The organism is Spirosoma fluminis, assembly GCF_054778895.1.
This window is the reverse complement of the sequence record NZ_BAAGZD010000007.1, coordinates 230,687-327,698: the sequence shown is the minus strand read 5'-3', so window position 1 is coordinate 327,698 and position 97,012 is coordinate 230,687. Positions and strand designations below refer to the sequence as shown.

At 50.4% G+C, this 97,012-nt stretch carries 90 protein-coding genes, 1 tRNA gene and 1 riboswitch (1 of these 92 only partly in view); of the genes, 31 read left to right on the top strand and 60 right to left on the bottom strand.

The annotated features are described in order from the left end of the window. Positions 1-123 precede the first annotated feature (123 nt). A complete protein-coding gene (locus tag ACYVBJ_RS13020; protein WP_460982733.1) occupies positions 124-354 on the bottom strand; it encodes a Y-family DNA polymerase in 231 nt (76 codons plus the stop codon). Beyond that, positions 329-799 (bottom strand): LexA family protein, encoded by a 471-nt coding sequence (locus ACYVBJ_RS13015; RefSeq protein ID WP_460982732.1) that lies wholly within the window; start codon positions 797-799, stop codon positions 329-331. The genes ACYVBJ_RS13020 and ACYVBJ_RS13015 overlap by 26 nt, the downstream gene beginning before the upstream one ends. Before the next feature lie 1,047 nt (positions 800-1,846). On the opposite strand from ACYVBJ_RS13015, the gene ACYVBJ_RS13010 reads away from it, so the two are divergent. The 4 genes from ACYVBJ_RS13010 (at position 1,847) to ACYVBJ_RS12995 (ending at position 6,134) form a co-directional block, all read left to right on the top strand. Further along, positions 1,847-2,140, top strand: coding sequence for a transposase (locus tag ACYVBJ_RS13010; RefSeq protein WP_460982731.1), 294 nt, complete (start codon positions 1,847-1,849; stop codon positions 2,138-2,140). Positions 2,141-2,157: 17 nt separating this feature from the next. Beyond that, positions 2,158-3,033 (top strand): IS3 family transposase, encoded by an 876-nt coding sequence (locus tag ACYVBJ_RS13005; protein ID WP_460982730.1) that lies wholly within the window; start codon positions 2,158-2,160, stop codon positions 3,031-3,033. A 670-nt stretch (positions 3,034-3,703) separates the two neighbouring features. Beyond that, complete coding sequence (locus ACYVBJ_RS13000; RefSeq protein WP_460982729.1) at positions 3,704-5,170, top strand: hypothetical protein; 1,467 nt, start codon at positions 3,704-3,706, stop codon at positions 5,168-5,170. Positions 5,171-5,654: 484 nt separating this feature from the next. Further along, positions 5,655-6,134, top strand: a complete 480-nt coding sequence (locus ACYVBJ_RS12995) for a hypothetical protein (protein ID WP_460982728.1) — start codon at positions 5,655-5,657, stop codon at positions 6,132-6,134. Between the two features lie 270 nt (positions 6,135-6,404). Here ACYVBJ_RS12995 and ACYVBJ_RS12990 read toward each other — a convergent pair whose 3' ends face one another. From ACYVBJ_RS12990 to ACYVBJ_RS12980, 3 genes are all read right to left on the bottom strand, one after another. Further along, on the bottom strand, positions 6,405-6,785 hold the full coding sequence (locus ACYVBJ_RS12990; RefSeq protein ID WP_460982727.1) for a hypothetical protein: 381 nt from the start codon (positions 6,783-6,785) through the stop codon (positions 6,405-6,407). Positions 6,786-7,293: 508 nt separating this feature from the next. Continuing rightward, positions 7,294-10,137: a choice-of-anchor Q domain-containing protein gene (locus tag ACYVBJ_RS12985; protein ID WP_460982726.1), complete on the bottom strand. Its 2,844-nt coding sequence runs from the start codon at positions 10,135-10,137 to the stop codon at positions 7,294-7,296. A 284-nt stretch (positions 10,138-10,421) separates the two neighbouring features. After that, a complete protein-coding gene (locus ACYVBJ_RS12980) occupies positions 10,422-10,661 on the bottom strand; it encodes a hypothetical protein (protein ID WP_460982725.1) in 240 nt (79 codons plus the stop codon). Between the two features lie 721 nt (positions 10,662-11,382). On the opposite strand from ACYVBJ_RS12980, the gene ACYVBJ_RS12975 reads away from it, so the two are divergent. Then, positions 11,383-12,975, top strand: a complete 1,593-nt coding sequence (locus ACYVBJ_RS12975) for a hypothetical protein (protein ID WP_460982724.1) — start codon at positions 11,383-11,385, stop codon at positions 12,973-12,975. A gap of 499 nt (positions 12,976-13,474) precedes the next feature. On the opposite strand, the gene ACYVBJ_RS12970 is transcribed toward ACYVBJ_RS12975, so the two are convergent. Together ACYVBJ_RS12970 and ACYVBJ_RS12965 are read right to left on the bottom strand one after the other, a co-directional pair. After that, the gene (locus ACYVBJ_RS12970; RefSeq protein WP_460982723.1) at positions 13,475-14,755 is read right to left on the bottom strand and encodes a T9SS type A sorting domain-containing protein; all 1,281 of its coding nucleotides are present in this window, start codon (positions 14,753-14,755) and stop codon (positions 13,475-13,477) included. Positions 14,756-15,588: 833 nt separating this feature from the next. Beyond that, positions 15,589-15,661, bottom strand: a tRNA-Gly gene (locus ACYVBJ_RS12965). A gap of 135 nt (positions 15,662-15,796) precedes the next feature. Here ACYVBJ_RS12965 and ACYVBJ_RS12960 point away from each other — a divergent pair. Continuing rightward, the gene (locus ACYVBJ_RS12960) at positions 15,797-17,851 is read left to right on the top strand and encodes an OPT family oligopeptide transporter (protein ID WP_460982722.1); all 2,055 of its coding nucleotides are present in this window, start codon (positions 15,797-15,799) and stop codon (positions 17,849-17,851) included. A 162-nt stretch (positions 17,852-18,013) separates the two neighbouring features. Next, entirely contained in the window at positions 18,014-18,580 is a 567-nt protein-coding gene (locus tag ACYVBJ_RS12955) for a hypothetical protein (RefSeq protein WP_460982721.1), read from the top strand. A 37-nt stretch (positions 18,581-18,617) separates the two neighbouring features. Here ACYVBJ_RS12955 and ACYVBJ_RS12950 read toward each other — a convergent pair whose 3' ends face one another. The 5 genes from ACYVBJ_RS12950 to ACYVBJ_RS12930 all read right to left on the bottom strand — a co-directional run bounded on the left by ACYVBJ_RS12950 (position 18,618) and on the right by ACYVBJ_RS12930 (position 25,025). Next, complete coding sequence (locus ACYVBJ_RS12950) at positions 18,618-19,742, bottom strand: DmpA family aminopeptidase (protein ID WP_460982720.1); 1,125 nt, start codon at positions 19,740-19,742, stop codon at positions 18,618-18,620. Positions 19,743-19,924: 182 nt separating this feature from the next. After that, on the bottom strand, positions 19,925-21,502 hold the full coding sequence (locus tag ACYVBJ_RS12945) for a M81 family metallopeptidase (RefSeq protein ID WP_460982719.1): 1,578 nt from the start codon (positions 21,500-21,502) through the stop codon (positions 19,925-19,927). Between the two features lie 127 nt (positions 21,503-21,629). Continuing rightward, entirely contained in the window at positions 21,630-23,066 is a 1,437-nt protein-coding gene (locus tag ACYVBJ_RS12940; RefSeq protein ID WP_460982718.1) for a S41 family peptidase, read from the bottom strand. Positions 23,067-23,170: 104 nt separating this feature from the next. Then, on the bottom strand, positions 23,171-23,998 hold the full coding sequence (locus ACYVBJ_RS12935) for a LytR/AlgR family response regulator transcription factor (RefSeq protein WP_460982717.1): 828 nt from the start codon (positions 23,996-23,998) through the stop codon (positions 23,171-23,173). After that, the gene (locus ACYVBJ_RS12930; RefSeq protein WP_460982716.1) at positions 23,979-25,025 is read right to left on the bottom strand and encodes a sensor histidine kinase; all 1,047 of its coding nucleotides are present in this window, start codon (positions 25,023-25,025) and stop codon (positions 23,979-23,981) included. Before ACYVBJ_RS12930 ends, ACYVBJ_RS12935 begins: the two co-directional genes overlap by 20 nt. Positions 25,026-25,188: 163 nt before the next feature. On the opposite strand from ACYVBJ_RS12930, the gene ACYVBJ_RS12925 reads away from it, so the two are divergent. Both ACYVBJ_RS12925 and ACYVBJ_RS12920 read left to right on the top strand, forming a co-directional pair. Next, positions 25,189-26,355, top strand: coding sequence for an esterase (locus tag ACYVBJ_RS12925; RefSeq protein ID WP_460982715.1), 1,167 nt, complete (start codon positions 25,189-25,191; stop codon positions 26,353-26,355). Between the two features lie 31 nt (positions 26,356-26,386). After that, complete coding sequence (locus ACYVBJ_RS12920; RefSeq protein WP_460982714.1) at positions 26,387-27,274, top strand: alpha/beta fold hydrolase; 888 nt, start codon at positions 26,387-26,389, stop codon at positions 27,272-27,274. Between the two features lie 141 nt (positions 27,275-27,415). Here ACYVBJ_RS12920 and ACYVBJ_RS12915 read toward each other — a convergent pair whose 3' ends face one another. The 4 genes from ACYVBJ_RS12915 to ACYVBJ_RS12900 all read right to left on the bottom strand — a co-directional run bounded on the left by ACYVBJ_RS12915 (position 27,416) and on the right by ACYVBJ_RS12900 (position 29,609). Continuing rightward, entirely contained in the window at positions 27,416-27,874 is a 459-nt protein-coding gene (locus tag ACYVBJ_RS12915; RefSeq protein ID WP_460982713.1) for a hypothetical protein, read from the bottom strand. Positions 27,875-27,981: 107 nt separating this feature from the next. Next, positions 27,982-28,254 (bottom strand): hypothetical protein, encoded by a 273-nt coding sequence (locus tag ACYVBJ_RS12910; RefSeq protein ID WP_460982712.1) that lies wholly within the window; start codon positions 28,252-28,254, stop codon positions 27,982-27,984. Between the two features lie 138 nt (positions 28,255-28,392). Then, on the bottom strand, positions 28,393-28,698 hold the full coding sequence (locus ACYVBJ_RS12905) for a chaperone modulator CbpM (RefSeq protein ID WP_460982711.1): 306 nt from the start codon (positions 28,696-28,698) through the stop codon (positions 28,393-28,395). A 5-nt stretch (positions 28,699-28,703) separates the two neighbouring features. Further along, positions 28,704-29,609, bottom strand: a complete 906-nt coding sequence (locus tag ACYVBJ_RS12900; protein WP_460982710.1) for a DnaJ C-terminal domain-containing protein — start codon at positions 29,607-29,609, stop codon at positions 28,704-28,706. A 189-nt stretch (positions 29,610-29,798) separates the two neighbouring features. On the opposite strand from ACYVBJ_RS12900, the gene ACYVBJ_RS12895 reads away from it, so the two are divergent. Continuing rightward, positions 29,799-30,293 (top strand): DUF6265 family protein, encoded by a 495-nt coding sequence (locus ACYVBJ_RS12895; RefSeq protein WP_460982709.1) that lies wholly within the window; start codon positions 29,799-29,801, stop codon positions 30,291-30,293. A gap of 89 nt (positions 30,294-30,382) precedes the next feature. On the opposite strand, the gene ACYVBJ_RS12890 is transcribed toward ACYVBJ_RS12895, so the two are convergent. Beyond that, positions 30,383-30,835 (bottom strand): DUF6789 family protein, encoded by a 453-nt coding sequence (locus tag ACYVBJ_RS12890; RefSeq protein WP_460982708.1) that lies wholly within the window; start codon positions 30,833-30,835, stop codon positions 30,383-30,385. 85 nt (positions 30,836-30,920) lie between these two features. On the opposite strand from ACYVBJ_RS12890, the gene ACYVBJ_RS12885 reads away from it, so the two are divergent. Then, positions 30,921-31,418 carry a VOC family protein gene (locus ACYVBJ_RS12885; RefSeq protein WP_460982707.1) on the top strand — a complete coding sequence of 166 codons (498 nt, stop codon included), beginning with the start codon at positions 30,921-30,923 and terminating at the stop codon, positions 31,416-31,418. Between the two features lie 170 nt (positions 31,419-31,588). Next, positions 31,589-33,292: an AMP-binding protein gene (locus tag ACYVBJ_RS12880; RefSeq protein ID WP_460982706.1), complete on the top strand. Its 1,704-nt coding sequence runs from the start codon at positions 31,589-31,591 to the stop codon at positions 33,290-33,292. Between the two features lie 70 nt (positions 33,293-33,362). Here ACYVBJ_RS12880 and ACYVBJ_RS12875 read toward each other — a convergent pair whose 3' ends face one another. Continuing rightward, entirely contained in the window at positions 33,363-33,815 is a 453-nt protein-coding gene (locus ACYVBJ_RS12875; RefSeq protein ID WP_460982705.1) for a LytR/AlgR family response regulator transcription factor, read from the bottom strand. A 263-nt stretch (positions 33,816-34,078) separates the two neighbouring features. Between ACYVBJ_RS12875 and cysM the strand changes: the two genes are divergently transcribed. The 4 genes from cysM to ACYVBJ_RS12855 all read left to right on the top strand — a co-directional run bounded on the left by cysM (position 34,079) and on the right by ACYVBJ_RS12855 (position 39,587). Continuing rightward, positions 34,079-34,951: a cysteine synthase CysM gene (gene cysM, locus ACYVBJ_RS12870; RefSeq protein ID WP_460982704.1), complete on the top strand. Its 873-nt coding sequence runs from the start codon at positions 34,079-34,081 to the stop codon at positions 34,949-34,951. A 94-nt stretch (positions 34,952-35,045) separates the two neighbouring features. After that, complete coding sequence (locus ACYVBJ_RS12865; RefSeq protein ID WP_460982703.1) at positions 35,046-36,152, top strand: quinone-dependent dihydroorotate dehydrogenase; 1,107 nt, start codon at positions 35,046-35,048, stop codon at positions 36,150-36,152. Positions 36,153-36,240: 88 nt separating this feature from the next. Continuing rightward, the gene (locus ACYVBJ_RS12860; RefSeq protein WP_460982702.1) at positions 36,241-38,826 is read left to right on the top strand and encodes an FtsK/SpoIIIE family DNA translocase; all 2,586 of its coding nucleotides are present in this window, start codon (positions 36,241-36,243) and stop codon (positions 38,824-38,826) included. Between the two features lie 119 nt (positions 38,827-38,945). After that, the gene (locus tag ACYVBJ_RS12855) at positions 38,946-39,587 is read left to right on the top strand and encodes a LolA family protein (RefSeq protein ID WP_460982701.1); all 642 of its coding nucleotides are present in this window, start codon (positions 38,946-38,948) and stop codon (positions 39,585-39,587) included. 70 nt (positions 39,588-39,657) lie between these two features. On the opposite strand, the gene upp is transcribed toward ACYVBJ_RS12855, so the two are convergent. Next, on the bottom strand, positions 39,658-40,305 hold the full coding sequence (gene upp / locus ACYVBJ_RS12850; RefSeq protein ID WP_460982700.1) for a uracil phosphoribosyltransferase: 648 nt from the start codon (positions 40,303-40,305) through the stop codon (positions 39,658-39,660). Between the two features lie 134 nt (positions 40,306-40,439). Here upp and ACYVBJ_RS12845 point away from each other — a divergent pair, with 134 nt between their 5' ends. Next, the gene (locus tag ACYVBJ_RS12845) at positions 40,440-42,221 is read left to right on the top strand and encodes a hypothetical protein (protein WP_460982699.1); all 1,782 of its coding nucleotides are present in this window, start codon (positions 40,440-40,442) and stop codon (positions 42,219-42,221) included. An 88-nt stretch (positions 42,222-42,309) separates the two neighbouring features. Next, positions 42,310-42,882, top strand: coding sequence for a D-sedoheptulose 7-phosphate isomerase (lpcA, locus tag ACYVBJ_RS12840; protein ID WP_460982698.1), 573 nt, complete (start codon positions 42,310-42,312; stop codon positions 42,880-42,882). 23 nt (positions 42,883-42,905) lie between these two features. On the opposite strand, the gene ACYVBJ_RS12835 is transcribed toward lpcA, so the two are convergent. The 6 genes from ACYVBJ_RS12835 to ACYVBJ_RS12810 form a co-directional block, all read right to left on the bottom strand. After that, positions 42,906-45,269, bottom strand: a complete 2,364-nt coding sequence (locus ACYVBJ_RS12835) for a carbohydrate binding family 9 domain-containing protein (protein WP_460982697.1) — start codon at positions 45,267-45,269, stop codon at positions 42,906-42,908. A gap of 204 nt (positions 45,270-45,473) precedes the next feature. Beyond that, positions 45,474-46,307 carry a TPM domain-containing protein gene (locus ACYVBJ_RS12830; protein WP_460982696.1) on the bottom strand — a complete coding sequence of 278 codons (834 nt, stop codon included), beginning with the start codon at positions 46,305-46,307 and terminating at the stop codon, positions 45,474-45,476. Beyond that, positions 46,300-46,731 carry a TPM domain-containing protein gene (locus ACYVBJ_RS12825; protein ID WP_460982695.1) on the bottom strand — a complete coding sequence of 144 codons (432 nt, stop codon included), beginning with the start codon at positions 46,729-46,731 and terminating at the stop codon, positions 46,300-46,302. The genes ACYVBJ_RS12830 and ACYVBJ_RS12825 overlap by 8 nt, the downstream gene beginning before the upstream one ends. A 128-nt stretch (positions 46,732-46,859) precedes the next feature. Next, entirely contained in the window at positions 46,860-47,441 is a 582-nt protein-coding gene (locus ACYVBJ_RS12820; protein WP_460982694.1) for a LemA family protein, read from the bottom strand. 75 nt (positions 47,442-47,516) lie between these two features. Continuing rightward, positions 47,517-48,968 carry a DASH family cryptochrome gene (locus tag ACYVBJ_RS12815; protein ID WP_460982693.1) on the bottom strand — a complete coding sequence of 484 codons (1,452 nt, stop codon included), beginning with the start codon at positions 48,966-48,968 and terminating at the stop codon, positions 47,517-47,519. A 109-nt stretch (positions 48,969-49,077) separates the two neighbouring features. After that, positions 49,078-49,893, bottom strand: a complete 816-nt coding sequence (locus tag ACYVBJ_RS12810; RefSeq protein WP_460982692.1) for a DUF547 domain-containing protein — start codon at positions 49,891-49,893, stop codon at positions 49,078-49,080. A 59-nt stretch (positions 49,894-49,952) separates the two neighbouring features. Here ACYVBJ_RS12810 and ACYVBJ_RS12805 point away from each other — a divergent pair, with 59 nt between their 5' ends. Further along, entirely contained in the window at positions 49,953-50,741 is a 789-nt protein-coding gene (locus ACYVBJ_RS12805; protein WP_460982691.1) for an SDR family oxidoreductase, read from the top strand. Between the two features lie 89 nt (positions 50,742-50,830). Here the strand turns inward: ACYVBJ_RS12805 and ACYVBJ_RS12800 are convergent, their stop codons facing one another. From ACYVBJ_RS12800 to galE, 8 genes are all read right to left on the bottom strand, one after another. Further along, a complete protein-coding gene (locus ACYVBJ_RS12800) occupies positions 50,831-51,490 on the bottom strand; it encodes a response regulator transcription factor (RefSeq protein WP_460977825.1) in 660 nt (219 codons plus the stop codon). 63 nt (positions 51,491-51,553) lie between these two features. Then, positions 51,554-52,363, bottom strand: a complete 810-nt coding sequence (locus ACYVBJ_RS12795; RefSeq protein ID WP_460982690.1) for a sensor histidine kinase — start codon at positions 52,361-52,363, stop codon at positions 51,554-51,556. Between the two features lie 113 nt (positions 52,364-52,476). Beyond that, positions 52,477-53,151, bottom strand: a complete 675-nt coding sequence (locus ACYVBJ_RS12790; protein ID WP_460982689.1) for a hypothetical protein — start codon at positions 53,149-53,151, stop codon at positions 52,477-52,479. A gap of 31 nt (positions 53,152-53,182) precedes the next feature. Further along, on the bottom strand, positions 53,183-53,581 hold the full coding sequence (locus ACYVBJ_RS12785; protein ID WP_460982688.1) for a hypothetical protein: 399 nt from the start codon (positions 53,579-53,581) through the stop codon (positions 53,183-53,185). Between the two features lie 430 nt (positions 53,582-54,011). Then, on the bottom strand, positions 54,012-54,872 hold the full coding sequence (gene rfbA / locus ACYVBJ_RS12780; RefSeq protein ID WP_460982687.1) for a glucose-1-phosphate thymidylyltransferase RfbA: 861 nt from the start codon (positions 54,870-54,872) through the stop codon (positions 54,012-54,014). A gap of 58 nt (positions 54,873-54,930) precedes the next feature. Next, a complete protein-coding gene (locus ACYVBJ_RS12775; RefSeq protein ID WP_460982686.1) occupies positions 54,931-55,314 on the bottom strand; it encodes a four helix bundle protein in 384 nt (127 codons plus the stop codon). 55 nt (positions 55,315-55,369) lie between these two features. Further along, positions 55,370-56,440 (bottom strand): dTDP-glucose 4,6-dehydratase, encoded by a 1,071-nt coding sequence (gene rfbB / locus ACYVBJ_RS12770; protein ID WP_460982685.1) that lies wholly within the window; start codon positions 56,438-56,440, stop codon positions 55,370-55,372. A gap of 58 nt (positions 56,441-56,498) precedes the next feature. Continuing rightward, positions 56,499-57,533 carry a UDP-glucose 4-epimerase GalE gene (gene galE / locus ACYVBJ_RS12765; protein ID WP_460982684.1) on the bottom strand — a complete coding sequence of 345 codons (1,035 nt, stop codon included), beginning with the start codon at positions 57,531-57,533 and terminating at the stop codon, positions 56,499-56,501. A 130-nt stretch (positions 57,534-57,663) separates the two neighbouring features. On the opposite strand from galE, the gene ACYVBJ_RS12760 reads away from it, so the two are divergent. Beyond that, the gene (locus ACYVBJ_RS12760; RefSeq protein ID WP_460982683.1) at positions 57,664-58,539 is read left to right on the top strand and encodes a transglutaminase-like domain-containing protein; all 876 of its coding nucleotides are present in this window, start codon (positions 57,664-57,666) and stop codon (positions 58,537-58,539) included. Between the two features lie 60 nt (positions 58,540-58,599). On the opposite strand, the gene ACYVBJ_RS12755 is transcribed toward ACYVBJ_RS12760, so the two are convergent. Further along, the gene (locus ACYVBJ_RS12755; RefSeq protein ID WP_460982682.1) at positions 58,600-59,226 is read right to left on the bottom strand and encodes a 4'-phosphopantetheinyl transferase family protein; all 627 of its coding nucleotides are present in this window, start codon (positions 59,224-59,226) and stop codon (positions 58,600-58,602) included. 81 nt (positions 59,227-59,307) lie between these two features. Between ACYVBJ_RS12755 and ACYVBJ_RS12750 the strand changes: the two genes are divergently transcribed. The 3 genes from ACYVBJ_RS12750 to folB all read left to right on the top strand — a co-directional run bounded on the left by ACYVBJ_RS12750 (position 59,308) and on the right by folB (position 61,638). After that, entirely contained in the window at positions 59,308-60,207 is a 900-nt protein-coding gene (locus ACYVBJ_RS12750) for a WD40 repeat domain-containing protein (RefSeq protein WP_460982681.1), read from the top strand. 118 nt (positions 60,208-60,325) lie between these two features. Next, a complete protein-coding gene (locus ACYVBJ_RS12745) occupies positions 60,326-61,207 on the top strand; it encodes a DivIVA domain-containing protein (protein WP_460982680.1) in 882 nt (293 codons plus the stop codon). A gap of 80 nt (positions 61,208-61,287) precedes the next feature. Continuing rightward, positions 61,288-61,638 (top strand): dihydroneopterin aldolase, encoded by a 351-nt coding sequence (gene folB / locus ACYVBJ_RS12740; protein WP_460982679.1) that lies wholly within the window; start codon positions 61,288-61,290, stop codon positions 61,636-61,638. Positions 61,639-61,719: 81 nt separating this feature from the next. Here the strand turns inward: folB and ytxJ are convergent, their stop codons facing one another. Next, positions 61,720-62,049: a bacillithiol system redox-active protein YtxJ gene (gene ytxJ / locus ACYVBJ_RS12735; protein WP_460978049.1), complete on the bottom strand. Its 330-nt coding sequence runs from the start codon at positions 62,047-62,049 to the stop codon at positions 61,720-61,722. Between the two features lie 55 nt (positions 62,050-62,104). Then, positions 62,105-62,410, bottom strand: a complete 306-nt coding sequence (locus ACYVBJ_RS12730; RefSeq protein ID WP_460982678.1) for a phosphoribosylpyrophosphate synthetase — start codon at positions 62,408-62,410, stop codon at positions 62,105-62,107. 59 nt (positions 62,411-62,469) lie between these two features. Between ACYVBJ_RS12730 and ACYVBJ_RS12725 the strand changes: the two genes are divergently transcribed. After that, positions 62,470-63,717 (top strand): 3-deoxy-D-manno-octulosonic acid transferase, encoded by a 1,248-nt coding sequence (locus ACYVBJ_RS12725; RefSeq protein ID WP_460982677.1) that lies wholly within the window; start codon positions 62,470-62,472, stop codon positions 63,715-63,717. Between the two features lie 41 nt (positions 63,718-63,758). Continuing rightward, complete coding sequence (gene rsgA / locus ACYVBJ_RS12720) at positions 63,759-64,685, top strand: ribosome small subunit-dependent GTPase A (RefSeq protein ID WP_460982676.1); 927 nt, start codon at positions 63,759-63,761, stop codon at positions 64,683-64,685. On the opposite strand, the gene ACYVBJ_RS12715 is transcribed toward rsgA, so the two are convergent. From ACYVBJ_RS12715 to mce, 6 genes are all read right to left on the bottom strand, one after another. Continuing rightward, positions 64,686-65,294, bottom strand: coding sequence for a PDDEXK family nuclease (locus ACYVBJ_RS12715; RefSeq protein ID WP_460982675.1), 609 nt, complete (start codon positions 65,292-65,294; stop codon positions 64,686-64,688). 70 nt (positions 65,295-65,364) lie between these two features. Further along, entirely contained in the window at positions 65,365-66,756 is a 1,392-nt protein-coding gene (locus ACYVBJ_RS12710) for a cystathionine beta-synthase (protein ID WP_460982674.1), read from the bottom strand. Further along, positions 66,753-67,379, bottom strand: coding sequence for a DUF4276 family protein (locus ACYVBJ_RS12705; protein WP_460982673.1), 627 nt, complete (start codon positions 67,377-67,379; stop codon positions 66,753-66,755). Before ACYVBJ_RS12705 ends, ACYVBJ_RS12710 begins: the two co-directional genes overlap by 4 nt. Continuing rightward, a complete protein-coding gene (locus ACYVBJ_RS12700) occupies positions 67,376-68,542 on the bottom strand; it encodes an AAA family ATPase (RefSeq protein ID WP_460982672.1) in 1,167 nt (388 codons plus the stop codon). Before ACYVBJ_RS12700 ends, ACYVBJ_RS12705 begins: the two co-directional genes overlap by 4 nt. A 35-nt stretch (positions 68,543-68,577) precedes the next feature. Beyond that, on the bottom strand, positions 68,578-70,242 hold the full coding sequence (locus ACYVBJ_RS12695; protein ID WP_460982671.1) for a M1 family metallopeptidase: 1,665 nt from the start codon (positions 70,240-70,242) through the stop codon (positions 68,578-68,580). A 198-nt stretch (positions 70,243-70,440) separates the two neighbouring features. After that, complete coding sequence (gene mce, locus ACYVBJ_RS12690; protein ID WP_460982670.1) at positions 70,441-70,863, bottom strand: methylmalonyl-CoA epimerase; 423 nt, start codon at positions 70,861-70,863, stop codon at positions 70,441-70,443. A gap of 81 nt (positions 70,864-70,944) precedes the next feature. On the opposite strand from mce, the gene ACYVBJ_RS12685 reads away from it, so the two are divergent. Beyond that, positions 70,945-71,271, top strand: a complete 327-nt coding sequence (locus tag ACYVBJ_RS12685; protein WP_460982669.1) for a HesB/IscA family protein — start codon at positions 70,945-70,947, stop codon at positions 71,269-71,271. Between the two features lie 134 nt (positions 71,272-71,405). Beyond that, entirely contained in the window at positions 71,406-71,972 is a 567-nt protein-coding gene (locus ACYVBJ_RS12680; RefSeq protein WP_460982668.1) for an acyl-CoA thioesterase, read from the top strand. A 1-nt stretch (position 71,973) separates the two neighbouring features. On the opposite strand, the gene ACYVBJ_RS12675 is transcribed toward ACYVBJ_RS12680, so the two are convergent. The 8 genes from ACYVBJ_RS12675 to ACYVBJ_RS12640 form a co-directional block, all read right to left on the bottom strand. After that, on the bottom strand, positions 71,974-73,008 hold the full coding sequence (locus ACYVBJ_RS12675) for a methionine synthase (RefSeq protein WP_460982667.1): 1,035 nt from the start codon (positions 73,006-73,008) through the stop codon (positions 71,974-71,976). An 80-nt stretch (positions 73,009-73,088) separates the two neighbouring features. Further along, positions 73,089-73,457 carry a nuclear transport factor 2 family protein gene (locus ACYVBJ_RS12670; RefSeq protein WP_460982666.1) on the bottom strand — a complete coding sequence of 123 codons (369 nt, stop codon included), beginning with the start codon at positions 73,455-73,457 and terminating at the stop codon, positions 73,089-73,091. A gap of 26 nt (positions 73,458-73,483) precedes the next feature. After that, positions 73,484-74,446: a phytanoyl-CoA dioxygenase family protein gene (locus ACYVBJ_RS12665; protein WP_460982665.1), complete on the bottom strand. Its 963-nt coding sequence runs from the start codon at positions 74,444-74,446 to the stop codon at positions 73,484-73,486. Between the two features lie 251 nt (positions 74,447-74,697). Beyond that, positions 74,698-75,201, bottom strand: coding sequence for a GNAT family N-acetyltransferase (locus ACYVBJ_RS12660; RefSeq protein ID WP_460982664.1), 504 nt, complete (start codon positions 75,199-75,201; stop codon positions 74,698-74,700). Next, positions 75,198-76,004, bottom strand: coding sequence for a sugar isomerase domain-containing protein (locus ACYVBJ_RS12655; protein ID WP_460982663.1), 807 nt, complete (start codon positions 76,002-76,004; stop codon positions 75,198-75,200). The genes ACYVBJ_RS12660 and ACYVBJ_RS12655 overlap by 4 nt, the downstream gene beginning before the upstream one ends. 127 nt (positions 76,005-76,131) lie before the next feature. Next, entirely contained in the window at positions 76,132-77,037 is a 906-nt protein-coding gene (locus ACYVBJ_RS12650) for an ROK family protein (protein ID WP_460982662.1), read from the bottom strand. After that, a complete protein-coding gene (locus ACYVBJ_RS12645) occupies positions 77,034-77,816 on the bottom strand; it encodes an SDR family NAD(P)-dependent oxidoreductase (RefSeq protein ID WP_460982661.1) in 783 nt (260 codons plus the stop codon). The genes ACYVBJ_RS12650 and ACYVBJ_RS12645 overlap by 4 nt, the downstream gene beginning before the upstream one ends. Before the next feature lie 145 nt (positions 77,817-77,961). Further along, the gene (locus ACYVBJ_RS12640; RefSeq protein WP_460982660.1) at positions 77,962-79,155 is read right to left on the bottom strand and encodes a Gfo/Idh/MocA family protein; all 1,194 of its coding nucleotides are present in this window, start codon (positions 79,153-79,155) and stop codon (positions 77,962-77,964) included. A gap of 112 nt (positions 79,156-79,267) precedes the next feature. Between ACYVBJ_RS12640 and pnuC the strand changes: the two genes are divergently transcribed. From pnuC to ACYVBJ_RS12625, 3 genes are all read left to right on the top strand, one after another. Further along, on the top strand, positions 79,268-79,936 hold the full coding sequence (gene pnuC / locus ACYVBJ_RS12635; protein ID WP_460982659.1) for a nicotinamide riboside transporter PnuC: 669 nt from the start codon (positions 79,268-79,270) through the stop codon (positions 79,934-79,936). Next, complete coding sequence (locus ACYVBJ_RS12630) at positions 79,933-80,922, top strand: AAA family ATPase (RefSeq protein ID WP_460982658.1); 990 nt, start codon at positions 79,933-79,935, stop codon at positions 80,920-80,922. Before pnuC ends, ACYVBJ_RS12630 begins: the two co-directional genes overlap by 4 nt. A gap of 143 nt (positions 80,923-81,065) precedes the next feature. Next, on the top strand, positions 81,066-81,374 hold the full coding sequence (locus ACYVBJ_RS12625) for an isoamylase early set domain-containing protein (protein WP_460982657.1): 309 nt from the start codon (positions 81,066-81,068) through the stop codon (positions 81,372-81,374). Between the two features lie 68 nt (positions 81,375-81,442). Here ACYVBJ_RS12625 and ACYVBJ_RS12620 read toward each other — a convergent pair whose 3' ends face one another. Both ACYVBJ_RS12620 and ACYVBJ_RS12615 read right to left on the bottom strand, forming a co-directional pair. Beyond that, positions 81,443-82,378, bottom strand: a complete 936-nt coding sequence (locus ACYVBJ_RS12620; RefSeq protein ID WP_460982656.1) for a hydroxypyruvate isomerase family protein — start codon at positions 82,376-82,378, stop codon at positions 81,443-81,445. Positions 82,379-82,437: 59 nt separating this feature from the next. Continuing rightward, a complete protein-coding gene (locus ACYVBJ_RS12615) occupies positions 82,438-85,548 on the bottom strand; it encodes a PVC-type heme-binding CxxCH protein (RefSeq protein ID WP_460982655.1) in 3,111 nt (1,036 codons plus the stop codon). 402 nt (positions 85,549-85,950) lie between these two features. Here ACYVBJ_RS12615 and ACYVBJ_RS12610 point away from each other — a divergent pair, with 402 nt between their 5' ends. Then, on the top strand, positions 85,951-86,430 hold the full coding sequence (locus ACYVBJ_RS12610) for a hypothetical protein (protein ID WP_460982654.1): 480 nt from the start codon (positions 85,951-85,953) through the stop codon (positions 86,428-86,430). A gap of 128 nt (positions 86,431-86,558) precedes the next feature. Here ACYVBJ_RS12610 and ACYVBJ_RS12605 read toward each other — a convergent pair whose 3' ends face one another. The 8 genes from ACYVBJ_RS12605 to ACYVBJ_RS12570 form a co-directional block, all read right to left on the bottom strand. Further along, positions 86,559-87,341, bottom strand: coding sequence for a Dph6-related ATP pyrophosphatase (locus tag ACYVBJ_RS12605; protein ID WP_460982653.1), 783 nt, complete (start codon positions 87,339-87,341; stop codon positions 86,559-86,561). Next, positions 87,338-88,438 carry a DUF5074 domain-containing protein gene (locus ACYVBJ_RS12600; RefSeq protein WP_460982652.1) on the bottom strand — a complete coding sequence of 367 codons (1,101 nt, stop codon included), beginning with the start codon at positions 88,436-88,438 and terminating at the stop codon, positions 87,338-87,340. The genes ACYVBJ_RS12605 and ACYVBJ_RS12600 overlap by 4 nt, the downstream gene beginning before the upstream one ends. Continuing rightward, positions 88,435-90,411, bottom strand: coding sequence for a TonB-dependent receptor plug domain-containing protein (locus tag ACYVBJ_RS12595; RefSeq protein WP_460982651.1), 1,977 nt, complete (start codon positions 90,409-90,411; stop codon positions 88,435-88,437). Before ACYVBJ_RS12595 ends, ACYVBJ_RS12600 begins: the two co-directional genes overlap by 4 nt. A 77-nt stretch (positions 90,412-90,488) precedes the next feature. Then, a riboswitch (cobalamin riboswitch) is annotated at positions 90,489-90,698 on the bottom strand. Positions 90,699-90,848: 150 nt separating this feature from the next. Continuing rightward, a complete protein-coding gene (locus tag ACYVBJ_RS12590) occupies positions 90,849-92,180 on the bottom strand; it encodes an MFS transporter (protein ID WP_460982650.1) in 1,332 nt (443 codons plus the stop codon). Between the two features lie 57 nt (positions 92,181-92,237). After that, positions 92,238-92,894: a bifunctional 4-hydroxy-2-oxoglutarate aldolase/2-dehydro-3-deoxy-phosphogluconate aldolase gene (locus tag ACYVBJ_RS12585; RefSeq protein ID WP_460982649.1), complete on the bottom strand. Its 657-nt coding sequence runs from the start codon at positions 92,892-92,894 to the stop codon at positions 92,238-92,240. After that, positions 92,891-93,895, bottom strand: coding sequence for a 2-dehydro-3-deoxygalactonokinase (locus ACYVBJ_RS12580; protein WP_460982648.1), 1,005 nt, complete (start codon positions 93,893-93,895; stop codon positions 92,891-92,893). Before ACYVBJ_RS12580 ends, ACYVBJ_RS12585 begins: the two co-directional genes overlap by 4 nt. A gap of 12 nt (positions 93,896-93,907) precedes the next feature. Next, positions 93,908-96,133 carry an outer membrane protein assembly factor BamB family protein gene (locus tag ACYVBJ_RS12575; RefSeq protein WP_460982647.1) on the bottom strand — a complete coding sequence of 742 codons (2,226 nt, stop codon included), beginning with the start codon at positions 96,131-96,133 and terminating at the stop codon, positions 93,908-93,910. A 55-nt stretch (positions 96,134-96,188) separates the two neighbouring features. Further along, a protein-coding gene (locus ACYVBJ_RS12570; protein WP_460982646.1) for a hypothetical protein crosses the window boundary here: on the bottom strand, positions 96,189-97,012 show its 3' portion. It continues 151 nt past the right edge of the window; the window shows 824 of its 975 coding nt (coding positions 152-975); the start codon falls outside the window, past its right edge; the stop codon is at positions 96,189-96,191.

Genomic DNA, 97,012 nt, shown 5'->3' with positions numbered 1-97,012 from the left:
GTTGTTTTTCAAGTAGTTGCAGGTAGGGTAAATCTTGGGTGATTTCGTCAGCGTAGTTCAGTAGGCTAAAGTACGACAATCATATTCTTAATTAGTATTATAAGTTATATTCCACGTAACTGCTTATAGGGCGTAGTTGCTGCTGAGCACAACAATGCCCTGTTCTTCGATCAGCGGCTTTACTTCAAAGTATGGCGCTCCCATTTTTATACCTAACTTTTTGCTCTCCTCGGAACGCGCGATTATACAGCCATCGCGGTTCGATAAAACCACAACCGGCTTATCCTGCAAAGAAGGGTTAAAACTCCGTTCACAGGAGCAATACATATTATTTCCGTCTACGAGTCCGAACATAGTCGATGGGGGGTAAAGGGTTCCACTTAGGCGGCTTAGAAACGATGTAGACAACTTTGCCTAACACCCTGAATTGATCGCGGTCTTTATGGACGTATATCGGCTTATATTTTTCGTTACTCGGTTCAAGTGTAATCATGTCTGCATTCTGGCGAATGAAGCGTTTCACGCAGCATTCGCCATTTACCCAGGCCACAATGATGTCGCCGGTTTGAGGAGGCAGTAAGGTAGAGTCAACAACCAAGATCGAGCCGGTAAAAATGTAATCGCCAATCATGCTTTCGCCCACAGCCCGGACAAAGTAAGTGGCTTCGGCGTGGGCAACGCAGAGGTCCTGCAAGTTGCAATGCCGTTCAATGTGCGGTTCAGCAGGACTGGTAAAGCCAGCCTGAACGGATTCGGTATACAGAGGGATAAGTTGCCGACTGGTATGATCGGCAATCATAATATATTTCGGGGGGTATGGGGTCAAGGTTATTAAGCATAGCAGCCTGTATAGGGCAATAAGTTGCTATGATATACTTTTGTTATATATAATACAAATATTCAACAAGTGCAGGCAATACGTTATTGGCACTGCCTATTAATACTGTATTAGTTCTGCTCTGAGATTATCCACAAATAGTTTGGCCAGACCCTCCGGTATTTTGGGAGAAATGGACCATAGTTGTACCTTACAAAAAAGATCGGACTCAACCGGCCCGACCTTTCAGAGTTTCAACTTTTATGAATGCCCATGCAGGCAGTTCTCTTAAAAGACCACTTTCCAGCGACATATGTTGCTTACAACACTCTGTTTGGGATAAGTGGCGTAAGTCTAAGATGAGTGGGAAAGTAGTCCACTAATCAACTGTACAAAAAAGCCCAGACTGATAGGCCTGGGCTTTTTGTTTTATCCACACCACATAGGGCGATGCTCAAAGGGTAACACTAAAATAGTAGCTATACAGATGTTTCACTCATCTGTATATGTAAGTAAATATCCCATATTAGATATAGTAATACTTTTCTTCGAGTAAACGGCCAAACCCAGTATAGCCGCTTTATGTAAGCCCAGCGATTTGGCATTCTTTGTGCAGCCTCTTAAAAAAAACATGCCATGAAAAATTCACTACGAATCGTCTGCCTTCTTCTCTTTTGATAACCAATCAAGTTTCGGCTCAAGTGCGCTTCGGCGTTAAAGCAGGGGTAAATTCATCGATGAAGGCAAGCAATTGGGCCATACTGACCAACTATGAGACTATCCGGGGGTGGCAAGCGGGTATATTAGCCGAAGTACCAATATCAGGCGTTTTCTCGCTTCGGCCTGGCGTGCTTTATTCTACTGTTGGCAATACAACGCATGAACCTTTACCTCGCGCTTATCCTACTCAGTCGCAGTATACTGATGTAATTACTTATACCACCCAAGTAAGCTACCTTCAAGTTCCTGTACTTGCCCTGAGATGGTCTAATTAATCGGCACAGTGAACTTGCTTAACTTAGCAAGAGCATGCAGTCACTAAGCAGACCCAAAACTCGGCGTAAGTATGACGCTGACTTCAAAAGTGAAGTCGTCAAAATGCTGGCCAACGGCCAGACAGCCGCCTATGTGTCAAAGGCGTTAGGTATTTCAGAAAATCTAATCTACCGCTGGAAGAACCAGAACCAAGGGGTAAAAAAAGTAGCTAGCGAACAAAGTGAACTGGCACTGGAAAACCAGCAACTCAAGGATCGGGTACGGCAATTAGAAACCGAGCGCGAGATCTTAAAAAAAGCCTTGAGCATTTTCAGCCGACAGACCTGAAGCCATATTATGAATTCATGCATGCACTGGCCGGTACGTTTACAGTCGATACACTCTGCTCCGTATTAGGGTTGAGCCGTACCGGATACTACCGATACAGACGCGGAGATAGTTACAAGCCAACGGTTGAAAAGGGAAAGAAACAGCAATTGATCGAACAGATTTTTGCTGATCATAAGCGCCGGTATGGGAGTCGACGTATTGTAGCCGAATTGAAAGAGAAAGGTCATGCAATAGGCCGCCACCAAGTAAGGACGTTAATGCAAGAATCTGGTTTACAGCCTATTCAACCAAAGTCGTTTGTTCCTCGCACGACAGATAGTACTCATGGCAAAGGCTACTGGCCGAATTTATTGTTAAATCAGCCTTTGCCACAAACGCCTAATTTGATTTGGGTGAGTGATATCACTTACTTGCCTTTGACCAATGGGGAGTGGGCTTATTTAGGTGCTTGGATGGATCTGTTCTCTCGGCGAATTGTAGGGTGGCGCATTGATGATAACATGGAAGATGATTTGGTTCTCATACCATTACGTAGCGCTTTGCAATCTCGCCAGCCTTCAACTGGCTTGATCACCCATTCGGACAGAGGTGGTCAATATGTGTCGAATGATTTGCATGAACTGACCAGTTTGTGGCACATTAGGCCCAGTATGAGCCGGGCTGACGATCCGTATGACAATGCCTTTGCAGAGTCATTCTGGAGCCGCTTGAAAGCGGAATTACTAGAAGGAGGCACGTTCTTGAATGTAGAAGATGCTCGAACCGAGATCTTCGAGTATATTGAGATGTACTACAACCGAGTGCGTAAGCATTCGTCGCTGGGCTATAAAAGTCCAGAACAGTTTGAGCAGGAATATTATACAAAACTTGCAAGTTCAGTGTGCCGCTAAACCGGACCACCTCACCAGACTCAAATTGGGTCTGGCCTTTTCATACTACTTCTTAACTTAAACGCCCTCCACTAGCCTATTAGCAGAGAACTCGGGTCAAGAATAGGGGAAAGCGGTTTAGAGAAAAAAGGGTTTGGGGTGAGTGGTGTACAGTCAAGATGAGCGGACAGCTAATCCCAGGCTAAAGTAAGCGTACTACACCTACTGCTCTAGTCTATTCTTCGAGTAAACGGCGTTAGGTGGCTTTCCGGTCTCCTTATCTTTATCAGTAATTATCAATACCGTGTCATACTGCTATTCTTCGAGTTATCGGCCACTTACAGCCATTAGAATATCTTTTTCTTTTCAAAAGCAATTATTAGTAAGACAACTTACCGCCGAGTAGCATAACGCTAAAAATGACGATCTGTCACCTTTTTCACACAATCTTCTAATTTTTGAGCTAGTCCTTCTGCGCGGGCCTACCATTTACACAATTTAGCATAATGTATTAGGAAGCAAACACTCTGTGTTGTTCCTTAGAATTTAGTTTGAACTTAATTATTAATTCATTCATTATGAATCCTTTGCTGACTAAAAAATGAATATGCTTCATTATCAAAAAGATAGAAGAGCATTCAAATTAAGTAACAACTAATTTTCATCTTACGATTTCTATCCAGACTAGACTATGAAAGCAATCCTGAGCTTTTTGTTATTTGTAATGTTCGTTGGTAGGCAGACGGGCTTTTGTCAAAAAAAGATCTATCACTCAAAACCAAATTATACAATAGAATACGAATTTATGACTTTTCACCCACGTTGGGAAGATAAGAATAATCCGAAATCAACATGGACAAACCATGTTAAATATAAGGATTTACAGGAGTGGCTTAATATATTTAATGCAAAGTATAAGTTGAATTATGTCTTATATGAAAACTCGATTAGAGCCTTTACAGAAAAAAATACAAATAAATATAATGTAGGAGATATTAAGTATAATACGGATGTGCTAACATTCAAACCAAATACTGAAATTGACTACATAAAAGTTGGCAATCCAGAATTTATGGAAATCTTTCTATATCGTAGGGCTATGTATAATCAACTAGACTCTTCTTATACGTTCAAAGATGTTTTACAGGCGTGTAATTATTATATATCTAAATACCCAAACGGCAATCCTAAATACAAGAATGACATTGTAAAGCGGATTAATTATATAAACGCAATACCTGAGCTTGCTAGGCAAGATACCATAAATCAGCAGATTCTAAATCGCTCCAAAGCACTAGCATTACGACAACAAAAGGAGAAGCAAGATGCTAAACTTGCAGAACAACGAAAAGCGGAAATCGTCATGTTTGTAACCACTGCAAGACATGTAAAAGATATAGCTCTTCAGCGAGCAAGTTTTAGAAAGTTGATGTCTGATCGTGAATTATACAGTAACTCGGCAGCTTCTTATGGTATACCTTGGGTAGACAGAATCATGGATGAAAGCGGAAAAAGATACGGTAAGGTGAGTTTTAAAATAGAAAATATTCACACTGATCTTATTACAACCAGTAAAGAAAAATATGATTATAGCCCAGAAAGTGGTGAAGACAATCCGTTTCGTTCTTTAGTGGTTACTTCAGTTTCTAAAACTTCCGATAGTTTTCATAAAATTAGTTTTTACTGCAATGATTCACTTATAACTACATTAGATGGAACTAGTACATTGGGTTTTTCTTCTGATTATAAAAATAATGAATTTAGCCACGGTAAATCTTCCGTAGCGATTATTGCTCATGGAAGTCCAAATCCAAATGACATTTTGGATAAAGTGAAAAACTTGGCTTGCATTTATAGAACAAAGTCGGAGATTGATTCTTTGAAAAGATCTTCTGAAAGGTACTTTAACAAGGCAATAGAAGAAATTAAAAATGACCGACACAGATATGGGGTTATATTTATAGATTCGGCAGCTAATATTTATGGTGGAGAATCTAAGTATTATTTAGAACGCGCTAATGCTTTAAAATATCTCGATCAGCCTTATTTGTCTAATAAAGATTATGATGAAGAAAGAAGAGCGAAGATTCTTAAAGGCGAGTCTTCAGGAAGGGAATTGAGAAATTTAAAAATAGAAGCAATAAAACCGACATACTGACAACCTTTAAGAGAAAAGCTCCTCATTTTATCGCTTTCATTTATAATAATGAAACATAAGAGGTATGGTATTCTCTAAGTCAATGAAGTATTCTTTTTTAAGCTTTTATCTTTATAGCATGCACAATCCAAGTAATCTTTGAAATAGAAATCAACAAAAAAGCCCGGACTTACGAGTCTGGGCTTTTCAATTCTATCCACACCATTTGGCTTATTAGCCAATGAGTGGCACTAAGATAGAATTATATTTCAAAGCTTCACAGTATCTTAAATATAAACACATGCCGACGTTCATAGCGCTGCTCTGTAGTGCATTTAGGGCAGCCCGACGATCTTATATACCGAGCCCTGCATTACAAAATGCATGACAAGCATTTTTTTTTATCATGCATTTTGTAGTACTTAACGTATAGGAACTTATACACGGCCTTGCCTAACACCTACAAAACCAAAGAGTTTCACTAATTGCCTAAACACTCAACAAGATGAAAAAGCACCTTATCATTTTAGGAATTACTCTGTGTACTGCCTGCAAACCACAGACTTCAAGTGTTCAACCCGCACTCGCTTCCGATGCGGCCAAAGCCATAGCCGGTACCTACACCGCTAATACATCGCGGCTTCCCGATGTGAAATCCTATCCCATCAATGGGAAGACGATAACAGTTCAAATAGAGCGAATAACACCTGACACAGTACGAGTCAAGGTGCAAGCTCCTGCGAACGGCTTCTATTCGCCTGCCAGGGATACCACCTACGATAAAGTGTATGTGCTGACTAAGCCACAGGGCTACTATTTGACCCTAGAAACAAGCACGGTTGAACCAAATAATCAGCTGGGAAGCGAATTGGTTATTGCCCCGCCTATTGCGCCGGCCAGCTCGCCGAACTGGGCCTCGTATGTGTTTCTTCCTCCAAGTTACAAATTAGGTCGCGCATCGGCTGAGTTTATTAAAGTCAACTAGCATTAATCAAAGGACTTACAGCAGTCTCAAACTCAGCTTACTTATAAGGATAGTCGATTAACTTAAGTTTAGTGGCTGATACCAAAGTCCGAAAGCGGGTCAGTAAGATAAGTTGGCCCGCTATTTTTTAACTATTTAGAGACTGAGAACGGCTAGTTAATAAGAGCCTTCCACATGGGTAATGACTTTTGCAACAGTCACTAGAATTATGTTCAACTATTGAACGCAGAATAACCTGAACACATGCAGATGTGCTTTCTATGGATTGAACTAGTTTAGCTTACGACCCTTATAGCTGTAAAAAGCACTATCTGGACCCGTAGTGAGTTGTAACTGACCCTGGTTAAAATTCAGATTAGTAAATAGTCCTGTGTACGAAATGTCCCTTCCATCTAATGACTTGAGGGCGGGAAACTGCGTGTTTTTATAACTCTTAATAAAGAGTTGACTCTCACCCTGCTTACCAACTTCGAGGGTATCCAGGTAGGTAGAAAATACCTCCTCAGTTTGAAAATTCCTGATTGTAACTTCACAGGCGTAGAGTCCGACTTGTTGATCACGCCGGTCCACAACAGGCGCAATAGGGTTGGTAGGCTGACAAGCTGTATTTATCAGCACTAAGAAACCGATCGATAACAGTGCATTCTTCATAGTGTGTTCAGTGTTGAGTTGGAATAACCAAATACAAGAAGCACGAGTACAAAGTATTCTAACCAACTCATCTGTCGTATCAGTATGATACTGCTAAGTACTACAAAAACATTTTGTTTCCTTAAACGTGTTACAGCCCAACGTTTCAAGGGTCGGTCTCGGTTAAATTAACCCGTAAAGCTGCTGATTTACGATTGTGAATAGCGTCTATCTCATCGGTTTATAGTTCATAAAAAAGCCCGGCCGTAGAACAGCTGGGCTTTAGACATTTTATCCAACTATATACTATTCAAATCGTCTCAACAAAGCCCGAAACGGGTAGGTTATACCTACTCCCCCGCGTACGGGGACCAACCAAAGTGATTTAGAGCCTGTTCCGGTTGGGGCGGGCTTCTTTTTGTGACTTAGGCGTGAGGCACAGGTCTAACTTATGAAAAACTTATCGAGTAATATCCAAAAGCCCTGACCAATTTGGCCAGGGCTTTTATTTGAATAACTGTGTACAGGCTTAGGGCTTGACCACCTTCACACTCTGGCGCTGCGCCGGTAGACCGCTACTGGCTTCACTCACCACTTGCAAGAGATACAGCCCACTCCCTTGTAACTGCATATCCCAGTCAATTAGCTGTTGAGCATCTGCCTGCTGCCAGTGCTGCTGACGTATCGGCTTCCCGCTTAGATCAAGAAGTTCAACCGATAAAGCGCGACCTTCAGCACCTTTCACTACAGCCCGTAATCTGCCCTGTTGAATCGGGTTAGGTGCTAACTCCACTTGCAAAGGCGTTTCTAGCTGGGCTATCTCTCTAGCCCGACAGCTAGCGTCTACCGTCAAGCGATAGGGGCCATAGATGGTCACGGCACCCGCCTGATCGGTCGTTTTCAGATAGAAGTTGCCCTGTGTGTTAGTCTGGGCATTGATGAGTGTCAAGCTGCTGGTAGCTGTTCCTCTAAATAATTGAGGAGTCTCCATGATCTTGGGGCTGGTCAAACTATTCTTGTACCACTCGTACTTGATCGGAGAGCCACTCACTGCAACGTTGATCACGGCTGTACCGCCCCGGCACACCGTTGGGTTGTTGCCACCTAACACCGTGGTGGAAGCCGTAGCTGTACAGCCGTTGTCTTGCCGGGTCACAGTGACCGAGTAGACGCCCGCCGTGTTTACGGTAGCCTTGTTGCTACTGCCCTGCTGAGCGGCTCCCTGACTGAAGCTGTAACTATAGCCTTGCCCGGTCGTAGCGGTTAACGTTACGTTGGTGTTGGTAAAGGATAAGGGGCCTGAGTTGGTTAGCGTCACGTTCTGGGGAGGGCTTGTGTTGCCCGTCACCTCAGTGGTGGCCGTAGCCGAACACCCCCCAGCGTTTGTTACCGTCACCGAGTAGGTACCGCTGGCGCTGACTGAAATGGCCGATGAAGAGACCGGCTGGCCTGACTGCCCCGGCCCACTAAAGCGGTAGCTAGCTCCCTGGTCTCCCCCTGTTGCCACCAGGTTGACGCTGGGTTGGCCGCAGGTGAGCGTGCCACTGCTGGAGAGGCTGGGGGTCGGAAGAGGGTTCACGCTGAGGCCAGTCGTCGCCGTAGCCTGCTGGCCCTGGCTGCTGACAGTGAGCGTATAGCTCTGGCTGGCTGAGCCGCTGGCGGTCAGACTCTGGCTAAAAACGCCACTGGTTGAGCTACCTGACAGGGGTGTGCCTACTCCGTTGGTCAGGGTGTAGCTGTAGGAGTCCGAGTAATTGCCTACTGTGGCGCTGAAGGCCACTGGACTACCCGCACAGACCGGGCTAGGGCTAGCCGCAAAGCCCGTAATCGTAGGGGTAGGGTAGCTGACGGATAAGCTGTAGACAGCACTCACACCCGTACAGCCCTGCTCCGTCTGGGCTTGTACGATGATTGAGAAGTTGCCAGCCTGAGTAGGCGTACCCGTTAGGGCACCTTGTTCAGACAGCGTAAGCTCCACCGGCAGGTTACTACTCACCACACTATAGCTGTAAGGGACCTGTCCACCACTAGCCGAGAAGGACTGGCTGAAGGGCTGGCCAACCACAGCCGTGGTTACTATAGGGTTAGTGAGGCTGATGACTGTAGGAGTGCCTTGGTACTCAGCAGCCCCAATGTCAATGATGCGTTTCTTGCGTTCGTTGCCCAGCACATCGGTGGAGGTAGTGTTGACCTCATTATTGCCGGCATCAATAGCTGGTGAACAGTCCCGCAGCTGGGGGCCAGTGGCATTGGCAAATGGGGAACTGGTGAGGATTTGATTACTGCCACCGTCGGTATAGCTCGTCTCACCGGCTTCAATGAGTGAGTAACTAAGGGTGGCCTGCCCCGAAATCGAATTCTCCCCTCCGTTGTTCCACAACAGGCAATTAGTTAAAGTATACCTACTATTATTAGGCCCAGTTCTTAAACCCGCCCCATTCTGGGCGGTATTAGCGACAAATGTGCAATTGATGAGCGGGACATTGGCTGAAAAATTAATGAAGATTCCTCCCCCCTCGGTCTGATTACCCGAAAGGTTATTCTGACTGAAAAAACAGTTGGTAAAACTTGTCGTATTGGTATAAGCTCCTACTCCCCCTCCAAATATATTGGCCGTGTTACCAATAAAGCTACAGTTGATGATCCTGGAACTATTATCCTGGTCATAGAGCCCACCACCAGTCTGGCCGAAGTTGCCCACAATTTGACAATTAATCAGTGTCGGCGAAGCTCGCCAATTAAACACTCCGCCCCCTCGACCTCGACCCGACAGATCACCTGATTGCCCATTTGCATTCCCCCCTGTAATAACCACCCCATCCAACACCGCCGAATTATTAATTCCATTTTGATTGTGATTAAAAACGTTGTAGCTGTTATCACTAGCATCACCCGATATCCCGATGTCGCCCGATAAGGTCGTCGAAGAAGGAATAGCCGTGCGAGTAGTAGCAGTGTTAGTTCCTTCCGTACCGTTCGCCCCCGTAAAACCTCCTAACACGCTCACACCATTTTTAAGTGAGAAGGCCGCGAGACGGGGCTCGGTGAGCCCTGTTGTGCTGGGTTTGTAAGTGCCTTGGGCAATCCAGACCTGATCTCCTTCGGCCGACTGGTTAATCATGGCTTGTAGGTCACCAGAAGCATCACTCCAGGAGGAACCAGTTCCCGATGCACCAGCTTTCACATACCAGATGGTCGTAGCTAGAGCAGCCCGTTGTCGAGCCGCCTTAGTAGGTGAGGTCTGGTTGAGCGCCGGTGCTTGAATGGTTTGGAGCGGGTCGACCAAGGGGCCCGTATCGTTTTGAGCTAGGGCGTAGGATGGCATCGCAATCGAAGCGATTGTCACTAGCAGTAGTACATAAAGGTGCTTCATGGGTTAGATGTAAGAATGAGAATGAGTAAGTTAGTCTTCCTGTAAAGCTACTCTATGAATTGGGTAGTCTGCAAGTAACCAGCAGAATAAATAAGGTTGAGTTGGCGGGTAAATAGCTGAAAGCAGCTGAACGCTATTTACGTCGGACTGCTTTCAGTAACCGTTTGTTTTTCAATCGAAAAAAGGGAGTATAATTCCTCTAAAATGTCTTTGCAGTTATTGAGTATTAATAAGTTAAACTTAAAAAAAGCCCGACTGCATGGCAGCCGGGCTTTTTCGTTATCTTACCAATCTGCCTTGGCTTTGAGGAGCGGCAACCATACGTAATCTTCTTCTATCACATTCACCTCTACCAGTACAGCGCCCGTCTGTTCGGTTGTAGTATAATCAACGACTCGGTATAGTTCCCTTTCCCCGTCTTCGCCAATCTTTAGAAGATCATCTTTTTGAAAGTTAGGCATTTCCTCTCGTTCAATATCTGGCCCGAGCGCTAAGCCATTTAGGTAAAAACGAATAAGATACATCAGTGTGGTAATGGGTTGTTTACCAGTATAATTTACGCAAAAATAACCACTATTAAAACTCAAATTTTTTATATCAGCACTATACGCATTGATATAGATTACTGTCAACTATCATAGTAAATACTTGTCAACTTACTTGTATATTCGCCGTACTTACAAGTGCCGGCTCTATTAGAGCAAATAATACACAATCCGTAACTTAATACTTCCCGTTTTTTATGACAATCTCCCTGATTGCCATTGGTCGCAAGCGTCCACTAAGGTCGCGCTTTGCCTTTATCTCCCCTTTCCCATTTTTTCTCCTGCTGTGATTGCGGCCGAGCGTCCATTGCAGAAGCCGCACGGATGCAACTCGCGCCGGGCGGCTTCCTTCAAGCTGATTCGCTCGACAGTGCGCGTACACCGCTGGAGTCCTTCGCATTTGTGGGTATGGTAGGCATGAGCATACGGCGACCGACAGACATAAACCAGAACGATGGGGCACAGGGTAACCGGGCGGGCATTGCTCAAATTGGCGGCAACAACAACGCCTTGATCGAGCAGAACGGCGGTCCTGATGGGTTGAGTGGTGGCACTGCCTCTGTGTCAGCTACGATTGGAGCGGCTGGGGGCGATGGCAACTTCGGGGGTATCCTCCAGCAGGGAGTCAACAACATCGCCGTGCTGAGCCAGCGCAACAACAGCCGCCAGAACGGATCAGAGATCTACCAGAACGGCCTGGATGCTGGGGGGGCTCACCAACACGGCGGTGGTGATCCAGTCCAACAACTCGGTCAACAACGATGCCTTCATCTTCCAGGGCTACTCGGCTCAGAACGTAGTGGGCATGGCCGTATCGGGCAACCAGGCGTATATCTACCAAGGGCGTACCTACGCCTACAGTGGACCTATAACGGCCGAGTCGGCCAACAACTACGCAACCATCACCCAACTGACCAACAACAATACCGCCAACGTTTATCAGGGAGGCACGGTGAATGGTCAGGCCGGGGACTCGTTTGGCAGCGTAGCCAGCATTCTGCAGCAGGGTGAGGCAACTATCGCTAACATCTACCAGGGCACGGGTAGCGGTAAATCGGTCGGCAGCCGCGCCAGCTCTATCCAGACCGGGCGTTTGCGGGTTGATAATATCTTCCAGGGCTACGGAGCAATGGGCTCCGATCGGGGCAGCACGGCCAGTATGACATCGGCAGGCATGACACCCCTTCGGGTTAGCGATAACACTATTTTTCAAGGTTATCAGGGCGTAACAGTAGAGAACCAAGCTACGATTCAGCAAACAGCGGATGGGGGTGCACAAATCCTTCAAAGCGCGGGTATGGGATCCTATGGGGCTAATAACAAAGCGGTTGTTACGCAGAACGGACTAAATAATTTTGGGGCTATTATCCAGAATAGTACGCGACCCACCATATACGAAGATTTGCCTTATAACCCTACAGCTACCAGTGTTGGTCGTGATAATACCGCTACCATCCTACAGGCTACTGGAGCGGTAAGTAACTATGCAGTTGTTGACCAGGGAACGGCTTATAACAGCCAAAATATACAGGCTAGCGGTAACACCGCTTCTATTCACCAATTGGCTGGATCTGGCATGTTTGTTTCTATTTTCCAGGGAGGTGATGCTCTTAAATCCCTTGGTTATACCCCGCCCTCACTCTATGGTGGCAGAGAGACGGAAGCAGTTGTAAAGCTAGGTCCAATCTCGATAAATAACGCGGCTAGCGTCACTCAGGCAGGAGGGGGTCACCATGCGAACGTGCACCAGGGAGGGGAAGCGAACTCCGCTCAGGTCACTCAACATGGTGGGAATGCTTCCCATGCGCTGGTGGTGCAAGGCGCAAATACCCGCTCCAGTCAGGCTGTCATTACTCAGACTTCCGCAGGCTATAATAACCAGGCAACCATCTATCAATTTGCCAACGTCGACGCTAATGGGGTAGGAACCAGCAATACAGCTATTATCAGCCAGATCGCAGATTCCGGTAACGTCGCTGTTGCCCAGCAGGGCAAATTTATGGATAGCAGCCCGTCGGCTAACAACTACCTGCACATCAGCCAGAGCGGCAACGCTAACCAGGCCCGCATGGCTCAGGTAGGCAACAATAACTATGCGGATATTACGCAGGTAGGTAACAACAACCAGTTGGTAGATGCCTTAGGCACACCGGGTAGTTTCGCCTTACAGCAAGGTAATAACAATCGGCTGACGTTGATCCAGAGTGCAGGCAATGGTCCAGGGCTAACTTTTAAGTACACCCAGATTGGCGACAATAACACCCAGGTGGTTGTCCAAAACGCTACTAACTAAGTAAAGCCGTGGTTGCTAATTGAAAGATCGAATCGTTAGGGTGAAGTAAACCGAACTTATCTATGTTTTTCAAACAGCCCGGCGCTACGAACGTCAGACTTGTTTATAGTCATAATCGCAAAGCTGCTGATTTGACAATTCACAATTACGTTTAGCTCATTAGCTAGTAGCTGATGAAGTAGTGCTTATAAAAAAGCCTGACCGCATCGCAGTCAGGCTTTTTGCAATTTCATATGAAACACTGTTTACAAACAGTATTGCTCAAAGCTAGCTATATCTCAGAACATGAAAGTTATAACTTATTAAAAGCCGGTACTATCGGCACTGCTCTTCATTGTGACGGAGCAGACTATGGGTAGTCTAATTTCCTGAAAAGAATATTATGGGTTATCAGAAAGCCCTAACCGGATTGGTTAGGGCTTTTTTATTTGAGAACTACACCTGTTAGGGCTTAACCACTTTCACACTCTGTCGTTGTGCTGGTACACCGTTACCTGCTTCACTGACTACCTGCTTCACTGACTACCTGCAAGAGATAGAGACCTGAACTTTGCCCTTGCATTTCCCAGTCAATTACTTGCTGAGCGTCCGCCTGCTGCCAGCGCTGCTGACGGATCGGCTTGCCGCTCAGATCAACCAGTTCTACTTGCAGTGAATGGCTCTCAGCTCCACGCACTACAGCACGCAATCTATCCTGTTGGATAGGGTTAGGCGCTAGCTCGACCTGCAACGGTGTCTCCAGCTGAGCAATCTCTCTAGCCCTGCAGCTAGCGTCCACCGTTAGTCGGAAAGGACCGTAGATTTTCACTAAGTTTGAGCGGTCAGTTACCTTCAAATAGAAGTTGCCTTGGGTATTACTCTGGGCGTTGATGAGGGTCAGACTTGACGTAGCCGTCCCCCGAAAGAGTTGGGGCGTCTCCATGATCTTGGGTGTGGTGAGGCTGTTCTTGTACCACTCGTACTTGACTGGATCGCCTTCAACCGCTACGTTGATTATCGCTGTTCCTCCTCTACAGACGGTGGGGTTGTTCCCGCCTAACACCGTCGTGGATGCCGTGGCCGTACAGCCGTTGTCTTGCCGAGTGACGGTTACCGAGTAGACGCCCGCTGTATTCACTGTAGCCTTGTTGCTACTGCCTTGTTGAGCAGCGTTTGGACTAAAGTTATAGCTGTAGCCTGCTCCTTCTGTGGCCGTGAGTGTCACACTAGAATTGGTAAAGGACAAGGGACCCGAGTTGGTTAAGGTCACATTCTGGGGGGCTGTTGTATTGCTCTCCACGGTGGTAGTTTGGACGGCCGTACAGCCATTAGCTCCGGTTGCGGTCAGGGTGTAGGTGCCGGGACGGTTGACACTCACCGTTGGCCCACTGGCGCTAAAGCCCTCGGGACCCACTAGGCCATAGGTAACGCCGGTGGTGCTGCTGGCAGCAGTCAGCTGAACCGACGTGTTGGTACAGGTTAAGGGCCCGTTATTAGTCAAGGTCACATTTTCCGGAGCAGTGGTGTTGCTCTCCACCGTGACTGTCCTAGTGGTACTACAGCCGTTGTTGCGGGTAGCCGTTAGGGTGTACTCACCGGGCTGGCTGACGGTGGCCGTGTTCGCCGAGTAGCTCTGATTGCCCGGCCCGGTGATGACCAGCTCGGCGTTGCCGTTAGCGGAGGCATTGAGCACCGCCGTTGGCTGAGCGCAGGTCAGCCAACGGCGGTGCTCACGCTCAAGCTGAGGTTGCGGGGGGGATCGGTGTTGGCTTCCACCAGGGTCGTAGCCGTAGCGGTGCATCCCTGGGCGTTGGTGACCAGAACCGTGTGCTCGCCGGGCTGGCTGACGGTGGCCGTGCGGCTGCTGGTACCGGTGGGCTGACTGACGGGGAAGGAGCCGCTGAAGGCATAGGTAGCATTGTTGCCAAGGGTAAACAGGTAGTTTATGAGTAAAAAGTCAGCGTAAGCATGACTGAGAGTAGTCTTCCAGTAAAGTTAACTCTACCAGCACAGTGGTCTTTATGCAACCGGTAAGATAAATAGAGTAAAGTTAATTCATATATACCCCAAGTTGCGTGTTATATGACGCACAAGCCGGGTAATTTACGCTATGAGAGAGGGTTAACAACCTATCAATCAGCTCCTTATTCGTTTTACCTGAAAAATGGCGTTAGAGCATCTAAAAAGTGACTGGTGGGCAGTGTTTTTGGGCTGAAACCAGCAGCCTGAGCCATGGTGAATCCATGGCTAACAGATAGCCGAAAGCGATTAATGAGCTAATAATCAGTTCACTAGAAAAAATGAGCGACAATAGGGGTTCTTTGGCTTTGAAATACCCCTTGAAGACAGTTATTAGGGAATACAATTGGCACCCGAGCGGTGCCTGGAACTACCGCTTTTTAACCCCCGGGGTTGTTGGCTGTTTTTAACCTACCCCCGAGGTGAGATTAGCTGTTCAGGTTTTTCAGTAAGCCGCAATTAGGCTTTCCGCCGGAATGTGAAGAATTGAATGCAGTTTGCGAAAACGGCAACAAAAGGACTTGTGTTAGTAAGTGTGTTAGTAAATATTTCTAAAAGCAAAAAGCCAATTGCGAATAAAGACACAATTGGCTGAAATGAAACATTTTATATACGAGCGGGAAATGGGTCTCGAACCCACGGCCTGCAGCTTGGGAAGCTGCCGCTCTACCAACTGAGCTACTCCCGCTTAGTGCTGGTGTAACAAACATACAGCAAAATACCCGGTTTTGTCAAGTCATTCGCTGAGTGAACAAATTAATTCGATCGCGATTAACAAGGTAAATAGCGGTTTTCGCTTTCTTTGGTTTAAAAGCCTATTTGCATGACATCAACTCCTACGCACAAACCCTTTATATCTGCTTCCGAATTCCCGGCCGAGTTTACGATGAAAGCCATCATCACGGGTGCGGTATTCGGGGTACTTTTCGGGGCCGCTACCGTTTATCTTTCCCTTAAAGCGGGACTGTCGGTATCGGCTTCCATCCCCATTGCGGTGCTGGCCATCTCACTGGGCCGACGGTTTCTCAATACAACCATTCTCGAAAATAACATCATCCAGACAACCGGTTCGGCGGGAGAGAGCATTGCATCGGGCGTCGTGTTTACGATGCCCGGTTTCCTGTTCCTGACGAACGGTACCGGCGCCGAGTTTTTCAATTACTGGACAATTTTGACCTTATCGATTCTGGGAGGCTTAGTCGGTACGCTCATGATGATTCCGCTACGTCGGTCGTTGATTGTGCAGGAACACGGTACGTTACCCTACCCCGAAGGTACGGCCTGCGCATCGGTGCTGATTGCCGGAGAGAAAGGGGGCAACTTCGCCAAGACTGCCTACCAGGGACTCGGCATTGCCCTGCTTTACGCCTTACTTCAGAAGGTGCTGCACGTCATTGCGGAGGTACCCGTCTGGGCAACCAGACAAACCAACCGCTATTTTCCGTCAGCGCAGGTATCCGGCGAAATTACTCCTGAATATTTGGGTGTCGGCTACATCATTGGTTTTCGCATTTCGGCCGTGCTGGTTGGCGGGGGAATTCTGGCGTGGCTAGGTATCATTCCGCTTCTGGCTTCGGTTGTACCGGGCGATACGATTGCGCTTCAACTTCAAAAGCTTGGCTACTTAGATAATTTACAAACGGCCGGCGGACCCGGTGGCTGGAACCCGCAGACGCACACGTTTGCAGATACAGCAGCCGCCATCTATCGGGCGTATATCCGACAAATTGGGGCTGGGGCCGTTACAGCGGGCGGGTTTATGACCTTGATTAAAACGATTCCGACCATTGTGTCGTCGTTCCGACAAAGCTTCAGCCGCTCGTCGCTGACGGCGATTGACGCCGAAACCCAACTGAGTGAGTCGAGCCAAACGGCCCGTACCGAACAGGATTTGAGCGTCCGGGTAGTCATTATTGGCAGCGCGGTGTTGGTGGGCTTAATGGTGTTGCTGCCGCAAATTCCCGGCGATTCGTTATTGACCAAACTATTAATTGCCATTCTGGTCATTGTGTTCGGTTTCTTCTTCGTAACGGTTGCCAGCCGCATTGTAGGGTTGATTGGATCAAGTTCGTCGCCCGTGTCGGGCATGACCATTGCCACTATCATGGGAACAGCGCTTGTTTTCATCGGCTTTGGATTGACGGGTAAAGCCTATGAGCCCGCCGTGCTGGTGGTGGGAAGCATGATTTGTGTAGCGGCTGCCAATGCCGGTGCTACGTCGCAGGACCTGAAAACGGGCTATCTCATTGGCGCTACCCCCCGCTATCAGCAGATTGCCTTGTTCATTGGCGTTATCGTTTCTTCATTGGTCGTCGGCGCTACGGTAAAAATCCTTGACACCCCCACTCCCGATCTGGTAGCGCAGGGCATCACCCACGCCATCGGTTCTGATAAGTTTCCGGCCCCGCAGGGTACCTTAATGGCAACGCTCATTAAAGGCTTATTATCGTTTAACCTCGACTGGCAGTTTGTGCTGGTCGGCGCGTTTATTGCCTTTGTGTTTGAGCTGGTTGGCGTTAGCGCGCTGGCCTTTGCGGTTGGGCTTTACTTACCTCTTTCGACGACCTTACCTATTTTTATGGGTGGTTTGGTTAAAGCCATTGCCGACCGTACGGCCAAACGCCGGGGTATTGTTGAAGAAGATGCGGACCTGGGAAAAGGGAATCTGTTTGCAACGGGTCTCGTGGCGGGGGGAGCACTGGCCGGGGTCGCCGTTGCCTTATTGTCGGTCAATGAATCGGTTTATAACGGCCTAACTGCTCTGACTCTGGAGCCTGCTCTGGCAAGCGCCCTGGGCGAAGGCGGGTACGAGTTGCTGGGCGCTTTAGCGTTTGCTACGCTGGCCGGTATGCTCTGGCGAATCGCCACAAAGCGCTGATCTTACTTTTCTTGTTCTGAGCTTAAACGGCCAGTCGCCATAGCTGTGACTGGCCGTTTACTTATTAGCGCCGTCATACACAACCGGTTAGTAAGTCTATTGGCGATACTAGGTGTAGCAGGTATTATTTAGCACGCATAAAGATTAAGCCCGTCCACCGCTATGCTTACGTCGCTCTCGACTTTTCTGTATCGAATTGCTTCCTGGAAAACCTTATTGGTAGCTGTATTACTTTACGTACCGTTTCCGGCCTATATCCTGAGAACTCTGGAAGCCAACATGAACGCCCTGGCGGGTCGAATCCTCGGACCAATCGACTTATTGATTGGCTATGATCCAGCCAAGATTCAGCAGATGGTGGCTGCGTATGGCCCGGAAGGCCGGGCCATTTATGCACAAGGTGAGCTAACGGCCGACATCGCCTATCCGCTTATTTACACGCTGCTGTTCTGCCTTGTTTTGTCGCTTCTTTTCCAAAATCGGCTGTACACACCCTTTCGTCTTGTTAACGTAGTGCCCCTTGGCGCGCTGCTGTTCGATCTGTTTGAAAACGGCTGCATTGTCTATTTGCTGAAAGCCTATCCAACCTCATCCGACCTGATTGCTTCGTTGTGTTCGGTATTTACCAACCTGAAATGGGCGGCATTCCTGCTTATATTTGGCTTAACCGTCTACGGATTGGTGCGATTAGCGCTGCCGAGACGACAGGGTATTTTGAAGCAAGGCTAAGAGCTGGTTCATTACAATGTGGTTGCGAGTTACTCAATCACCGCGCCTGGCCTGCTTTCTTGAGTAAGTCAACCACGCGCCCGACGGGCAACCGTTCCACCTGATGGCCCTGATCACCGGTCATGGTCTGGGCCGCGAACAGCGAATTAATAATAGCCTCCTCCGTAGCTTCAATGGCGGCCATAAACAGTGGCGATACGTTATCGTTTCGTAACAGCTTAACCTCCTCGAATGCGCTGGCGGTTTCGTGCGGTATGCGATACGCCGTCGAGACAGCAATGACGTAGTCGCCACTACCATTTGAGGCAATACCACCCGTTTGCGCTAGTCCCATGAATGCCCGCTTCGCCAGCCGTTTCAGGTTTCGAGCGTCGAGGGGTGCATCGGTAATTACGACCATCATGCAGGAGCCGTCCAGCTTTTCCTTGAACGAATAACGGCCTAACGCGACGCCTACGGGTACGCCCGCAATTTGCAGTACGCCCCCAAAATTGGTCTGCACCAACGCACCAACGGTGTAGCCGCCCAGGGATACGGGTAACTTGCGCGAGGCCGTACCAATGCCGCCCTTAAACCCGAAACAAACGGTTCCGGTACCCGCTCCAACGTTTCCTTCGTCAACCGGGCCAGCTTTTGCCTGCCGGATTGCGTCGAGTACGTGTTGTTTCGTTACGTGTCGTCCGCGAATGTCATTTAGATACCCGTCGTTCGTTTCGCCAACAACCGGATTTACGGAGCGCACCTGTTCATTGCCTCGCTGCGCTAACGTGTAATCGATGAGCGCATCGGCCGCCGTGGGTAAACTCAATGTATTGGTCAGCACAATTGGCGTTTCCAGGGTTCCCAGTTCCTCGACCTGACTATAGCCCGACAGCTTACCGAAGCCATTGCCGATATAAATAGCCGCCGGACTTTTCTGCTGAAACAAATTTCCGTCGTGCGCTAAAATCGCTGTAACTCCCGTCCGAACAGTTTGCCCTTGCTGAAGAGTGACCTGCCCTACCCGCACACTTGGCACATCGGTAATGGCGTTATGCTGACCAGTAGGTAACACACCAAGTTGAACGCCATAGTCACGCGGACGTTTTGGCGACTGGGCCTCCGACGTATAAGCAATTACTAGTGATAGAGCAACTAGAACAATACGTATTACCAATCCCATCCGCGTTGTAAGTTCTACTGGTTCCTGGCCAAATTACGGTATAACGTCTAAACTTTTGCCTAAAGGGCTTCTTGCTTTCCTTGCCTTAACTCCTTAAACACAAACAGGGCTCTGCGGCTTACCGTGCTAGTAACAATTGGCTTATGCCTCATCCATAATGCACGTTAATTATTAACCTCACACTACTTTGCTTCGCCGGATACGGGAATTAACCGGGCGGATAAGTCGGGGTTTTTCATGTCTTTGTCGAGCGGAAACATAGGCCGGATGATACGCTTGTATGGCAAGCGGGCCAAATCCTGATCGACACCGCCGGGCGTCAGCGCCATAATCCAGTCGGCGCGCATGGCATACAGCTCAGGTTCGAGGTAACCGATTTTCACAACCACAATATCGGACTGGCGGGGCTTCAGACCTAGGCGGGTAAAGTCCGCTTCCTTATGGTAGGGCTTACGCTTCTGCGTAACGATAACGTGTACACTGCCCACTTTCACCACAACCTCTACTTCCGCATCTTTGTCACCCTTCACAATTGACTCCACCGTGCCTTTGAGGGGAACGGGTGGCGCAAACCGCGCATCGACATTGGCGCCTGCCTTACCTTCTACCTTGCCCCCCACGCCAGCCGCTATCGCCTTTTTTACCAACTCGGGGTCAGGGATAGACGCGTAAATCAACGACGGGCCGTTTTCTTTCTGAAACCCCGGCCGGGCCAGTATCTGCGTGAGTGTCCAGGTTACATCACCAGCGCCCCCGGCGGTTGGGTTATCGCCTGTGTCGCTGATAAAGAACGGATGCTTTGGGCTCGCTAAAGCTTTGGCCAGACACTGCTCCAACGTACCGGTTGGGGCCACGAAATCGAACTTAAAGCGGGCGTTCCAGAAATCGTTGGCCAGCTTTTCGGCCGCCTGCGTCACTTTGGTTTTATCATCGCCGGTTACCATCACAGCCGCGTGATTGCGCGGTTCGTCGGCCCAGGCATACCCGATCCATATACCCGCATCGACAATGCCTTCCTGATGATCCGCAATCGGGGCTACTGCCTGATACAGGGTTTTGCCCGGCTCGATACGGGTACTGGTTTGTTCGCCCGGCAGCAGAATGGGGATAGCGACCAACGCTTTGTAAGCGGGTTTACCTTTCCCGCTTTTGATGCGCTCCAGCAAATTAACGACGGCCCGTTCCTTGGTTTGCATGGCATCTTCGTGGGGGGCCATCCGGTAACAGGTCATCAGATCGGTGTTCTGCGCCAACCGCGGTGATACGTTGCCGTGCAGATCCATGGAGGTGGAAACAAGCGTTTTATAACCGATTACCTGCCTGATTCGAGTGATTAAGTCGCCTTCGGGGTCGTCGAGCCCCTTGACGCTCATTGCGCCGTGGATGTCGAAGTACAAGCCATCATAAGGACCGTATTTCCGAAGCGTATCCATCATTTTGTTGACCAGCGACTCATAAGCTTCGCGGGTGACGGCTCCTCCTGGCAGCGATTTGCCCACAACAGCCGGAAGCCAGATCGCCTGTTTGCGTAAGGGAGACACCGGCATCATAAACGGATACGCGTTGAAGACTTCACCGCTATACCGAGCGTGGAAGGCGTCTTCGTGCGTAACAGCCGGCGAGAACGTACTCGATTCAATACCGAGTCCCGCAATAGCGATTCGTGGTAAGTTGGTTCGGTTAGCCGTATTTGGCGATTGGGCAGATACCCAGCCGGTAAAAGCGAAGCAGGCAGTAAGCCCCAGGAACAGGTGTTTCATGCGGCCAAGTTAACGTATTGACAAACGCAAGCAAGCCTCTACCAAGCGTTCTCCTTACGGAAGCTTAGTAGAGGCCATTAACTCAACCTCTAACCGTTCCAGACAAGCCTTCCGGCAGAGAGCCCGGTTACTTAGCCTCAACCAAAGCCGATGGCTGGCGCTGAATCAGTTTGAGCGTGTACTCCATGACCGGGTCACGGTGATTGAGAATATCATTGATAGTCAAGACAACGGCATGATCGGGTATGATCCCCTGCCCTTCCCGGATGTCCGCTGGTACGTTGGCCATATTAAAACCGAACGTACCGATACCGAGGTCAATTTTAGAGTTCGGCAACTGGGTGATCGTGAAGATACCGCTGCTGTTGACTTTGTAGCCACCACCCGACTCCTGCCCTACGAACGTAGCGCGTTTATCGGCATGGACGCGGGCGGCAAATTCGGTCGTTACCGAAAAACTATTTCCGTTGAGCAAGACGTATACCTTACCCCGAAATGCATCGCGATTAGGTTTCTTCGTTTTTAAGCCAGGCAGCATGGTCATGATGTAGCCATTATCACGTTTCTTCACCGCCAGCCATTTCAGCTTCTTGTACAGATTCGAGGTCCAGGCGGGAAACGAGAATTTCTTTTTCTGGCGCACACTGATGTGATCGTAGTAGCGAAAGGGTTTTTCGGCCAGGTACGTGTAGAGTTCAACGCCCCAAGATTCCTCACCACCTTCGTTGTCACGTAGGTCTAGTACGAGGTTTCGTACACTTTTTTCTTTCAATTCCCGAAAGGCTTCTTTCAGGAACTTGTGAAAGTCCTGCTCTTTTTTGTCGCTCCAGAATCGCTCGATCGTCATCACCGCCGTCTGATTGTCGGTATAGATCAGTCGAAAAGGTTTTTGATTGACGGGCTTATGGGTTTCAACGTACTGTTTGATCGTTGTTTCCGTTACGGGCGATAGCACGACTGTTTTTTCTTCATGGCCAGCCTTGTAGACAACCTCAAACCGATCCGGAGCACCGACGAACGTAGCGTAGTAGCCAGAAAAGTATCGGTTCAAATCCTCGTATTTGCCGCCAATCCGGTCGCCGTCGGCAAACGTCATGTTGGGTAGCAGCTTCTGAATAATACTAGCCATCGGCTGGCCGTTAATTGAAATTACTTCGGCTCCGTTGGCTATGGTACCGGCTCCGTAGTTATCTACCACCCAGGCTTTGCTGTTCAGAAAATACAGTTTCAGCGGAAATAGCTTATCCGTCGAAAATGGATAATGCTCATCGCGGCCGGAAACGATCCACTTAATGTGACCATCTCGCAGGGCGGTCAGCAATGGCACCATCGTTACGTAAAACTCGTGCTGCGTCATGGAACGGTTTAATTGAGCCGAAGTAGCCGCGAAAAGCGAATCAAATTTCGGCTTAGGTGTATAGCGGTACATCTCGGGATGAACCTCATTCAAAGCCGTCCGGAAGCGGGCAAAATCGGTTTGGAGTTGCTCGGGCGTCAGGGTCTGAGCGACAAGGCGTACGCTTAGGAGTATACAGAGGAAGGTGGTGCCTAACAGCGTTTTCATAGGTTGTTATTTCTTAATTGAGCTGAGCAAAACTGGCCGAAAAAAGCCGCTGCCAAAATGGAGCGGCTACTCAACAGTCGGAATTTAGCGCCAGGGTGTCTGTTTCATTCACCCAACCAAAGCTTGAACTCCCCCGCTTTCTCCCGGCTGATAATGACTTCCTCCTCAAAAGCCGGGCAGAGATTCACCTTTAGTTTGCTGTTGAAGTACAGATGCGCTTTGTCGATCGCCCGTAATTCGGCAATGATCTGCCGGTTGAGCCGGAAAAAACGCCGGGGGTCAAGCATGTGCACCAGTTCGTCCAGGGTATAATCAATGAGCCATTCGTGACCATCACGGGTTTTGAGAAACGCCATTTTGTTACGTGAAAAAATATAAGCGACCTCTTCAATACTGATCGAGAACAAGCGCTGCCCCTGCTTGATCATGAATCGATCGCGGAACGTAGCAGCTGGGCGAGTAGCTTCACCGAAGGAGTCCGGCGCCGGTTGTACAGTCCGTAACTGCCCAAGCAGGTTCGCCAATGAGGACTCGAAGGTACTCGTCACCGCCAGTCCAGCCTGATCGACAAGCACTTGTTTGAGGGCGTTTAACTTGGCTAACGCCTGCCGCAAATCGTCTTCTTTGACGGGCTTTAGCAGATAGTCGATGCTATTTACCTTAAACGCCCGAATGGCGTATTCATCGTAGGCCGTCGTAAAAATGACCGGGCTTTTCACCGGCACCTGATTAAAAATCTCAAAGCTCTGCCCGTCGGCCAGTTCAATATCCATGAAGATCAGATCGGGCTGTGGGTTGCTTCGCAGCCAGTCGACCGATTCGTCAACGCTGACGGTCATGCCGACAACATTGGCGGTTGGCTCTACGTCGATGAGTAGTCGCTGAAGCTTACGGGCGGTCAGTTCTTCGTCTTCAATGATGAGAATAGTCATAGTGGGTTTCTTGAATGAGGGGAACCATCACCTGAAAACAGTCGTCCGTTTGTTTTACCAACACATCGGGCTGACCCAGCAGACGGTATTTGGCCGTGATATTAGCCAGTCCAGTCTGATTCGAGGGCACCAGATTCGTCTTTTTTCGGACCGTATTCAGCACAAACAGATTACTCGCTTCGTCAGAATAGATTCGGATCACAAGCGGCTTGTTCGGTAGGGCCGCATTGTGTTTTACGGCGTTTTCAACCAGTAGCTGCAAGGTCAACGGCGGAATCATAAATGAGAGATAGCGTTCGTCAATCGATAGGTCTAGCTCGACACTCCGGCCAAAGCGCATTTGCAGCAAATGAAAATACGCCCGGACAAACTGGAGTTCATTCGCCAGCGTGGTCAGCAACTGTTCGTTGGTTTGCAGGACGTAGCGGTATACCGAGGCCAGTTCTTCGATAAAGCGCTCAGCCTGTTTAGGGTTCTCGGCCACCAGCGATGACAACGTACTGAGGCTGTTAAACAAAAAGTGCGGGTTTATCTGGGACTTTAGTGAATCGAGCTGGCTTTGCAGCGCTTCCTTTTTGAGCCGCTCAGCCTCGTGATAGGTCGACCACCACTGGTGGTACAAATATTTGGCTTCGTAAATAGCCGCCATCGGCACGGTGAACAGAAACGGAATCAACGTATTGACCCAATAGGACCGTTCGGAGATCGGGTAGCCCCAAAACAGCGTTACGTCGTAGAGGTACATGATACCAACTCGCTGAACCACCGTAACGCCCAGGAACCAGACAACCTGCTCCAGAATGCGGGGGGTAGTTTGGTTGAGTCTGGGGTAGTGCCGACGCGCCCGAATGATACCTAGCCGAACTGCCTCCCAAAGCAGCACGCACTCGACCAGGCTCACGAGCAGGGCTACCCAACGACTGATGTGGTTAACGTCGTTGCTGGGCTGGTAGAAGATATAATTGGAGACAATCGAGATGAGCGGTACGCCCACCAGTCGCATCCAGCGATCGTTTAGGTTTTCCATCAGAGAGTAAATGTGTTAAAAAAGCGGCTGACGCGAAAGCGCAGGGCTACCGAAGTGTCGGAAAGGACTGCTTAAGTGTCGGAAGTTCAACATACAGGCGTAAATAGCGGTAACTTAACCTAACTGCTGTCTTTTGCTGAAAACAAGACACCCTTTTAGCCCTATGTTACGTCTCGCTACACTGAATGCTGGCATCCGTTTAGGCATAGTCCTCTTCGCGACCAGTTTGCAGGTAATGGCTCAGGCACCTCAGCGCCAGCCAACGCCTAACGATACACTCAAATCTCCGAACGTACTGGCCGACAACCGGGTCGCCATTCGCCTGTATGCGCCCAAAGCCAGCGAAGTAACCGTCTCCGGTGATTTTCTGGGGCAGCCCAAACCACTTAATCTGACCAAAGATGCGCAGGGCGTATGGTCGGTGGTGGTTGGCCCACTCAAGCCAGACTATTACAGCTACACGCTGATGGTCGACGGAGTACGGACGATGGACCCCAAGAATCCGTCTGTCAAGCAAGGCATCAGCAGCCTGGAGAATATGATGGCGGTGGTAGGCAAGGAGACCGCTTTTGAGGATAATCAGCCCGTTCCACATGGCGAAGTGCGGCAAGTCTGGTACCAGTCCAACTCGCTGGGTATGCCCCGCCGGATGCATGTGTACACCCCACCGGGTTACGAGCAGGGCAAGGCGAAGTATCCGGTTTTTTACCTGCTCCACGGCGGGGGTGACGATGACTCAGGCTGGAACACCATTGGTCGGGCCAGTTTTATACTGGATAACCTGATTGCCGCTGGCAAAGCCAAGCCTATGATTGTGGTCATGCCGAACGGCAGTATGCCCTTGCCGCCTTCATCTGGTATGGCCGATTTTGCCAAAATGCTCCCTAAAATGCAGGAAATGTTTGCCAACGAGCTGACCAAAGACGTAATGCCTCACGTAGAAAAGAGCTATCGAGTCTTAACCGGAGCCAGCAATCGGGCGCTGGCGGGCCTGTCGATGGGCGGCATCCAAACACTAAACGTGAGCCTGTCGCGTCCTGAGCTGTTCAATTATATAGGGGTATTTAGTTCTGGCTTTTTCGGCGGTTCCATCAGCGAAGCCGAAAATCAATATACCAAAGCCTTACAAGACCCTAATTTCAACAAGAACAAAAAGGTATTCCTGTTCGAAATCGGTAAAGATGATTTCCTGATGGAGCCCTGCAAGCAAACCATGGCCTTACTCGACAAGCATAACATCAAATACCAATATAAGGAAACGGACGGGGGCCACACCTGGATCAACTGGCGGCATTACCTGAACGAGTATACACCCTTGCTGTTTCAGTAAAGCCTGTCCCGTACGAATCAGTAGGTAAACGATGAATCGGCTACGTAATAAATCAGCTTTGTCCGTCAGGATGGTTATCGTTTACCTACTACTGGTGCTTATTCGGAGTACTAGTCTTGGCCAGGATGGTTTTGTCGGCGAAAGTCCAAAGCTGGCGTATTGGCAAATTGGCCACAAACGAGAGGTTGTCATTATGTTGCATGGTGGTCCAGCCGCCCAGCACGAATATCTACGCCCGGAATTTGATGGATCACGTAAAGCAGCAACGGTAATTTATTGCGATCAACGAGGTTGCGGCAGGAGTGAGCGGGCAAGCAGTTATGAATGGCGTCATCATGTCAACGATCTGCACCGATTGATTCAATCATTGGCACCTACGAAAAAAGTATATCTGGCAGGTTCTTCGTGGGGCAGTACGCTGGCTATGATGTATGCGTATAAGCATCCTGAACATGTCAAGGGGTTGATTTTAACGGGTACGTATCCGTGGGAAGGCAAAGGATTGACTGGCTACCAATATCAACTACACATGAGAAGCTTCTACAATACCGACATCTTTGTTCACAAGAAAGATTTTTACGAACACCGGATTACTTGGGCCAGAAGGAAAGCCCGACCAGACACGTCTACCATAAGTAAGACAGTAGAAATTTATGGCGGTCCTGCATTTGGCCAGACAAGACTCAGTTTTGCCAGTGCTCCTGTTCTTGACAGCTTACGAAAGATCAGGGTGCCGACATTGATCTTCAACGGAACCAGGCAATGTGAGATAACCGACTGGGGCCACCGCTACGTTGAAATCTCACCCAACGCAACGCTTCATACCATTAACGGAGCCTGTCACGATCCCTGGCTGAGCAATCCAGACGTATTTTTTACGACGTGCAACCGGTTTATCGAGGTGACTAGAAAGAACTGATTGGTCCCTTACAACTAGGATTTGCGTGACAACCATTCCTAAATTTTGCTATTCCACTTTCAGAAGCATTCGGCATTCTTGACCTACACTAATCAGCGTTAAAGCCTGGTAAGTAACCAGCAAAAAAGCTGTCTGCCGGGATTAGTTACGTTCGGGAGAGCAATCGACTCTTGTTAATACGTATTGATACCCCTGCTCTGGGTTTGCCAGTACCCACTTACCCTGTTTTTCAATGCGTTCACCTTCGCGCCACGTTATAGAATCACCTTTCATGGTGAACAGAACCTCATAAGGCTGCGTAACCCCCTCGCCCGAGCGTTGCCAATTGGCTTGTATCTGACCATTTGTCAGCGTACCACTAATGGGACCAACCGCGCGATCTTTCTCGAACGGCAATATCGACAACTCACCCGTTACAGTTGAGTCATTGATGGTTAAATGAAGCACGGTTGTATCGCGGCCAACGACCTGACGAAAGCAAGCCGTACGGGAGGCAGTTGTCGTTGTAACGGAGTCAGTGGATGATGTTGTTTCAGAGGGCCGTTTGCCACAAGCCGCCAGGCCAATCAACAAGGTTACACAGGAGAGAGTAAGTCGCATAAGACAGAATGGAATTAGTTCTGTAAAAGTACCAGTAAACACAAACGGCCGACCACCATTTTATACAATAGCAGTCGGCCGTTTGTTCATCTACCCAAAGGGCAGGTTTATTCGTCTTCAGTAGTAGCTTCCCGATTGGGTTCGGGTTTACCGTACTCGCCGTGGTAAGGCGTGCCAGTCGTTACCTGACCACCGCTGGTCCATAAGCCACCTCCGCGTTCACCGTTGTTTTTAGTATTTTCACCACTGGGGCCGTCTTTCGGTACGCTCCGGTTTTCGTCGTTCTCCATACCCGAGTGCCCGAGACCTGGTTTATCAACTACGGTAGCCACCTGATCATCCGGCTTTTCGGCTCCAGACTTGTTTGCTTCGTTTTCCATGGTTGAGCTGGTTTATTACGTTCGCATTCGGGCTCGCGTTAGGTAGCCCATCGTTGTATCGTTAACCCACTAGCCAAGTCGAATGTTTACGCTGGTAAGTCTGCGACAGAGGTCGCCCTGGTTGCGCCCAATCGATAACTATAAATCGCCCAGCGGCTCGTAGAACGACAGCCGGTTCTGCAGTTGAGTTATCTGGTGCTGTAACAACTCAATCCGCTTCAGGAGGTCACTCACCACATCCAGATCGTCGGCATGAATAGCCAGGTCCTGATGCAGACGTACCAGTTTCTCTAGCCCGGGCAACTCGTCGGGCTGAACGTAAGCCACCTGCTCGACCATTATGACTTGAATGAGTCCACGCTGCGCTAACACGTCGACAAACGTAACATCAACCTGATGATACACACAAAACTCGCTGACGGAGATTAAAGAGTTCGTTTGCATAGGATTCAAAGGCTGGCTAGTTTCCGGAATAGGTCTTTCTGTTCGTCGGTCAGGCTGGTCGGCAACTTTACCTGCCATTGCACGTATAAATCACCGAACGCCCCTTCCTGTTTGTAAACGGGAAATCCTTTGCCTTTCAATCGCACTTTGGTGCCGTTCTGCGTTTCGGGCGGTACGGTCACCTTCACCCGGCCATCCAGCGTGTCAATAACTTTCTCACCCCCTAACACCGCCGTATACAGATCAATTTCTTCATCCACGTAGAGGTCGTCGCCCCTGCGCTTGTATCGACTGTCATCGGCAATGACGAACGTAATGTACAAATCGCCGGCAGGGCCACCGTTTACACCCGGACCGCCGTATCCAGCCAGCTTGATTTTCTGACCGTTCTCAACACCCGCCTTTACGGTTATGCTTATCGTCTTACCATCAATGCTCAGCGTTTGTTTGTGCGTTTTGTAGGCGTCGCGCAAGTTTAGATGCAGTTCGGCCTGGTAATCCTGCCCCCGGAATAGGGCTTCGCGCCGACCCGTCCGAGGCCCTCCTTCCTGCCCAAACATGGACGACAGAAAATCTGAAAAATCAGCTCCGCCGAAGCCTTCCGAAAAATTATAATCGCCCGTTGTCCCCTGCGAGTACTGACGACGTTGCTGTTGTTGCTGCCGAGCTTGTTCGAACTGCTCGGCATGCTGCCAGTCTTTGCCGTACTGGTCGTACTTCTTCCGTTTCTCCGGATCGCTGAGCACTTCGTTCGCTTCATTAATCTCCTGAAACTTCTTGTTAGCCTCAGCGTCGTTCGGATTCAGATCGGGGTGGTGCTTGCGGGCCAGTTTACGATACGCCTTTCGGATGTCTTCGTCAGACGCATTTTTTGGAACACCCAGCACACTGTAGTAATCAACAAAGTCCATAGTGGTAAAAAAAAGCGTGTAGCAGCCACTTCCATAAACGAGCAACCCGATAAGAAGGTTGCCGACGTTCACTTCGCGGCTTTGGGTTAAACAACAGCACCACCTACGCCATCCGGTTATAAACCGTCAGATTGCTCCTTTCAGGATTAGACATCTTACTAGAAACAAATTTTTACCTGATTTTAGCGCATGAAAAACGGCTTACTTATCCTTGCTCTTTTCTGCTTAACACTTGCCGCTCAGGCTCAAACGGCGTCGAAAACCGGCAGTTTAGCCGACATCAGTTTCGTTGAAGGACACTGGCAGGGCACCTTCAACGGTGGGCCAATTGAAGCGACCTGGATGGCTCCGGCAGGTAATAATGCCGCCGGGTTTATCCGAATGATGAAAGACAGCAAAGTCACCATGTACGAAATCCTGGTGTATGAGCAAACTGAGCAGGGGCCCGTCTCGATGGTGAAACACTTTAAGCCCGGCCTGATTGGGCAGGAAGAAAAAGACAAGTCGGATCGGTACCGGTTTATCTCCGCCGAAAAAGATCGGGCGCTGTTCGAAAAAGAAGACGGTTCGATTCGTATTATTTATGAAAAACGCGGCAAAGACCAGCTAGCGATCCAGCGGGGCCAACCGAAAGACGGTCAATGGGCATTCAGCGATCTGTTTGTCTTCAACCGTGTTCGATAGCCTCCGCGTTACGTCGCCAGCAGGAAGCAAACGGTTTCTGCTGGCGACGTATCGCGGGCAGCCAGTTTGTTCGGTCCGATACGTTCAGCCTACGAACGTAACCAGTTATACGTTACAATGACGCCGTAGGCAAACACAATATGGGCTACAAACAGGCTCACTAAATAAGACTTCAACTGAATGGCGGGGGGCTTTGGATGCAGTGCAAAAAAGCTGTACCAGAACACGATAGCGACAAACCCGCTTCCAATGCCAAACCAGATTCCCGATTGACTATCGGGCTGGCCAATATCCAGAGACCAGAGAAGATAATAAGCCAGGGCAAAGGCAATACCGATGGCATAATGCGCCAGGATGCCCACCGTAATTGCTCGCTTACTATCCGAAAGCTTTCCATCGGGCGACGTCTCGAACGTTAGCATCGTACCTAAGATCTTGGTTACTTTCATGACCCGCTCGGTAAAGAAGGTCATGATGTACATGAACAGCGTCATCAGGGCGGTTCCGGCTACACCGGCGATAACGATCTCTAACAGCTTCATAGCCTGCGCTTTTAAGGTTGGTGGTTAGTAGGGAGTAATGCAGTATAAACTAAATTTAGCGCGAATCGCTACAATCTGTTCGTCTATGGCACCCTACACAATCCCCGCACAGACCCGCATTGGTCACGTTCACCTCAAAGTAGCCGACCTTGACCGCGCGCTGGCTTTTTACTGCGATTTGCTGGGCTTTTCTCTGATAACCACCTACGGCAAAGAGGCCGCTTTCATTTCGGCGGGTGGGTATCATCACCACATTGGCCTCAATACGTGGTACAGCAAAGGTGGCCCACCCGCTCCGGTTCATAGCGCAGGGCTGTTTCACACCGCTATCCTATATCCGACACGCCGGGACCTGGCCGTTGCCTTTCAGCAGTTGATTGATGCCCAATACCCCATCACGGGCGCTTCTGACCACGGTGTATCGGAGGCCCTGTACCTGAATGATCCGGATCAAAATGGGGTAGAGCTGTATTGGGATCGTCCGATGGATCAGTGGCCGCACAAACCCGACGGGTCTATTGAGATGTACACGCACCGACTGGACCTGAACGATCTGCTTATGGAGATAACTAAGCAGGGATAACGAAGGCGTTTCGGCGGTTTCCGTCGCGTACAGAGATTTACTTTTACTAGGCATCTCTACTTTAAAGCCTGATGTTACGTTCAGTTGTCGGCTATTTGCAGAGAATTTAGCTAAATTACCCATGCTTTCCTGCTTTCGTTTTATTTTTGCTTAAAAACCTACAATCTTACATGGAGACGCAATCAACCACCACTTCATATCCATGGCGACGCTTTTACCCGAAAGAAGTGCCGTATGAAATAAACGCCGATGCTTATCCGTCACTCGCTGCAATGATGGAGGAGGGTTTTCAGAAGTTTGCGGACCGACCCGCTTACGCGTGCATGGGTAAGCAACTGACCTTTACCGAAATTGATAAACTGTCGCAACAGTTTGCGTCCTTCCTGCAAAACGACTTAGGTCTTAAAAAAGGCGACCGGCTGGCTATTCAGATGCCAAATACGCTGCAGTATCCCGTAGCTATGTTTGGGGCTTTGCGGGCCGGGCTGATAGTTGTGAACACGAATCCGCTGTATACCCCCCGCGAAATGCTGCATCAGTTCAAGGATTCGGGCGCAACGGCTATTGTCATCCTGTCCAATTTCGCCAGTAATCTGGAAAAGATTCTGGATAAGACGGGTATTAAGCACGTAGTGGTTACGCAACTGGGCGATTTGCTGGGCTTCCCCAAAAAGCAGATTGTCAATGCGGTCGTTAAATACGTCAAGAAACTGGTGCCTGCGTACAAACTGCCCGGCGCTATTTCGTTCAATGATGCCTTAAGTCGGGGTAGTGGGCAACCCTTCCGGCCCGTCGCTATTAAAAATACGGACATGGCCTTTATTCAGTACACGGGTGGGACAACCGGCGTATCGAAAGGCGCAATGCTGACGCACCGCAACATTATCTCCAACGTAGAGTGCCAGCATTACTGGATGAAGCCGGGCGGTATCCCCGATGGCGAAGGAACAATTGTAGCCGCTTTACCTTTATACCACGTTTATGCCCTGACGACCAACGCACTGGCCGCCCTGAGAAGTGGTTCAATGAATCTGCTGATTACGAATCCCCGCGATCTGAATGCGTTTATCGACGACCTGAAAAAGTATAAGATTACCGCCTTCACCGGAGTCAATACGCTGTACAACGGCTTACTTAACCACGCACGTATTGGCGAGGTTGATTTTAGTCATCTGAAAGTAACGTCGGCCGGTGGCATGGCGTTGCAAACAGCGGTTGCCGAGCGCTGGGCAAAACTGACCGGGAACACCCCCTGCGAAGGGTATGGCCTTACGGAAACCTCACCGGTGCTTTGCTCTAACCCCGTCGATGGAACGGTGCGGGTAGGTTCCATTGGTATCCCCTGGCCAAGCACCGAAATGAAAATCATTCATGATGATGGTACCGATGCCGAAGTTGGCGAACCCGGCGAAATCGTGGCGCGTGGCCCTCAGGTCTTCCTGGGTTACTACAACCGCCCCGACGAAACCGCCAAATCCATGATCGGCGACTGGTTCAAAACGGGCGACGTGGGCGTAATGAACGAAGATGGCTTCTTCAAGATCGTTGACCGGAAAAAAGACATGATTCTGGTGTCGGGCTTCAACGTGTACCCGAACGAGATCGAAGACGTAGTAGCCCAGTGTCCCGGCGTGATGGAAGTAGCCTGCATTGGCGTTCCCGACGAAAAATCGACGGAGGTGGTGAAGATATTTGTCGTCAAAAAAGACCAGAGCTTAACCGAAGACTCGATCAAAGCGTACTGCCGGGAAAACCTGACTCCCTATAAAGTACCCCGCATCATCGAATTCCGGAACGAGCTGCCCAAGTCGAACGTGGGTAAAATCCTCCGCCGACCGCTGCGGGACGAAGAGATGGCAAAACTGAAAAAATAAGCCACAATGCACCGAAGCCCCGAACTAGAGATAGTTCGGGGCTTCGGTTTTGACGACAGGATTGGTTTGGTCAGGCAACGAGTTGCTCCATTGAAGGCACTTCGTCGAGCGTTGACAACTCCTGCTGAAACCCTTTCACCTGTTTGATGAACCGGCTTGCCTTCCGGCGGGACACCTCGACCCGATCGCCGTTCAACAAACTGACAGTCAATTGCTGCTGATCGGGATGGATACCCTTCAGGTAAAGAAGATTTATAATGTTCTTCTTGTGAGGCCGCACGAACACTTTAGCCGAAAGGCGGCTTTCCATCTTTTTCAGCGTAAGCGACACCATAAGCTGACTGCCGTCGTCGAAATGGAATACGGTGTAGTTCCCTTCGCCCTCCAGTCGTACAATGCGATGCATGGGCATCTTCTTGCGGTATCCCCAGAAAGGAAGTGTGAGGTCAGGCATAGCAAATTGGTCGGCAATCTGCTCTACGCGGGCATTCGTTAATGGCTTGGCCAGTAAAAGAGCCTTCATAAACTGAACATGTTAAGGTGTGAATAGATAACCTGTGCCCTACAAGAATAAGATTATTCATCTATCTTCATAGGTCAACAGTAGCAAGTTTACACAAAATTCAGAATCAAGCCGTTAGCTAACGTCATTTTTTTAATGACTAATTTCAGTTAGCCGCTCAGAGATCTGATGCTGGCTGTTCCGGAAGACATAAATCTCGCCTAACGAACTTATTGAAGCGCTTTAGCCTTTGACGCTAAACGGACTCGTACTCTTTTATCAGCATGGCAACCCTGCTCGATTTAGTCGGCAACACCCCTTTAGTTGAATTAAACCGACTTAATCCCAATCCCAACGTAACGCTTTACGGCAAACTTGAAGGTAACAACCCTGGTGGCAGCGTAAAAGACCGGGCCGCAGCCAGTATGATCCAGGGCGCTTTGGAACGGGGCGCAATCAAACCCGGTACCACACTCATCGAAGCCACCAGCGGCAACACCGGCATTGCGCTCGCCATGATCGCCCGGCTGTACGACATCCCAATCGAGTTGGTCATGCCCGAAAATGCAACGCGCGAACGAGTGCTAACCATGGAAGCGTTCGGGGCCAAAGTCATCCTGACGGAAACCATCGAAAGCGCCCGCGATTATGCCGACGCTCAGGTAGAGAAAGGCGGGTATCTGATGTTAAATCAGTTTGCGAACCCCGATAATTACGGAGCGCACTACCGCACAACGGGCCCCGAAATCTGGCGCGACACCAACGGACAGGTTACGCACTTTGTCTCGTCAATGGGCACTACGGGTACCATTATGGGTACGTCGCGGTATTTGAAAGAGCAGAATCCCAATGTGCAGATTGTAGGCTGCCAACCAACGGATGGCTCCTCCATTCCCGGTATTCGGAAATGGCCGGTCGAATATCTTCCCAAAATATTCGAGCCTGAACGCGTAGACCGTGTTATGGAAGTTTCCGAACAGGATGCCGTCACGATGACCCGTAAACTAGCAAACAGAGAAGGCGTTTTTGCGGGTATGAGCAGTGGCGGAGCAGTTCATGCAGCCGTGCAGCTTGCTCAGGAACTCGACTCGGGCGTCATCGTCTGCATTATCTGCGATCGGGGTGACCGGTACCTGTCGTCGGAATTATTCGGTTAATCAGCTTTCCGAGCAAACTCTGACCACGACGGTACGTCTGCTACCATTTACAGATTCACCCCAAACATAGCCGTGTTTTGGGTACCTTTGTGGTATGTATAAGCGTATTATCCTACCGCTATTATTCCGTTTTGACGCCGAAACGATTCACCATTTTGTGACGTCGCTGCTCAAGCTGGCTTTTGCCGTGCCGGGAATTTCGGCCATTTGCAGAAAACTCTACGTTGTTGAAGACCGCCGTTTAGAACGTACCGTTTTCGGTTTAACCTTTCCAAATCCGATTGGTATGGCGGCTGGGTTCGACAAAAATGCCGAACTGGTCAGCGAGTTGAGCGACCTGGGTTTCGGCTTCGTTGAGATTGGCACCGTCACCCCACGCCCGCAACCGGGAAATCCGCGCCCACGCCTGTTTCGTCTGAAAGCGGATGGTGGTCTCATTAACCGTATGGGATTCAATAATAAAGGCGTTGGTCCGGCCGCCGGTCGCCTGCGTGATTTTGCGAAAAACAAAGGCCAGCGAACGGTCATCATCGGCGGGAACATCGGCAAGAATAAAGATACACCCAACGAAAGCGCCCTGGACGATTACCTGATCAGCTTTCGGGAGTTGTTCGATGCCGTCGACTATTTCGTGGTTAATGTAAGCTCCCCCAATACGCCGGGTTTGCGCGACCTTCAGGAGCGGGAGCCGCTCACCCGGCTTTTAACCGCCCTGCAAACCGAGAACCGTCGTCAGCTAACGCCCAAACCGATTTTATTAAAAATTGCACCCGACCTGACGAATGGTCAGCTAGACGACATCATTGCTATTGTGGGTGAAACAGGCATCGCCGGTGTTATTGCCACCAACACAACCATTAGCCGGGCTAACCTTGTCACCGATTCGGCCGTTGTTGAGCAGATGGGCGCTGGGGGCGTTAGTGGCCGTCCGCTGCGGGAACGAGCCACCGAAGTTATCCGGTATTTGCACCAGCAGTCGAGGGGTGCGTTTCCAATTATTGGCGTGGGCGGTATCTTCTCGGCCGAAGACGCCCTTGAAAAGATCCAGGCCGGTGCCAGTCTGGTTCAGGTCTATACGAGCTTTATCTACGAAGGTCCAGCTCTGGCTAAACGTATCAATCAGGCGCTGTTGACCGATATAGCGCCCCAGGCGCTCCCCACAAATTCGTCTACTGATTTTGGCATCAGGGCGGTTGGTTAAGGTTGTTCAGTAATTCCATGCGTTTGTTCGCGGTTTTTCGTTAAAAAATGGGAAATTTACCCCTGCCGCTACAGCTTCATCTCAACGCATGGCCCAACCAACCACATCACCCCGCCAGAATACACTCCGACGCCCTACCGAACGTAACGAACCGCGCCCACCCCGACCGAATCGGAATAGCGCAACCGGCGGTCGGCTACGAACTCCTTCGTTCAACTGGGGAGCTGCGCTCGATCGATGGCTTACCGATCAGCGCTCAACGCTCACCTTCGGGGTGTTGCTTATGGGGCTGTCGATTGGTTTGCTCGTCGCCTTTGCCTCGTACCTAATCAATGGAGCAGCCGACCAGAGCGTGGTAGGTTCAGCCTTTTCTGAACCACTGGCCGAGTCGGGGACTGAAACCCGCAACTGGGTAGGCCTGGTTGGCGCGTATGTTGCGCACGTATTTGTTTTTCGCTGGTTTGGCGTAGGCGCCCTGGCTTTACCAATCATTGTGTTTCTGGCTGGTTTCAAGCTAACGTTTGGGCACGAACTGCTGCCGCTTAGCCGAACAACCACGGCGCTGCTGTTTACCGCCGTCTGGACTAGCCTTATGCTGGGCTACATTGTGCTCGTTACCAACTCCGCCGAAACCGCCAGTGTCTGGTGCGGAGGCATTGGCTACGAGCTTAACGTGGCGATGTATAGCTTGTTCGGCTGGGGAAATCTGGCCTTTATCGCTTTCCTACTTTTCTTTTTTATCGTCTATTTCTTTGACGTCAGGAGCCTGCGTATGCCGAGCTTCTCAACCGCTCCCCGGCCCCATTCCGAATCCCGCGTTGGTGATGCCCTGCAGACGTACGAAGAAACGGATGAAGCCGAAGATGTAGAAGAGTCGCCCCAAATGGCACCAGCCGTTCCGAACAGCCAGTTTATTACGCCTATTCTGACTACTGACTTAGAAGATGAGGAAGTAACGGATCCAGCGAATCCACCTGTTGATACAGCAGAAAAGCCGTTTCCGGAGATCATTGCCCAGACAACCGGCGTTACGTTAACGATCAAGAACCGCGAACCGCTGCCTGACTCTTCCGTCGATGAGGAGCTTAGTGCTACGCCCGCGCCAACGTTTGAGCCTGACCCGTTTGAAGACGATGATCTGGTGGCTATTCATGGCTTGTACGACCCTACGCTCGAATTACCTCAGTATTTGCCTCCGACGAACGAGCTGCTGACGGATTACCCAAACACCCGCAAGGCGCAGGTGTCGGACGATGAGTTGACGGCCAATAAAGAAAAGATCGAGAACACGTTACGTAACTTCGGGATCGAGATCGACTCCATTCAGGCGTCGATTGGCCCAACCGTTACGTTGTACGAGATTGTGCCGGCCAAGGGAGTCCGTATTTCCAAGATTAAAAGCCTCGAAGATGACATTGCCCTGAGTCTGGCCGCTCTTGGTATCCGGATTATCGCGCCGATGCCCGGAATGGGTACCATTGGGATCGAAGTACCTAACAAGAACCGTGAGATGGTATCGATGCGCTCGGTGATTACGAGCGACGTATTCTCGAACAGCAAATTCGATTTGCCGATCGTGCTGGGCAAGACGATTTCCAATGAGATTTACGTAGCTGATCTGGCGAAAATGCCGCACCTGCTCATGGCCGGAGCTACCGGACAGGGTAAATCCGTCGGCTTGAACGTACTGCTAACTTCGCTGATCTATAAAAAACACCCGTCACAGTTAAAGCTGGTGCTGGTCGACCCGAAAAAGGTGGAGCTGACCCTCTTCAACAAGCTGGAGCGGCATTTCCTGGCCAAGCTGCCCGACTCCGAAGAGCCGATCATTACCGATACGAAGAAGGTCGTAAATACGCTCAATTCGCTTTGTATCGAAATGGACAACCGGTATAACCTGCTCAAGGACGCCGGTTGCCGGAACATCAAGGAATACAACGCGAAGTTTGTAAAACGTCGGCTCAACCCCGAAAAAGGGCACCGGTTCCTGCCTTATATCGTCCTGATTATTGACGAGCTGGCCGATTTGATGATGACGGCCGGCAAAGAAGTCGAGCAACCCATTGCCCGGCTGGCTCAGTTAGCGCGGGCCATTGGCATTCACCTGGTCGTGGCTACGCAGCGCCCTTCGGTAAACGTCATTACAGGTCTGATCAAAGCCAACTTCCCGGCACGTTTGTCGTTTAAGGTAACCTCGAAAATTGACTCACGGACTATTCTGGATGCGGGCGGTGCCGAACAGCTCGTTGGCATGGGCGACATGCTTCTGTCCTCCAATTCCGACATTATTCGCCTACAGTGCCCTTTTGTTGATACGAATGAAATTGAAGAGCTTTGTGAGTTTGTCGGCAATCAGCGGGGGTACGACGACGCGTATGCCTTGCCCGAGTTCGTTGGCGATGATGGTGGACAGAGCGAGGATAAAGATGTCGACCTCGACAACCGCGACCCGATGTTCGATGAAGCGGCCCGTCTGATTGTGATTCATCAGCAGGGAAGCACATCGCTGATCCAGCGTAAGCTGAAACTTGGCTACAACCGTGCCGGGCGGCTCATTGACCAGTTGGAAGCGGCCAAAATCGTCGGTGCTTTTGAAGGCAGCAAAGCCCGCGACGTACTGGTTTCAGATTTACAGCTGCTGGAAGAGATGCTCAAACGATTAAAAGGTGAGTAGCCCACCCGGCCTTTCGCCCAGTTAAACCTTTGTCTTTACATTTTAGTCTAACCACTATACAAATCGCTTGACGAACAAGGGAATCAGACAGCTTGAATTTACGAGTAACCCATAAAATAATGAGAAAATTAGCGTGGATGCTGAGCCTGGCAATGATAATGACCTTACCTGCCGTGGCTCAGAAAGACAAACGTGCCCAGACGATTCTGGATGCGATGAGCAAGAAATATAAAGCCTTAAAATCCTATCAGGCCAGCTTCACCTATGCCAGCGTGGGCGGGGGTACCAAAGATTCGTACAAAGGCGATTTGACGGTAAAAGACAATAAATTTCGGTTGTTGTTAGGTGGTCAGGAAGTGTTTACGGACGGCAAAACGATGTCGACCTACATCAAAGAATCGAATGAGGTAAACGTTCAGGACTACGATGCCAACGCAAATGGCGAGTTGAATCCAACCCAGATTTACACCATCTACAAACGCGGATTTGATTACCGGTTTCTGAAAGAGCAAAAGCAGGGAGGTCGTACACTCGAAGTGATTGAACTAACGCCCAACCGGCCGAAGAGCCCGATCGCGACGGTTCAGATCTCGGTTGACAAAGCTGATAAATCCGTTCGCAACTGGCAGATTGTGAATAAAGACGGAAAACGCACGTCGTACACCATCACGAAATTCACGCCCAACGTTACGGTACCTGATACCTATTTCGTCTTCGACAAATCAAAATACCCTGGTGTTGAGGTCGTAGACCTTCGGTAACCGTTGACACCACAGGGCTGTGCGTGCAGGAGATGCTGGTCTGTTTCTCCTCACGCACAGCTCTGCGCATTTATACCTTCCCGCCGAAGGCCAGATCGCCCGCGTCGCCGAGGCCGGGCACAATGTAATAGTGATCGTTCAGGTAGTCGTCGATAGCACCTAACCAAAGGTGGCACTGCGGCAATCGCTGCTGAACGTACTTAACGCCCTCGGGGCTGGCAATTGCCGCTGCGATATGCGTCTGGGCCGGAATTCCGTAACGTAGCAGGGCATGATACACTTTTTCGAGCGAACGGCCCGTGGCTAACATCGGATCGCACAGGATCAGCGTTTTGCCACTCAGGTCCGGACTAACCACGTAGTCCATTTCGACGGTAAACTCGTCGCCCTCGCCCGGTACGTAGCCCCGGTATGCCCCGGCAAATGCGTTTTCGGCCCGATCGAAGTAATTGATAAATCCCTGATGGAAAGGCAGGCCCGCCCGCATAATTGTGGCTAGAACGGGCTGTTGACGAAGAACTTGCGTGCTGGCCGTACCTAATGGCGTCGGCACCGATACATTATGATACGGTAACGTCTTCGAGATTTCATACGCCATGATTTCACCGATTCGCTCCAGATTCCGGCGGAACCGCAACGGGTCTTTCTGGAGAGAAACATCACGAAGTTCGGCGATAAACTGATTAGCCAACGAGGGTTGTTGCGTGAAAACGAACATGAGCTGAAAAGATCTTCGGCTGTAAATTACCCGTACGGTTGGCGTATATCCAAACCAATTGTCTAATTTAACCGACTCATACGACCACCCGGTCGCCTTATGGAGCACCTTAGGGTCAACACCCGCAGACTTACATGCGTACCAACGTTTATCTTTTTTGCCTTCTCTTTTTTTCGATATCCGCTCGGGCACAAAGCCCATTTGTGCCGCTTAACGCCGATTATTACCACATTATCGACCGGTTCGAGATCCGCCAGAATCGATGGGCAGACGGTTTTCACAGCTCCGTCAAGCCCTACAACCGCCAGAGCATTGTTCAGCTAACCGATAGCCTGGCCGCTAATCCCCAGCGCGAGCTGTCGGCTACGGATTATTTCAACTACGATTACCTGCGGGACGACAGCTGGGAATGGGTGAAGCCGCAGGATTCACTCCAGATAGATCCGCTATTACGGCAGGTAACGTCATCCGGAGCGCCCGGTGATAGCCCCAAGCCTTTTCTAAAACACTTTTACCACAAAAAAGCCGACTTTTATAGTTTACAAACGGCCGACTTCGACCTGCACGTCAATCCGGTGCTGAACCTCGGCTTCGGCGTGGAAAACGTATCGCAACGTACCGAGGCCGCGACCGACGGGTTTGAGCAGCTATTTGTGAACACCAGAGGTATCGAAATCCGGGGCACCATTGCTAACAAGCTGGGCTTTTATTCGTTCTTCTCGGATAATCAGGCGATATATCCAACCTATATCCAGCAATACGGCCAGATTTACAGCCGCAACGCAGGTATTGAACCAGCCGCGCCGGGCGAGGGGTTCGTCAAACCGTTTCGCACGAACGGCGTCGACTTTCTGTCGGCAAGGGGGTACATTACGTTCAATACGTTAAAAATCATCAACGTACAGTTCGGGCATGACCGCAATTTTTTCGGCAATGGGTTTCGTTCGCTGCTGTTGTCCGATAACAGTGCGCCCTATCTGTTCTTAAAGCTCTCCACTCGTTTGGGTCGTCGTATTCAGTATACCAATCTGTTTACGTCGCTGCAGAATACGCAGGCTCCGTTGCCAAATGGCGACAAGCTTATCCCGCCCAAGTTTGCGGCTATGCACCACCTCAGCATCAACGTAAACGACCACATCAACGTCGGTTTGTTCGAAGCGGAAGTGTTCAGCCGCGACCGGCTCGACATCAGCTATCTGAACCCAATTATTCTGTATCGGTACGTTGAGTCGGGGCTGGGCAGCGCCGACAACGCCATGATCGGTATTGACTTCAAGGCCAATTTCCTTTCTCATTTTCTGGTTTACAGCCAGTTTATGCTCGACGAGTTCCGGCTGCAGCAACTCTTGGGCGGAAAAGGCGATTGGACCAACAAGTTTGCGGTGCAGGTCGGTGGCAAATACATCGACGCGTTTGACGTACCCAACCTGGATTTGCAGGTCGAAATGAACCTGGCCAGGCCGTATACGTATTCCCACGAGGCCTCCCGAACGGTAAGCTCGGGCCAAACCAACTACGCTCACTACAGCCAGCCGCTGGCTCATCCGCTTGGGGCTAACTTCGTAGAAGGATTAGGGATCGTTCGGTATCAGCGTAAGAAGCTGTCCGCAAACGGCATTTTTGGAATCATGATGTACGGCGCTGACCCGGCCGAAGATATCAACTACGGAGGCAACATCCTGAAAGATTACAATACGAAGTTCCGCGACGAAGGCAATTTCATTGGCCAGGGACGTAAAACGGTTGTTACTTACGCTGATCTCCGGGCCTCTTATATGATCCGTCACAACGTATTTCTGGATGCCCGGTACATGTACCGATTCCAGGACAGCCAGTACCGGCCCAACAGTTACACCAACCAGGTAGCCAGTTTTGCCCTCCGCTGGAACCTACCCTACCGAAATTGGGTATTCTAAACGGATAACGGAGTTATTTACGGCTAACGTTATCTAGTTTAAGCGAAATGGTAAAACTTTGCAGAATTAAACCTGCTGAACGTATTAAATGCTCGACCTCATCCGTCAGGAACTGACTGAAGCCCAGTCCGTTCTGGATACATTTCTCAACAATCCGAATCACCTCAACGCAATTGCGCAGGCCGCTGAACTCATGGCCGATGCGCTGAAAGCTGGGCGTAAGATCATTTCCTGCGGTAATGGCGGCTCCCACTGCGATGCCATGCACTTCGCCGAGGAGCTGTCTGGCCGCTACCGCGGTGATCGTCGGTCGTTGGCGGCCATTGCCATTTCTGACGTTAGCCACCTTTCCTGCGTCAGCAATGACTACGGGTACGAACACGTGTTTTCGCGCTTCCTCGAAGGATTAGGCAACGAAGGTGACGTATTGCTCGGCCTGAGCACGAGCGGTAACTCAGCAAACGTAATCCGAGCCGTAGAAGCCGCCCGACAAAAGGGAATGAAAGTCGTTCTGCTGACGGGTAAAGATGGGGGCAAACTCGCCAATCAGGCCGACGTTGAAATTCGCGTACCGCACTTTGGCTACGCCGATCGTATTCAGGAAATTCACATCAAAGTGATTCACCTTTTCATCCTGCTCATCGAAAAACAGGTTATCTGAACCGCACGGGCCGCCTGTGCGGTTTAGAATTGCTTCAGGTACGAGACCTTACCGATGATGTGTTGCTCCTGCTGGCGGTCGGTGATCCGTAGCGAACCGGCATAACTGCCGTGGTTATACACAATATACAAAAACGATAAAGGCTGAAACTCCCAGGATAACCGCATGTTCCAGACGTTTTTGTCGGTGTAGGTATTCCGCTGAAAAAAGCCGATGAGTTGCACACGGGGGTTCATCGCCAGTCGACCCTCGACGCTGTAGAGCGCGACAGTCCCCGTATAGCTGCCTACGTTCTGAAACCGGTTCAGTTCGCTACTCAGCGTAAAGGAGGTATGCGGAATAGGAGCCAGAATCATGGAGGCCCGGCCGTAATGCAGTTGCCCATCGTAGTACCGGCCGGTTTCCAGGAACGTATTAAACGATACGCGCTTCGAAGGGTCGGTGCCTAGTATGGCCGCGTAGCGAACGTAACGGAACGTACCAGACCGAATTGCCAGATCGAGCGGGCGGTAATCGCCATCGTCCAGCCGCTGAAATACCGGATTAACGAACAGCCCAAAGTTACCCGCGTTCTGAAACGTGAACCAGACCGGATTCAGGTTCCATTGTGCTTCCTGCAAATACCCCGTCGATGCTTTGTGGTAGAGTTCAATAAAGGCACCCGGCTCAAAATTGCGGACCCATTTAGGGATCCATTTCGGGCGGTTGACGAGGAATCCACCAAACGAATGGGAGAATACGTCGGAGCGCGACACAAATCCCATCTCAGGGTTAAAATTTCGGGTTACTAACGTCTGCGTCAGCCAGCCAACGAACTGATTGGACCGATAAAAGAACTGACTATACCCCGACAAACCCTGGCCATTCGCGTTCGACTGTGCCCTCGGTTCATTGGCGTCGTTGGTAAACGAGCCAATCACCATCGCGTTATACGACAATGATTGGCTAATGCGAAAAAAACCGTCTACAGCCACCGTAGCGTTCTGACGTCCAGCGGTACTATCGGTCGCGTGCACATTCTTAAACGTCACAATGCCACCGATACGGTTCTGTTTGCCTACATTCTCTACGTAACGCCCCACGGCAAAATCCGTAGTTGGGCTACCCGGAATGCCACGTTGCCGGATAAACATGCCGCCGTAATTCCGGGCGACAGACCGATACACGATCCGGGCACCCGCATCGATGGGAACTGGTGAACTCGTGCCATCGGGGAGTTGCGCCAGCCCGATCGTTCGGCTAAAGAATGGCTGGATAACCATGCTGCCACCTTCACCAAAATCATTGCCCGCTAGTCCGGCTCCGAACAGACTGGCATTTTCCAGAAAGAACCCGCGTCGTTCAGGAAACAACACTGATAATCGTTTCAGGTTGTTCACCTGCCGGTCTACGTCAGCCTGCGCAAAATCCGTATTCAGCGTCAGATCCAGCACTGTATTTGGGTTGATCGCCCATTTCAAATCGCCACCAATCTTAAGTTTGGCGTCACCGCTGGTTCCTACTTCCGTACCGTTATAGCGATCATCGGCAATGAGTACATACGGTTGTACGCGAATATTGGCGCGGGGCGGAGGAGGCTTGATACCCGTTATCAGACCTGCGTACTCCATACGTAACGCGGAAGGGAAAGCCCTCGGAAACGGAGACCAGGCCGATAGCTCGTTGCTCGATCGGCGGTTGCGAAAGAAATTAATCCCCCACGTCTGAACGGAATCGGCAGTTCGCGGGTAACGTAACGTTTGCCAGGGTATCTGCATTTCGGCAATCCAGCCCGAATCCGTTCGGGTCGTGCGCACTTTCCATAGCCCGTCCCAGTCCGTGTCATACAATAAATCGTCGAAGGAAAGCAGATCGCGCTGCGTGGCGTATGGATTTGTCAGAAACGCCATGGCGTTACGTTTGTCGTGAAATCCGTCGACGGCCACCCCAAACAGATCATTGGCCTGTGGTGAAAAATCTCGTTTAAAGTTCGGCGTTCGCAACGCCCGTCGGCCCGCAGAGTCGCGATTGAAAGCCGCGATGTACAGAAATTGCCGGTTATAGAGCACCCGAACGTCGGTATCGAACGTAGCCGGAGTGCCCTGTTTGGGATCGACCTGGATGAACTGATGAATAGGGGCTACACGCTGCCAGTCGGCTTCGTCTAAACGCCCGTCAATCTTTAACTTCTCGTTGATTTCAACCGCCCGGATCGTGCGCTGCTTTTTGGCAGGCGCGAAAATAACGGCTCCTCCCCCATTGCCCGACAACGGAACGAGGTCTTCGCGGAGTGTATCGGGCTGCACGACGTCCGACTCGGCCGTATTTGGGATGACCGTTGTTGTCTGGGCGGTTACTGCAATCGGAAAAAGAAAAATAAGAGTAAGGCGTGGTAACGTAAAGGACATACGGAGCTTATCAATCGGCACGGCAAAAATAAACGGACAAAGCTGCTTAGTCGTTTATTTTTGGCCAAACGGTTGCTTTCTCTGACGGAAAGCAATTTGTCCGACAAAGATCATTCATCGACAGCTCCAGGCACGTAGTGCTCCATCCTCCTCACGTACCATACAGATTGCACGGCAGGTTATGAAGTAGCGCGAACGGGCAATCTAATAATCGCCACCCGCCCCACCACCGCCAAAGCTGCCGCCCCCGAAGCCGCCAAAATCACTACCACCGCCACCACTCCAGCCGCCACCACCGGAGCCACCCCAGCCAGAATAAGTAGACGTTGGGAAGAATACCGGCGGGAAAAAGCCACCACCCCGATTACGGTTGTTACCTCCCCCGCCGTTGCGCCGTGAAATGGCGAAGACGATGATAAAAACAATGAAGATGATGACAAGGAGCCCTACACCCGCACCGCCTGACTCATTCCCATCCGATTCATCTTTGTACTCCCCACGGGCACGCTGGATAATCTCGGTAGTTGCGGCATCGAGGCCCTCGTAATACCGCTCCTGCTTAAAGGCGGGTACAATCGTGTTGCTGATGATTCGCTTGGCAATGGCGTCAGGGATGGCCCCTTCCAGTCCGTATCCGGTCGCGATGAATATTTTTCGGGTTTGGGTGGCCCAGGCCAGCACCAGACCGTTATTCTTACCTTTCTGGCCAACGCCCCACTTCCGGCCAACCTGAAACGCAAAGTCACCTATGGGATAAGGCTCCGTCGTTCGGACAATAACGATCGTGATCTGGGTCGACGTGGTATCGTTATAGGCCCGCAGTTTCTGTTCGAGCTGCGCCCGTTCGCTGCTGCCCAGTATACCCACAAAATCGTTAACGAGCCGGGGCGGATTCGGCCGGTTCGGAATAACGGAATCGGCGCTGCTTACCTGCGCCAGCAAACGTAGTGGCACAGTGAGTAATAACACCAACAGCCCTACACGTAACGTTCGGGCGATATGATAAAAGGTGGGTACGTTCACGGATGTATCAGTCAAACGAAATTTCGTCAGAGAGTTCGTTGGTGTCGTCGCTGGCGTAAGGAAAATACTGTTTCAGTTGCTGCCCGGCCCGTTCGATACCCCGACTTAACCCCTCGGCGTACTCTCCGGCCGCAAAATGGCGTCGAAGCAGGTCTTTTGTGCTTTCCCAAAAGTCTTGGGGCACTTTTTCATCAATCCCCTTATCACCGACTACCGCGAACTTCCGATCAGCATGAGCCAGATAAAACAAGACGCCGTTTTTCTCTTTGGTCTGGTGCATACCCAGCCGCGCGAATACGTCAATGGCCCGTTGCATAGGGTCCTGATCGGCACAATGGGGTTCTACGTGCACCCGTATTTCGCCAGACGTTGCCTTCTCGGCTTCCTGAATGGCTTTGACAATACGTTGCTGGTCGGCGGGGTTGAAGGGGCTGTTCATGGTTTGAGTTATCGTTACCTGTGCGTGATGTCTACCCCTCCCGGCTTCTTACAAGCAGCTAGCTTCAACTCCTCCCCTACGAGGGGAGGTTGGGAGGGGTAAACACTGCACAGGTAACGAAGTAACAATTAAAACTGAACCGTTGGTGCACTCTGAGCCGCCTGCGAGGCTTCGAAAAGCCCGCGACGCTGGAAGCCGAAAATCCCCGCAAAAATGTTGTTCGGAAACGAGCGTACCGATTGGTTGTAGTTCGTCGCTACGCCGTTGAAGTCGTTACGCGCTACGGTAATCCGGTTTTCAGTTCCTTCCAGCTGCGCCTGTAACTCCGAAAAGTTCTGAGTCGCCTTCAACTGCGGATAGCTTTCGGCAACCGCCAGTAAACGGGACAATGAGCCGCTTAGCTGATCCTGTGCCGCCTGAAATTTCTGAATATTTTCGGGAGTCAGTTGGTCGGCAGTCAGGTTTATGCCTGTTGCCTTAGACCGTGCTTCTATAACGGCCTGTAAGGTACTTTTCTCGAAATTAGCCGCCCCCTGTACAGTTCGAACGAGGTTCGGAATCAGGTCAGCGCGACGTTGGTATTGCGTTTGAACGTTAGCCCAGGCGTTTTCAACAGAGGTATCCTTTTGAACTAGCCCGTTGTATGAACTACAGCCGTATACACCTAAAATAAGGAGAATAGCAACGACGATAATAGTGGTTCTTGACATGGTTGTGTTACCTGATTAGGTTAGTTATTGATTCAAATTTGCCTAAAACTTCTTACTTGTCAACGTAAAACTACGTCAACGGTGTTTTTCGGCCTCTGTCCATTTGTCTGGATTGATGACCGGTAATGGGTAATCCTGGCCCAAACTAACGCCAAATTGCCTTTGTTCTTCAGCGGATAAGTTATGCACCGCATGGATACGTTCGGCAGGCACATGGGCTAACTCCGGCAGCCAGTGTTTTACGTATTGCCCTGTTTCATCATACCGGGTAGCCTGGCTATAGATGTTGAAGTAGCGATTTTCGCGCGGATCGTTACCGACGCCCGCTATGTAGTTCCAGTTTCCCCAGTTGCTACACGGGTCGTAATCGACCAACAGACTCTCGAAGTAAGCCGCGCCCCAGGTCCAGTCGATTCCCAGATCCTTTACCAGGAAGCTGGCCACATTCTGTCGGCCCCGATTCGACATAAATCCCGTTGCGTTCATTTCCCGCATATTGGCGTCTATGAATGGAATACCGGTTTTACCGTTGGTCCAGGTAGCAAACACCTCTGGTTCGCGACGCCATTTTTGATTTAAATCATGTTTGATGCCGCTCGGCTTAAAGATTCGGGTTCCGTACCGTAACGCTATGAACCGAAAGAAGTCACGCCAGATCAGCTCAAAAATCAGCCAGTACGTCGATTCATTCTTAACCCGCTCTTCTTCGTACCGTTTAATTTCCTGATAGACGAGCCGGGGTGACAAACAGCCGATGGCTAGCCAGGCCGAAAACTTGGATGAGTAGTCTTCGCCCAGCATCCCGTTCCGTGTTTCCTTATACGTTTGCACAAGGTCCTTATCCCAGATGTAACGCTTCAGTCGGGCGAGAGCTATCGTTTCCCCACCTTTAAAGGGTACCGCAGCACGAACGTCGGCGGTTAGCTCCGGCGCAAAGTTGAACGAAGCCAGCGTAGGCATATCGCCCGGCTCTACAGATGTGGTTACCAAGCGAAGCTGTCCGGGCAGGGCAATGGGTTCACGCACCTGCGCGTGTTTTTCGAGCGGGCTCCGGAATTGAGTGAACACATTGGGCAATCGTGAAATTTCGAACGGCAGATCCCGAACATGATACAGCGTAGCGCCCCAGAACAACTCCAGGTCAACGTTGATCGGCTTCAGGCGTTTGCTCAAATCCGATTCCACGTCGGTTTCTTCCTGAGTGACTTCTTTGCCGGCATAAATAGCCTCCGCTTCCATGTCTTCGGCCAGTTGAGCCAGTATCGTGGCAGCGTCCCCCGTTCGGATAATCAAATCCGCACCTTTGTTACGTAACGACTGACGCAGGTCAGCAACGGCTTCAAGAAGAAAACTGGTTCGAAAAATACCGGTCTTTCGGAAGCCAAGCTGCGGCAGTTCATCAAACCAATGGGAGTCGAACACATACACTGGCAGCACTTCATCCGCAGCCTCAAGCGCACGAGCCAGGGCTTCATTATCGTGTAATCGCAGATCGTTCCGGAACCAGTATACAATACGTTTAGGCATAAGAAGCAAGCAGAGGTGGTCTATGATCCGCAGTTTATACGTTAATCTGAACCTAATTCCAGCCGCATTGTTCGCAGCGCATGGGCATCGGCTTGGCGGCTTTCGGGTCTTACTGCTCGTTAAGCGCCCAGTTGTATTCCAGAAATGAGATGGCTGTGCTGCTGCGAATTTTGGTATTGGCGTATTCGTTTACCCACTCGGGAACAGACTTTCCGTTTCTGGTCCAATCGGCTTTGTGCCAGTCGAAATACTTCGACAAACTGGCTCTTTGAAGCGTGACCGCGTTCTTGGTCGGATCGTTCAGAAAATCTCGTCCCTGCTCGTCGAGTTGAGCAATGAGTTTGTCGCCCGTATAAGCTTCGTTTCGCAGGCGGGGGCTCGACCGGGCTGCATTAACCAGGGCAAAGTGGATTCTGGGCTCGTTAAACTGCTTAAGCACATTACGCTCAATATTATCAAGACTCATCGGCTTCCCGCCAATGCTGAAAAACTTGCTGGCTCCCGACGTAGTGACACGCGGAATTTTGATCCTGGACCCAATATCCTTGATACTTGCCACCGGATAATGGTTTATAATCAGTTGAAGTGTATAAGCGTTGTAGGCATTGATCCAGTAGGCAACCTGATCGGTTCTGGGCCACGTAGCGTTCGGTGGATTGCGACTCAAAAGGTCGAGGTACTGTTTCAGGACGTTCTCTTCCCTCTTCAACCCCTTATAATTGACCAGTCCTCTCTCGTTAACGTATTTCTTCAGTAAACGATCGAGGATGCGGTTGTCAGTGCGGTCGGCGGCAAACGACCACTTCGACTCGTGCCTAGGCTCAGTAAATGCACATAACGTAAGCATCAGCAGTCCAATGAGTTTACTTAACCTTCCTTTTGGCATGGCGTACCCCATTATTTTTTGTTTGTTTAGGGCAAACATACGTAACGTCCGAACAGGTTTATGTTTTGAAACGGACCGACTAAATGTAAAAACACCCCATGAATCTTGACTTATCAGGGAAAACAGCCCTTGTTGGCGGCAGTACACAAGGCATCGGCCGGGCTACGGCACTGGAATTAGCGCAGTTGGGGGCCAACGTGGTTCTCCTCGCCCGGAATGAAGAAGCCCTACAAACAACCCTGGCCAGTCTGGACACTGCCAGGGGCCAGAAACACCACTACCTCGTTGCGGATTTCAATCAGCCGGGCACGGTACTAACGGCAGTCAATGAGCACCTGACTCAGTTTCCCGAAATTCATATTCTGATTAACAATACGGGCGGGCCAGCAGGTGGGCCGTTACTGGAGGCAAAGCCCGAAGAGTTCGTGCAAACCTTTCATAACCATCTGCTCATTAATCAGGCGTTGGTACAAGCGGTGGTTCCTGCCATGAAGCAGGCTGGTTATGGGCGCATTGTGAACATCGTATCCACGTCGGTGAAGCAGCCCATTGTTGGTTTGGGGGTGTCGAACACCATTCGCGGGGCGGTTGCTCAATGGGCAAAAACCTTATCGCTGGAAATTGCTCAGTTTGGTATCACGGTCAACAACGTACTGCCTGGCTACACAAAAACCGCCCGGCTAAAGGCCGTGTTGACCATGCGGGCAAAATCGTCAGGCAAAACGGAAGACGAAGTTGCAGACCAGATGAAACGCGAAATTCCGATGGGGCGGTTTGTAACGGCCGAAGAAGTGGCTGCGGCCGTTGCCTTTTTATGCGCTCCCGCAGCCGCGGCCATCAATGGCATCAACGTTCCCGTCGACGGCGGCAAAACGGGAAGCCTTTAAAGGAGTCAGAGGGTTAGCGGGTTACAGAGCGGCATTGCTGGCTGTCGCTTCATGAACTGTATGACTCTGTAACTCGCTAACCTTACAACTTAAACAAGGCTATTTTTAAACGCGTAGGCTACCATACCCGCCGTATTTTTCGTTCCGGTTTTTTCCAGAATACGCAGCCGATGGCCTTCGACCGTTCGGGGACTCAGGAAGATTTTCTCGCTGATCTCGTTCGTAGAAAGTCCTTCGCAGATAAGCGTAAGCACCTCTTTTTCGCGTTCCGACAAGAGGATTTTGCTGTTGTAAAAAGCGTTGACCGGTTTCGCAACGGTGGTTTTGTTGGTCATTTTCCGAAGCATGGCTTTAGACACGAACTCGTTGAGGTAAACGCCTTCGTCCATCACCTTGCGAATGGCTTTCTCCACCTCGCCCGCTTCTGCATCTTTCAGGAGGTAACCGCTTACTCCCTTTTCCAGCAGGTGCAGCACCATCCGATCTTCGTCGTGCATGGTGAGCACGACTATTTTAATGAGTGGATAATTCTCCCGCAGAAAATCGGCAGTGGCCGTTCCGTCCATCACCGGCATTTGCAGGTCAAGCAGCACAACGTCGGGCATCCGACGGGGAATTTTATCGATAAGTTCCTGTCCATTGCCAGCTTCCAGAATCAGTTCAAAATCGTGGATTTGACCGAGTATTGTTGCCATCCCGACGCGAAACAAGGTGTGATCGTCGCAGAGGGCCAGTTTAATTTTTCGCATAGAGGAGGGTTATTAGGTGCCGACTCGTTTATGGGCGCTGCTGTCGGCCATCCGGCTAACAAATTAACTCAATAAATCAACAGGTTCCGCGTCGTGGAGTCGTACTTGTACGTGAATCTGCGAACCCCGGCCGGGAGCAACGTCAAACGTTACGTGGCCATTGACAACACTTAACCGACTTTCTATGTTTCGCAGCCCTAACCCTCCCTGCCGTTTCTCCATAATCGCGTCGAAGTCAAACCCGATCCCATCGTCCAGAACCGACAAGCGGACTTCATCGTCGAAACACTGCAACTGAATGGCGATGTGGCTTGCCCGCGCGTGCCGGATGGCGTTGTTGATCAATTCCTGCGCAATTCGATACAGCATCAGATCAAGCGCAGACGAAAGTTGCTCAATAGCTTCGGGGCAGCTTATCTGAACTTCGAGCTGGCTATCGGTAACGCGGTCGGCCAGTTCTTCCAGAGCGGCCACTAAGCCAAATCGCTTGAGCGTTGTCGGGACCAGGTCGCGGCTGATACGCCGGACGTTCGTCATGGTTTCGTCAAGCATCGAGCGCGTTTTCTGAACCTGTAAGCTTGTCCGGATAGTATCGCCGTTTAACTGCCGTTCGAGTTGGTTAAGGCTCATTTTCGTCACCGACAGCATCGTGCCAATCCCATCATGAAGGTCTTCGGCCAACCGTCGGCGCTCCTCCTCCTGCCCCCGGAACGTAGCGGCCATAAGCTCACGCCGGTGCTGCTCCTGCAACTCCTTGAGGGCCAGTTGCTGCTTTGCCTGCTTCTGCTGGTAATAGGCAACAAAAATGATGATGAACACCGCCATCATCAACAATACGGCCGTACCGACCGCAATTACAAAACCGGAATCCATCGGCGTTTTGTCTACTCACGGCGTAATCTGAGTAGAGTAAAGTTGAATAATTATCAGCTGAATGTCAACGTCTTACCCACTGCTATTGAGTAAGCGGCAACGTACCGGCTTTACTACGTAACGTTTTCGCGATCGTACCGGCCAAGCCAAAGACCAACGGAAAAAAGCAGGCAGAAAACCATAAACAAGAGCTGACTTACGTTCCAGAAAAAATCGAATACCTCGTCAGAAACCTCATTAGGATTATAGATGTACTCGCCGAATAAAAAAATGAAAAACGTACCGGCCGTATAAATCAATAAACCCGATGTTATCCAGAACATACTGTAGGTAAGTATATTCCGGACCACCAGTCGACTGATCAGGTTGTTGAAATACAGCAGGCAAACGGCGATGGAAAATATCCGGAAAATAGATTGTATCTCAGCAGATACTGCATCGGGTTTGTAGAAAAAAATCAGGATGGGGATAGAAATCCCAACCAGAGCCATAATAGTCAGTTTTTTGCCTCTAGACGGAAACGAAGCACTGTATAAAATCCCGATTAACAGCAGTTCGATAATAGCCTGTATATTTTGTATATATAGATTATTATGATGGTGCAGGCTCAGCCAGAGCGAGTAGGTGTCTTTGATAAAATAAAACGAAAATAACAGCAGGCCTACCCGCTGTTCTTTAGCAATCAGCCGGTAGTTGAACAAGCCTACGAATATGGGCAGCAGACTACCGAAATGCGATATAAAATCGAGTGGATACTCCTTAATTTGTTCGTAAAGCTTTTCCCACATTTCGGTAGTTTAAAACAATCGGTTATACCTCCTAAGCACAATGTCTTGGGCACGTATGACCTTCGCCTAACATTTCTTCACCGCCATCACCGGGCATGTCCTTCAAACCGGCCTGGTCTCTCCGGATCGGCATATCCTGGCCTTTTCCGTCCACACCCGTTAACAACACGCGGGGTTTCAGCTGCCCTTTGCCGGGTTCGGTTGGATTGCCGTCTTCATCTTCCCACCGCTTTGCGTGGTGGATGCGTAGTCCCACGCAGCCCGGCTGACTCAGCAACTGCATGACCTGGTTAATACCGAAGTATTCTGAGCGGACGTAATCGTCTTTGGTCAGGCCAACCGCCAGCTTCCGATCGCGGTAAGCCTCCAACAATGATGTTGTTTCGGGCCGACGAAGAAAGCGCCCTGCATTTTCATTAAAAAAACCCATAGAGATAAACGTTTAAGAAGAAATTAGTACGTGTTAAGGTGAACGGATTTAAGCGGAAAGCTGAATAAAGATACGGCGAATAGATTGATGTAATGTTAGTACATAGTGCAACGCGCAAAGACAAAGTTACTGATTTTCAATGAATTAACTTAGGCACTTCTCTGTCTAATACGTACTTCTACGTACTAAATTGCGGAGTTATGCCTGCTTTGTTCTTGGGAAATAAAATCGGGGTTTTTGCGCTTACAAAGCAGCACCGGCCTATCTACCTTTGTCACGTAGCAATCAGGCAACGAACGGATCGAGCGCTGTTAACAGCCAATTGCAACGGCTTTCTTATCCGCTTCGGCGGAACGATCATAGGTTAGGTTAACAAAAAACGCCGGAGCACTTGCTCCGGCGTTTTTTTATGTCAATCTCGAAAAAAGCGCTATTTCAAAATGTTCAGCAGGTATTCGCCATACCCGCTTTTCACCAGCGGGCGGGCTATTTCGGCCAGTTGATCGGCGTTGATGAATTTCATTCGATACGCTACTTCTTCGATAGCACCGATCTTTAACCCTTGACGCTCTTCAATGACGTGCACAAACTGACCGGCCTGCATGAGCGACTCAAACGTACCGGTGTCGAGCCAGGCGGTACCCCGGTCCAGTACACCGACTTTCAGTTTTCCCTGCTCCAGATAGACCCGGTTTATGTCCGTAATCTCCAGTTCACCTCTCGGCGATGGTTTGATATTGTGGGCAATGTCGACTACGTTGTTATCATAGAAGTATAATCCGGGCACCGCGTAGTTAGACTTTGGCTGTTTGGGTTTTTCTTCAATAGATACGACCCGATGGTCACCATCGAATTCGACGACGCCATACCGCTCCGGATCGTGCACTTTATAGGCAAACACGACTCCTCCGTCGGGGTCGTTGTTGGTTTGCAGCAGCTTCGATAGCCCTGAGCCGTAAAAAATATTATCACCCAGTACCAGTGCCACTTTATCATTGCCGATGAACTCCTCGCCAATAATAAACGCCTGCGCCAGTCCATCGGGGCTAGGTTGAACCGCATAGCTGAACTGGCAGCCGATCTGCGACCCATCGCCCAGGAGTTTCTCAAAGTGAGGTAAGTCGTGGGGCGTCGAGATAATCAGGACTTCACGAATGCCCGCCAGCATCAGAATCGAGAGCGGGTAATAAATCATCGGCTTATCGTAAACCGGCATCAATTGCTTGGAGACGGCGAGTGTAAGCGGATGAAGACGAGTTCCGGAGCCTCCGGCGAGTATAATTCCTTTCATTCTTTTGGTTTGTTTGGGTGTTTAGTTGTTTGTCTGTCCGGTAATTGAGACAACTCAATTACTTATACTTAACACCCTTCATATCGCATTCTTTTGAATAACTCATCAGTTTAGCAATGAGATTCTTAATCTCGATGGCACTATCATAAACTTCTCCAAATTGCGTCTGATCGATATACCCCCGATCAAGCGCTCGATAAGCCTGAGATCGGACTTCGGCTGTTGACCCCTTGGCAATGCTTAAGAATTGGATAAACTCACGCGTTCCCTCCCTGTCAAATCCTTCAGCGATATTATCCATTACCGACCCGCTAGCACTGAGCCATTGACTAACAAACCGATAGTCGCGTTCTATACCTTGAGTAAGCTTGAATATTTTTTGATCTAGTTGCCTGGCTTTTTGCCACGACCTTATATCCTCAAATTGCTTGATAGTTGGCATACAGCAAATTAACAAGGGCAGAAAGAACAGACAAACAAGCAAACGGACGAACAGCCTACCGATTCGCGTACATTCCCTGATAATAGCTTTGATACGCTCCGGACGTAACGTTGTCCAGCCAGGCCTGATTGGCCAGGAACCAATCGACGGTTTTTTCGAGACCTTCTTCAAACTGCAGCGAGGGCTGCCAGCCCAGTTCGTTCATGATCTTGTTCGCATCAATCGCATACCGAAGATCGTGCCCGGCCCGGTCGGTAACGTAGGTGATCAGCTTCGCCGATTCGCCTTCGGACCGACCCAGCTTACGATCCATGATCTGGCACAACAGGTTTACCAGATCAATGTTCTTCCACTCATTAAAGCCTCCGATATTGTAGGTTTCCCCAAGGCGACCTTTATGGAAAACCGCGTCGATAGCCCGCGCGTGATCAACCACGTACAACCAATCGCGCACGTTTTCGCCTTTGCCGTAAACAGGCAGCGGCTTGTTGACCTGAATATTGTGAATCATCAGCGGAATCAGCTTCTCGGGAAAGTGATTCGGGCCATAGTTATTCGAACAGTTCGACAGCACGACCGGCAACTTGTACGTATTACCATACGCCCTGACGAAATGGTCGGAAGCGGCTTTCGAAGCTGAATACGGCGACTGCGGGTCGTAGGGCGTTTCTTCGGTAAAGAACTCATCCGGATTGTGGAGTGAGCCATACACCTCGTCGGTCGATACGTGGTAAAAACGTTTCCCCTCGAAGGCGGACGCGCCCCCGGCCTGCAGCCAGCTATTCTTGGCGGCATTCAGCAAATTCACTGTTCCCACTACGTTCGTTATCACAAACGCCATGGGGTCGGTAATGGACCGATCGACGTGCGATTCGGCAGCGAGGTGTATCACGCCGTCGAACGGAATCTCGGCGAACATATCTTCCAGAAATTTCGCGTCGGTGATGTCGCCTTTCACGAATGTATAGTTCGGAGCGTTCTCAATGTCAGACAGGTTCGCCAGGTTACCGGCATACGTCAGCGCATCGAGGTTATAGATCTGGTATTCCGGGTATTTTGTCACAAACAGCCGGACAACGTGCGATCCAATAAAACCGGCTCCGCCAGTGATCAGTATAGATTTCATAAACAATAAATCTTGGTGGGTACTAGGCCAATGCCCCCGCTGCTCAGCGCATGGCGACTTATTTCATTAGTTTTTGCTGCCAGCGCCAGGCATCCCGCAACGATTCAGCCAGCGACCGCCGGGCGGTCCAGCCCAGTTCCCGATTGGCTTTGGTTACGTCAGCGTATACCTGCTCAACATCACCTGCCCGACGAGGGCCAATCGTATAGTTCACCGTAACGCCGGTTTCCTGCTCGAATGTTTTAATAATAGTCAAGACGGTTTCACCCCGACCGGTACCGATATTGATTACGTCGTAGAAGGCGTCGGTGTCCGTTTCACTTAGCTTACGTAACGCCTGCACATGCGCTTCGGCCAGATCCATTACGTGGATATAGTCACGAATGCAGGTCCCATCAGGGGTGTTGTAATCAGCGCCGTACACAGTCAAACCCGACCGAATGCCAGCGGCTGTCTGCGTAATGAACGGCACCAGGTTAGCGGGTACGCCCAAAGGCAGTTCACCAATCTGAGCCGACGGATGAGCACCAATCGGGTTAAAGTAACGTAACGCCATGGCCTTTATAGGCACTTGAGCGTGCACGGTATCACGAATAATATCTTCGCTGATGGCTTTGGTATTCCCGTACGGAGACTGAGCTGGTAGGCGGGGGGTTTCTTCGGTTACGGGCAGATGTTCAGGCTGACCATATACGGTGCAGGACGACGAAAATACCAGGTTTTTTGCCCCGTATTTAGGCATCAGTTCCAGCAGCAGCAGCAGCGAATCGAGGTTGTTGCGATAGTATTTCAGCGGCTGGGCTACCGACTCACCCACGGCCTTGTGTGCAGCAAAGTGAATAACTCCCATAACGGCTTCCTGCTGGAAGATACGTTCCATGGCAGGCGCATCGTTGCAGTTAACAGAATAACACGTTACGTCGCGCCCCAGTATAGCCCGCAAGCCGTCTAATGCTGAACGCTCGGAATTGGAAAAGTCGTCGACAATAACCGGCTCAAATCCGGCTTCAACCAACGAAACAACCGTGTGGGAGCCAATGAAGCCAGCTCCACCGGTAACCAGAATTTTGGGAGAATTGCCTGTAGGAGTCAAACCGTTTTTTATGAAATTTTTGTTATTACTTTAGCAGGATAGGTCGTAAAACCAGACAAAAGTAGTATATTCAATAGGTTTCCGAAAGTAGTATTTATCCTGGGGCTACTCAACAAAGGAGTAAAATCGAATGAACGACAACGAATTAAAAGCACTTATATCGCTCTTAGACGACGAAGACCAGGAAGTAGTGGAACACGTCGAACAGCAAATCCGGCAATTAGGTGGTCAAATGATTCCTCTGCTGGAGACCGAGTGGGAAGGCAGCTTTAGCTCAGCTTTGCAAAAACGGATTGAAGAGCTGATTCACGACCTTCAGTACGAATCGGTGCTTGATCGGATGCGCGACTGGAAAAACGGGGGGGCGATGGACCTGCTCGAAGGCCTCTGGATTGTGGCCACCTATCAATACCCCGACCTTTCGCTGGATAAGCTAAAACAGGACGTAGAGCAGCTTTATTATGAAGTTTGGCTGGATATCAAGCCGGAGATGCACCCCGACGAGCAGGTAAAGGCGATGAATAACGCGTTTTTTACCAGGCTGAAATTTGCGCCTAACACCAAGCATTTTCACTCGCCGTCTAACTCCATGATTAATCAGGTGCTCGAAACGCGCCGGGGCAATCCGATTACGTTATGTGTGCTGTACATGCTGATTGCCAAACGGCTGAACATGCCTATCTACGGTGTCAATCTGCCGAATCTGTTCGTGCTGACCTACAAAAATAGCAGCGGGGTTCAGTTTTACATCAATGTGTTTAACCGGGGGCTGGTTTTCACCCGCAAAGACATTGACCAATATATTGATCAGCTTAATCTGAAGCGGCTCGATACGTTCTACCAACCCTGCACCAATGCCGACATTGTGCGCCGGGTGCTACGAAACCTGACCCTGGCCTTCGAGAAGAACGGCGATACCGAGCGCGTTCGCGAAGTTGAGCAGATCCTGAACACGGTCCGCGATGATGGCGACGGCCTCCCCCTTTCTGATTATACGCAACGGTAAAAAGCAGTTATAGAGTTGTATAGTTGGTTTCACACATTAACTGTACAATTCTATAACTCATTAAAATGCTACGGCCAGTAATCCGGGGCCTACATGAAAACAACGTACCGTAAGTTGCTCTTCGTGATCGGGCAACCGGACATGACCAACGAGGTGCTCAGCTTCGTCGGCAAACGGCTCTACATGTAAATGTTCCCGAAACGTAAGCTCCCGTTTTCCGTAGAGTTTATACAATGCTTCTTTAGCGCACCAGTAAACAGCCAATCGCCCCACATCCCCCGCTGCGTGTGCAATTTCACTTTCCGACAGAACCCGCGGCACTACGCGCTGAAGCTGCGCCCGCAGTGGCTCAATATCTATACCCACGGGGCGCGACCGGTGCAGTGCAGCAGCGGCCCAGCCTGTGGTGTGCGACAGCGAAATATGCCAGGGTGCATTGAGCAGATGTGGTTTACCAAACTCGTCTTTTACCAGACCAGTGTACGCAAGTCCCTGCTCCTGAGTGAGCTGTTGAACAGCAGCCCGACAGGCCAGCCATTCGACCCGCTGAACCGGATGGCGAATACTGTTCAACTCCTCTAATTCTAAGGATGTAAGGGGCAATTGATGGCGAAGCATGGCCTCATCTTCGGTGATTGACCAGAGGAGTACCGCGCAGTCGTCGTTTATAAATAGCTTACGTGTCACACGCCAAAAGTCGCAATAGGCTCAGAAAAAAGAAAGACAAAGCCGCTTTCCTTACCTTTGATCGTTAATTCTGATTTACCTGTGCTTGTAGAAAAAATCGATACGTTCGGCGGACACCGCGACTGCGTGTATGCTCTGGAGCGGGGCTCCGCAGCCGACCAGTTTTTTTCGGCGGGGGGCGATGGTATGGTGGTGCAGTGGCAACTCGACCGGCCGGACCTGGGCAACGTAGTGGCCAAAATCCCGGCGTCTGTATATGCCCTGGCGCTCCACCCCACCACCGGCTATCTGTGGGTTGGACAGAACTATGAGGGCATTCACATAATCGATACCGCCCGCCAACAGGAAGTCTACTCGCTCAACCTGACCTCAGCGGCTATATTCGACATCAAATTTTACAAGACCGATGCGTTTGTGGCCCTGGCTGATGGAGTGGTCGTCGTGCTGGATGCGGAGCAGGTAGTGGTACGTAAGCATTTGAAAGCGTCGGATCAATCGGCCCGGTGCATCGCCATTAATCCCGTGGAGCGGGAAATGGCCGTCGGCTACAGCGACACGACTGTGCGCATCTTTGATCTACAGACATACGAGTTAAAACGAATCATCCCGGCGCACACCAACTCGGTATTCACCGTTACGTATTCGAACGATCTTCGCTACCTGTTAACGGCCGGGCGCGATGCTCATCTGAAAGTATGGGACGTAGAAAAAGCCTACGCCCTCCAGAACGACATTGTCGCGCACATGTTTGCCATTAATCACCTTACGTTTAGCCCGGATGGTACGTGGTTCGCGACGGCGAGTATGGACAAATCCATTAAAATCTGGGATGCCGAAACGTACCGTCTGCTGAAAGTAGTCGATCGGGCCCGACATGCGGGACACGGCACATCGGTTAATAAATTGTTGTGGGTTAACCGCGATAACCAGTTACTTTCGGCCAGCGACGACCGGACGATTTCGGTCTGGAAGTTGACCTGATTCTCATCATTTGGTCGGAAAACCGCCGATTTTGTTGCTTTTTTTGTAAAATTCGCATTAAGGACGTTAATTCACCCTTACCAGTGTAGACAAAACCTACCAAACCCTAAGCGCACCGATGAAAATTACGGCTATAGAAATCCGGCAGCATACATTTGATAAAGGGTTGCGTGGTTATAAACCCGAGGATGTCGATGCATTTCTGGCTTCGTTATCTCAGGAATGGGAACGTGTTACCGGCGAATACAAAATGCTGAAAATGCAGCTTGAATTAGCCGAAAAAGAGTTAGGGAAGCTGAAAGAGGTCGAGATGACGCTTTTCCGGACGCTTAAAACGGCCGAAGATACCAGCACACAAATTACCGATCAGGCCAATAAAGCCGCTGAACAATATGTTGCCGAAGCCCGTCAGAAAGCCGATGAACTACTGGCTGAAGCCCGTAAACGGTCGGCGTTGATGGTGCAGGACGCTGAAAATCAGGCCCGATATTTGAAAGACAACATACTCAATGACCTGAAAGCCATGGAGTATGATTTCAAGGCACTGGAAAGCTATAAGGAAAACCTCGCCGTTCAGATTCGCAGCCTGGCCAGCAACGCGGTTGACACCGTAGAGCGCTTCGAGAAAAAGTTTGCCAAGCAGAATCTGAAAGGAAAAATTGATGAAGTAACCAGTCAGATTAAAGATGATCTTCAGGAAGATGGCGATGAATCTGCTTCAGCACCGGCGGCTGAACTCCCTCCGTTAACCGAACGTGAGTCGGCAGTTCCCGAAGCCATTCCGGTTGATGAAGCGCTCGTTGACAAACTTGACGAGGCCATTGAGCAAACAGACCATTCGTCGCCTACGCCTACTGCCGAACCCACAAATGCAGATTCGGCGGAGACCGTTGCGGATGAGCCAACTCTACCGGAGTCAACGGCCGTTGAAGAAGTCCCGGCAACGGTTGCAGATGACAGTCAGCCCAAGAAAAGCGGCTCATTTTTCGATCAGATCTAATTACGCAATAGCCTGACGGAGCAACGTGGGATTCAGGCAGCAAAACCCTGAAAACCGAGCGTTAATCAGGTTATATTTTTATGGGAACCATTGCCCTGGAAGGCCTCGAATTTTTCTCCTATCATGGATTCTATGATGAGGAGCAAAAGATTGGCAATAAGTATTCTGTCGATATTGTCGTTACGGCCGACTTTTCGGAAGCGGCCCGACGTGACCGGCTAAGCGCAACGGTCAACTACGAGGATTTATATCGCATTACAGCTATGGTTATGCAACAGCCCGCCCGCTTGCTGGAACACATTGCGCACCGTATCATTCAGGAGATTCGATCAAAATACGCGGATCTGCAAACCGTAGAAGTTAGCGTATCCAAGTTTAACCCGCCGATTGGGGGCGTCTGCCATCGGGCTAAGATTACACTGAGGGAATAAGTAAGAAGGTTGAAGGGGAAGAAAAGAACAGGTTGTAACAAGCGACACCTATACCCCTTCTTCCCCTTCAACCTTCTTTTCCTATACTGCTTGCTGTAGACCCGCAAAGGAAATGGCCATGTGTGAAGCATCGTAAACACAGGTACCATTCTTGATGAGCAGGACCTGAGGTGATTCGTGCTCAACCCCAAATTCACTTTCTACTTTCTTCGAAATTGATCGATTGGCATGTAAGTCCAGATAGTACGGCTTAACCCCCAATTGATCATTCCAGTTACGCTCCATACGGCTCAGGGCCATGGCGCTGATTGAACAGGTTGTACTGTGCTTAAAAATCAGCACCGGCTGTTTCGCCGACTCGTCTTTAATGGCTTCGAGTTGAGCGTCGTTTGTTAGTTTATTCCAGTTCATTGTATCAACACGCACTCTGTTGACGTAGAAGCTTTTTTCAGCCTGAAAAGTTCGCTTATTGACGCCGAATGGCGAGCTTTTGTACCATCTCGGTGGATAGTGCATCGGCATAGGGTCCATAGGCATCTACGAGGGTTCCGCGTTGTCCATTCTTCTCGTCAATTGCGTACAGAATAGTTTCGTCATCGGGGTCGGTCATCCCTTCAAACCGGTAAAAACTGGCAATCGTAAAGTCCTCGGGATGCAGTTCAAGGGCATCCTGCTGACACTTGAGGTGATCCGCTTTCAGGTTATAGTCTCTTGTGTACCCTTGTTTTCTGAGATCATCCAGCGCTTCGGTGAGCGTTTCATAGCCAGGCATAGTCGGGCGGTTTGCGGGTGAGTTTGTAGCTTTGTACATATAACTAACAGCGTACTGGCTTGTTTTCAGCACTCTATACCACAGGAATTCACGCATTTGAACTGCTGCTGCGGGCTGTTGCTCCATTTAATCGTAAGGCCCGGCAGTGGGTTGACGGACGAAAAGGCTGGGCAGCACACCTGGCAAAAATGATGGCCGGGAATAGGCAGCCTGTCGCCTGGTTTCACGCAGCTTCGCTCGGTGAATTTGAGCAGGGCCGTCCGGTTATCGAGGCTTTTCGAGAGGCTTATCCGAATTACAAAATCCTGCTTACTTTCTTTTCTCCGTCGGGGTACGAGGTTCGTAAGGATTACGACGGAGCCGATTACGTTACGTACCTACCCGCCGATACGCCCGCGAATGCATGCCAGTTCGTAGCGTTGGTAAATCTTGAAATTGTCTTCTTTATCAAGTACGAATTCTGGCATCATTACCTGCATACGTTACGGGCGGCTAACGTACCCATTGTATCCTTTTCGGCCATATTCCGACCGGAGCAGCTATTTTTCAAGCCTTACGGTGGCTTTTATCGTAATCTGCTTCACTGTTTTGATCATATTCTGGTACAGAACCAGCAGTCGGTTACGTTACTGGCCACCATTGGCATCACGAACGTAACGTTGGCCGGTGACACCCGATTCGACCGGGTTGCGCAGACGGCAGCAGCCCGGAAAGACATACCGCTGGCGCAGGTTTTCAAAGCCGGTCAGCTTTTGCTTATTGTGGGTAGCGCCTGGCCCGAAGACATGGACGTTCTGATTCCGTTCATTAACCGATTCAATCAACCGCTTAAAATTATTATTGCTCCCCACGAGATTCACGATCCTGAAATCGAACGTTGGCGAGGCCAGTTAACAAAGTCGTCGGTTCGGTTTTCACAGGCTGCTGACACCAACGTAGCCACGGCCGACGTACTGATTATTGACAACATCGGGATGCTGTCGTCACTCTACCAGTACGGCGAGTTTGCTTATATAGGTGGGGCGTTTAAGCAGGGATTGCATAACATCCTGGAGGCTGCTACGTTTGGTATGCCTATTTTCTTTGGTCCTGAATACAGCAAATTTCAGGAAGCAGTTGATCTGGTTAACGAAGGTGGGGCCTTCTCGATTGGCACTGTTGATGCGTTATCAACCGCCTTTGCGCAACAGTACGCTAACGCAGCCGAAGCAGCCCAGATCAGCCGTAATTACGTGCAGCGGAACATTGGCGCAACCGCACAGGTTATGAAGGTTGTAAAGTACTTAATGAGCAAAAGAGGGCTTTAATCCCCGCTCTTTTGCTCTGTCACCCTTTCACTTTTACCCCATTGCAGCAAGGTTTAGTCATACGCTCCACCGGTTCCTGGTACGACATCCGTAATGCGGATGGTCATATCTATCAGGGTCGTTTAAAAGGCAAGTTCAAAATTGCCGGCTTAAAAGTCACCAACCCGATTGCGGTGGGCGACCGGGTCGTATTTGACGTTGAGGATGAAGCCGAAAATACAGCTGTCATCACTGACATTGAGCCCCGCGAAAATTATATTATCCGAAAATCGGTACATAAAACGGCTCATGGCCATATTCTGGCCGCCAATCTCGACCAAGCTGTTTTGCTGGCCACGCTGACCTTGCCGCGCACATCGCTAGGCTTTATCGACCGCTTTTTGGTATCGGCCGAGTCGTTCCGCATCCCGACAACGGTGGTCTTTAACAAAACCGATATTCTGAACGATGAAGGGCTTGCGTATCAGCAGGAGATTATGGACATGTACGAGCGTATCGGCTATAAATGCCTCACTACGTCGGCAACGGAGGGCGTAGGCGTTGACGAGTTTCGGCAACTCCTCAACCATAAAGTAACGTTATTATCAGGGCACTCGGGGGTGGGAAAATCTACGCTGGTCAACGCCATTGCGCCCGATCTGAACCTACGTACCAACGAAGTGTCAACGTTTGCCAATAAGGGCGTTCACACGACTACGTTTGCCGAGATGTTCGAACTGGCTCCTGATACGTACATCATTGATACGCCGGGCATCAAAGAGCTTGGCTTGATTGATACGTCGAAAGAAGAGATCAGCCATTATTTCCCTGAAATGCGCGATCGACTCAACCAATGCCGGTTTCATAACTGCCTGCACATCAACGAACCCGGCTGCGCCGTCAAAGACGCCGTTGGGGAAGGCGAAATCGCCGAAAGCCGTTACATGAGCTACCTGAGCATGATGGAAGGCGGAGACAATAGGCGTTGATCACAATACGCCTTCTTCGGTCAGGATAGCTGCTACGTTGAGCGTAATATCGTCCATAACCGGAACAGGAGTATCCCAGTTGACGGTAATCCAGTTTTCGCCTTTGGTAGCGACGAGTACTTTCCGCGATTGGGTCGTAATCCAGATAACGCGTTCTGTGCCGAAATCGAGCATGGCCTGCGTTTTCTGGTGAACATAATCCTGCTCCATGGCTGGAAAAGCTTCCAGATCAACCTTAATGTCGACCTCGACAACAACCTTTGGCGCTACATCGAAAAACTTCCCCTTGATGGTTACTTTTTCCTTTTCGTAAAAGGCGATGTCATTAGCTAGATTGCCGCCTAATTGCAAGTGTAAACCCGGCTCATTCGTAACAACCCAGTAAGCTTTGCGGTTGGTGTGATTTCCTAGATACAGATACAGAGCAGATACTATTATCGCTTGTAGATCACTACAGCCCATGATTTCGCCGGGAGTTTTTCGGTTTGCTAAAACATCTTTATAACCCCTGCGGTATAAGGGTTTCCCGTTGAGCGTCTCATAAATCAGGTAAGACGGAATGGCCTGCTGCGCTGCTTCAGGTTCCATCGTCGTCAGTTCTGTTGCCATAGCCTTTCGATTTAAGACAATATATAAAGGTTTCAAAAGTATACCGCAGGGCTGCCCTGCGGTATATTTCTTAGTTCGTCATAGCGGCTAGCAGATCGGCTTGCGTAATAATGTGCACCTGCTCTTTTTCGTCGCGCACCAGCAACGCTTTATTATCTCGGTCGATGAGCGACGAAAGCGCGTCGATAGTATTGTCCAGCCCGACAAATTTGAACGGTTTGTCCATGACTTCGCTGACGGCGTGGTCTTTGATTGCGGGATCTTCAATGAGTCGCGTTAATACCGTTGAGTCGGTTAGGCTACCCACAATTTGACCTCCTTCGTCAGTAACGGGAATCTGTGAAATACCGTAGCGATTCAATACCTGAATCGCCTGACTTACCGATACCCCCGAACCAATGGTTGTCAATTGCGACTGTCGATTCGTCGCACCGCCGTTTTTGTTGTGAACGATATCGCGGGCGGTTTTGAACGACCGATCTTCCAGAAAACCGTGGTCTTTCATCCAGGTGTCGTTGTAGATCTTGGCGAGGTAACGCGTACCGTGGTCGGGCAGCAGAATAACCATTACGTCCTCGTCGGTCAGGTTTTCTTTCGCCCATTCCAACGCACCGTGCACGGCCGTACCACACGACCAGCCAACGAATAAGCCTTCTTCCCGCGACAGTCGACGCGTCATAATAGCGGCATCGCGATCGGTTACTTTAATAAACTGATCGATTACATCGAAGTTGACGTTCTGCGGCAAAATATCTTCGCCGATGCCTTCGGTGAGATACGGATAGATTTCGCCCGGATCGAAGATGCCCGTTTCTTTATACTTCTTAAACACCGAGCCATACGTATCCAGGCCTAACGTAAACAGATTCGGATTCTGTTCTTTCAGGAATTTCGACGTACCGCTGATCGTCCCACCCGTACCGACCGAAGCCGCAAAGTGGGTAATGCGTCCGTCGGTATCCCGCCAGATTTCGGGGCCGGTCGTCTCGTAGTGCGCGGCCGTATTAGATGGGTTATCGTACTGGTTTGGATAGAGCGAGTTGGGGATATCGCGGTTCAGTTTTCTGGCAACCGAATAGTAGGAACGCGGATCATCGGGCGCTACGTTCGTGGGGCAAACCACGACCTCAGCCCCGACCGCCCGCAGAATATCAATTTTCTCCTTCGACTGCTTATCTGCCATCGTAAAGATGCACTTATAGCCCTTCGCAATAGCCGCCAGCGCCAGACCGAAGCCCGTATTTCCGCTGGTACCCTCGATGATGGTGCCGCCAGGTTTTAAGATTCCCTGTTTCTCAGCATCCTCGATCATCCGAATGGCGATACGGTCTTTCACCGAGTTACCGGGGTTGAAGTACTCGACCTTGGCGAGAATTGTCCCCCGGATGCCTTTCGTTACGTTGTTGAGTTTGACTAAGGGCGTATTGCCGATGGTATCGACAATGGTGTTGTAGTAGTTCATGTTGATGAAGTTTTGTTGTACTGGTTCAGGAAGTTTAGTACCTGATTATGAAAATGAGCAAAGCTGCGCGATTGTTTAGCGAGTTCGTCGAAGTCGGCATTCTCAGCAATTGCTTGTGCTATAGCCTGCATTTTTCGACGATCGTCTCTGCCGTCATAAAGTCTCTTTTTAAGTTTACCCTGAGGCTCTTTTTCAACACTATCTTTACTTGGTTTATCAATTGACTTCACTTTATAAGCCTGATACAGCAGCCAATGTTCAACGGCTTGAACGGGCACATAAATGTAGATTTGGCCTTTGTACGTCTTGTAAGCCGTACCCAATGCCTTGGTCAACTTGTTACATTCAGCAGTATGCTCGTGTTGCTCATCCGTATGATCTGCTTTGTCTAGATCTACACCAACGATGCAAAACGACTGTTTTTCATCGCGCAGTGCTTTCAAACACAGCTCTTCTGCTTCATACAATACCTTCGACTTGCTTGGCTGTTTCTTTAATAAATCTAAACTGCTACGTTTTACCTGCAATCCTTTTTCAGCGGCTAAACGCTTTAAATAAACCGGTATAAATGAGTACTCGGCAAAACCTTCGGCGACAAGTGTATATATTAGTGGTGTTCTCATAAAGCTTCTTCAGGAACACCACCTAACAAGCCATACATCCAATTTTCACCTAGATTACTCGTGAAATCGATCTCCTTTGTACCTGTTTCCCGGCTTCGTTGATTAGAGGGTTCAATAATGTCTCGCAGTAAGTTCTTAACACGTGTTGCACCATCCTCATCTTTCTCAAAGACAAATACAGCCTCGGGCATAGAGGTAAATTCGTTTAGCACATTCTCGTTATGCGTTGTAAGAATAATCTGAATATTTTTTTCCTCTGCTAGTCGAAAAATAAAGTCCATCACCTCCCGAATCCGGCGTGGGTGAATTCCACGTTCAGGCTCTTCAAGAAGCAAAAGCTTAGGAGGTTGTGGCTGGTGAATAATGCAGAGCAGAATTAAAAAGTAAACTGTACCTTCCGATAACTCTTCAGACCAATAAATTTCATTTTGATTATCATTATATAAACCAAATTTCTTATATGTTTTATCTCCATAATTTTTTTTTAATTCTTTATCTGGAGCAACATTATCAAATCGTATTTGCGAGAATTCAGGTATTAATAAATTTATATCAGATTCAATTTGTCGAAAAATATCAGGGTATTTATCCCTAAGCGTATCTAAATAAGCAACCAGGTTAGATGTATCTGATTTTATCCTTTCACTATTAGGAAACAAAGGATATGGTCTTGTAACCAGATAGGGATTGATCGTAAATACCTCTACTTGTTTAAAATATAAATCAATGTATGACTTAGACATTGTATACTCTCTACCATAAAAACTATTAGCATTTATACTTTGCTCGCCACTAAACCAATGCTCATAATAGTAGTTTCCTTCTTCGGACTTTAGCCTGAAATGCTGATAGTCAAGTGCATTTCCAAACAGGGATAATTGACTAGGCTGTTTATCGAAGCTTTCATCGAAAATCAAGTGAATATACAATCTATTATAAAGGCTTTTTTGGTATACATAGTTTTTATCAAGTAATATATTCTTTGGAAACAAAGAATTCTGCTCATTTACACTTCTATATATATTTTTCCCAAAAAACTCTAGCGCCTTCAAAAAATTGGTTTTGCCCGAGTTGTTAGGGCCGATGAGCAGGTTGACTTTTTGAAGGTCGAGCGTTACGTCTTTTAAGCTCTTGAAGTTCTGGATAGAAACGCGCTTGAGCATATCGGTAGCGATTAATTTGCTTGTAAGTTAGGCAATTACTTACCCGGTTGGGTACGGCTCGATGCTTCGGCCCGCATGAGTACTGTGTTGTCAGGGTCAATCACCACTGTAGCCGGGCGGCTGGCTACCGGAACCGTAAACGTCTGCGTTTGGGCGTTCATGGTTAGCTTTCCAGTGCGGGTCAGTTCACGGCCACTGGCATCGCGGATGCTGAACACGAGGGGCAACACATAGAGCGAGCCAGTACGTTGAATCTGGCGCACGTCAATTACCATCGCTTTTTTAGCCGCATCGTAATTCGACTCCCACACTACGTCCGGGAATCCCGGTTGATACAGCCACTGATGGAAGAACCGGCCTAACCGTTTGCCCGATACGTTTTCCATAACCGCCTGTAAATCGCTGGTTCGCGCGTTGGCATTGCGGAACTTCTCGTAATACGTCCGAACACCTTTCCAGAACAGATCGTCGCCAAGTTCGTGACGTAACATGTGCAGCACCCAGCCGCCTTTCTGGTATTGGTTTGGGTTCAGCAAATCCATCAGATTGGTCGTAGTTGAGTCGATGATCGTGCTGTTCGGCTTTAGAGCTGTGTAGCGAAAAATTTGGTTCTTGTTCTGGTTCAGTACAGCGTTTAACGTATCGCGGCCGTAAGCCTGTTCGAGATATAAGGCTGAGAAATACGTAGCAAAGCCTTCACTCAACCAAAGGTGAGCCCAGTCAGCTTCGGTAGCCGAATTGCCAAACCACTGGTGCGCAATTTCGTGCGCCAGCAGCGCTTCAACGTCCGAATCTTTCCGGCCCACAATGATTTTCTCATCGTAGAAAATACAACTGGCATTTTCCATACCGCCGAAAATCGTTGTCGATTGTACGTTCGCCAGCTTCTCGTAGGAGTACGGCCCGACCTTGTCGATGAAGAATTGTAAGATACTTTTGGCCGGTCGATAATCAACAAAGCCCTTCTGACTGTCGTTAGGATACAACCAGCTCTGCACCGGTACACCACCAACTGCCCCAACCTCTTCAACGGCAAATCGGGCTGCGCCAATCACCATCACCTTGGTTGGTATGGGTGTGCTTTCCTGCCAGCGCGTCAGCTTGCGGCCGTTGGGTTGTGGCGTTTCGCTCAGTAACTTCCCGTTCGAGATTACCCGATACGTAGCGGGCGCATTGATCGTGAACGAGCAGGTCGCTTTGTCAGACGGATGATCAACGACGGGCAGGTAATGCCGGGCATTGTTTGGCCAGTTGTCGCCAAAGAAAGTACGTTCGCCGAACTTATTTCGACTAATAATCAACCCTTTCGCGGGCGTACCGACGTAGCGTATCGTGAGTTCCGTTGGCTGATTGGGGGCGGCAGGTAAGTTGATAAAAACCCGATCGTTACGTTGGGTAAAGGGCGTCGACTTGCCATCGGCTAAACGCACCTCACCGACTTTCATTCCCGTTACGGTGGAGTCAGCACGTTCGCCAACTAGATCGAACCAGACTGTCTGACGGTCATCTGTGCGGGTGAAGCGAATTGTGGCTTCGCCCCGAATCAGATTTGTTGAATCACTTAAGGTGAGCGAAAAAGCGTAATTCAATACGTCGACGCCGGGTTGCGTGTAGCGAGCCAACCGATCGGGTAGCTGCGCATAGACAACTGATGTCAGCAATAGAAAAAGATTTATCAACTTATATAACTTGGTATTCATTATCTAATCGGTTTGCCATGCTGATCAAAATTTAACTTTGGCTAATTTTCGTCATTCTGACCGGTACGCCCGCCGGTACGGCAGGAGAAATCTCTATAGCTGGAAGCAACAGCCTCTACAGAATATTTCTCCTGTCGTATCGGTGGGCGTACCGGTCAGAATGACGAAAAAACTCCCATAGTGAATCAGCGGGATTGTTTATTCTTTGATTTCCTGACACAGCTCAATCAGCACACCGTTAGTGCCTTTTGGGTGCAGGAAACACACCAGTTTATTATCGGCTCCGCGCTTCGGCGTTTCACTTACTAACGTAAAGCCCTGGTTTTTTAGCCGCTCCATCTCGGCGACAATATCATCGACTTCGAACGCCAGATGATGAATCCCCTCTCCTTTTTTCTCCAGAAACTTGGCGATTGGACTGTCCGGATTCGTGGCCTCGAGCAGTTCAATCTTCGTCTGCCTTCCGTGGCCCGGATTTACTTTAAAAAAAGACGTAGTGACGCCTTCTGATTCAACCGTTTCCGCTTTGTAAGGCGCTACGTTCAGCAGCTTCGCAAACAGGTCATTCGACGTAGCGATGTCGCGAACGGCGATCCCGATATGTTCAACGTTGGTAAGCATAGGTAAGAAAAGAACTTTTCCGTTTGGGGGAAAGTTAATAGATTAGTATCGATTCGCGTCAAATTTGACTGTATTACGACTATGGTTACTGTCTCAGAAATTGCCAAAGACAAAATTATTGAGCTGCGTCAGAAAGACGGCCTTGCGGATGAGTATGCTATCCGCGTAGGTGTCCAGGGCGGGGGTTGCTCAGGGCTGATGTATGATCTTCAGTTCGATGCCACGCAGCAGCCAACCGACCATGTCGTTGAAGATAAAGGCATTAAAATTCTGGTTGACCGGAAAAGCCTGCTGTACCTTGCCGGTACTGAGCTTGACTTTTCGGACGGCCTGAATGGCAAAGGTTTCCAGTTTAAAAACCCGAACGCCAGCCGTACCTGCGGCTGTGGTGAGAGTTTCGCTGTGTAACTTAGTCAGAACCGGGATTGAGAGTTTTTTCTTGATTTTGAGGCCGCTGCGCAGCGGCCTTTTTGTGTTTTGCGCTTTATATTACGAAATAGCGTAATTATGTCTAAGGCAAAACCTGATAAATCCCGGTTCTGATGACCGCAAAACCTGTAAGCCATTCGCGCACGACCCTTACCGAGTTAATGATTCCGTCGTATGCCAATTTTGGGGGTAAAATACATGGCGGTATACTCTTGTCCTTAATGGATAAAGCCGCTTACGCCTGTTCGGCCAAACATGCGGGTCAATACTGCGTAACTGTATCGGCCGACGGCGTCAATTTTCGGCAGCCGGTTGAGGTTGGCGAACTGGTATCGCTGATGGCGTCGGTGAATTACGTTGGCCGGACGTCGCTCGTGGTGGGAATCAAGGTCGTTGCAGAGAACGTAAAAACCGGCGTTGTGAAACACACCAATACGTCCTACTTCACGATGGTAGCCAAAGACGAGTCTGATCAGCCTGCTCAAGTTCCTCCCTTACTGCTTGAAACACCCGACGATGCCCGCCGTTTTCTGGAAGCTATAAAGCGCAAAGAGTTACGAACCAGCTACAGCGAACACTTCGATAATGCCAAAACCCGAATGCTGTTAACCGAAACCGTCGGCAAATTGACCAGCGAGCGCTGCCAACTTACCGATGATCTTAAGAATCAATTGTCCTGATCTAGAACCCGAGTTCGGCCCGCATTTTTTTGGCTCCAGCAACCATGTTCGCCAGCTTTTGCTTGGCGGCCCAGCGCGCCGTTTGGCTTAAGCCGCAGTCGGGCGCAACCGCTAGTTTCTCGGCGGGTACGTACGGCAAACACCTGCGAATCCGTTCGGCTACGTCGTCAGGCGTTTCGATGTAATAGCTCTTTACATCAATGACGCCCACAGCAACGTCAAACTTCTCGGCGAATCGTTCCAATAAATTTACTTCGGCAAAATTGAGGATCGTCATTTCGGAGTGGAGTTCGTCGACGGTCATATCCAGAAAGTCGGGGAGCATGGGTGCAATGGTCTTTTTACCCACCGACCGGCCTTTGTAATTCCCGAAACACAAATGCATCGATAAGCGGGTTTTACCGACACCCGGTGCTACCGTCCGGTTGAAAATATCGACAAACCGCTTTGTATCTTCCCGATACGCATAGCACGACATGGACGGCTCGTCCACGCAAATTTCAGGTACGCCAAGTGCGACTAAATCTTCGATTTCTTTACGTACCAAAGGCAGTAGAGCTTCGGTTACTTCCCAGCGATCCTTATATAAATCTCCTGGTAACAGCCGACCGCTCAGTGTGTATGGACCAGGAATCGACACCTTTACACCTTGGCCTGCCGGAGCTAATCGCTTTAACCGCTGGTATTCCTCCACCACACCTAAGCCTTTGGGGGCCGACAGTGGCTCAACAATGTTATGTTTTCCCCGCTGATCGTGCGCCGGTGGGCCAAACCGACGTAGTTCCGTTTCGTTATTCTGAATGCCGTTAATAGAGCCGTAGAACGACAGATTGAAATCAAAGCGGGTTTGTTCGCCGTCGCTGATCACGTCCAGGCCAGCCGACACCTGATCGTGAACCGACGCGACTACGGCGTCTTCAATCAGTTCACTAATATCGGCAGGGCCAAACTGCGACAGGTTCTGGCTCGAAAATTCAAGCCAGCCGGGAAACGGCATTGAGCCAACAACGGTTGTTTTGATCGGTACGGGTTGCAAAGGAGTTAGCCGTTTAAATAAGAGTAGGAATGTATTCGCCCCTGTTCAATCCGGGCACGCGAATATAGGCGAATACCCAATCAGCTGTAATCGCTGATCCGACTGATCTTTCCGTCGCTGAATGCAAAGATGGTTACCCCACGTAGCGATAACGTATCCCCCCTTTTAAAACCATTGGGCAGATCAATTGCGAAAACGCCTTCATACTCAATCTCAGCAGCAGCCGTCCGTTCGCCTAGTGTCAGGGAGCGAATTGTTTGCCTGCGGCTTTGAAATACACCCAGCGACTGGCTGGCCAACGTCTCGAACTGAGTTCGCCCACTCGTGGCCGTAATACCCGACGTATTCGATACGTTCTCGAAGACAATAACATCGTGCAACAGATCCATCATGCCCGGCACGTCCATCCGGTTATAGGCCGAAATATACTGTTCGATTAGTTCCCGCATAGGCGGCAATGTAGCCAACTAACCGCTTAGAACGGCTTTTTGCCAAGCACTTTCTTAAATACTTCCTTAAGTAGCACTGGTAAGGTAAAGTTGTGGCTCACAGCGTACCGGAAATTACCGGTATTGATCGTCTCGATTGGCTTACCGTTCTCGCTGTGCTGAACCGTTTTCCCTGTAGCGATATTTACTACGTGCCGCAGATTGAGGTTGTTGGCAAACATATCGGAAAAACGCGGGGAGTAGTACATACAGCCCTCGAAGTAGTAGTGGGTCACCTGCGACCAGCGTGTTACGTTACCGCCTTTTATGGGCATCCCACCGTGAACCAGGTTCGACGACCAGATCAGGACGTCGCCTTTCTGCATGTGAATTTCCTGCCGCTGGTAGCCGTTTGCTTCCATGAATTCCTCCATGAAGTCTTCGTAATGCGGGTATTCGGCGTAGTTCTCCTGGGCTTCAATGCCGATGTCGAAGTAGTTAAATTCCTTCTGCCGGTGCGACCGCGGATAATAAAACAACGGGCCATTGCTGGCGTTCGTCTCTTCCAGTGCTACCCATACGCCACACATAAAGCGGGCGGGTGTACTGCTGAAGTGAATGGTATCGGAGTGCGCCCGTTGCTGCGTACCAAACTTGAAGTTGAGCGTTTGAAAGGGAATAGGTTCGCGTTCGTACAGCAGCCGAAGAACGTCGAAGATCTGAGGCTGGCTGGCAATATCACGTACCGTCCTGTACTTTTTCCAAAGATCCTGGTGTCGGCTGGGCTGCTCACCTACATTCGCCGGATACTCATGTTCGATTTCTTTTATAGTACGATCGATCAATTCAGGGGCAACCTGCTGACGTAAGAGCAAAAATCCTTCACGATTGTAGTGGGTGACCATTTCCTGCTGCTCGGCGGTAAGGCTTCGTTTCATCAGCAGATCACTAAAGAAAGGAGATTCAACCCAGGGCAGGTTCATCTTCTGGGCTACGGCAAGGTTATTCATGGATAGAAAGGTTTGGGGTGATGATTAGGGTATCAATCTACTTCATTTATCGCCTGTGGGATGAATTGATTTTAGTGAACGGCATACAGCTGTTGCACGTAACAAGAACCCAACTAAACGACTGCCAAAGTATTCATTATAAGCATGATACCTTAAGCTGTCAGCATTAAAAGTTGATTAAAACGAAAGCGCCGGAAGTTGACATGACTTCCGGCGCTTTCGTTTCTTATAGCGATTATTATTACACTCAACTAAAATTCATATTGCCACCAGAGCAGGTTCTCTGTCCGGTTGAACAGGGCAAATCTATTTTTTTCGAGTACCTTCTGCGACGCTACATTCTCGACGTCCGTATCGGCGGCTACGCGCAGCACACCGGGCTGTTTCCCGGCCCAGTCCACGAGTCCGCCCACCATTTCCGACATATACCCCTGCCGCTGGAAAGCTGGATACGTACCGTACCCAATTTCAACAGCACCCGTTTCATCAGGTTCACCTTTGAATTTAGCTTCGGCAACAATCTGCTGTTTTTGTCGATCAATGGCCAGCCACATGGTATGATACAGCGGGTCGCGTGCAGATTCTTTCAAACGGGGAATGGTGAAATGGGTAATCACGCTTAGCACAGGCTCAACAACTTTCCGATGTCCTTGCCGTAGCCCCAGCGTTTCTTCAAGCCGATACCCATCGGCAACGTGTAAAACAACCTGATCGAGCGTCAGGGGAATAAGAGTCAGACGTAACGTTTCAATCATAACTGAGTATCGGCCTGGCTAACGTAACTACGAATGCCAACATGACTATATAATTTGGCCAGCCGATGCGCATGTTCGTCATAAGCCGCTTCGAACAAATCAACCGCCCGCTGGGCTCCCACAACCACGCCTGCACTTAACACCTTTGGCGGACGACCCGCTTCGGTTAACAGCCGCGCGACTTCGGCCTTGATGCTATTGACAATAACAGCACCGCCTACTGTACTCCCCGGCGCAACAGGTGTGTCAAGACCCGGAACGGTCAGCATCGCGTCGCCAACGGGTGCCCCCGTGTCGAGAATCAAATCGGCGAAGTCGCCTAATTTTTTGCCATCAGTACGTTTACTGGTACTCTTCTCCGAATGCTCTTTGGTAATCAGGGCAACAACTTTTACGCCCTTTTGCTGAAACAGCTCAGCCATTTCAATAGGCACTACGTTGCAGCCCGACGACGATATGACCAGCGCTGAGTCCTGATCTGACAAGTCGTAGTTGCGAAGAATTCGGTCGGCCAAGCCAGGAACATTCTCCAGAAACATAGCCTGCCGTTGTCCGTTGGCTCCAACAACCAGGTTATGAAACGTAAGAGACAATTCGACAATGGGATTGAATCCCGGAAACGAGCCATAGCGTGGCCACATCTCTTCGACCATGATGCGGCTATGTCCCGAGCCGAACACATGGACCATGCGCCCCGCCAGAATCGTCTCAGCGAACCAGTTTGCTGCTTGCTGTATCTGAGCTTCCTGCGCTTCGACCGTATCTAGAATGGCGCGGCATTTTTGAATGTATTGAAGAGTCATAATGTCTGGACCGGGATTGAACTGATTTATTCTGACTGAGCTGATTAGATCATGAGTCAAGCATTGATACTTCTCTGAGCCAAATCCTTTATACGTTGTTCAAAGCAACTAACCAAATCAATTAGCATTAATCAGCTAAATCCAGGTTTTGAAGGGCAAAACTGGCCGCGCCGATAGCACCGGCCATATCACCAAAATGAGCAATCTTAATCGGTGTAGCCTGACCACCCGGTCGCCATTCATACAAGCCCAGGAAATCAGCCAGTGGGCGTAGCAAATCATCTTCCGCCTGGGTGATCCCCCCGCCCAGCACGACTAAATCGGGCGAAAACAGGTTGATGAGTGAATTAATGCCTATCGCCAGCTTTCTGACCGACGATAACCAGACCCACTGCGCGAAATAATCTCCTTGTTTATACGCTTCGAGCAGTTGGTAGGTCGAGGTAAACCGTCCCAGCGACCGACGTTCGATTGTTGCATTGCCAATGGCATCTTCCAGGCTACCCGGTGCTCCGGTTATATCCCGATCGGCCTCGGCGTCTACAGTTACATGCCCGATATGACCGGCCTTCTGGAAATTTCCCTGATACAGTTTGCCGTCGATTAGGATACCGCCCCCAACGCCCGTACCGAGCGTCAGCATGACCACGTTCCGACAGCCTTTGGCAACACCAAAGCGGCTTTCGGCCAGTAAAGCAGCGTGTGCGTCGTTAACGACGTGAACGGTTGCATTCAGGAAGCTGCCCCAATGGAACCCTTCCAGACCGCTCAGCCGACCAGGCATGAAGGCAATGCACTGATTGGTTACGTTCGGCAAACCGGGAGCCGACAAGCCCGTAATCTTAACGGGTTCGGTCGAATAATCACGAAGCTCTCTGACGGTTTCGAATACGGCCTGCTTCCAGTGAATGTCAGTCTGATCTTTCTTACCGTTGGTAGGATGGTATAGCTGCTTGACAATTTCGCCGGTATCGCTGTTCATCAGCACCCCTTTAATCCAGGTGCCGCCAAGGTCTATACCGATTGCGTTCATAGCTGCCCTTCGCTAACACTCCAACCGCCGTCGACGGTCAATACCTGGCCGGTTGTAAACTTCGACTGGTCGGACATAAAATAGACGGCGGCTCCATCGAGGTCACTGGGTTGTCCAATACGTCCGCCATCGAGTGGTTGCTTACTTTTTGTGAACGACATGATCGCATCATCTTTCGTAGCTCGCTGGGCCATGGGTGTTTCGACAAGAGATGGTGCTAAGGCGTTGATCCGTATGTTATCATTGGCGTAGTAGGCCGCCACCGATTTTGTAAACCCGATAACGGCTGACTTAACGGCGGCATAGGCATGGGTAGCAAAGTAGGCTGGCGACGGCGACGACCCGAGTACCGATCCCATGTTCAGAATAGCTCCGGCCGTCTTTTGAGCCCGAAACGCCCGAACGGCCGCCTGGTTCGACAGCATCAACGACGTAAGATTAAGGTTGACGGTATAATTCCAGCCGTCGAGGGTTATATCATGAAGCGGGCCATCCCCGAACCGGCGTCCACTGCCGCCTGCTACGTGGTATAATCCATCGAAGCCACCAAATATCTGCTGACAAAGCGCAATGGCTTTAATAGCGGTTTGGGGGTCTGAGGCATCGCCTGACATGGCTAGCCCATTGCCATCTAACTGCTGTTCAGCGGCTGTGCAGCTTTCCGAATTCCGGCCTACCACCACTACTTGTGCTCCTTCGCGGACAAACGCTACGGCTGCCGACAATCCCATCCCTGTGGTACCACCTACCACCACAATACGTTTATTCTCTAACCACATCCTGTTTGTTGACTCAAATTGATTTATGCCGCAAGAAACGAAATAGACTGACGTCCACCAAGATTGCCCACAGCAAGCTTCTGTAGAAGTCTATTCGAATTATTAAAGCAAAAGCGGAGCCTCAGAAGAAGCTCCGCCAATTACGTTACACTAAATCGCGCTCGATAATCTTTCCGCTGGCTTTTTCTTTCAGGATAAGCTTGTTGCGGCCGTCGTGGGTCATTTCCTGCTTGATGAGGTAGTGATCAGCGTCGTATTCGGTTAAGGTTGTTTCCTGCGTCAATCCTTCCTGACCCCGCCAGACGGGCAGTTGCACCGGCTCCCACTGTTTGGTTTCAGCGGACTTGTAGGCGGCATCAAGAATCGCGTTGACCACGTATCCATCGTAAAACGTTTCGGCCGGTTGGCGGCCTTCCTCTACCGCCACAAACATGTCGGTAAACATGTGATTATAGCCTAAATCATTCACTTCATCGCCAACTGGGAATAACCAGCCGGTATTCGATTCGGCTTTCTCGGCCACGTAATCAGCACCTTTGCCGGTTGTGAACATCTCGAAGCCGGTACGCAGGAAATTATTGATCCAGATCGTCCCTTCCGTGCCCATCACCTCATCGCGGAGGTCCATGCCGCCCCGGAAGGTCCAGCTCACTTCAAACTGACCGATTGCGCCGTTTTCGTATTTGACCAGCGCAATGGCATGGTCTTCGGCGTCGATCGGCTTCACCTGCGTGGCCGCCCAGCACATCACCTCGACCGGTTTCACATCTTTGCCGATGAAGTTCCGGGCGATCTCGACGCAGTGGCAACCTAAGTCGAGCATGCAGCCGCCACCGGCCTGCTCTTTATCCCAGAACCAGTTGGAATGCGGCCCAGGGTGCGTTTCGCGGGATTTTGCCCAGAGGATTCGGCCCAAAGCGCCGTTTTTGACCGATTCGAGCGCTTTCAAAAATTTGGGAGAGTAACAAAGGTCTTCGAGGTACCCCCCGAAAATCCCAGCCTCTTCTACCAGTTGCATCATCCGCAGTGCCTCTTCCGCCGTACGGCCCAGGGGTTTTGTGCACACGACGTTCTTTTTATGCTTGGCGCAAAGCTCAACCGCTGACGCATGAAGGTTATTTGGCAAGGCAATGCACACCATGTTTACGTCGGGATGGGCAATGACCTCTTCCATATCGGTCGACATGAAGGAACAGCCGTAATCATCGGCAAACTTTTTGGCGGTTTCTTCCCGACGGGCGTAAATGGCTACGACTTTGTCGCGGCTCCGTTGACCGTGAAGCGAATCGGCGTAGAAGCGGCCGATGAAGCCACCTCCCAGCATAGCAATACGTTGCATACGTAAGGTTTTAGGTAAAGGGTTAATCCGTACTTTCGCGGAATTCACGGCGCAGGACTGGCGGTGAATCCGCGAACTAAAGTAGAGAAACACTGACTGATTACTGCCGACGATGCCCGATTTTTTTGACATCAACACCCTATTCTTTACCGTCTGGGACTACCCGATGAGTTACCTCGAATTTTTTGGTGTCGTTAGCGGGGCGGTCGCGGTGTGGTTATCGGCACGCGCTAACATCTGGAGCTGGCCGATCGGCGCGGGTAGCGTCGTCTTGTTCTTCTTTCTGTTCTATCAGATCCAACTCTATCCGGATATGTTCTTGCAGGTGTTTTTCTTTATTACAAACCTGCAGGGCTGGTGGCGATGGGCGCACCCCGCACCGGTAGAAGCCGACGGCAAGCAAGAACTAAAAATTACCCGAATGCCTTCCCGAAAATTAATGAGCTGGACGTTCCTGGGCGTAGTGGCAACCGTACTTCTGGGTACGTTCGCCAGCAACCTACACGAGTGGTTTCCGATTCTGTTCAGCAAGCCCAGCGCTTTCCCTTACCTCGACTCCTTCACAACGGTTATGAGCATTGTGGCCACGTTCCTGATGATTGAGAAGCGGGTGGAATGCTGGTACGTCTGGCTGTTGGTCGACATTATCCTGACGTATATGTACTTCGTCAAAGGCGTTAAGCTGGTGGGCGTTGAATACTTCGTGTTCTGTTTTGTCGCTATGGTTGGTGCCTGGCACTGGACCAGAGAATATCGGTCATATTCCACCCAGACGGCATGACAACAGGCTTAGTTTTCGGCAAATTCATGCCGGTTCACAAAGGTCATTTGGCCCTGATCGAGTTTGCCCGACGGCAATGTGACCATCTGATGGTGTCGATGACCGTTACACCAACCGATCCCATTGATCCCAAGCTTCGGTTAGACTGGCTTACGGAACTCCTCGCCCCCTACCCAACCATTGAGGTTGTTGCCGAATCGGATGACTTTCATGATCCAACCTTACCGCTGTGGGAGGTTACCAAACTCTGGGCCGCATTCGTTAAAAAGCGGTTTCCGGACGTTAGTGTGTTTTTCTCCTCCGAAGAATACGGCGCACCATTGGCCCATCACTCCGGTCTCCAGCACGTATCGTTCGATCCGACGCGTCAACTTGTGTCTGTGTCCGCAACGCAAATCAGGCAGCACCCCTATCAATACTGGTCGTATATTCCTGACGTAGTACGACCTTATTTTGTCAGGAAAATATGCCTGTATGGCCCCGAGAGCGTTGGCAAGACCACAACGGCCCATGTACTGGCCACTGAGTACCAGACGAGTTTTGTTCCGGAGGTTGCCCGTGACCTAATTACGTCCAATGACTTTACACTCGACGATATTATCCGGATTGGTTACGCCCAGACGGAAGCGATCAAAACGGCTGAGCGGCAGGCGAACCGGATTTTGTTTTGCGATACCGACGTCATCACGACCCAGATTTACTCCGACCTCTACCTCCGCCAGGTTCCGCCGGTTTTGTATGAATTGGAGCAGCAGGTGACGTATGATGCATACGTATTACTCGACATTGATGTACCCTGGATTGCCGATGGGCTACGCGATTTGGGCCACCGCAGACAGGAGATGATGAATCGGTTTCGGCACGAACTCGACAAACGAAAGCTATCTTATTCGCTGGTAAGCGGCTCATATTCAGAACGCCTGACCAGCGTCCGGGCTGTTGCCAACCAGCTGTTAAGCCTGGCTGAAAATTATCAGACAGAATAGTCTGTATTTCAAGTAGATAAGTATAATACAAGATACATTGATTATAATTATTTAAAGAATTTATGCCGGTAACCTACTGATAATTATGATCTTAATTTCTTGATAGTATAATTTTGTATTTGAAACCAAACTTTGTATTCATTATGGCAGTTGCCAAACAATTCCTTAAAAGCAAGCCAATTGCAAAAGTAACGTTTGAATTGTCGGCTGAAGCCGTCAATGGAGCTAAGACGGTCGCGGTGGCCGGAGAATTCAATAATTGGGATCCTACTGCCCAGGCATTGAAGAAGCAGAAAGATGGTTCTTACAAGACTACGGTTGAGCTGCCAGTTGGCAACGAATACCAATTCCGTTACGTTTTGGACGGTTCAAAATGGGAAAATGATTCGGCTGCCGACAAATACGTAGCTAGTGGGGTTTCTAATGAACAGAACTCAGTAGTGGTATTATAATCAACATCTACTCAGAAACAGGAAGGCCCGACCAATCGGTCGGGCCTTCCTGTTTCTGAGTGGTTTCGCTAAACGGTAAAGCTATCCGACTCTACATATGCTTTGATGAGCGCCAGTTCACCTTCTTTGCCCTTCTGCGACTTGCCATGCTCCATACCGAAGATAAACTCTTTGTTTTCGGCCTTAGACTTCTGGTAGATGTGCTTAAAGATATTTTTATAGTTGATTTCGCCGGTCGTGGGTTCATTACGTCCCGGATTATCGCCAATCTGGAAGTACGCAATTTCGCTCCAGGTCCAGTTAATATGCGGAATAATATGCCCTTCGTTCTTCTGCATGTGATAAACGTCGAACAGAATCTTGCAGGCAGGGCTGTTCACCGCCCGGCAGATTTCGTATGTCTGGTCGGAGGTACGTAAGAATAGATTCGGGGTATCGCTGAGCGGCTCCAGCACCATAGTCAGTCCGGCCGGAGCCAGGATGTCAGCGCCCCGGCGCAGAGCGTCGATCACATTACCGGTCTGTACGCCGATGGGCAGATTACGCTCAAAATCACCGGGCACAACAGTCGTCCATTTGGCGTTGACCCGCTTGGCAGTTTCAACGGCCCTACGGCAGCCATCCAGAAAGATGTCGATGTATTCTTTCTTGCCCGCGGCTAATGTATTCTGCGAATTGCCGCCTTTGTCGAGCACGAACACGCCCATGGTCATCCCGAGCCTGGCCAGTTCGCTGCCTATTTTCTCCTGCAAAGCAGGGTCGCGGCCCATCATGCCATTGTCCTCCAGGGCCGTAAACCCCAGATCAGCCATGAACTTCAGTTGATCGATGGGGTCTTTGCCTGCACTGTTTTCAAACATGCCGAAGTGCGGGGCATATTTGAGCTTGAAGTTATTTTTAGCGAACAAGGTGGGCTGCGAATGCCAGTTTCCGGCGACGGCCTCACCCGATACAGCGGCTCCGGCAAGGCCTAGGGTCGATTTTACAAAATTGCGACGTTGCATATTGATTAAGGAAGAGTTTGCCTGCTCACCTACGTAGGTGAGCAGGCAAAGAAACACGTTTATTTCCGTTTCAGGCTGCTTAGATATTCAACCAGATCTACCAACTCCTGGGTGCTCATGGCGTCCTGCAAGCCGGAGGGCATCATCGACGAATCCATCTTTTTCATAGAGACGACATCCGACATCTTGTAATTCTGCACCACACCACCGGGAAATTTCATCTGCAGATCGGTTTCGGTTTTGCTCGACACAATACCTGACATTGTGCTGCCGTCTTTAAACTTCACCTCCCAGCCTTCGTAGCCAAAGCTGATACCAGCATCGGGGTGTAAAATAGCCAGGTACTGACCTTCTTTCGGCAGTTTAGAGCCAATCTCCGACAGTTTTGGGCCGAAGTCCATGCCATCGCTGTTGATCTGGTGACAGGTAGAGCAATTGGTTTTGAATACAGTAATCCCTTTTGAGACATCGCCGTTCATCGCCAGCAGCTCGTTCATCGCCGGAAGCTTTTTAATTGTAGTTACCGGCCCCGCATCAAGGAAACTGGCGGCATCCTGACGTATTTTTTTCCGCCACGAACCACTTACCCCCTGCACCGCAGCGGCCTTGTAGTCGCCTTTTATATCGCCGGATTTAAGCAGGGCGATGACCAGATCTTCGCCATCGCCACTACCACCGAGCGAACGGGTGGCCTCCCGACGTAACGCTGTGGGCCGTTTTTCATCCAACGCCACGGTTTTAAGTATCTCAATCGATTCTTTACTACCTACCCGACGTAACGCCATCAGCATATTCGTGGCCGCTTCCGAATCAGTACCGTTAATGACTTCCCAAACCATCGGGCCGCCTTGCTGCCTGAGCAATTGCCGGGCGGCATCACGGCCCATACCGTCCAATGCTTTTCGTACGGCCAGCTCTTTCAGGCGGGTATTCTCGGAGGAAGGCTGATAACGGGTGACCAATTCGATGTACTCGGGTGTACCGTATACATCGTTCATAAGTTTAGTCAAAGCACTGGCGGCCACGTCAGAACTCTTGACGAAAGCCGGATCGAGGTGACGGAGAGCCAGTTTCGTTACGTCCGTCGAGCCGCTGTTCGCCTGCAGGATGGCTAACAGAGCCGTCGATTTCTCGGTAGCACCAGGGTTGAAGTCAAACGCCCGGAAGTAACGTAACCGCTGGTTCAGATCGACACTGGCGTCGCCGGCCAGCTTGGCCAGCATGGGCACCGATTCTTTCGTACGGGCTCGCCAGACAATATCCTGACCACCGGCATTGGCAAGCGGATCGTTGTTCATCTGCTTCACCCAGGCGGTGTAGTAACTGTCCCAATTCCCGTCGGCACCAATCCCGAGCGCTTCGAGGTACCAGCGATCTTTGCCGTCGTGTTTACTGGCCAGCTGTGCCCATAAACCGGGTGCTTCGGAAGACGGATTACGCCGGAGGGCCAGGGCACACTCCCGACGTACGTGTGCATCCTGATCATTCACCAGCAGTTTTACGGCTCTGATAGCCTGATCGGGGCCCAACTGACGCGCTGCACGTAACGCCGTGATCCGCAGATCTGGGTTATCGCTCTTGAGCGCTGTCTCGACGTATTTGGAGCCATTGTTTAACTTGCTCAGCAGCCACAATGCGCGGGCCTGCATGCGCGGATCACCCGATGATTTATAGAGCTTCGCCAGCGGCTTCTCGGCCTTAGCGCCCATGTCGTGCAGCTTTTGCCAACCGGCGTAACGGATCGCCATGTTTGGGCTTTGTAAGGCTTCAATGGCACCTTCGGTCGTGGTTACGTCAACCTTCGGCATTTTGTAAGGTGAGTTCGGCGGAGCCACCCGGTACACCCGCCCCCGGTTCTGATCGCCCGCCTGGTGACCACCTACTCCTGGATCGTACCAGTCGGCAATAATCAGCGAACCATCGGGAGCCACGCACACATCCGCCGGACGGAACCACTGATCCCGAGCGCCTTCCAATACGTTCACAATTTCGGCCTTGTAGCCTGCCCCATCTTTCTGCACCGGATACGAACGTACTAAGTTTGGCCCCGCATCGCAGTGGATAACCTGCCCCTGAAACTGCTGCGGTAACAGCTTTCCTTCGTACACAATGATACCCGTGGGTGAACCTGCGCCGGTTTGGAGTAAGTTGGGTACTACACCGGGATCGTTCAGGTGCCAGTGCCGCCGTGGCGTTTCAGGTTCGATATTGTCGCGATTTGCCTGCCAGCCCGCGCCCGTCATTTCGTCGGTATAGCCGTAGTTGCCGTACTCCATGACGTAGTTGATGCGGACGCTTTTGTTGCCATCGTCGTCGTTGTCCGATTGCCAGAGCGTACCGTAGGAGTCAACGGCTACTTCATAGTTGTTGCGGAAGTTCTGGCCGAGCAGTTCTACGTTCTTACCGTCTGGATCGCAGCGAAAAACCATGCCCTGCTTGAAATTCTCTTTGTTAATGGCCTTCCCCGTAGCTATGTCGATAACCGGCTTACCGTCTTTATCGAGTAATTGACCGCCCTCGTTTCCGAAGTTGAAGTACCACTTCCCGTCTGGCCCGAACACAAAGGTGTGCATCCCGTGGTCGTGCTGCTCTCCGCCGATTCCCGTAAACAGCAACTCTTTTTTATCGGCCTTGTCGTCGCCATTTTCGTCGGTCAGTACCCATACATTCGGGCTGTCAGATACGATGACTTTGTTGCCCTGTACCCAGATACCCAGCGGTGATTCGATACTCGGGTCCTGAAAAAACACTTTGCTGACGTCGGCTTTGCCGTCACCGTTCTGATCTTCCAGAATGACAATCCGGTCGCCTTCCTTCCGGGTTGGATTGCCATTTATCGCGGGTCGATAGTTATAGGCTTCGCACACCCAGACCCGTCCTTTTGCGTCTACGTCGATATCCGTCGGGTTCGTCAACATCGGTTCCGAGGCAAACAAGGTTGCTTCAAGTCCCGGCGCTACGTTCAGGCTACCAACGGCATATTTCGGATCGTGCTTATCGTCGTCGGTAAGCTGGGCAAACAGGCTTGTCAGGTAGCGGTTTGACGCAGCGTTGAGGTTGCGGTTCTGATACGCTCCAACAAATACACTACCTGCCAACAGGCCAGCCGCCGACAGTGCTACGGCTCGCTTAGACAGTATAGAGAAACCAGCGGGTTGAGAAAATTTCATAGTACAGAATCAGAAAAAACAAGTTGCACTTTAATAGGTAAATCTAGTGACAAATTGAGTCTTTCCGACGCATTCACCACCGAATCCGGCTCATAAATATGTGCAGTATGAGAAGTAATTACCTGGTAGAAACCTACTCACTTTATCTGAGATGCAGCGCTGAAAAGGTTGTTACTGTATTTTTTAGCCACATGTGTTCCGCCAGGCAGGACCGATGCGTCATTTCCAGGGAAGCTATTGCAGAATATACTGTTTAATCAAACCGACTGCAGCGTCATGCAAGTGACAAGGCTAGCGAAAAGTATTGATTTTTTATTAGAATAGTTAAACAATAGACTTCATTCACTGTTCTTTACCATACAACGAAAGCAACCAACTTCAACCTTATTTAATAACTCAACTATGAAAAAAGTAATTGTAGGCGCATTATTTGTGGCAGCGACCGCATTCAGCGCCCAGGCACAGACAACCAATTCAGGAACTACCACCAATTCAGGTACCACAACGAACTCGGGTACTACACAAAGCGGTACAACGGGTAGTACCAACATGGGATCAGGTACAACCGGCACAATGGGCTCGAGTACGTACGGCACGCAGAGCGGCACGACCGGCTCAGGCACCCAGGGCTCTACGTATGGAACCCAGGGCACAACCGGCACCGGCTCAGGTACGTATGGCACCAGCGGCTCAAGCTCAACCGGCATGGGTACGGGTAGTACGTCCGGCTCCTATGGCACCAGCAGTAGTTCTGGCCAAACCAGCGGCAGCATGAGTAACACCACGACAAATAGCCGTAAAAACAACCGGAATAACAATAGAAATAACAGTAGCAGCGGTGGCAATAGCAACAGCTCAACCACTACGCCACCACGGCGGTAGGTGTTACATAGCGTACTACGGAATCGGCCAGCTGATACGACTAGTCGTATCAGCTGGCCGATTCTGGTGAAATACCCTTTGCGTACACGTATACCCGAGGGAGGGTATCGTATCGGACTGATTATCGTTTATCTATATCTGTCAAGCTCGCCGGCTGGCTTTGCCGGCCGGTCGACTTTTTCTGTCCGTAGCCGTAAGTCCTGGTACCAGAAGCCGGTATCCCATTGACTGTCTGCCTTATCAGCATAATCATCGGAACTGGTGGACGGCGCGTAGGTTCGCCGAACGATTTCTCCTTTCTCAAACGGTACGGGCTGCCTGAAGATAGGCCCGTCATAAACGAACGAATGGTACTCTCCATTCTCTCCGCAGGGGTCAACCGACTTGGGTAAATCCCTCAGCAAGTCGAGGTCCAGTTCCCGCCCTAAAAATTCAGCGCCAAGCTGCTTTTCGTTGACGCAGACCAGCACCGCCCGAAACCCCAGGTCGACAAACTCATGGATTAGTTCGGTTGAGGTACGCTGCCAGATCGGAAAAACGCCTTTCAACCCAGCTTGTTGTACCTGCGCTTCCCGATACCGCCGTAGGTCTTCTAAAAATATATCGCCGTAAATGGCGTGCGTTACCCCTTGTTGCCGGAATCGCTCAAAAGCCCCTGACATATTGGCGTTGTAGGTTTCCATTGACACATCACCCGCGAGACGTAGCATTTGCAGTGGAATGTCTATCCGATCGGCCTGAGCCGTTAGCAAGTCTGTACGAACGCCGTGCATACTGACGCGATCAAGCTGATCATGAACTGTCGTCAGCAGGTTTACTACGTTGTATTGACCCGATCGAAGGCTATGAAACAGAGCGAGGGCCGAATCTTTGCCCCCGCTCCAGTTCATGATGGCCGAATACCGGCTCATCGGAAATAAAATTTCGATGGGGCAATTTCGGCCCGGACTGAATCAATTAAGGCACCACTGGTCTGATAACGCAGCACGTAACCCGCCTGTTTGAAGGAAGGCGTAACACCGGCGTAAACAACGCCATCCGAATACCTTGGGTCTGTGGTATCGACCCCTAATCCGCTAAACAACCGGGATTGAAACGGTGTTGACGTACCGGTGTTGACCGAGAACATATAGGTTTGCCCTTTTTCTTTGAAGTTATCGGCAGGGTCGTAGAACGAGTTTACGAAATAGAATGCCTGCTTGTTGGGACTCAACACAAATGAGCGCGAAGATCGGGCCGGATCACCCACTTTAAAACGCGCTTCCACCGTTTTGCTGGCCGGGTTGATCCGCACCATTTCCTTATCCGACGAGGCATAAGCCCACAGCTTGCCATTAGCATCTACAGCCAGTGGATTCGCATTAACGCCGACATCAATACCCGGCTGTTTTACCTCGTCAGTTTCGGTGTTGATCACAGTTATGGTACGCTCGCCACCAGCGCTGCCGACAAACGCTTCGTTACCAACCACGACGATATTCTCGGCACCCTTCGTAACCGGAATCTTCTTCGTAACTGTCCGAGAGGCCAGATCCATCACCAGCACATAACCGGGTTTCACGTAAAAGTTAGAGAAATCGCCCGTAGCATCCCAGCAGGTAATGTATGCCTTGTTCGCGCCGGCTCTGGCTACGTAACGCGGATTCTCTACGTCGGGAGCTTTAACCGTTAGTATAGACTTAAACGTACCTGATTCGACTAGCTCAACTTTATCCTGTCCGGCGGTGCTGTTATCAACCAGAATCACTCCTTTTCCATCAATTTCCGTGAAATCCTGCACGCCACCGGTTAATGTCCGGGCATTGACGGCATTAAAAATATCGGTCGCTGTAGTCGTTGAGTTTTTGGGTAAGAATGAAATGGAGCCATTGTTGTCGGTGAAATTACCAGAATTGATAATAAAGGCACCGGATTCATAGGGTGTAGGCTCTGGGTCTGTGGTTTTACAGTTCCACACGCTCAGGGCTACTGCTACTGCTACGATGCTTCTGGTTGCTTGCTTTTTCATTGTGTATTGGAAGATAGATTGATAATGATATTTACGGCTGCGTTTCGTCCAGGCATCGCATTCCGTTTGACGCTGAACGCCAGCGCATCAAATACGTTATTGATTTGGCCCTGCACCCGGACAGGCATGGGACCAAGCTTTACGGCACTTTCGAGCAACACGTTCGTTAACGTAGTGCCCTTAAAATACTGGCTCTCATCGAACGTAATGTAGCGACGAGAATTAGCTTGCGTCTGTACCGTCAGGCGCGTGCGGCCACGTTGCAGGTAGGCATTTAATGTGCCCGTGTGTATGGGCACGTAGGGTAATTGGCTGCCGACGACATCCTGCGCGTACGTACTATACGCCCGCTCCTGCGACGATCGCGTAAGGGCATAGCCCACCCGAACACCCGCCAGCCAGAGCCCATGCGCGTAGGTAACCGTTGTGGTGAACTCTCCGCCACGCGCCACAACCAGTTGAAGATTTTCGACACGATAGCCGTAATCCGGATTCCAGTACGACCAGTTATCGACCCGGTTGCGATAGGCGGTTGCTTCGGCGGTCAGGCTTACCTTTTCGGTTAAGCTGGCTTTGGCGGCTACTCCTCCCTCTACATTAAATCCATCCTCGGGAAGCAGGTTTGGATTGCCCAGGTTTTGCCAGTAACGCTCATTTAAAGTCGGTACGCGGTAACTGCGACTGATTGACCCTTTGGCCGTCAGCGCAAACTCGTTACGTTGTATGAGCCGGTACTCAGCACCAAGCGAAGGCGTTAGGGGCGGATTGAAACGAGTCACAAACCCCTGCCTAAGGTTAGCCGAGACGAGCCAGCGCGTGGTTTCATAGCGCAGCAGTGCATACAAATCCCCCCTGTTTTCCGTGATCAGCTGCCCGCCATACCCATCGGTCAGCGTGCGATAATGAGATAACTCTCCGCCAACTCGCAAGGTTAGCTGCGCATTTGCCTGGGTCGGCATTAGTTTAAACTCACGCTCGACACGGCCCACAAACCGGTCGGTTTGCGTGTGGCTCGGCGCGTCGAAATTGCTTTTCGCGTAGTCGTACACATCACGAATCCAGCCTAACCGAAGGGTTAGCTGATTTGCTTCGTAGGTCGTAAGCAGACGCGCCGATTGCGTTCGGGTCCGTTCGCGGGCAATAACATCCTGCGGACTTACAATCAGATCATTATCCGACAGCCAGGCATTCACCGAAAGCTGCCTGCCGTTCTTATGCTGAAAATACAAATCCTGCACAAACCCTCGCTGGGCCGTTGTCGATTGTTCGACGAAATAATTCCGGCGTTCGCTGTACGGATAGGCGTTGTTGTATTGGTTTCGGTAGGCAAACGTTTTGCCGGATAGTTGCCAGTTTTTCCCTAAAGGCGCTCCGTAACGCACACCAACCTGGGTGTTGTTATTGTGAAAACTGGCAAACTGCTGACCGAGTGTGACGGTTACGCCATTAGCATACGTTGGACTACTGCCCAGCAAGACACTTCCTCCCACAGCATCGGACCCAACGGCACTAGCCGATGATCCGTACTGAATTGCTAATCGATCGAAACCCGCAACGGGTAAGGTCGAGAAATCGGTCTGACCCAGGTTTGGCTGGTTGATGTTAATTCCGTTCCAAAGCACAGCCGTATGGTTAGCCGATGTTCCCCGAAATGATACGGTTGCTAACTGACCGGGACCATAATTCTTGAACGCCAACGGTGTATTCAACGCCAACAGGTCTGTAATTGTCCCAAACCGAAACTGGAGTAAAGTTGCTGAATCAATTCGTTGCAGCTTCTGCCCCGCCAGAAATCGCTCGGGCGCGATGGCACGTACCGTTACCGTCGACAGCGATACGGTAGAGGCCGTAGCCGACGAATCCGTCCGGGTTTCCGCACGCGGAGCTGTATTAGATTGCGCAAAGCCAACCGCAGTCGCCAGCAGGCAAACAAACAGCAGAGCCACCCACCGATGCAGGGTTCGTGTCAACAAAATGAACTGTCGTCAAATCGTGTGCAACCGTTTCAGTCGAAACGGCGCGCGGTCAGGGCATTTCCTCCGAACACCAAAACAGCGGATGGTCCTTGGCAGGTCTCCTGGCTTGTCTCACCGGTTCGAGCCTTCCCGTGCTGATTGTGAACACAGTGGCTACGTAGATTGAACCGGTTTGTAAAAAGACTTACAGTTGCGGGGACAGCGTCGGCTTCACACCAACTTCCCTTTTAAGCCGTGAAAGCCACTACGAAGTGACATCAGGCACCAAAAACTCAGCCGCAAAGGTAGAGTGAATAGCGCAATAAAAAAACCGGCACTTCCCTGCAGGAGTGCCGGTACTAAGCTTTACCAGGCTAAGTATTAGTATAGAATTATGAAAAAACGGCTGACGCTAGGCCCCGCTGCTAAGTAGCTAATTGAAGCCTGTGCTACAGTTAAACAGACTTACTTTGTTCTACCTGATACGTTGTACCAACCGGCTTTTCTTCGTTAGTCTTCCGGGTCAGCAAGTGAATGATTAGCCAGGCAACCAGATACGTAAAGCCGCAGATAGTGAACAGTACGTTATACCCGCCAGACAGATTTCCGGCGGCTTTGTAGTCATCGAGCAAACTGCCGACCAGCATTGGAAACAGAATTCCACCCACCGCACCAGCCATACCCGCTATACCGACAACCGAGCTAACCGCCTTCTTGGGAAACAGATCGGACGCCAACGTAAATACGTTGGTTGCCCACGCCTGGTGGACGGCTACGGCCAGACTGATTAACCCTACGGCAACCCAAACATTGGTAGCAAACTGCGCCAGAATGATGGACACCTCCAACCCGGCAAATACAATCAGAACCGTTTTCCGGGCTTTAATTGTCGGCCAGCCGCGCTGGATTAGCCAGGACGATACGTAGCCCCCGCCGATGCTGCCAACCGTGGTAGCGGTATAGATAATCATCAATTCCCAACTGGGTTTCTTCAGATCAAGGCTGAAGGTTGATGAAAAATAGGAAGGTAACCAGAATAGAAAAAACCAGTAAATTGGATCAATCAAGCCTTTTCCGGCAATCATGGCCCAGGTTTGCGGCATCGTAAAAAGCTTAAACCAGCTTATCGAACCCTGCTCATCGGTTTTCTCTCTATCCAACGCCTGACCGCTGATGATGTACTGATGCTCTTCCTCAGTTAGTCGGTGCTGCCGGGCCGGCACGTCATAAAAGATGAGCCAGAAGATCAGCCAGACGAAACCCAGGGCGCCGGTGATCCAGAACACTTCCTGCCAGCCGTACCGATTCAGGATTAAGGGCACGATGAGCACAGCCACCACCACGCCGATACTCGTACCGGCGTTGAACAGCCCCGTTGCCAGTCCGCGTTCCTTTTGCGGAAACCACTCGGCTATCGTCTTTACCGCAGCGGGATAGTTGCCCGCTTCGCCGATCCCTAAACCTACCCGCGCGATGCTAAATCCGGTAACACTCCGCGCAACGGCATGCAGCATACCCGCAATGCTCCAGATGATGATCGTCAACGAATAGCCAGCCTTGGTACCAATTCGATCGATTATCCAGCCAAATAGCAGTAAGCCTACCGCATACGCGGCCGTGAAGGCCATCACAATGTGCGCGAAATCGGTTTCCGACCAGGAAAATTCTTTTTCCAGAATAGGTTTAAGCAGGCCGATTATCTGCCGATCAAGGTAGTTGATTGTTGTAGCGATAAACAGCAGGACAACAATGAGCCACCGGTAATTCTTCAGGGTGAGGGTTGACATACAGACAAGGTTATTTCATGGATTAGAGACTCTCTGGCCCGTGAATTGATTCGCGGGCTAAAGCACGGCGGACGGAACCTTACTGACAAACTGTTCAAAATGCGCTTTTAAGCCAGCCCAGTCGTTTTGCTTTATTAAGGCCTTATCAAACAATTGGCTGCCCACGCCTAACCCAACGGCTCCAGCCTTAAAGTAAGTGCTCATATTGTCCAGGTTTATGCCCCCCGTCGGCATCAGTTTGACCTCATCGAGTGGCGCTTTCACGTCTTTGATGTAATCGGGGCCGAGCGACGTAGCGGGGTACACCTTAATCATGGAAGCACCTAACGACCAGGCCGTATAGATCTCGGACGGCGTGAACGCACCGGGAAAAATAGGCACATTCTGCTTCACGCACGCTTTGATGACCTTCTTGTCAATGATGGGCGTTACGATGAATTGCGCGCCGGCAGCCAGCGCTTTTTTCAGGTCCTCTTTCGTGCAGACGGTTCCGGCTCCAATGTTTAGCCCATCACCGTGATTGGTCAGGGCGTGCCGGATGATCTCTTCGGCCCCGGACGTATTCAGGGTAATCTCAATGGTAGTCAGGCCTGCTTCGCGGTAGAGCGGCAAAATCTGATCGATCTCCTCAAAGCTTAGTCCTCTGATAATACCAACCAGGGGCACTTTATGAAACAGCTCCCAGGAGAACGGATGTTGGCTGTTGCGGCTCATTTGCTGACGGGAACTAGTTGGTTCTGAAAAATTTTCACTTGCCCGGCAAAAGCGGCTTTATCGATGAGATCGGCCGAAATTGTGGTAGTACGTTCGGCCAGACCAAGCTCATCGATGGCGGATTTATACAGATCGTATAAGTTATTGCCGCTACACAGAATCAGCGGCCAGCTGTCTTGCTCCAGCAAAGCTTTTAATTCGTTACCAATGAGTAAGCCGCTCAAATAGAACGTGTTCTGCTGCTTCGTTAGCTTATCGAACAACTGATTCGTGCGAACCTTGAACAAACTGTTCAGGATAGACGAATTCGTTTCCCGAACGCCCTGCTTAAACGCGCTTAGCTCATCGTCCGAGAACGTAGCCAGCTCCGTGGGCGCAATCGAGTCCTTTAGAATGCTATGCTCCGACATCAGCTTGAAAACCTCGCCCGTCATGAACGTCTGAAAGTCGACGACCTGCTGATGCTGAATGTAAATATGTTTCGAATGCGTACCGGGGAAGATCAGGATCGCATCTTTTACGGCATGGTGCAACGTATCCAACAGCGCGAGTAAGCCAATCAGCTGCGTTTCCTCCCCGCGCATAACATCGTGCTCGGTTCGAACCCCGGCAATCAAGGTAACTTCGTTTGTAAAGCCGTCCTGCCGCTCAAGTCGCTTCGTACTGGCCTGACTCCCATCGATCAGGAACGGCAACGTAGCATACGGCACTTCTTCCATGCCAATCGACGACGATGCCATGCCCGAGATTACAATTGGAATACCATCGAGATTCGTAGCCAGCTTGGCCGCTAACCGGTTGAGCTGGTTCTGTAGCCGATCCCGAAAAAAGGCGTCCCGCGATATGCCAGCAGTCTCTCCCTGCGTTTTCCAGGCCGTGTATGTATGAGCAATGCCTTCCTGAGACGTAATTTCTCCGGTGAGCTGGAGGTCAGGAATACGAATTAAGCGCAGCCGGAACGAGGAGGTTCCCCAGTCACAACCCAACAGATAATTTCTCATAATCAATCCCATTTACGGCAGTGCAAACGCGACATACGAACCACCCGGTTTCAGGCCATACCGAGTACCACCCGCAGCAATGGCAACGTACTGCTTACCATCCACCATATACGTAATCGGGGTAGCGAATCCGCCCGCTGGCAGTTTATACTCCCACACGACTTTACCGGTTTTGCGGTCGTAAGCGCGAAGTTTTTCATCGTACGTAGCGGCAATGAAAAGCAGGCCACCGGCCGTTACAATGGGCCCGCCATGATTTTCAGTGCCCGTTTGCGGAACACCTTTTTTCGTAAGTTCAGGGTATTCACCCAACCGCACCTGCCACAGATACTCGCCCGTATTCAGGTCAATGGCGTTCAGCGTGCCCCAGGGCGGCTTAATGGCGGGATAGTTGTCCTGATCCCGGAACTGGGTGTTTCCGTTGTTCAGATACGGCGGCATATACGGGAACTCGTCTCCGTCGGTAACCGGTGCCGTAACGGCCGAGCTATGCATATCAGTCGATGCAGAGGCAACCGCGGCCGGTTTCGATTCCATGTTCAGCAGGTAGTTAACGATTGCGTCCCGGTCGTCTTTATTGATGTGCTGAAAAGAAGGCATTCGCCCCCGCCCGGTCGACAGGATGCTGTTGATCTCATCGCGGCTCAATCGTTTGCCCACGTTGGTCAGGTCGGGATAGGCCTGAGTTCCTTTTGCTTCCTTACTGCCCTTACCGCCGATGCCGTGGCATACCGAGCAGTTGGTGTTAAACAGCGATGCTCCGCGCGTCATGGCGACGCCTTTACCCTGCATCCGACTGTCGCGCATCTTCAGCCACCAGAGCATGTTATTGCCGTTTACGTAAAACACCCCGTTCGGGTCGGCGGCAGTACCGCCCCACTCGGCTCCCCCGCCGAAACCAAAGAACAACGAGCCTTCTTCGCTGGGCGGCATATATTTACTGCCGTGTCGGCTGTTTCGAAAGCGCTCCAGCACATACGCCCGCGCTTCTGGTGTACGGCTGGTGATGTTGGCCTCGGTCAGTTCCTGCATGGCGAACGGCGCGGGTTTTGTCGGAACGGGCTGCGTGGGCCAGGGCTGCTCGCCCGGCAGCGCGGGCGAAGTTGGTACCGGCACTTCTTTGACCGGGAACAACGGCTTACCCGTATCCCGATCGAACACAAATACGTACCCATCTTTGGTGGCCTGCGCGACAGCCTCAACCAGCCTGCCGTTGTGCTTTACCGTGATGAGATTCGGCGGGCAGGGCAAATCCCGGTCCCACAGGTCGTGGTGTACAGTCTGGAAATGCCAGATTCGCTTGCCAGTTTTAGCGTCAAGGGCAATGACGCAGTTGGCGAACAGATTCTGCCCAACCCGAGCGCCCCCGTAAAAGTCGACCGAAGGCGAACCCGTACCCGCATACACAACACCCCGCTTCTCGTCGACGACCAGACCTGCCCAGCAGTTAGCGCCACCTAGCTTCTTATACGAATCCTTCGACCAGGTTTCGTAGCCATATTCACCCGGTAAGGGGATCGTTCGAAATACCCACGCCAGCTTTCCGGTGCGGACGTTAAAGGCGCGGATGTAGCCCGGTGGCGCATCCCCGCCTTCGTTAACACTGGAACCGGTAATTAGCAGATCTTTGTAAATGACACCCGGTGTCGTGACGCGTATCGACAGGTTTGTTACGTCATGGCTAATCGTTTCTTTATCACCCAAACCTGCGTGAAGGTCGGTCTCGCCGTTTTTACCGAAGCTTTCGACCAGCTTACCAGTCGATGCATTGACGGCATAGAGCGACGAACCCACCGTATACAGTATCCGCTTATCGTCGCCATCTTCCCAGTACATCACCCCACGTAATGGATGAAAGCGCGGTTTTTTATCGGGGCCCGCAAACGGATCAAACTGCCAGAGCTGCTTGCCAGTGGCCGCATGGACGGCGAACAGTTTCATTCTCGGCGAGGTACCATACATAATTCCTTTGACGACAATTGGCTGGCACTGAATATCCATACCCCGCTGCGTTGGGTCGCTATTGTCGCCGGTATCGTATGTCCAGACCGGTTTTAAATTCTTTACGTTCTGAAGGTTAATCTGCGCCAGAGGTGAGTAGCGGTTACCAGCGCTGTTACCTCCGTAGGTTGGCCAATCATCACCGGTCTGTCGCGGATTGTCCAAGCTTATCTGATCAAAAGACAGATAGCTCCCCAAAACCAGCAGACCCCACCCGCATTTTGCAATAAAATTCATGTAGTAACTACGTCAATAGGTTAAGGAATACGAAGCGGGCGCTTATCGCAGCGCACTACTTTGCTTTTTCGTAAAATTCATACGTAATGCGCCACGTCACCTCCTGATTTGGAGCCGCTTCCAGCCGAATATACGGCTCGGGGCAAGACGTTGTAGCACAAGCCCAGTAGACTAATTTCTCCATCGGCTGGTCGCTGGTAATGTGTACGCCAGCACCCGATTTTACATTTTCAATTTGGATATTGTAGTCGTTGGCTGTGGGTGCGAAGCCCTGCAAACCGGCACTGTATACATTCTCTTTTTTCTCGAAGTCACGCGCGTACACCAGCCGGTTGCCCTGCGGTTGAATGAGACTGCCAAAGCCTTTACCTTCGCCGGTAACAGCAAACGGAAACAGGATTTCTATGCCGGGACCGGTGGGCTGCCTGTCGATTACAAAAAAATTGTGGTTGTACACGCTCGTTTTGATAGGCCGCTGACCGGTATTTTTCAGACTGTGCTCCAGCACCAACTGGGGTTTTCCTTTTACCAACCGTACCGTTTTGCGATACAGATAGCTATAGCCGGTTGGACTGTTCAGCTCGTGGGTAAAGTCGACATGGTCTTTATAGGGCTTTACGTTCCAGCGACCCTGATCGGCTACCTCGTAATACTTCCCGAAGGCATACGCTTTGTCATCGGCCCGCCGGAGAAGGCCCACGCCGATTTTAACAAACGGATCGCCCGGCTTAGCATCCTCGTAGCCTAAGGGTACAAATTCTTCAACCGGCCCGTTAATGGCATCGTGCAGTTTGGGGTCGTACTGCTCGAACCACTGGTCAACGAAGCTATGCCCCTTGTACGTAAGGCGTTTAAACGCGCCCGCCCAATCGAAGCGTG

Excerpts from the sequence above, each read along its gene's own strand:
- ACYVBJ_RS13020 (WP_460982733.1), bottom strand. The coding sequence starts at position 354 with ATGTTCGGACTCGTAGACGGAAATAATATGTATTGCTCCTGTGAACGG.
- ACYVBJ_RS13015 (WP_460982732.1), bottom strand. The coding sequence starts at position 799 with ATGATTGCCGATCATACCAGTCGGCAACTTATCCCTCTGTATACCGAA.
- ACYVBJ_RS13010 (WP_460982731.1), top strand. The coding sequence starts at position 1,847 with ATGCAGTCACTAAGCAGACCCAAAACTCGGCGTAAGTATGACGCTGAC.
- ACYVBJ_RS13005 (WP_460982730.1), top strand. The coding sequence starts at position 2,158 with ATGCATGCACTGGCCGGTACGTTTACAGTCGATACACTCTGCTCCGTA.
- ACYVBJ_RS13000 (WP_460982729.1), top strand. The coding sequence starts at position 3,704 with ATGAAAGCAATCCTGAGCTTTTTGTTATTTGTAATGTTCGTTGGTAGG.
- ACYVBJ_RS12995 (WP_460982728.1), top strand. The coding sequence starts at position 5,655 with ATGAAAAAGCACCTTATCATTTTAGGAATTACTCTGTGTACTGCCTGC.
- ACYVBJ_RS12990 (WP_460982727.1), bottom strand. The coding sequence starts at position 6,785 with ATGAAGAATGCACTGTTATCGATCGGTTTCTTAGTGCTGATAAATACA.
- ACYVBJ_RS12985 (WP_460982726.1), bottom strand. The coding sequence starts at position 10,137 with ATGAAGCACCTTTATGTACTACTGCTAGTGACAATCGCTTCGATTGCG.
- ACYVBJ_RS12980 (WP_460982725.1), bottom strand. The coding sequence starts at position 10,661 with ATGTATCTTATTCGTTTTTACCTAAATGGCTTAGCGCTCGGGCCAGAT.
- ACYVBJ_RS12975 (WP_460982724.1), top strand. The coding sequence starts at position 11,383 with ATGCTGGGGGGGCTCACCAACACGGCGGTGGTGATCCAGTCCAACAAC.
- ACYVBJ_RS12970 (WP_460982723.1), bottom strand. The coding sequence starts at position 14,755 with ATGCACCGCTACGGCTACGACCCTGGTGGAAGCCAACACCGATCCCCC.
- ACYVBJ_RS12960 (WP_460982722.1), top strand. The coding sequence starts at position 15,797 with ATGACATCAACTCCTACGCACAAACCCTTTATATCTGCTTCCGAATTC.
- ACYVBJ_RS12955 (WP_460982721.1), top strand. The coding sequence starts at position 18,014 with ATGCTTACGTCGCTCTCGACTTTTCTGTATCGAATTGCTTCCTGGAAA.
- ACYVBJ_RS12950 (WP_460982720.1), bottom strand. The coding sequence starts at position 19,742 with ATGGGATTGGTAATACGTATTGTTCTAGTTGCTCTATCACTAGTAATT.
- ACYVBJ_RS12945 (WP_460982719.1), bottom strand. The coding sequence starts at position 21,502 with ATGAAACACCTGTTCCTGGGGCTTACTGCCTGCTTCGCTTTTACCGGC.
- ACYVBJ_RS12940 (WP_460982718.1), bottom strand. The coding sequence starts at position 23,066 with ATGAAAACGCTGTTAGGCACCACCTTCCTCTGTATACTCCTAAGCGTA.
- ACYVBJ_RS12935 (WP_460982717.1), bottom strand. The coding sequence starts at position 23,998 with ATGACTATTCTCATCATTGAAGACGAAGAACTGACCGCCCGTAAGCTT.
- ACYVBJ_RS12930 (WP_460982716.1), bottom strand. The coding sequence starts at position 25,025 with ATGGAAAACCTAAACGATCGCTGGATGCGACTGGTGGGCGTACCGCTC.
- ACYVBJ_RS12925 (WP_460982715.1), top strand. The coding sequence starts at position 25,189 with ATGTTACGTCTCGCTACACTGAATGCTGGCATCCGTTTAGGCATAGTC.
- ACYVBJ_RS12920 (WP_460982714.1), top strand. The coding sequence starts at position 26,387 with ATGAATCGGCTACGTAATAAATCAGCTTTGTCCGTCAGGATGGTTATC.
- ACYVBJ_RS12915 (WP_460982713.1), bottom strand. The coding sequence starts at position 27,874 with ATGCGACTTACTCTCTCCTGTGTAACCTTGTTGATTGGCCTGGCGGCT.
- ACYVBJ_RS12910 (WP_460982712.1), bottom strand. The coding sequence starts at position 28,254 with ATGGAAAACGAAGCAAACAAGTCTGGAGCCGAAAAGCCGGATGATCAG.
- ACYVBJ_RS12905 (WP_460982711.1), bottom strand. The coding sequence starts at position 28,698 with ATGCAAACGAACTCTTTAATCTCCGTCAGCGAGTTTTGTGTGTATCAT.
- ACYVBJ_RS12900 (WP_460982710.1), bottom strand. The coding sequence starts at position 29,609 with ATGGACTTTGTTGATTACTACAGTGTGCTGGGTGTTCCAAAAAATGCG.
- ACYVBJ_RS12895 (WP_460982709.1), top strand. The coding sequence starts at position 29,799 with ATGAAAAACGGCTTACTTATCCTTGCTCTTTTCTGCTTAACACTTGCC.
- ACYVBJ_RS12890 (WP_460982708.1), bottom strand. The coding sequence starts at position 30,835 with ATGAAGCTGTTAGAGATCGTTATCGCCGGTGTAGCCGGAACCGCCCTG.
- ACYVBJ_RS12885 (WP_460982707.1), top strand. The coding sequence starts at position 30,921 with ATGGCACCCTACACAATCCCCGCACAGACCCGCATTGGTCACGTTCAC.
- ACYVBJ_RS12880 (WP_460982706.1), top strand. The coding sequence starts at position 31,589 with ATGGAGACGCAATCAACCACCACTTCATATCCATGGCGACGCTTTTAC.
- ACYVBJ_RS12875 (WP_460982705.1), bottom strand. The coding sequence starts at position 33,815 with ATGAAGGCTCTTTTACTGGCCAAGCCATTAACGAATGCCCGCGTAGAG.
- cysM (WP_460982704.1), top strand. The coding sequence starts at position 34,079 with ATGGCAACCCTGCTCGATTTAGTCGGCAACACCCCTTTAGTTGAATTA.
- ACYVBJ_RS12865 (WP_460982703.1), top strand. The coding sequence starts at position 35,046 with ATGTATAAGCGTATTATCCTACCGCTATTATTCCGTTTTGACGCCGAA.
- ACYVBJ_RS12860 (WP_460982702.1), top strand. The coding sequence starts at position 36,241 with ATGGCCCAACCAACCACATCACCCCGCCAGAATACACTCCGACGCCCT.
- ACYVBJ_RS12855 (WP_460982701.1), top strand. The coding sequence starts at position 38,946 with ATGAGAAAATTAGCGTGGATGCTGAGCCTGGCAATGATAATGACCTTA.
- upp (WP_460982700.1), bottom strand. The coding sequence starts at position 40,305 with ATGTTCGTTTTCACGCAACAACCCTCGTTGGCTAATCAGTTTATCGCC.
- ACYVBJ_RS12845 (WP_460982699.1), top strand. The coding sequence starts at position 40,440 with ATGCGTACCAACGTTTATCTTTTTTGCCTTCTCTTTTTTTCGATATCC.
- lpcA (WP_460982698.1), top strand. The coding sequence starts at position 42,310 with ATGCTCGACCTCATCCGTCAGGAACTGACTGAAGCCCAGTCCGTTCTG.
- ACYVBJ_RS12835 (WP_460982697.1), bottom strand. The coding sequence starts at position 45,269 with ATGTCCTTTACGTTACCACGCCTTACTCTTATTTTTCTTTTTCCGATT.
- ACYVBJ_RS12825 (WP_460982695.1), bottom strand. The coding sequence starts at position 46,731 with ATGAACAGCCCCTTCAACCCCGCCGACCAGCAACGTATTGTCAAAGCC.
- ACYVBJ_RS12820 (WP_460982694.1), bottom strand. The coding sequence starts at position 47,441 with ATGTCAAGAACCACTATTATCGTCGTTGCTATTCTCCTTATTTTAGGT.
- ACYVBJ_RS12815 (WP_460982693.1), bottom strand. The coding sequence starts at position 48,968 with ATGCCTAAACGTATTGTATACTGGTTCCGGAACGATCTGCGATTACAC.
- ACYVBJ_RS12810 (WP_460982692.1), bottom strand. The coding sequence starts at position 49,893 with ATGTTTGCCCTAAACAAACAAAAAATAATGGGGTACGCCATGCCAAAA.
- ACYVBJ_RS12805 (WP_460982691.1), top strand. The coding sequence starts at position 49,953 with ATGAATCTTGACTTATCAGGGAAAACAGCCCTTGTTGGCGGCAGTACA.
- ACYVBJ_RS12800 (WP_460977825.1), bottom strand. The coding sequence starts at position 51,490 with ATGCGAAAAATTAAACTGGCCCTCTGCGACGATCACACCTTGTTTCGC.
- ACYVBJ_RS12795 (WP_460982690.1), bottom strand. The coding sequence starts at position 52,363 with ATGGATTCCGGTTTTGTAATTGCGGTCGGTACGGCCGTATTGTTGATG.
- ACYVBJ_RS12790 (WP_460982689.1), bottom strand. The coding sequence starts at position 53,151 with ATGTGGGAAAAGCTTTACGAACAAATTAAGGAGTATCCACTCGATTTT.
- ACYVBJ_RS12785 (WP_460982688.1), bottom strand. The coding sequence starts at position 53,581 with ATGGGTTTTTTTAATGAAAATGCAGGGCGCTTTCTTCGTCGGCCCGAA.
- rfbA (WP_460982687.1), bottom strand. The coding sequence starts at position 54,872 with ATGAAAGGAATTATACTCGCCGGAGGCTCCGGAACTCGTCTTCATCCG.
- ACYVBJ_RS12775 (WP_460982686.1), bottom strand. The coding sequence starts at position 55,314 with ATGCCAACTATCAAGCAATTTGAGGATATAAGGTCGTGGCAAAAAGCC.
- rfbB (WP_460982685.1), bottom strand. The coding sequence starts at position 56,440 with ATGAAATCTATACTGATCACTGGCGGAGCCGGTTTTATTGGATCGCAC.
- ACYVBJ_RS12760 (WP_460982683.1), top strand. The coding sequence starts at position 57,664 with ATGAACGACAACGAATTAAAAGCACTTATATCGCTCTTAGACGACGAA.
- ACYVBJ_RS12745 (WP_460982680.1), top strand. The coding sequence starts at position 60,326 with ATGAAAATTACGGCTATAGAAATCCGGCAGCATACATTTGATAAAGGG.
- folB (WP_460982679.1), top strand. The coding sequence starts at position 61,288 with ATGGGAACCATTGCCCTGGAAGGCCTCGAATTTTTCTCCTATCATGGA.
- ytxJ (WP_460978049.1), bottom strand. The coding sequence starts at position 62,049 with ATGAACTGGAATAAACTAACAAACGACGCTCAACTCGAAGCCATTAAA.
- ACYVBJ_RS12730 (WP_460982678.1), bottom strand. The coding sequence starts at position 62,410 with ATGCCTGGCTATGAAACGCTCACCGAAGCGCTGGATGATCTCAGAAAA.
- ACYVBJ_RS12715 (WP_460982675.1), bottom strand. The coding sequence starts at position 65,294 with ATGGCAACAGAACTGACGACGATGGAACCTGAAGCAGCGCAGCAGGCC.
- ACYVBJ_RS12710 (WP_460982674.1), bottom strand. The coding sequence starts at position 66,756 with ATGAACTACTACAACACCATTGTCGATACCATCGGCAATACGCCCTTA.
- ACYVBJ_RS12705 (WP_460982673.1), bottom strand. The coding sequence starts at position 67,379 with ATGAGAACACCACTAATATATACACTTGTCGCCGAAGGTTTTGCCGAG.
- ACYVBJ_RS12700 (WP_460982672.1), bottom strand. The coding sequence starts at position 68,542 with ATGCTCAAGCGCGTTTCTATCCAGAACTTCAAGAGCTTAAAAGACGTA.
- ACYVBJ_RS12695 (WP_460982671.1), bottom strand. The coding sequence starts at position 70,242 with ATGAATACCAAGTTATATAAGTTGATAAATCTTTTTCTATTGCTGACA.
- mce (WP_460982670.1), bottom strand. The coding sequence starts at position 70,863 with ATGCTTACCAACGTTGAACATATCGGGATCGCCGTTCGCGACATCGCT.
- ACYVBJ_RS12685 (WP_460982669.1), top strand. The coding sequence starts at position 70,945 with ATGGTTACTGTCTCAGAAATTGCCAAAGACAAAATTATTGAGCTGCGT.
- ACYVBJ_RS12680 (WP_460982668.1), top strand. The coding sequence starts at position 71,406 with ATGACCGCAAAACCTGTAAGCCATTCGCGCACGACCCTTACCGAGTTA.
- ACYVBJ_RS12670 (WP_460982666.1), bottom strand. The coding sequence starts at position 73,457 with ATGCGGGAACTAATCGAACAGTATATTTCGGCCTATAACCGGATGGAC.
- ACYVBJ_RS12665 (WP_460982665.1), bottom strand. The coding sequence starts at position 74,446 with ATGAATAACCTTGCCGTAGCCCAGAAGATGAACCTGCCCTGGGTTGAA.
- ACYVBJ_RS12660 (WP_460982664.1), bottom strand. The coding sequence starts at position 75,201 with ATGATTGAAACGTTACGTCTGACTCTTATTCCCCTGACGCTCGATCAG.
- ACYVBJ_RS12655 (WP_460982663.1), bottom strand. The coding sequence starts at position 76,004 with ATGACTCTTCAATACATTCAAAAATGCCGCGCCATTCTAGATACGGTC.
- ACYVBJ_RS12650 (WP_460982662.1), bottom strand. The coding sequence starts at position 77,037 with ATGAACGCAATCGGTATAGACCTTGGCGGCACCTGGATTAAAGGGGTG.
- ACYVBJ_RS12645 (WP_460982661.1), bottom strand. The coding sequence starts at position 77,816 with ATGTGGTTAGAGAATAAACGTATTGTGGTGGTAGGTGGTACCACAGGG.
- ACYVBJ_RS12640 (WP_460982660.1), bottom strand. The coding sequence starts at position 79,155 with ATGCAACGTATTGCTATGCTGGGAGGTGGCTTCATCGGCCGCTTCTAC.
- pnuC (WP_460982659.1), top strand. The coding sequence starts at position 79,268 with ATGCCCGATTTTTTTGACATCAACACCCTATTCTTTACCGTCTGGGAC.
- ACYVBJ_RS12630 (WP_460982658.1), top strand. The coding sequence starts at position 79,933 with ATGACAACAGGCTTAGTTTTCGGCAAATTCATGCCGGTTCACAAAGGT.
- ACYVBJ_RS12625 (WP_460982657.1), top strand. The coding sequence starts at position 81,066 with ATGGCAGTTGCCAAACAATTCCTTAAAAGCAAGCCAATTGCAAAAGTA.
- ACYVBJ_RS12620 (WP_460982656.1), bottom strand. The coding sequence starts at position 82,378 with ATGCAACGTCGCAATTTTGTAAAATCGACCCTAGGCCTTGCCGGAGCC.
- ACYVBJ_RS12615 (WP_460982655.1), bottom strand. The coding sequence starts at position 85,548 with ATGAAATTTTCTCAACCCGCTGGTTTCTCTATACTGTCTAAGCGAGCC.
- ACYVBJ_RS12610 (WP_460982654.1), top strand. The coding sequence starts at position 85,951 with ATGAAAAAAGTAATTGTAGGCGCATTATTTGTGGCAGCGACCGCATTC.
- ACYVBJ_RS12605 (WP_460982653.1), bottom strand. The coding sequence starts at position 87,341 with ATGAGCCGGTATTCGGCCATCATGAACTGGAGCGGGGGCAAAGATTCG.
- ACYVBJ_RS12600 (WP_460982652.1), bottom strand. The coding sequence starts at position 88,438 with ATGAAAAAGCAAGCAACCAGAAGCATCGTAGCAGTAGCAGTAGCCCTG.
- ACYVBJ_RS12590 (WP_460982650.1), bottom strand. The coding sequence starts at position 92,180 with ATGTCAACCCTCACCCTGAAGAATTACCGGTGGCTCATTGTTGTCCTG.
- ACYVBJ_RS12585 (WP_460982649.1), bottom strand. The coding sequence starts at position 92,894 with ATGAGCCGCAACAGCCAACATCCGTTCTCCTGGGAGCTGTTTCATAAA.
- ACYVBJ_RS12580 (WP_460982648.1), bottom strand. The coding sequence starts at position 93,895 with ATGAGAAATTATCTGTTGGGTTGTGACTGGGGAACCTCCTCGTTCCGG.
- ACYVBJ_RS12575 (WP_460982647.1), bottom strand. The coding sequence starts at position 96,133 with ATGAATTTTATTGCAAAATGCGGGTGGGGTCTGCTGGTTTTGGGGAGC.